The organism is Pseudomonas sp. YA1 (assembly GCF_058680555.1).
Genome location: NZ_JBZWBG010000001.1, coordinates 1 through 111,695 on the forward strand (window position 1 = coordinate 1; position 111,695 = coordinate 111,695).

The 111,695-nt window shown below is 66.8% G+C and carries 103 protein-coding genes (1 of these 103 running past the window's edge); 52 read left to right on the forward strand and 51 right to left on the reverse strand.

Annotated elements, in window-relative coordinates; translation table 11 throughout:
• Positions 1-84 precede the first annotated feature (84 nt).
• The 12 genes from vgrG2b to AC4OR5_RS00060 all read left to right on the forward strand — a co-directional run bounded on the left by vgrG2b (position 85) and on the right by AC4OR5_RS00060 (position 16,172).
• Positions 85-3,144, forward strand: a complete 3,060-nt coding sequence (vgrG2b, locus tag AC4OR5_RS00005) for a type VI secretion system spike protein VgrG2b (RefSeq protein WP_491952820.1) — start codon at positions 85-87, stop codon at positions 3,142-3,144.
• A gap of 3 nt (positions 3,145-3,147) precedes the next feature.
• Positions 3,148-3,645 (forward strand): type VI lipase immunity protein Tli3, encoded by a 498-nt coding sequence (tli3, locus tag AC4OR5_RS00010; RefSeq protein ID WP_003111943.1) that lies wholly within the window; start codon positions 3,148-3,150, stop codon positions 3,643-3,645.
• On the forward strand, positions 3,642-5,792 hold the full coding sequence (tle3, locus tag AC4OR5_RS00015) for a type VI lipase effector Tle3 (protein WP_058161014.1): 2,151 nt from the start codon (positions 3,642-3,644) through the stop codon (positions 5,790-5,792). Before tli3 ends, tle3 begins: the two co-directional genes overlap by 4 nt.
• Complete coding sequence (gene tla3, locus AC4OR5_RS00020; protein WP_277424738.1) at positions 5,792-7,384, forward strand: type VI lipase adapter protein Tla3; 1,593 nt, start codon at positions 5,792-5,794, stop codon at positions 7,382-7,384. The genes tle3 and tla3 overlap by 1 nt, the downstream gene beginning before the upstream one ends.
• 119 nt (positions 7,385-7,503) lie before the next feature.
• A protein-coding gene (locus tag AC4OR5_RS00025; RefSeq protein WP_491952821.1) for an IS3-like element ISPa32 family transposase occupies positions 7,504-8,639 on the forward strand; the annotation gives its coding sequence in 2 pieces (ribosomal slippage) (positions 7,504-7,753 and positions 7,753-8,639; 1,137 coding nt in all).
• A gap of 151 nt (positions 8,640-8,790) precedes the next feature.
• Positions 8,791-9,396: a helix-turn-helix domain-containing protein gene (locus AC4OR5_RS00030; RefSeq protein WP_058160830.1), complete on the forward strand. Its 606-nt coding sequence runs from the start codon at positions 8,791-8,793 to the stop codon at positions 9,394-9,396.
• Positions 9,397-10,210: 814 nt separating this feature from the next.
• Entirely contained in the window at positions 10,211-10,513 is a 303-nt protein-coding gene (gene mobA / locus AC4OR5_RS00035) for a plasmid mobilization protein MobA (RefSeq protein WP_031693555.1), read from the forward strand.
• A 105-nt stretch (positions 10,514-10,618) separates the two neighbouring features.
• Entirely contained in the window at positions 10,619-11,566 is a 948-nt protein-coding gene (locus AC4OR5_RS00040; RefSeq protein ID WP_023874810.1) for an HNH endonuclease, read from the forward strand.
• A 65-nt stretch (positions 11,567-11,631) separates the two neighbouring features.
• Positions 11,632-12,396, forward strand: a complete 765-nt coding sequence (locus tag AC4OR5_RS00045; RefSeq protein WP_015502179.1) for a hypothetical protein — start codon at positions 11,632-11,634, stop codon at positions 12,394-12,396.
• Positions 12,386-13,435: a hypothetical protein gene (locus tag AC4OR5_RS00050; RefSeq protein ID WP_023874809.1), complete on the forward strand. Its 1,050-nt coding sequence runs from the start codon at positions 12,386-12,388 to the stop codon at positions 13,433-13,435. Before AC4OR5_RS00045 ends, AC4OR5_RS00050 begins: the two co-directional genes overlap by 11 nt.
• The gene (locus tag AC4OR5_RS00055) at positions 13,432-14,835 is read left to right on the forward strand and encodes a hypothetical protein (protein ID WP_023874808.1); all 1,404 of its coding nucleotides are present in this window, start codon (positions 13,432-13,434) and stop codon (positions 14,833-14,835) included. Before AC4OR5_RS00050 ends, AC4OR5_RS00055 begins: the two co-directional genes overlap by 4 nt.
• Complete coding sequence (locus AC4OR5_RS00060) at positions 14,832-16,172, forward strand: AAA domain-containing protein (RefSeq protein WP_015502177.1); 1,341 nt, start codon at positions 14,832-14,834, stop codon at positions 16,170-16,172. The genes AC4OR5_RS00055 and AC4OR5_RS00060 overlap by 4 nt, the downstream gene beginning before the upstream one ends.
• Here AC4OR5_RS00060 and AC4OR5_RS00065 read toward each other — a convergent pair.
• The 3 genes from AC4OR5_RS00065 to AC4OR5_RS00075 are packed head-to-tail and all read right to left on the reverse strand — an operon-like array spanning position 16,169 to position 18,196.
• Entirely contained in the window at positions 16,169-16,609 is a 441-nt protein-coding gene (locus tag AC4OR5_RS00065; protein WP_071533833.1) for a very short patch repair endonuclease, read from the reverse strand. The two genes, AC4OR5_RS00060 and AC4OR5_RS00065, sit on opposite strands and share 4 nt — an antisense overlap.
• Entirely contained in the window at positions 16,584-17,873 is a 1,290-nt protein-coding gene (locus tag AC4OR5_RS00070) for a DNA cytosine methyltransferase (protein WP_224791571.1), read from the reverse strand. The genes AC4OR5_RS00065 and AC4OR5_RS00070 overlap by 26 nt, the downstream gene beginning before the upstream one ends.
• The gene (locus AC4OR5_RS00075; RefSeq protein ID WP_015502174.1) at positions 17,870-18,196 is read right to left on the reverse strand and encodes an ArsR/SmtB family transcription factor; all 327 of its coding nucleotides are present in this window, start codon (positions 18,194-18,196) and stop codon (positions 17,870-17,872) included. Before AC4OR5_RS00075 ends, AC4OR5_RS00070 begins: the two co-directional genes overlap by 4 nt.
• Positions 18,197-18,694: 498 nt before the next feature.
• Here AC4OR5_RS00075 and AC4OR5_RS00080 point away from each other — a divergent pair, with 498 nt between their 5' ends.
• The 8 genes from AC4OR5_RS00080 (at position 18,695) to AC4OR5_RS00115 (ending at position 25,017) form a co-directional block, all read left to right on the forward strand.
• Positions 18,695-19,627 carry a hypothetical protein gene (locus AC4OR5_RS00080; RefSeq protein WP_003084116.1) on the forward strand — a complete coding sequence of 311 codons (933 nt, stop codon included), beginning with the start codon at positions 18,695-18,697 and terminating at the stop codon, positions 19,625-19,627.
• 163 nt (positions 19,628-19,790) lie between these two features.
• Positions 19,791-20,477: a YoaK family protein gene (locus tag AC4OR5_RS00085; protein ID WP_003106170.1), complete on the forward strand. Its 687-nt coding sequence runs from the start codon at positions 19,791-19,793 to the stop codon at positions 20,475-20,477.
• A 121-nt stretch (positions 20,478-20,598) separates the two neighbouring features.
• Positions 20,599-22,089: a UbiD family decarboxylase HudA gene (gene hudA, locus AC4OR5_RS00090; protein ID WP_058160829.1), complete on the forward strand. Its 1,491-nt coding sequence runs from the start codon at positions 20,599-20,601 to the stop codon at positions 22,087-22,089.
• A gap of 40 nt (positions 22,090-22,129) precedes the next feature.
• Entirely contained in the window at positions 22,130-22,606 is a 477-nt protein-coding gene (locus AC4OR5_RS00095; protein WP_003145040.1) for a MarR family winged helix-turn-helix transcriptional regulator, read from the forward strand.
• A gap of 91 nt (positions 22,607-22,697) precedes the next feature.
• Positions 22,698-22,985, forward strand: coding sequence for a hypothetical protein (locus tag AC4OR5_RS00100; RefSeq protein ID WP_021263260.1), 288 nt, complete (start codon positions 22,698-22,700; stop codon positions 22,983-22,985).
• A 267-nt stretch (positions 22,986-23,252) separates the two neighbouring features.
• Entirely contained in the window at positions 23,253-23,894 is a 642-nt protein-coding gene (locus AC4OR5_RS00105) for a suppressor of fused domain protein (RefSeq protein ID WP_003084105.1), read from the forward strand.
• 164 nt (positions 23,895-24,058) lie between these two features.
• Positions 24,059-24,493, forward strand: coding sequence for a CBS domain-containing protein (locus AC4OR5_RS00110; protein ID WP_003112686.1), 435 nt, complete (start codon positions 24,059-24,061; stop codon positions 24,491-24,493).
• Between the two features lie 77 nt (positions 24,494-24,570).
• Entirely contained in the window at positions 24,571-25,017 is a 447-nt protein-coding gene (locus AC4OR5_RS00115; protein ID WP_058160827.1) for a GNAT family N-acetyltransferase, read from the forward strand.
• Here AC4OR5_RS00115 and AC4OR5_RS00120 read toward each other — a convergent pair.
• The gene (locus AC4OR5_RS00120; RefSeq protein WP_058160826.1) at positions 25,014-25,880 is read right to left on the reverse strand and encodes a helix-turn-helix domain-containing protein; all 867 of its coding nucleotides are present in this window, start codon (positions 25,878-25,880) and stop codon (positions 25,014-25,016) included. The genes AC4OR5_RS00115 and AC4OR5_RS00120 overlap by 4 nt on opposite strands.
• A gap of 177 nt (positions 25,881-26,057) precedes the next feature.
• Between AC4OR5_RS00120 and pobA the strand changes: the two genes are divergently transcribed.
• The 4 genes from pobA (at position 26,058) to AC4OR5_RS00140 (ending at position 30,336) form a co-directional block, all read left to right on the forward strand.
• Positions 26,058-27,242, forward strand: a complete 1,185-nt coding sequence (gene pobA, locus AC4OR5_RS00125; RefSeq protein WP_003084095.1) for a 4-hydroxybenzoate 3-monooxygenase — start codon at positions 26,058-26,060, stop codon at positions 27,240-27,242.
• Positions 27,243-27,416: 174 nt separating this feature from the next.
• Positions 27,417-28,922: an MDR family MFS transporter gene (locus tag AC4OR5_RS00130; protein ID WP_058160824.1), complete on the forward strand. Its 1,506-nt coding sequence runs from the start codon at positions 27,417-27,419 to the stop codon at positions 28,920-28,922.
• A gap of 116 nt (positions 28,923-29,038) precedes the next feature.
• Positions 29,039-29,485: a type II 3-dehydroquinate dehydratase gene (aroQ, locus tag AC4OR5_RS00135; protein WP_023107577.1), complete on the forward strand. Its 447-nt coding sequence runs from the start codon at positions 29,039-29,041 to the stop codon at positions 29,483-29,485.
• Positions 29,482-30,336: a shikimate dehydrogenase gene (locus AC4OR5_RS00140; RefSeq protein ID WP_023107576.1), complete on the forward strand. Its 855-nt coding sequence runs from the start codon at positions 29,482-29,484 to the stop codon at positions 30,334-30,336. Before aroQ ends, AC4OR5_RS00140 begins: the two co-directional genes overlap by 4 nt.
• A 39-nt stretch (positions 30,337-30,375) precedes the next feature.
• Here the strand turns inward: AC4OR5_RS00140 and AC4OR5_RS00145 are convergent, their stop codons facing one another.
• Positions 30,376-31,044, reverse strand: a complete 669-nt coding sequence (locus AC4OR5_RS00145) for a TetR/AcrR family transcriptional regulator (protein WP_003133062.1) — start codon at positions 31,042-31,044, stop codon at positions 30,376-30,378.
• 92 nt (positions 31,045-31,136) lie between these two features.
• Positions 31,137-33,041: a 3-dehydroshikimate dehydratase QuiC gene (gene quiC / locus AC4OR5_RS00150; RefSeq protein ID WP_058160823.1), complete on the reverse strand. Its 1,905-nt coding sequence runs from the start codon at positions 33,039-33,041 to the stop codon at positions 31,137-31,139.
• 546 nt (positions 33,042-33,587) lie between these two features.
• Here quiC and AC4OR5_RS00155 point away from each other — a divergent pair.
• Positions 33,588-34,913, forward strand: coding sequence for an MFS transporter (locus AC4OR5_RS00155; protein WP_003118619.1), 1,326 nt, complete (start codon positions 33,588-33,590; stop codon positions 34,911-34,913).
• Positions 34,914-34,978: 65 nt separating this feature from the next.
• A complete protein-coding gene (locus AC4OR5_RS00160) occupies positions 34,979-36,244 on the forward strand; it encodes an OprD family porin (protein ID WP_023107574.1) in 1,266 nt (421 codons plus the stop codon).
• A gap of 25 nt (positions 36,245-36,269) precedes the next feature.
• Here AC4OR5_RS00160 and AC4OR5_RS00165 read toward each other — a convergent pair whose 3' ends face one another.
• From AC4OR5_RS00165 to AC4OR5_RS00180, 4 genes are all read right to left on the reverse strand, one after another.
• Entirely contained in the window at positions 36,270-37,148 is an 879-nt protein-coding gene (locus AC4OR5_RS00165) for a DMT family transporter (protein ID WP_003121656.1), read from the reverse strand.
• 149 nt (positions 37,149-37,297) lie between these two features.
• Entirely contained in the window at positions 37,298-38,113 is an 816-nt protein-coding gene (locus tag AC4OR5_RS00170; protein ID WP_003101868.1) for a sugar phosphate isomerase/epimerase family protein, read from the reverse strand.
• 22 nt (positions 38,114-38,135) lie between these two features.
• Positions 38,136-39,179: a Gfo/Idh/MocA family protein gene (locus AC4OR5_RS00175; RefSeq protein ID WP_071536210.1), complete on the reverse strand. Its 1,044-nt coding sequence runs from the start codon at positions 39,177-39,179 to the stop codon at positions 38,136-38,138.
• Positions 39,180-39,422: 243 nt separating this feature from the next.
• Entirely contained in the window at positions 39,423-40,202 is a 780-nt protein-coding gene (locus AC4OR5_RS00180) for an IclR family transcriptional regulator (RefSeq protein ID WP_003101874.1), read from the reverse strand.
• 305 nt (positions 40,203-40,507) lie between these two features.
• On the opposite strand from AC4OR5_RS00180, the gene pcaK reads away from it, so the two are divergent.
• Positions 40,508-41,854, forward strand: coding sequence for a 4-hydroxybenzoate transporter PcaK (gene pcaK / locus AC4OR5_RS00185; protein ID WP_003101875.1), 1,347 nt, complete (start codon positions 40,508-40,510; stop codon positions 41,852-41,854).
• Positions 41,855-42,296: 442 nt separating this feature from the next.
• Here the strand turns inward: pcaK and AC4OR5_RS00190 are convergent, their stop codons facing one another.
• From AC4OR5_RS00190 to AC4OR5_RS00235, 10 genes are all read right to left on the reverse strand, one after another.
• Positions 42,297-43,130, reverse strand: a complete 834-nt coding sequence (locus AC4OR5_RS00190; protein WP_058159910.1) for a hypothetical protein — start codon at positions 43,128-43,130, stop codon at positions 42,297-42,299.
• A gap of 190 nt (positions 43,131-43,320) precedes the next feature.
• Entirely contained in the window at positions 43,321-44,262 is a 942-nt protein-coding gene (locus AC4OR5_RS00195) for a LysR family transcriptional regulator (RefSeq protein WP_003084073.1), read from the reverse strand.
• A gap of 127 nt (positions 44,263-44,389) precedes the next feature.
• Positions 44,390-44,791: a 4-carboxymuconolactone decarboxylase gene (pcaC, locus tag AC4OR5_RS00200; RefSeq protein WP_003084072.1), complete on the reverse strand. Its 402-nt coding sequence runs from the start codon at positions 44,789-44,791 to the stop codon at positions 44,390-44,392.
• A gap of 10 nt (positions 44,792-44,801) precedes the next feature.
• Positions 44,802-45,593 (reverse strand): 3-oxoadipate enol-lactonase, encoded by a 792-nt coding sequence (gene pcaD / locus AC4OR5_RS00205; RefSeq protein WP_058159909.1) that lies wholly within the window; start codon positions 45,591-45,593, stop codon positions 44,802-44,804.
• A 14-nt stretch (positions 45,594-45,607) separates the two neighbouring features.
• A complete protein-coding gene (locus AC4OR5_RS00210) occupies positions 45,608-46,987 on the reverse strand; it encodes a 3-carboxy-cis,cis-muconate cycloisomerase (RefSeq protein ID WP_058159908.1) in 1,380 nt (459 codons plus the stop codon).
• Positions 46,988-47,009: 22 nt separating this feature from the next.
• Positions 47,010-48,308 (reverse strand): MFS family transporter, encoded by a 1,299-nt coding sequence (locus AC4OR5_RS00215; RefSeq protein ID WP_034025777.1) that lies wholly within the window; start codon positions 48,306-48,308, stop codon positions 47,010-47,012.
• A 149-nt stretch (positions 48,309-48,457) separates the two neighbouring features.
• Complete coding sequence (gene pcaF / locus AC4OR5_RS00220; protein WP_003110233.1) at positions 48,458-49,663, reverse strand: 3-oxoadipyl-CoA thiolase; 1,206 nt, start codon at positions 49,661-49,663, stop codon at positions 48,458-48,460.
• Entirely contained in the window at positions 49,660-50,442 is a 783-nt protein-coding gene (locus tag AC4OR5_RS00225) for a CoA-transferase subunit beta (RefSeq protein ID WP_058159907.1), read from the reverse strand. The genes pcaF and AC4OR5_RS00225 overlap by 4 nt, the downstream gene beginning before the upstream one ends.
• Complete coding sequence (locus tag AC4OR5_RS00230) at positions 50,439-51,290, reverse strand: CoA transferase subunit A (RefSeq protein ID WP_003084060.1); 852 nt, start codon at positions 51,288-51,290, stop codon at positions 50,439-50,441. The genes AC4OR5_RS00225 and AC4OR5_RS00230 overlap by 4 nt, the downstream gene beginning before the upstream one ends.
• Positions 51,291-51,440: 150 nt before the next feature.
• On the reverse strand, positions 51,441-51,980 hold the full coding sequence (locus AC4OR5_RS00235) for a helix-turn-helix domain-containing protein (RefSeq protein WP_003084057.1): 540 nt from the start codon (positions 51,978-51,980) through the stop codon (positions 51,441-51,443).
• Positions 51,981-52,134: 154 nt separating this feature from the next.
• Between AC4OR5_RS00235 and AC4OR5_RS00240 the strand changes: the two genes are divergently transcribed.
• Entirely contained in the window at positions 52,135-52,917 is a 783-nt protein-coding gene (locus AC4OR5_RS00240) for an aldolase (protein ID WP_003084054.1), read from the forward strand.
• Between the two features lie 59 nt (positions 52,918-52,976).
• Positions 52,977-53,858, forward strand: a complete 882-nt coding sequence (locus AC4OR5_RS00245; RefSeq protein ID WP_023085728.1) for a dihydrodipicolinate synthase family protein — start codon at positions 52,977-52,979, stop codon at positions 53,856-53,858.
• A gap of 77 nt (positions 53,859-53,935) precedes the next feature.
• Here AC4OR5_RS00245 and AC4OR5_RS00250 read toward each other — a convergent pair whose 3' ends face one another.
• The 4 genes from AC4OR5_RS00250 to AC4OR5_RS00265 form a co-directional block, all read right to left on the reverse strand.
• Positions 53,936-54,994: an ABC transporter substrate-binding protein gene (locus AC4OR5_RS00250; protein ID WP_003084049.1), complete on the reverse strand. Its 1,059-nt coding sequence runs from the start codon at positions 54,992-54,994 to the stop codon at positions 53,936-53,938.
• A gap of 163 nt (positions 54,995-55,157) precedes the next feature.
• Positions 55,158-56,540 (reverse strand): aspartate aminotransferase family protein, encoded by a 1,383-nt coding sequence (locus AC4OR5_RS00255; RefSeq protein ID WP_003101901.1) that lies wholly within the window; start codon positions 56,538-56,540, stop codon positions 55,158-55,160.
• Between the two features lie 30 nt (positions 56,541-56,570).
• A complete protein-coding gene (locus AC4OR5_RS00260; protein ID WP_003084045.1) occupies positions 56,571-58,004 on the reverse strand; it encodes an APC family permease in 1,434 nt (477 codons plus the stop codon).
• A 57-nt stretch (positions 58,005-58,061) separates the two neighbouring features.
• Entirely contained in the window at positions 58,062-59,552 is a 1,491-nt protein-coding gene (locus tag AC4OR5_RS00265) for an aldehyde dehydrogenase (RefSeq protein ID WP_003101907.1), read from the reverse strand.
• Positions 59,553-59,902: 350 nt separating this feature from the next.
• Here AC4OR5_RS00265 and AC4OR5_RS00270 point away from each other — a divergent pair, with 350 nt between their 5' ends.
• Both AC4OR5_RS00270 and AC4OR5_RS00275 read left to right on the forward strand, forming a co-directional pair.
• Positions 59,903-60,823, forward strand: a complete 921-nt coding sequence (locus tag AC4OR5_RS00270; protein WP_003084035.1) for a LysR substrate-binding domain-containing protein — start codon at positions 59,903-59,905, stop codon at positions 60,821-60,823.
• 346 nt (positions 60,824-61,169) lie between these two features.
• Positions 61,170-62,099 (forward strand): LysR family transcriptional regulator, encoded by a 930-nt coding sequence (locus AC4OR5_RS00275; protein ID WP_015502158.1) that lies wholly within the window; start codon positions 61,170-61,172, stop codon positions 62,097-62,099.
• A gap of 73 nt (positions 62,100-62,172) precedes the next feature.
• Here AC4OR5_RS00275 and madM read toward each other — a convergent pair whose 3' ends face one another.
• From madM to AC4OR5_RS00325, 10 genes are all read right to left on the reverse strand, one after another.
• A complete protein-coding gene (gene madM, locus AC4OR5_RS00280) occupies positions 62,173-62,937 on the reverse strand; it encodes a malonate transporter subunit MadM (protein WP_003084016.1) in 765 nt (254 codons plus the stop codon).
• A 5-nt stretch (positions 62,938-62,942) separates the two neighbouring features.
• Positions 62,943-63,347 carry a malonate transporter subunit MadL gene (madL, locus tag AC4OR5_RS00285; RefSeq protein ID WP_003110240.1) on the reverse strand — a complete coding sequence of 135 codons (405 nt, stop codon included), beginning with the start codon at positions 63,345-63,347 and terminating at the stop codon, positions 62,943-62,945.
• Between the two features lie 56 nt (positions 63,348-63,403).
• Positions 63,404-64,336: a malonate decarboxylase subunit epsilon gene (gene mdcH / locus AC4OR5_RS00290; RefSeq protein WP_033989467.1), complete on the reverse strand. Its 933-nt coding sequence runs from the start codon at positions 64,334-64,336 to the stop codon at positions 63,404-63,406.
• Entirely contained in the window at positions 64,333-65,025 is a 693-nt protein-coding gene (locus AC4OR5_RS00295) for a malonate decarboxylase holo-ACP synthase (protein WP_073657419.1), read from the reverse strand. Before AC4OR5_RS00295 ends, mdcH begins: the two co-directional genes overlap by 4 nt.
• A gap of 15 nt (positions 65,026-65,040) precedes the next feature.
• Complete coding sequence (gene mdcE / locus AC4OR5_RS00300; protein ID WP_003133103.1) at positions 65,041-65,847, reverse strand: biotin-independent malonate decarboxylase subunit gamma; 807 nt, start codon at positions 65,845-65,847, stop codon at positions 65,041-65,043.
• Positions 65,844-66,707, reverse strand: coding sequence for a biotin-independent malonate decarboxylase subunit beta (locus AC4OR5_RS00305; protein WP_003084003.1), 864 nt, complete (start codon positions 66,705-66,707; stop codon positions 65,844-65,846). The genes mdcE and AC4OR5_RS00305 overlap by 4 nt, the downstream gene beginning before the upstream one ends.
• The gene (locus tag AC4OR5_RS00310; protein ID WP_058159906.1) at positions 66,700-66,999 is read right to left on the reverse strand and encodes a malonate decarboxylase subunit delta; all 300 of its coding nucleotides are present in this window, start codon (positions 66,997-66,999) and stop codon (positions 66,700-66,702) included. Before AC4OR5_RS00310 ends, AC4OR5_RS00305 begins: the two co-directional genes overlap by 8 nt.
• Before the next feature lies 1 nt (position 67,000).
• On the reverse strand, positions 67,001-67,882 hold the full coding sequence (locus AC4OR5_RS00315; protein WP_058159905.1) for a triphosphoribosyl-dephospho-CoA synthase: 882 nt from the start codon (positions 67,880-67,882) through the stop codon (positions 67,001-67,003).
• Positions 67,882-69,546: a malonate decarboxylase subunit alpha gene (gene mdcA / locus AC4OR5_RS00320; RefSeq protein ID WP_003111980.1), complete on the reverse strand. Its 1,665-nt coding sequence runs from the start codon at positions 69,544-69,546 to the stop codon at positions 67,882-67,884. Before mdcA ends, AC4OR5_RS00315 begins: the two co-directional genes overlap by 1 nt.
• A 110-nt stretch (positions 69,547-69,656) precedes the next feature.
• Entirely contained in the window at positions 69,657-70,238 is a 582-nt protein-coding gene (locus tag AC4OR5_RS00325) for an alpha/beta hydrolase (protein WP_016263963.1), read from the reverse strand.
• Between the two features lie 215 nt (positions 70,239-70,453).
• Between AC4OR5_RS00325 and AC4OR5_RS00330 the strand changes: the two genes are divergently transcribed.
• Positions 70,454-70,666, forward strand: coding sequence for a DUF3079 domain-containing protein (locus AC4OR5_RS00330; protein WP_003111981.1), 213 nt, complete (start codon positions 70,454-70,456; stop codon positions 70,664-70,666).
• A gap of 182 nt (positions 70,667-70,848) precedes the next feature.
• Here AC4OR5_RS00330 and AC4OR5_RS00335 read toward each other — a convergent pair whose 3' ends face one another.
• The 9 genes from AC4OR5_RS00335 to AC4OR5_RS00375 form a co-directional block, all read right to left on the reverse strand.
• Entirely contained in the window at positions 70,849-71,250 is a 402-nt protein-coding gene (locus AC4OR5_RS00335) for an ExbD/TolR family protein (protein WP_003106175.1), read from the reverse strand.
• 1 nt (position 71,251) lies between these two features.
• A complete protein-coding gene (locus AC4OR5_RS00340) occupies positions 71,252-71,971 on the reverse strand; it encodes a MotA/TolQ/ExbB proton channel family protein (RefSeq protein WP_003083979.1) in 720 nt (239 codons plus the stop codon).
• Between the two features lie 28 nt (positions 71,972-71,999).
• Positions 72,000-72,806: an energy transducer TonB gene (locus tag AC4OR5_RS00345; RefSeq protein WP_024947339.1), complete on the reverse strand. Its 807-nt coding sequence runs from the start codon at positions 72,804-72,806 to the stop codon at positions 72,000-72,002.
• Positions 72,807-73,149: 343 nt separating this feature from the next.
• The gene (locus AC4OR5_RS00350; RefSeq protein WP_003083975.1) at positions 73,150-74,586 is read right to left on the reverse strand and encodes an NAD(P)(+) transhydrogenase (Re/Si-specific) subunit beta; all 1,437 of its coding nucleotides are present in this window, start codon (positions 74,584-74,586) and stop codon (positions 73,150-73,152) included.
• Positions 74,586-74,894, reverse strand: a complete 309-nt coding sequence (locus AC4OR5_RS00355; protein WP_003083974.1) for an NAD(P) transhydrogenase subunit alpha part 2 — start codon at positions 74,892-74,894, stop codon at positions 74,586-74,588. Before AC4OR5_RS00355 ends, AC4OR5_RS00350 begins: the two co-directional genes overlap by 1 nt.
• 75 nt (positions 74,895-74,969) lie before the next feature.
• A complete protein-coding gene (locus AC4OR5_RS00360) occupies positions 74,970-76,088 on the reverse strand; it encodes a Re/Si-specific NAD(P)(+) transhydrogenase subunit alpha (protein ID WP_003083972.1) in 1,119 nt (372 codons plus the stop codon).
• A 646-nt stretch (positions 76,089-76,734) separates the two neighbouring features.
• Positions 76,735-77,634, reverse strand: a complete 900-nt coding sequence (locus AC4OR5_RS00365; protein ID WP_023100102.1) for a TauD/TfdA dioxygenase family protein — start codon at positions 77,632-77,634, stop codon at positions 76,735-76,737.
• Positions 77,635-77,701: 67 nt separating this feature from the next.
• Entirely contained in the window at positions 77,702-78,604 is a 903-nt protein-coding gene (locus tag AC4OR5_RS00370; protein WP_003110976.1) for a TauD/TfdA dioxygenase family protein, read from the reverse strand.
• Positions 78,605-78,644: 40 nt separating this feature from the next.
• Positions 78,645-81,017 carry a TonB-dependent receptor gene (locus AC4OR5_RS00375; protein ID WP_023874799.1) on the reverse strand — a complete coding sequence of 791 codons (2,373 nt, stop codon included), beginning with the start codon at positions 81,015-81,017 and terminating at the stop codon, positions 78,645-78,647.
• 349 nt (positions 81,018-81,366) lie between these two features.
• Here AC4OR5_RS00375 and AC4OR5_RS00380 point away from each other — a divergent pair, with 349 nt between their 5' ends.
• Positions 81,367-82,284: a LysR family transcriptional regulator gene (locus AC4OR5_RS00380; protein WP_003110978.1), complete on the forward strand. Its 918-nt coding sequence runs from the start codon at positions 81,367-81,369 to the stop codon at positions 82,282-82,284.
• 23 nt (positions 82,285-82,307) lie between these two features.
• Here the strand turns inward: AC4OR5_RS00380 and AC4OR5_RS00385 are convergent, their stop codons facing one another.
• Positions 82,308-83,033 carry an acid phosphatase gene (locus AC4OR5_RS00385; protein ID WP_015502149.1) on the reverse strand — a complete coding sequence of 242 codons (726 nt, stop codon included), beginning with the start codon at positions 83,031-83,033 and terminating at the stop codon, positions 82,308-82,310.
• A gap of 247 nt (positions 83,034-83,280) precedes the next feature.
• Between AC4OR5_RS00385 and AC4OR5_RS00390 the strand changes: the two genes are divergently transcribed.
• Positions 83,281-84,639 (forward strand): OprD family porin, encoded by a 1,359-nt coding sequence (locus AC4OR5_RS00390; protein WP_023107558.1) that lies wholly within the window; start codon positions 83,281-83,283, stop codon positions 84,637-84,639.
• Between the two features lie 22 nt (positions 84,640-84,661).
• Here AC4OR5_RS00390 and AC4OR5_RS00395 read toward each other — a convergent pair whose 3' ends face one another.
• Positions 84,662-85,723, reverse strand: a complete 1,062-nt coding sequence (locus tag AC4OR5_RS00395; RefSeq protein WP_003112655.1) for an ABC transporter substrate-binding protein — start codon at positions 85,721-85,723, stop codon at positions 84,662-84,664.
• A gap of 266 nt (positions 85,724-85,989) precedes the next feature.
• On the opposite strand from AC4OR5_RS00395, the gene AC4OR5_RS00400 reads away from it, so the two are divergent.
• The 3 genes from AC4OR5_RS00400 (at position 85,990) to atsA (ending at position 90,140) form a co-directional block, all read left to right on the forward strand.
• Positions 85,990-87,606 carry an ABC transporter permease gene (locus AC4OR5_RS00400; protein WP_079992386.1) on the forward strand — a complete coding sequence of 539 codons (1,617 nt, stop codon included), beginning with the start codon at positions 85,990-85,992 and terminating at the stop codon, positions 87,604-87,606.
• Positions 87,603-88,442, forward strand: a complete 840-nt coding sequence (locus tag AC4OR5_RS00405; RefSeq protein ID WP_003128394.1) for an ABC transporter ATP-binding protein — start codon at positions 87,603-87,605, stop codon at positions 88,440-88,442. The genes AC4OR5_RS00400 and AC4OR5_RS00405 overlap by 4 nt, the downstream gene beginning before the upstream one ends.
• Positions 88,443-88,529: 87 nt before the next feature.
• Positions 88,530-90,140, forward strand: coding sequence for an arylsulfatase AtsA (gene atsA / locus AC4OR5_RS00410; RefSeq protein WP_058159903.1), 1,611 nt, complete (start codon positions 88,530-88,532; stop codon positions 90,138-90,140).
• A gap of 92 nt (positions 90,141-90,232) precedes the next feature.
• Here atsA and AC4OR5_RS00415 read toward each other — a convergent pair whose 3' ends face one another.
• Complete coding sequence (locus tag AC4OR5_RS00415; protein WP_003083953.1) at positions 90,233-90,985, reverse strand: 3-oxoacyl-ACP reductase family protein; 753 nt, start codon at positions 90,983-90,985, stop codon at positions 90,233-90,235.
• Positions 90,986-91,101: 116 nt separating this feature from the next.
• Here AC4OR5_RS00415 and AC4OR5_RS00420 point away from each other — a divergent pair, with 116 nt between their 5' ends.
• The 13 genes from AC4OR5_RS00420 (at position 91,102) to siaD (ending at position 105,098) form a co-directional block, all read left to right on the forward strand.
• Positions 91,102-92,034 carry a LysR family transcriptional regulator gene (locus AC4OR5_RS00420; RefSeq protein WP_003083951.1) on the forward strand — a complete coding sequence of 311 codons (933 nt, stop codon included), beginning with the start codon at positions 91,102-91,104 and terminating at the stop codon, positions 92,032-92,034.
• A gap of 343 nt (positions 92,035-92,377) precedes the next feature.
• Entirely contained in the window at positions 92,378-93,397 is a 1,020-nt protein-coding gene (locus AC4OR5_RS00425) for a methyl-accepting chemotaxis protein (RefSeq protein ID WP_373420548.1), read from the forward strand.
• 197 nt (positions 93,398-93,594) lie between these two features.
• The gene (locus AC4OR5_RS00430; protein ID WP_003083943.1) at positions 93,595-93,960 is read left to right on the forward strand and encodes a response regulator; all 366 of its coding nucleotides are present in this window, start codon (positions 93,595-93,597) and stop codon (positions 93,958-93,960) included.
• Between the two features lie 27 nt (positions 93,961-93,987).
• Entirely contained in the window at positions 93,988-95,916 is a 1,929-nt protein-coding gene (locus tag AC4OR5_RS00435) for a chemotaxis protein CheA (RefSeq protein ID WP_014603476.1), read from the forward strand.
• Positions 95,903-96,388, forward strand: a complete 486-nt coding sequence (locus AC4OR5_RS00440) for a chemotaxis protein CheW (RefSeq protein WP_003083938.1) — start codon at positions 95,903-95,905, stop codon at positions 96,386-96,388. Before AC4OR5_RS00435 ends, AC4OR5_RS00440 begins: the two co-directional genes overlap by 14 nt.
• 35 nt (positions 96,389-96,423) lie before the next feature.
• Positions 96,424-98,463, forward strand: a complete 2,040-nt coding sequence (gene aer2 / locus AC4OR5_RS00445) for an aerotaxis transducer Aer2 (protein WP_003123817.1) — start codon at positions 96,424-96,426, stop codon at positions 98,461-98,463.
• Between the two features lie 69 nt (positions 98,464-98,532).
• The gene (locus AC4OR5_RS00450; protein WP_023091475.1) at positions 98,533-99,375 is read left to right on the forward strand and encodes a CheR family methyltransferase; all 843 of its coding nucleotides are present in this window, start codon (positions 98,533-98,535) and stop codon (positions 99,373-99,375) included.
• Between the two features lie 5 nt (positions 99,376-99,380).
• Positions 99,381-99,983 carry a chemoreceptor glutamine deamidase CheD gene (cheD, locus tag AC4OR5_RS00455; RefSeq protein WP_003137051.1) on the forward strand — a complete coding sequence of 201 codons (603 nt, stop codon included), beginning with the start codon at positions 99,381-99,383 and terminating at the stop codon, positions 99,981-99,983.
• 19 nt (positions 99,984-100,002) lie between these two features.
• The gene (locus tag AC4OR5_RS00460; protein WP_003083922.1) at positions 100,003-101,052 is read left to right on the forward strand and encodes a protein-glutamate methylesterase/protein-glutamine glutaminase; all 1,050 of its coding nucleotides are present in this window, start codon (positions 100,003-100,005) and stop codon (positions 101,050-101,052) included.
• A 262-nt stretch (positions 101,053-101,314) separates the two neighbouring features.
• On the forward strand, positions 101,315-103,306 hold the full coding sequence (gene siaA, locus AC4OR5_RS00465) for a biofilm regulation protein phosphatase SiaA (RefSeq protein WP_003083920.1): 1,992 nt from the start codon (positions 101,315-101,317) through the stop codon (positions 103,304-103,306).
• Between the two features lie 8 nt (positions 103,307-103,314).
• Positions 103,315-103,857: a biofilm formation regulator kinase SiaB gene (siaB, locus tag AC4OR5_RS00470; RefSeq protein WP_003083916.1), complete on the forward strand. Its 543-nt coding sequence runs from the start codon at positions 103,315-103,317 to the stop codon at positions 103,855-103,857.
• Positions 103,858-103,883: 26 nt separating this feature from the next.
• A complete protein-coding gene (gene siaC, locus AC4OR5_RS00475) occupies positions 103,884-104,264 on the forward strand; it encodes a biofilm formation regulator SiaD modulator protein SiaC (protein WP_023107547.1) in 381 nt (126 codons plus the stop codon).
• A gap of 6 nt (positions 104,265-104,270) precedes the next feature.
• The gene (gene siaD / locus AC4OR5_RS00480; protein ID WP_023100092.1) at positions 104,271-105,098 is read left to right on the forward strand and encodes a biofilm formation regulator diguanylate cyclase SiaD; all 828 of its coding nucleotides are present in this window, start codon (positions 104,271-104,273) and stop codon (positions 105,096-105,098) included.
• 6 nt (positions 105,099-105,104) lie between these two features.
• Here the strand turns inward: siaD and AC4OR5_RS00485 are convergent, their stop codons facing one another.
• The 4 genes from AC4OR5_RS00485 to AC4OR5_RS00500 form a co-directional block, all read right to left on the reverse strand.
• Entirely contained in the window at positions 105,105-105,695 is a 591-nt protein-coding gene (locus AC4OR5_RS00485; RefSeq protein ID WP_003083907.1) for an IMPACT family protein, read from the reverse strand.
• 5 nt (positions 105,696-105,700) lie between these two features.
• Entirely contained in the window at positions 105,701-106,366 is a 666-nt protein-coding gene (locus AC4OR5_RS00490) for a TetR/AcrR family transcriptional regulator (protein WP_003083903.1), read from the reverse strand.
• Positions 106,367-106,458: 92 nt separating this feature from the next.
• On the reverse strand, positions 106,459-107,865 hold the full coding sequence (locus AC4OR5_RS00495; protein ID WP_003102211.1) for a uracil-xanthine permease family protein: 1,407 nt from the start codon (positions 107,863-107,865) through the stop codon (positions 106,459-106,461).
• Between the two features lie 241 nt (positions 107,866-108,106).
• Positions 108,107-108,943, reverse strand: a complete 837-nt coding sequence (locus tag AC4OR5_RS00500) for an outer membrane protein OmpK (protein ID WP_003083898.1) — start codon at positions 108,941-108,943, stop codon at positions 108,107-108,109.
• 68 nt (positions 108,944-109,011) lie between these two features.
• Between AC4OR5_RS00500 and AC4OR5_RS00505 the strand changes: the two genes are divergently transcribed.
• Positions 109,012-109,269 carry a hypothetical protein gene (locus AC4OR5_RS00505; protein WP_124132084.1) on the forward strand — a complete coding sequence of 86 codons (258 nt, stop codon included), beginning with the start codon at positions 109,012-109,014 and terminating at the stop codon, positions 109,267-109,269.
• A gap of 345 nt (positions 109,270-109,614) precedes the next feature.
• Here AC4OR5_RS00505 and AC4OR5_RS00510 read toward each other — a convergent pair whose 3' ends face one another.
• The gene (locus AC4OR5_RS00510; protein ID WP_023083865.1) at positions 109,615-111,231 is read right to left on the reverse strand and encodes a gamma-glutamyltransferase family protein; all 1,617 of its coding nucleotides are present in this window, start codon (positions 111,229-111,231) and stop codon (positions 109,615-109,617) included.
• A 77-nt stretch (positions 111,232-111,308) separates the two neighbouring features.
• Here AC4OR5_RS00510 and AC4OR5_RS00515 point away from each other — a divergent pair, with 77 nt between their 5' ends.
• Positions 111,309-111,695: the beginning of an AraC family transcriptional regulator gene (locus AC4OR5_RS00515; protein ID WP_003083886.1), read on the forward strand. The gene runs 411 nt beyond the window's last position; only the first 387 of its 798 coding nucleotides appear in the window; the start codon lies at positions 111,309-111,311; its stop codon lies off the right edge, out of view.

The window sequence follows — 111,695 nt, forward strand, 5'->3', positions numbered from 1 at the left end:
TCGGCAGCGGCTGAGCAAGAGTAACGTGGCTTGCTCCTCCAATGGATTGGAAAGGAACTGCCCACCCGGAACAGGGAACGATCCATGCGTCAAAGAGACCTGAAATTCACCTTCGTCGTCGGCGAAGGGAAACTCGCGTTCGATGTCGTCGAGTTCGAACTGGAAGAAGCGCTCTGCGAGCCTTTCCGCCTGAACCTGAAGCTGGCCAGCGACAAGAACGCCATCGATTTCAAGCAGGTACTCGACCAGCCGGGCACCTTCACCCTCTGGCAGGACGGCCATCCGGCCCGCTACGTCCATGGCATCGTCAGCCACTTCACCCAGGGCAGCTCGGGTTTTCGCCGGACCCGCTACGAACTGCTGCTGGAACCGCAGTTGGCGCGCCTGGAGCTGTGCTGCAACTGGCGGATATTCCAGGAGAAGAGTGTTCCGGAGATTCTCCAGGCGCTGCTCAAGGAGCACCAGGTGCTCGACTACGAACAGCGTATCTACCACGAGCACCTGCCACGCGAATACTGCGTGCAGGCCGGCGACAGCGATCACTACCTGCACGACCGGCTGGCCTTCGAGGAAGGCCTGGTCTACTACTTCCGCTTCGACGAACACCGCCACACCCTGGTCTGCAGCGACCGGCTCTACGTCCAGGAGCGTATCGCCGGCGGCCCGGTACTGTTCAGCGCCCAGCCGGAGGGCGACAACCCGCAGCCGGTGCTTCATTCTTTCCGCTACAGCGAAAATGTTCGTACGGCTCGACAGACCCAGCGGGACTACAGCTTCAAGCGCCCGACCTACGACCAGGAGCATCATCTCGCTGGCGAGGCGCTCGAGCATCAGGACTCGTCCTACGAGCGCTACGACTACCCCGGTCGCTACAAGCGGAGCGGCGCGGGCCGGCCTTTCAGCGAAAGCCGCCTCAGAGGACATCGGCGCGATGCACGGGTGGCATCGGTCAGCGGCGACGACCCGCGGCTGATCCCGGGCCACGCCTTTGCCCTGGAAGGTCATCCGCGTGCCGACTTCAACGCCTGGTGGCGGCCGGTGCGGGTGGTCCATCGCGGCACCCAGTATGCCGGCCAGGAGGAAGAGTCCGCCGAAGCCCCTCTGGGGGTGAGCTACGACCTGCGCGCCGAACTGGTACCCGAGGACGTCGAATGGCGTCCCGCACCGCTGCCTCGGCCGCGTATCGATGGTCCGCAGATCGCGACGGTAGTCGGCCCGGCAGGGGAAGAGATCCATTGCGACGAGTGGGGACGGGTGAAGGTCCAGTTCCCCTGGGATCGCGAGGGACGTCACGATGAATTCAGTACCTGCTGGATACGGGTCGCGCAGAACTGGGCAGGTGCCGACTGGGGGCACATGGCGATCCCGCGGATTGGCCAGGAGGTGATCGTCGATTACCTGGACGGCGACTGCGACCAGCCGATCGTCACCGGGCGCACCTACCGGGCGACCAACCGACCGCCCTACGCGCTGCCCGACCACAAGATCCTCAGCACCATCAAGAGCAAGGAGTACAAGGGCAGTCGGGCCAACGAGCTGCGCATCGACGACACCACGGCGCAGATCAGTGCGGCGCTGATGAGCGACCACGGTGCCAGCGCGCTGCACCTGGGCTACCTGACCCATCCTCGGCCCGAAGGCGGCAAGCCGCGCGGCGAGGGCTTCGAACTGCGCACAGACGAACATGGCGCGGTGCGTGCGGCCAGGGGCCTGCTGCTGAGCACCGAGGAGCAGCTCAGGGCCGGCGCCGGCCATCTCGACCGAGGCGTCGTGGTGCAGGTGCTGGAGGCGGCGCTGGAGCTGGCCCGCGAGCTGGGCACCTACGCCGGGGAGCACCAGGGCGTGGGGCACGACGCGGCGCCGCAGCAAACCCTCCAGGAAGCCGTGCGCGACCTCGGCCACGGCGCCAACGACGAGTCCGGCAAGAGCAACGGAGGCAAGCCGGCGATCGCCTTGAGCGGTCCGGCAGGGATCGCCGCGGCGACGCCGGCGAGCCTGACCCTGGCCGCCGGCGAGCACGTCGACAGCGTGGCCCGGCAGAACCAGCAGGTGACCGCCGGGCAGAAGGTGGTGATCAACGCCGGCAGCGACATCGGCCTGTTCGCCCAGGGCGGCGAGCTGCGCCAGATCACCCACCAGGGGCCGATGCTGCTGCAGGCGCAGAAGAACGACATCCGCCTGGAAGCCGAGCAGAGCGTGGAGGTCAGCGCCAGCCAGCAGCACGTGCTGGTCACCGCGAAGGAGCACATCACCCTGATGTGCGGCGGCGCCTACCTGACCCTCAAGGGCGGCAACATCGAGCTGGGCATGCCCGGCAACTTCGTGGTCAAGGCGGCGAAGCACAGTCATGTCGGCGCGGCCAGCCTGGAAGCCGAGCTGCCGCAGTTCGAGGTGGGCGAGACGCAGCGGCGGTTCGTCCTCAAGCAACTGGACGGGCAGACGGCCATGCCCAACGTGCCCTATACCATCACCATGGCCAACGGCGAGGTCATCGAGGGCGTCACCGACGCCGAAGGCGCCACCCAGCTGCTGCAGAAGGATGCGATGAACATCGCCAAGGTCGATATGAAACACACGAAATCGCCCGCCTCCGCAGTTGCCGGGATAGCAGCGGCGGTTGGCGCGGCGGTTGCAGTCGGCAAGCTCCTGAGTGGCCCCGACGCCGAGGCCGGACGTGCTCTCAGCGAAGGGGAAATCAGCCTGGCGAAAGACGTATTCGGCGACTCCATCGACTATTCCACGGTCCGCCTGCGCGACGAGGACTATGTCCCCTGGCAGGGCAAGGACTACGTGATGGCGCCGAACGGCCACATCTACTTCGGCGAGGAGTTGCGCGGCGTGGCGGACTGGAGCCTGGAGAGCCTGCAGCGCCAGGGCCTGTTCATCCACGAAATGACCCATGTCTGGCAGCACCAGCATGGCGTCAACGTCCTTCTGGTGGGGGCCTACCAGCAAGCCAGGCAGTTTCTCCTAGGCGACCAGTACGCCTACCGGTTGGAGCCGGGAAAGACGTTGAAGGACTACAACATCGAACAGCAGGGAGACATCGTTCGAGATTATTTCCTCGAGAAGAACGAGTTCGGGGAAGCCTCTGCGAACAGCAGGTTCGCTGGCGTACTGAAAAACTTCCCAACGGGATACTGACCAATGAAATGCAAGACCTTGCTCATTGCCTGCCTGTTCGGCCTGGGAAGCGTCCAGGCCCTGGCCGTTTCCAAACTGCCACCGCAGATCCCGGTGCACGCCGGCTCCGGGCGCGTGACACTGGATCTACGCCCCTTGCTGGCGGAAACCAACGACGTCGAGATCACCCGTGTTTCGGTATGTCGGCGGGTCGGCAGCCATTGCCAGGAAACGCTGTGGCGGATCGAGCTCCCGCCCGGGTGGCGTGCCGGGGAGATCGAGGTCTTCGGCGACTATCCCGGCTCCAGCGTGCTCCTGCGCCGGCCGGAGCGCTTGCAGCCAGATGGGAGCTACAACGCATTCATTCATTTCAACGAGCGTAGCCGTCGGCACCGGCAAACGGTTTCCAGCATTGCCGTCGAATTCTGCCTGGCCGGCGAACCTGGCAACTGGATGCTGCTCGACGAAGCGACCTGCCTGGCACGACGCAACGCCGAGGAGCGGCAAGGAGAGAAGCCATGAACGATAGGGTTCGGTCGAGGACGATCGTCTCTGCCCAGTCCATCACCTTGCCCAAGGGCGGCGACGTGCACCTGGTGCCGCCTCCGCCCAAGCCTTGCGTGACCATCGTGGTGCATGGCGTCAACGATCTCGCGGGTTGCTACGAACGGATCGAGCGAGGGCTCTGCCAGGGGCTCAACGAACGCCTGGACATGCCGCCGACCTTGCCCGGCGGGCAGGCCAATCCCGGCTACCTGACGCCGGCGGGCTACAGCCTGCCGGCGGACGACGAAGGCAAGGCGGAGAACCCCGACGCCGTCTACTACCGGCGCAAGTTCGCCAGTGGCGCCGGCGGGGCCGCCGTACGCAGCGTAGTCGTACCTTTCTACTGGGGCTTCCGCGAGGAAGAGCAATACATCAACAAGACCGCGGCCCACGGCGAATGGCTGGACCGCAACGGCAACCGGCTGGACAAGTCCGGCACCAAGGAAGGCGGGCAGTTCGTCAATGCCACCACCAACCTGCCGGACATGTGGGGCCAGGGTTTCAACGGCAAGCTGTTCGGTTTCATCTCGCTGGACTGGTTCGGCGGCACCATGACCCATCCGCTGTTTTCGGCGGCAGGGCGCAAGTACATGGTCCTTGCGGCCATGCGCCTGGCCATGTTGATCAAGATCATCCGCAAGCGTTACCCCGACGACACCATCAATGTCGTCGGGCACAGCCAGGGCACCCTGTTGACCCTGCTGGCACATGCCTTCCTCAAGGATGACGGCGTGGAGCCGGCGGACGGGGTGATCATGCTCAACTCACCCTACGGCCTGTTCGAACCCCTCAACGAGAAGCTCCAGGGCTGGAGCAGCCAGCAGACCAGAGAGGCGCGGCTGGCCACGCTCAAAGGTATCCTCGAGTTTATCTGCGGCCGACGCCATCCGTTCCCCGCGCTGAGCAGCGTCGCGTTGCGCAACTGCCAAGGCTACGGCGCGATAGGCGGCCCCGGCTGGGTGGGTGGCCAGGGCTGCCAGACGACCATCGACGGGGAACGGCTCAGCTTCGATGAGCGCGACAATCGCGGCAGTGTCTACCTGTATTTCACGCCCCAGGACCAGACGGTGGGACTTGCCAACGTCCAGGGTATCGGCTGGCGCGGCATTGCTGAGCAGGTCAAGGGGCTCCCGGGAAGGACCGGGCTACCGCAGGGTTTTCACCAGCGCATCTTCACCGTACGCAAGCGCAATGGCGAGAAGGAAAAGATCGGCGGGCACGCCCCTCCCCATGTCTATCCTCTTCTGCTGGCCGGCGAGAAGACCTGGGAAGACACCGGGCTGGGCGGCAAGGACAGATTCGGCCGGGCGAACTTCGACCAGGGCGACAGCGTGCTGCTGACCGCGCCGCGTCTGCCGTTGCCGACGGAAGCGCGATTCGATTTCGACGGAGCCGTCACGGCGCCGGGAGAGAACTCCGCCAGCGGCGTCTATCAGGTGCGCGATACCCTCGATCCGATCGACGCCGCCATCGGCGTAAGCAACGGCGGCTGGAAGGAAAAGGACAGCGGGCACGCCGTCGCGCAACAGGTGGACACCGCGCTGGCGTACCGCTACGGGCGCGACACGCGCAGCGTGGAGAGGGCGTTGAACGAAGGCAAGGAACTGGCCCGGCAGACCCATGTGTTTTCCGCTCGTGAACTGGGCACCGGCATGGTTCTGGTCACCCGCGCGGAAACTCCCTACGAGGCCCGGCTGCGCCTGCAGACGGCGGAGGGCCATCTGGAGCCCTTGTCGTTCCACTCGGCCATACCCAACAACCCGGAGCATAACCGGCGGGTACTGGCCTATGACCTGGCCATCGGGGCCGGGGACAGCGTGGATGATGTGGTTTTCTATCAGTATCTGTGTCGGGTGGCGGATTGGCGGTTGGATTGGAAGGCTAAGGACAAGGGGCTAAATGGCCAAGCAAATGACGAAATACATATTCCGAGCGAAGAGGTGCAAGCCTTGTATCACGCGGAAGAGCCTAAAAATAGCGAGCTAATAGACGCCACTGTAGTCTACCGCAAGAGTGGCAAACTCCCTGTGACAGTAGGAGACAGCCTGCCTTCCTTGGTGGCGACACAAACCATCGAAGACCGCTATTACAGCCGGCCGGTGCGTTTTGGAGGAGCGAGCTGATGCGTTTGACGTTCTCAACACTCTCTCTCGTCGGTTTGCTTTTGAGCAGTTCTGCTGGGTATGCCGCCGAGTCACTTTTGTCTTCGATGCGTTGTTTCGTTAATCCAGCGACGTCCGTTACCGCTTACACCCCGGCCAAGGAGGCCGCCATGTCCGCTGATGCTTATCACGCTCCGAAAACTTCGCCGCGCCTGGAAACCCTGGATGTGCTCAGCATAGGCATGAGCCTGGATGTGTTTCGCCAGGGCCAGGTATGGAAGGCCTTGCAGGAGCAGAATGCGGTGCAGGCCGAGGCCTTGCATGTCGGCAGCATCCTGCCGATGGATCCGAAGAAGTATCCGACGTCTGCGGATGACAAGGATATGGCGTATGAAAAGCGCCAAGCGGACGCCCTGGAACTGGGGCTGAAAAACTTTCTGGAGAAATGGCCGATACCAACGGTGACGGTGGTGCGTAGTTGGGATCCGAGCACTCCTAACCTACGCTTCACTCCGGAGGAGACGCGGGAAAGCCTGTCAGTAAAAGTCAATGATCTCCGTGTTCCGGCTGGACTGCATTGGCATCGGATTGCCAATTTGCAGGATGGCATTATCTGTAACGATACGCCTGAAGGAGTACTGGAGGCGTTGTTCAGTTTGTTCGAACGCAACCCAGACTTGCCAGCAGTGTTGGTGTACGCCAACGAAGGCTTCAATATGGCCGGTTCCTTATCGAGTCGGGATGTACCTTTAAAATCATTAGGGGGAGGTTCTGGCCCACGTGTGCCGGGGACCTTGACAGACACCATGGTCGCCCTGATCGTCGGCCGCCCCGAGCGGGTCGACTGGCTACGCCAGTTCGCCCCCTACACCAAGGTCAACGAAAACCGGATCGACCCCGAGTTCCGTGGCTGGGGCTGGCGCAAGCCACCGGTTGAGTTCCGCCCCACGCCGTTCATTCCCCAGCCCTGGACCGAGCGGGCTCTGGAGCAGTGGGATGCGTTGCCGGTGCTGGCCAGGCTGCATCGACCGGTGAGTGTGCCGCTGACCCGCCCTGATACCGGCGAACGGCTCAAGCGCGAAGCTCTCACCGCACAACTGGCCGCTGCCTGGAAGACTGCCAGTGCCGGGCTCAGGCCGGCGCCCGCCCGGCTGTTCTACGACGGCGGGTTGAACGCCACGCCGCTGGCCGAACTCACCCCGGCTCTGGGCGCCGCGCAGAGTTCGCTGGACCTGCTGGACTCGCGGGAAAGCTACGACCTGACCCAGCGCCTGGGCGACACCGGCGCGGCCTCGCCCTTCGTTGGTATCGCCCTGGCGACCATGGCCAGCTACCTCAACGGCGACAGCAGCATGGTGATGCCGTTGCGGCGCAAGGACCAGGCGACCCTGATCGGCATCAGCTCGCCGACGCCTGGGAAGAAGCCCGCTCACGACCCGTTCGGCGTCGACCTGCTGCCGCAGACCGCCAGCGGCGACGGTCCGCCGCCATCGGCCGACCCGGTGGCGCCCGCCAGTCGGCTCACGACCCGGTTGCCGCCCGGCGAAGACTATGCCCTGGAAGAGTTCCTGAGCAGCCTCAAACCCAGCACCGACTGGCAGGACGATTTGTAGGTCGATGGTGTCCCGCGCCAGATGGAGTTTTCGTCAGATGACAAGGACAGGTGACCTGCCCCCCGATTTCAGTAACACGTCAAACTTAGTAGAGTCCGTTTTCCGAGCAGGAGACGGCAGTGAAAAAGCGTTTTACCGAAGAGCAGATTCTCGACTTCCTCAAGCAGGCGGAGGCCGGTGTGCCGGTGAAGGAACTGTGTCGCCGACACGGCTTCAGTGATGCCTCGTTCTACACCTGGCGGGCCAAGTTTGGCGGTATGACCGTGGCGGACGCCAAACGGTTGAAGGATCTTGAACTGGAAAACAGCCGATTGAAGAAGTTGCTCGCCGAGGCCCACCTCGACATCGAGTCGCTGAAAGTGGTCGCCCGGGGAAAAGGGTAAGCCCGACAGCACGGCGGGAGGCGGTGCAGGAGATGCAGGCGCGAACCGGCATCTCCGAGCGTCGTGCCTGTCAGTTGATCGGGCTGTCCCGCTCGGTGTTGCGCTACCAGCCGCGAGCCAGTGTGCAAAACGAGCTGCAAGCCCAACTGGTGGAACTGGCCCAAGAGCGCCGGCGCTTTGGCTATCGCCGCCTGCACATCCTGCTGCGGCGTGCTGGCGTGCAGGTCAACCACAAGCGGATCTATCGCCTGTACCGCGCTGCCGGCTTGATGGTGAAACGGCGGCGCCGCCGCCATGGCGTCGCGGTGGAGCGCGAACGTCTGAGTTTGCCGAGCGCACCAAACCAGGTCTGGTCGATGGACTTCGTCTTCGATGCACTGAGCACCGGGCGGCGGATCAAATGCCTGACGGTGGTCGATGACTTCACCAAGGAGTCGGTCGGCATCCTGGTGGAGCACGGTATCAGCGGCTTTCGCGTCACACGGGCGCTGGACGAGATGGCGCGGTTTCGCGGCTACCCGAAAGCGAGCCGCACCGACCAAGGGCCCGAGTTCACCGGCAAGGCACTCGATCAATGGGCCTATCAGCGCGACATCAAGCTGAAGCTGATTCAGCCTGGTAAGCCCACGCAGAATGCCTTCATCGAGTCGTTCAACGGTAAGTTCCGGGACGAATGCCTCAATGAGCACTGGTTCTGTTCGCTGGCCGAAGCGAGAATCCGCATCGCGGCCTGGCGGCGGGATTACAACGAACACCGACCGCACAGCGCGATTGGCAATCTCACCCCGGCAGAATTTGCTGCAAGTTGGCGAACTCGCCAGCAGCAGCTGAAGCAGGAAAAATTAATATCAACCCCAGGGCCTACTAACTAGGCAACGGTACTAAAACTGGGGGCAGTTCATTGCGACAGTGGATGCGCTGCGGCCCTCAAAGTAACGCTGCCGCAGATATTGCAACCAATGCGAAAGAGTCATCCCGGCCGATGGGAAGGCCGACCAAGAAATCGCAGGTGGAGGGGCGGAAATGACTAGGGATGCCGATGCTGATGAAGCGTCCGGGGCAGAGGGCATGAAGCTCGACCCCCATTGGTTTCACGTTTTCAAGTCTATGGTGGACAACGATCTGAGAACGCTTGGCCCGTACGCCTTCGCTGTGTACTGCGTGATCAAGTCGCACTGTAGGCTCGAGACTGGCTTGGCTGAGCCTGGCATCGAAACAATCGCAAAGAAGGCGGGGATAAGTGCCCGGCAGGTGATGCGTGAGCTGAAAACGCTCCAAGAGCATGGCTACGTTAGAAAGGTCCGGGTGCGGAAGCACAACGGCTATCACCTTCAAGAGCGTCTTTCTGTGTTCGACCCACTGGGCGAGAAAAGGGCGGTGGTCAAGCTGGAGTACCAGCCTGCCAAGATTCAAGAGCTGGTGAAGGGGCTCAAAGAGATGCTGCGCACCCAGCAATTTGCGGGGGCCACCATTCACATCGAGAAGGTGCAGGTTATCCAGTGCGAGAACAACATCGACATCCAAGTCGGGGGGCGGGAAGCGCTACAGCAGTTGTCCCAGAGCAGCCCGACTTTACATCGCGCACTCACGTCGCTCAGGGAAACCATAAATCGGTCTCAACGCGAGTAGCTCATGTGACGGACTGTCATCTGACAGTGAGTCATGGCAGAGAGCAACTCAGGTGACTACCTGACAGGTAACTCGCCTTTACAGGTGCCAAAGAGTCACCCAAACAAGAAGAGAAATTTAAAGATTCGTAAGGGGCCACGCAGGCTCGTCCGGAGCGCATGTCTGCCTTCTGCCGCCAATGCAAAGCCTTGCCGTCAGCAGGCAGATCTACTTACGGGGCTTGTGGAATGCGGGAGGACCTAGTCGACGCCGTTTAGGCGTGCCCTCTCGTTTCCGCATCGCCTCGCGGAGTCGCTCAGCATCCGCTTCGATGACCTCGGGCGGGGCCTCTCTGAGGATTTGGAGCAGGCGCTCACGATTCAGCCGCTTGGTTTCCAAGATCTCTTCGAAGCTGCTATCGGATCCACGGTACGGACGCATCGGAACATCCCTCGGGAGGTGCACGATTGAACACTAACATCCATCCCAAAACTACGCAGCGCAAAGTCCTCAAATCATTCCTCGGTCCATTCCTAAAAGCGTTCCGCAAAGCGCTCCAGCTGTTATGTCTGCGGCCATGCTCTCGCATAAAAGGATTGGTTCAGCTTTCCGTGCGGGCCGTGTTCGTAATTTTGGTCCGGGTAGTTCCACAGACTGTTCGCTGGGTTATGCACTCCGGCGGTAAATATCGGCAGGACAAGGTAGGGTTTGCTATACCGCCATGGATGGCCGATCACAACCGGCAAGCTCCAGTCGTTACACTTCCTTTGCTTGACCTACCACCTCTGCTCAGGGCAAGCCCCGAGACCCCGAAAGCCACAGCTGAGCTCAAAAGATGAGCAGCAGTGAGCAGCGTCGCCGCACGGGTTGGTTGTCAGCAGTTCGGTGCTTCGACGAAGAAGAGCTTTTGGTTCGAGAGAAGGCCCATGACTGCGGGATGAGCACTGACCAGTTCATGCTATCTGCCGCCTTGCAGCGGCAGACCCGAAGCCGAATTGACTCCCATATCATCAATGAGCTGCGGCGCCTTGGTGGGCTACAAAAGCACCTGTTCAGCCAAGGTGGAGGCTCTCTTTCCAGAGAGTACGCGAACGTACTGGTAGAAATAGCCGAGGCGATCAAGCGGATTGGTGCTTAAACATGTTTCAGTTGCGCACATAGAAGAGAGGCGTCTGCGAGACTCGTGTGCAAGCGCTCGAACCGCGATTGGCCGGTAGTATCAACAAGGATTGGTGGCAGAACGATGCAATATTGGTGGGTGAACCACAATAAGACTGCACGGCAGGAGCTGGATGGAGGCTATCTTTGGTCGCCACTGCGTGAGGCCAATGGCGCGCGAAGCCAGTTTTACGAAAACATGCGAGCCGCCAAGCCTGGTGACGCTGTGCTCTCCTTTTCTGGTGGATTTATTCGCCATGTTGGGTTTGCCTTAGATTTCGCAAGCCCGGCGCCGAAGCCTGACAGTTTTGGCTCTGCTGGAGAGAATTGGTCTAGCAGTGGTTGGTTGTTGCCGGTCGAGTGGAGGGCATTGGTCACGCCCGTTCGCCCCAAGGACCGAATCGCAGAACTGGGGCCGATGATGCCCCAAAAGTATTCGCCGATTCATCCTATTACGGGAAACGGTAATCAGAAGGCGTATCTCGCTGAAGTCGGGCAGGCGGTGTTCGAGCTGCTAGTTGGCCTATCCGACGCCACAGAGATACCTGCGGCGATGGAGCATCGCGCCGCCATTTCGGAGCTGAAGCGCATCGATGATGCTATAGAGACCCAGATCGCCGCAGATCCAGATTTGGACTCTACAACTAAGCAGCAGCTTATCCTCGCACGCTACGGCCAAGGCTTGTTTCGAGCTCGTGTATCGGAGCTTGAAAAGGCATGTAGATTGACAGGCGTTGAAACTCCGCGGCTACTGATCGCCAGTCACATAAAGCCGTGGCGACTATGCAGCAGCGCTGCCGAACGCTTGGATGGTGCTAACGGCCTACTTCTTGCCCCTCACGTTGACCGCCTATTTGACCGAGGCTTGATCAGTTTTAGTGATCATGGCGAAGTCATCGTCTCACCGCGCCTCGACCGTCTAGACCTCAAACGCCTGGGGCTACAGGAGGCGTGTGAGAAAGGTTGCGCCCCTTTTCACCCGTGTCAGGCCGCTTATCTAGGCTTTCATCGGGACAAGGTTCTTTTGTCCTGACGTCCACAAAAAAGCTCGATAAAACCCTATAGACATTTCCGATAAATCTCGATAGTGTTTATTTTATGAGCAAATCTACTGATGACATCGACCACTTAAAGGCCCAGGAAGCCGACCTTGAGCGCCGGCTTAACGAGGTGCGAGAGCGCCGTGCCGAACTTGAGAAGCTCATGCGGCCCCGCGGTGAGAAAAAAGCGCGGCCACTGCGCGATATCACGCTGGATATGCTTCAGGAGGCAAATTGCCCGCTCAACTCCCTACTGCTGGCGAGTGTGATTCGCCCGCTGCATGGTCGGAGTATTCCCTCAACTCGCTTCGGCACATTGTCGAACGACGAGGCCAGTTCCTTCGACTCATCTCGGGCGCGCCCGGTCTATCTCTGTCACTGCCTAACCTATGATCAAGGGCAAGCGGTAAAGCGGTTCTGGGCCCGTTCTGATTGGCCTTTAGCAGATCGCATCATGGGCCCAATGACTGGGCGCATTCTGTTTTTGAAGGGGGCGGCTTGGACGATAAATCTGGCCCGCCTGGTTAGTGAGGGGCAAATCGCCGCTGACAACCCGGATACATTGCAATATGTGGCGGCGGATCAGGCGCGTGATGCTGGCTTTCCCGTCCAGCGCACAAAATTCCTCTATGACGAGTGGCTGGCGGTGATTGCTGCAGCCCTCGACAAACATGAGGCCGAGGACCGCACCCTGCGTGAGGCCGCGGCGATGGAGCTGGAGCAGCAGCTATCAGAGCGAGATCAGTTGTTCGGCTCTCGCACCGGGTTGGTTTCCTTACCCGGCTCAAGGAGATCCTGGCGGAGCACAAACGATGACCGTTAAAGGAAGTACTGCGCTTGTCCGGCTTGCCGGCAACCCATCCTGCGAGATCCTTGGTGCCATGGTGATGCAGGAGGGATCGGAAAAGCGATTCTACGAGCGGATTGTTGGTAAGCCGTATGATCGTGAGTTTGGTGAGCGCCAATCTTCCAAACGGCGTGGTACACAGTTTGAGCGGAACGTCTTTGCAGGCGATGCTAGGCTGCTACGCGAAGCTTTTTCTCCCTTTCTCGGTATTGATGCTGACGAGATTATCGTCAGGAACTTGTTTGACGATTACCCAGGTACTAAAGACGACTCTCGAGTGGCGCGTTTACGCATTACTCGAGGAATTTTGGCCGATGCGGTTGCGGGGCGACCGGTACCGCACATTATCGTCCAGCCACAACTGCTGCTTCCAACCCGTCCAGGTCCTCGTCCGTATTTCTTCATTGCGCCCGATGTGCTGGTGCGATCGCCCGTTGATGGTGTCTATCTTCCGGGCGATTTGAAATCATTCATCGTCCGTGAAAACGAGGTCGCTAAAGGTGATCTGGCCCGGGTTCGCTTGCAGCTTGGTGCCCAAGTATTAGCACTGATGCATGAGTATCACTGCATCGATCCAAGTATCACCGTTGGATCGAACGGCATGCTTATATTTTCCAGACCCAATGGTCTAAATCCTCACACGCCGCGCGTCGAAGATCTTGGCGGTGCAATTGAAGCAATCCGTATCGGTATCACTGCATTCCTACGGCATCGCCAGCGCATTAATGAACTGCGGGCTGGGGCCGAGCCGTTCACTGTTGCAGCAGATCTCTCCCCGAACTTTCAGGATGCATGCCTAACGACGTGCGTCATGGCGCCATGGTGTCGTCAGCGAGCAGCAGGCCAGGCGTCCGACATGGGGGAGGTCGCCAGCAAAGTCCTCGACAACATGTCGATCCAACACGTCATCGGACTTATGACGGGGACCATCGAGCCTGCAAACGATCATGAGCGGATCGTCGCTATCCGGTTGCGCGAGCTGGCTGCCAAGCACAACACGGAGCAAGTGGCATGAACGCTTTCGACGACACACTTCATCGTGTTATGGCTCGTCATATGAATCGGGCGCTCCCAATACGAACCTCAAGCGGTCTATCGAGCGATCCGGATGTTTCAATAGGTATTGCAACGATCAAGATCGTCACTGAGGAGCAGATTCAGGCCATAGCCTACGGCCCACTCGATGGCGAGCCGGAAGTGATTGTGCGGTTGGATCCGATCGGCCGTGATGTAACCGATCTGGTGCCGTTTGCCAGCTTCATGGACCAAACAGCTGATCGCGCATTAGCGGCGGATGGTGCTCTCCGCGTTTGGATTCCACACTCCGTGACGTTGGAGGCGCTGGACATCCTCGGGCACCGGTACTGGCAGAATCAGGCCGCACCCGATGCGGTTGTGCGTATGGGCAAGATCTGTCGCATCATCGCGCACGAGGCCACATTCCCTGGACAGCAGGTCGTCGCTGACGCCGCTTCTCTTCTCCAAGATCATATTGTTACTGGCCTTGCGCCGATTGAGGAAGGGCACCTTGGCGCTATGCTAGCCTGGCTTGATCCGGCTGTTCGGGATCCACTCACCGAGGCTCGGGAGCGCATTCGACTTCCCGCTTCGGGCATCCTTCCTAATACGCCCGACCAACCCGCCGATGATCGCGTTGACCGTCTCCGTAAAGAGCTCAAACGGGCCGCAGGGCCTCATAAAACCGTTATAGAAAAAGAGATCCAAGATATTCTCCGTCGTTGGGTTCTCCGAGAGTGGCAGCTCCTGGTCGAGGCGCGGCGAGCCTTTCTTGCGCTAGATCTTCCTCCCGTACGCTTGGAAGAGTTACTTGAAGACTCGACCAAGCGTATGAGCTATGCGCTTCAAAACGGCCACTTCCCAGCCCGACAGCCACATAAACTGGCCGCGCTCCTGGCGCAAATGGAAGCAGGATTAGAGAAAGCCGAGTTGGCAGCCCTGGAAGGTGATCCCATCCTGCGGGACCAAGCTACGAGTGCTGGTAAAGTCGTGCTCGGCGTCGTAAGTGATGTGCGCCAGCCGCGCTCTGGCCGAGCCCCCTGCGACATAGACATCGAATCCAACCAAGGGGTTATCCGTCTTCGTCTGGACGACAAGGTCAAGGTGGTGGGCACGACTATAACCGGTGTTGTACGTGGGGTCTTTTCCACTCAGTCCGGTGGTACGCGTGTATCGATCCAAATTACCAATGGGGTTCGCCAGACGAGCAGTCTTAGTGTCGGCGCTAGGTTAGAGGTAATGCGCGCAGGCTATGGGTTCGTGAACCTTCCTGCGCTCCAGCTGGTTAAGCAACGCCAACCTTGGGTCTTCTTCGGTGATGTATCGCCTTGCGTCGCCTCTGGATTGCCTTCAGGTCGCTCTGCGTTGGAGATTGCAGCAGGAATTAGAAAGCCATGACAGCCAGCTTCCAGGCCCTCCAAGAAGACGCAGACCGCGTACTCAATACAGCTATAGAGCATGCGATCTTCGGAGCTGCACCTCTTACTATCATCAAATCCCCTCCTGGTGCAGGGAAGACTTTCCTAGTTGAATGTGCCTCGGCAGTGGCAACCGATAAGCCTGCTATGAGGGTAGTGGTGGTGACGCCTGGTGTAAGTCAGCTTTATGACGTGGTCGATCGCCTTTTGGGCTATAGCCTGCCCCGGCTTGAGCTGGCGCATGCCAAGTTTCGCAGCTTGCCCGACATACTAGCTGACCGCATCACGGCATCGAGTGGATGGGCAGCAACCTTAAATGTTGGGCCGGGAGTAGTTGTAACTAATGCACATCTTCTCGCGAGTTATCTCCACGCACTGGGGCCCGGCACATTCGATTTAATGATCGTCGATGAGGCGTATCAATTGGCTGCGTCGGATTTTATGCCGATATCGGATCTTGCGACGCGAATCATGATGGTGGGCGACCCTGGTCAGCTCAATCCTGTAATTTCCGCCGATACTAGTAACCTTGAGGTCAGCGCACATAAGATTCATTGGTCAGCACCTGCCTACGTGCTAGACCGCTTCCCCGAGACCCCGATATTTGAGCTGCCGGTGACCCGGCGCCTGTTGCCTGATACCTCAAATATGATCCAGGCGTCCTTCTATCCCGATCTGTCATTCCAGTCGATTGTTGATCCCTGCGATCGGCGGCTGCGCTTTGCCGTATCCGGTATGGAGCCGGCTATCGATCAAGCTCTAGATGCTATTGCCCGCGGAGCGAGCCTTGTTGCTATCACTGTTCCCGGAGTTGCGCCCGCTCATGAGGAAGCAGACCTTGCTGTCGCAGCAGTAATGGCAAAAGTGGCGGACCGGCTCTTGGTCAGACAGGCTGAGTGGGCTGGGCAAAGACGTCTAACCGAAGCCGATATCGGCTGCATTGATCCACACGTTATTGCGGGCGGTGCGATTAGCGACCAGCTCCGCCAATGTGGCCGCGGTAAGATTCGTGTCGAAACTGTAGAGCGGTGGCAAGGTCTCCAAACCCCAATCTCAATTGTTCGCCACCCACTTTCGCTAGCGGGTTCGCCGACTGCTTTTGATCTAGAGGCCGGGCGTTGGTGTGTATCACTGTCGCGTCATCAGCTCGGCTGCATAATTGTAGGGCGGGAATCGATTGCCAGCGTCATTCGTGATTACGTTCATAGCTGCGATACCGTGGCCGCAGGGGCGCGGGATGCAACATGGTTGGGCTATAGAGCTCACCGGACGATTTGGAATGCTCTAGCCGAGCAGGGCCGCATTTTTGCGCTCTAACTGCTTAATCTACGAACCACAGCCTCAATGCGATCGGCGGCCGTTTGGATGTCTTCGTGTTCCCACACCCTGATAACAGTCCATCCCGCCTCGATTAGTTTGCAGTCAGTGTCTCGGTCTCGAGCGATATTGGCGTTGATTTTCGCGCGCCACCATTCAGCGTTGCTCTTCGGCCAAGTTCCATGCGCTGGGCAGCCATGCCAGAAACATCCATCCATGAAAACTGCAGTCCTTGAAGTCGGGAAGGCGATGTCGACCGAGCGGCGGCTACTGACTAATACGCGACGATGCAGACGGAAACGCAATCCACGGCGGTGTAGCTCGGATCGCAGGGCACGCTCCCTCGGATTATCCCGTTGTGGCGTCCGAGACATCCGCTGGGATGTTTCTGGCGACGCTGGAGCTGGGAGATCAACCCTTTCCGATATTCTCGGCATGATGTGCGAGGTCAGTACGGAACTTTTCCTCGTAGCGCAAGTTGCTCTTGACGAGCCTAGAGAGAAAGCCTGACGTTGCTTTATTCGATAAAGGCATGACCTTGTGTTTGAGAAACGCGGATAGGTGCTCATTTGGCACCGCAACCGGCCATTCTGAAACGCGCGAACGACTGCGTACGCCCCCCACCCCCCATGCAGCGCTAGGCCAGCTCCCCTCAATAGGTAGATCTTCAGTTTCGCCGATGTCGAACCCAGTGGTGGAGAGAGTCAGTTGTTCGGCGATCCATTTGGCCATCGGCACACTTACTGCGTTGCCAACCATTTTCCATCGTTTGCGCGCCCCACACGGATCTACTTCTGAGACATCCGTCCAGCCAGATGTGAAGCCTTGGAGTCGTTCTGCATCTTCAATTGCAGGAGTGGCTATCAATCGACGTCGTGGGAACCAGATGGCTGGCGGTGAGGGTATATGCAGGCCTGAGCCCCCCTTCAGAGGCGGCACCGAGTCCACAGCCCATCCGAGCCCTGTATTACCTTCTGTCCAGTAAAAGCCGCAAGCATGTGAGCCGCGCGGCCGAGGGGCGGGAGCCTCTGCATCCGAGCCCAATAGGACAGGTCTAGGGTCATGCGTTTTCGAGGCGATAAGAATCACGCGGCGGCGGCGCTGGGGTAAACCAAATGCACGTGCATCGATGGTCCTGTATGCCCAGGAATAGCCCATCCCCTCTAGCTCGCTGGTAATAGAGCGGATTGCACGACCTCGATCCAGGCTCAGCATAAACGGTACGTTTTCAAGTATAACCCAGCGCGGCGGGGTCTTCTGTTTCCTCAACAGGTAGAAGACTGACTCAATCAGCCCAGAGTTTGGACCGGATATGCCTCTTCGACGCCCCACTTGACTTAAATCCTGGCAAGGAAAGCCCGCTGTCAGCACGTCACATTCGGGCAACCCTTTCAAATCGGTGACGTCGGTTGTGATTTCCGTGCTCGGGAAGTGCTTTTTCAGGACGTAACGAGCCAGCGGGTCAAATTCACAAAGCATCGTGCTGTCGTGCCCGGCTTGCCGAAAGCCTTCTTCTAGGCCTCCTATACCAGCGAAGAGACCCGTGACAATTAGCTTCGTTTGCATGGCGGAGCTAGTCGCAACAGCTTTCGCATGCATCGGCTTGGCCAACGCGCCGTTTGACGCCAGAGTATCGAATTGGAGGCTGCGAGCTTCACAAGCATGGGCGCTCGCCGGTGATATGTCCTCAAGCAAATTCATACCTGAACATCCTTAAGCAGCGTGAGGTTCTCGTCGGCCATATCAGCGTTGCAGCCCTTAGCTAAAAACAAGGCCAGAGCCATGAGATGTGCGCAGTCTGCGCGATAAATTATATGGCGACTGTGCCGCTCCGATCGGATGAGTCCCGCCCGAGCGAGAGTCGCCAGATGTACCGACATTGTGTTCTGCGGTACGTTGAGCTGACGAGCCACTTCGCCGGCAGGCAAACCTTGGGGCTCACGGCTAGCCAATAGCTGAAAGGCACTTAGTCTAGTGTCCTGGGCAAGCGCGCTGAGCGAGGCTACAGCTGATTCATTATCCATTTATCCACTTTAATGGATATATAGATATTAAATCAAACGACATGTGATCGTTAATCTTTCAGCACCTTCCCGCTATGCCACATTTTTGCCACACTCGACTAGCTAAAGAAGGGTAAAGCCTACTAACTCTGGCTATCCCAACCTTTTGATTTTCCGGCTATTTTGCGCTAACGTCTTGATCGTAAAGGGTGACTTTTAGGACTCCGAAGGCAGGGGTCGTGGGTTCGAATCCCGCCGGATGCGCCATCTTCCAGAAGCCCGCCTTGTGCGGGCTTTTTGCTTTCAGACCTGCCTCGCCGCCACCCGCTCCGCCGAGCGGCGCCTGTCCCTCGCCACAGAGACCAGAGCAACCGATCCTGTCCTGCCGGGAATGGCACTCAAGGCCGGGGCCAGATGGAGGGTCGATCGGCGGATAGTTCCTCGGGGCTGGCCGTTTCACGTCTATAGTTCTGCATGCTCGGATGCCGTTCCTACCAGGACTCCCACAGGAGCAACAGGATGCGCTCATGGCATGGCGTAGTCACGAAAATCGCCAAGCAAGGCAAGGGCGCCGTGGTCAAGAATCGACTCGGCCCGGAAGAGCTTCTGGTGCCCTTCACAGTGAGTACGCTCGTCGAGGTCGACCTGGACGCAAGGATCTACGGAACGGATGTGGACGACACGCCCTGGGCGGAGGGCGACGAACGAAAGGAGGTGCTGGTCGGTACCGAAGTAGAACTGCTGACCGATACGGATACCTTTCCTACCCATGCGTCCCAGGTGCTCAGCGCCAATTTCCGTTTCGCCCTCGACATCGTCAAGGGAGGGCTCAGCGGCCCGGTCAGGAAAGGGGCGGTCCTGGTCATCTACCACGACTTCCAGCAGGAGATCCGGAGAGGCGACTCCGGCAGCGCCTTCGCGGAGGCGGTCGTCGCCTATGCTCGGAACAAGCTCTACAAGCCGGCCTTCGCGATCAAGGCCGATACCAACTACGCCCAGTTGGTTCGGGATCTAGGCAAGGTTGCCGCGGAGAGCGGCGAACAGTACTTCATCGATACGATCCTCATCGCCACCCACGGCACGGCTGGCCAACTCTGGCTGGGCAACCCCCACGGCGATAGCACCGCGGACGTCATGGCCCGGCGTGTCCAGGGCAAGCAGTTCGTCGAGCCCCAGGCCTTTGGTGCGACCCTTCTCGAACTGTTCGGCAAGGAACTGGCCATCGCCCTCTACGGGTGCGACTTCGCCGGGGACGAGGACGGAGAAGCGGCGGCCCTCGAGCTGCGCATCGCCGCCAACGCGAGAGCGGTCTACGCCGGCAAGGGCACGGTGTATCTCAATGCCAGCAAAGAGGGTCGTTCCACGGTGACCTGCAGCAAGGCGATGGTGGTCTACCGGACCGACAAGATCGAGGTACTGGGTGGAAACCAGGTACCGGTATTCGATATCTGAGGCCCCGCCCCGCACTGTCATTGCCGATTGCCCAGGATCTTCGGCCCCAGACGCTCCGCCTCGCCCCTGGCCTTTTCCCTGGGGAGAGCCTTAAGATCGGGAGTCCGCACTGGGGCGGACCTTCTCTTCCTGCGGGTGGTTTCTCCGGATGCTTCCAGACAGCATGGTGGGTAGCAGCGCGCGGCGCCTTCGTTTGCGGCGGACGCGCGGGCGTGTCGGGCTCGGCCTGGTGGCCGGGCTGTCGGTACTGGCAGGCATGACCGACGCCATCGGTTTCCTCGCCACCGGCGACTTCGTTTCCTTCATGAGCGGCAACACCACGCGCCTGGCGGTATCGCTGGGCGAGGGCGACTTCGGCGGACTGGTGCGGCTGAGCGTCGCCCTGGCCAGTTTCGTCGTCGGCAACGCGCTGGGAGTGATACTGGCGCGCTTCAGCGGGCGCCGGGCGGCGCCGATCCTGGTCTGCTGCGCGATGCTGCTGGCGTTGTCGGCGGTCTGGCCATTCGACTGGAACGTGCCGGCGCTGGTCGCCGCGATCCTCGCCATGGGCATGCTCAACGCCGTGGTCGAGCAGGTCAACGGCCTGCCCATCGGCCTGACCTACGTCACGGGCGCCCTCTCCCGCTTCGGCCGCGGCCTCGGCCGCTGGCTGCTGGGCGAGCGGCGCAACGGCTGGCGGGTGCAACTGGTGCCCTGGAGCGGCATGTGCGTCGGCGCGGTGCTCGGCGCCCTGCTGGAACAGCAACTGGGCCTCGCGGCGATGGCTGCGAGCGCAGCGCTGGCGGCTCTTCTCGCGTTGCTGGCACTGGTGATTCCGCGGCCATGGCAGATGGACTATATGGTGCGTTGAGCGGCCACTGCGGGGTTTGCCGCGTGCCACGACCCCCGAAACGGAGCGCAGCACTTCTTGACCTCGCCTGGACCCCCTCAATATGATGCGTGCACACGCACTTATATGGAGTGGCGAGCCGATGTACCGCAGCGCCCTGGATTTCCGCCACTTCATCGACCACCTGCGTCGCCAGGGCGACCTGGTGGACGTGCGGGCCGAGGTCGACGCCGACCTGGAGATCGGCGCCATCACCCGCCGGGTCTACGAACGCCGCGCACCCGCCCCGCTGTTCCACAACATCCGCGACAGCCTGCCCGGCGCGCGGGTACTGGGCGCGCCGGCCGGCCTGCGCGCCGACAGGGCCCGCGCCCATTCGCGCCTGGCGCTGCATTTCGGCCTGCCGGAACACAGCGGGCCACGGGACATCGTGGCCACGCTGCGCGCCGCGATGCGCGCGGAACCGATCGCGCCGCGCCGGCTGGAGCGCGGGCCGGTGCAGGAAAACGTCTGGCTCGGCGAGCAGGTGGACCTGACCCGCTTCCCGGTCCCCTTGCTCCATGAGCAGGACGGCGGCCGCTATTTCGGCACCTACGGTTTCCACGTGGTACAGACGCCGGACGGCAGTTGGGACAGCTGGTCGGTGGGCCGGCTGATGCTGGTGGACCGCAACACCCTGGCGGGCCCGACCATTCCCACCCAGCACATCGGCATCATCCGCGAGCAATGGCGCCGCCTGGGCAAGCCGACGCCCTGGGCGATGGCCCTCGGCGCACCGCCGGCGGCACTCGCGGCGGCCGGTATGCCGTTGCCGGAGGGGGTCAGCGAAGCCGGCTACGTGGGCGCCCTGGTCGGCGAGCCGGTGGAGGTGGTGCGCACGCAGACCAACGGCCTGTGGGTTCCGGCCAATGCCGAGATCGTCCTGGAGGGCGAGATCAGCCTCGACGAAACCGCGCTGGAAGGCCCGATGGGCGAATACCACGGCTATTCCTTCCCCACCGGCAAGCCGCAGCCGCTGTTCCACGTCCATGCGCTGAGCTTCCGCGACCAGCCGATCCTGCCGATCTGCGTCGCCGGCACGCCACCGGAGGAAAACCACACCATCTGGGGCACCATGATTTCCGCGCAACTGCTGGACGTGGCGCAGAACGCCGGACTGCCGGTGGACATGGTCTGGTGCTCCTACGAGGCGGCGACCTGCTGGGCCGTGCTGTCGATCGACGTGCAACGCCTGGCGGCCCTGGGCACCGACGCCGCGGCCTTCGCCGCACGGGTCGCCGAGACCGTCTTCGGCTCGCATGCCGGACACCTGGTGCCGAAGCTGATCCTGGTCGGCAACGACATCGACGTCACCGAGATCGACCAGGTGGTATGGGCGCTGGCGACCCGCGCGCATCCGCTGCACGACCATTTCGCCTTCCCGAAGATCCGTGACTTCCCGATGGTTCCCTACCTCGATGCCGAGGACAAGGCACGAGGCAGCGGCGGTCGGCTGGTGATCAACTGCCTGTACCCGGAACAGTTCGCCGGGCAAATGCGTGCCGCTACGGCGTCGTTCCGCCACGCCTATCCGACGGCGCTGCGCAGGCGAGTCGAAGAACGCTGGAGCGACTACGGATTCGGCGACGCCTGAGCACTACAATCCCCGCCCTGGCGAAAGAGGATCGAGGAAGGTGACCGGGCCAATGACCGAGACGAACGCACTGGGGCTGCCCCAAGGCCCGCTGTACCTGATGACGGAGATCGTCCGCCAGCGCGAACGGCAACTCACCGCCCTGCTTGCCCCTCTCGAACTGGGGCTGCATGAATGGCGTGCGTTGCGGATCATCCACGCCTTCGACGGTGACGTGCCGATGAGCGTGCTCATCGAGCACTCACAGACCGACCGCACTGCGCTGGGCCGGACCATCGAACGGCTGGTGCGGCGCGGCTGGGTCAGCCGCCTGCCGGATCCGGACGACGGGCGCGCCGTGCTGGTGCGCCGCAGCCCCGCGGCACAGGCGGTGTTCGAGCAGGCCCTGGCACAGGTCGCAGGGCTCGACGAAAGGCTGCTGGCGGGTCTCGGCGCCGGCCCGGAAGAAGAGGCGCTGACCCTCGTCCTGGGCAAGTTGCTGCGGGCCTTCGACGGGCTTTCCCGCGTGACGCAATAGCCTTTCGAGGGCATCTCCGGGTTTGCGAAGCAACTCTCATCCCGGTCATGGACTGTCCATCCGGCCCCCTATTTGCTGGCCGATTGATAGCATGGGCGGCCTTCGCAAGCCCATTCGACCCGCAATGCCACGACACCCGCACACCACCCTGCTCCTCTGCCTTTGCCTGATCCTGCCCGGTTGCGAGAGCGGCCGCAGCTACAGCCTTTCCGACGGCGCGCCGGCCACGGGCATCCGCATCCAGCGCGACGACCGCTCGCCGTTGCAGCGCCTGCGGGACTGCGAACGCCAGGGTTGCAGCGAGCGGCAGAAGATCGACCCGTTCACCCCCGATCCTGACTACCTGCGCGCGGAAGGCCACTTCCCGCTGCCCTGGTAAGCTTCCCTCTTCGCCCGTTCCCGACGGGCTTTTTTCCGTTCCCGACAGATACCCTCAGCTGCCCTCAGCGCTTTCCTACGCACCAAGAAGGAAAGCCTCTCGCCTCTCTCGGAACGAGCCGATTTCTCGGCAGTCGCCGTTCGCATTCCATTGGTCACCCAACGGCAACGAGGATCGGCCATGACTGGATTGCCCTCGCATGGCAACGGACGCGCCTCCGGCGCCTGCCCATGTCCGGCCCTACCCGCCCCACTCCGAGGACTGAAGATGAACGACTACATCGCCCGGCTGCGCGAGAAATACGACGACCATTTCGGCTGTGCGCCGAGCATCGTCCTGGACTGCCGTGACTTCTGGAGGCACTGCGTGACGGCACCGGAAATGGCGGTGTTCGGCTACCGCCTGGAAAGCAGCCGGCGCCCGCACCACGTGGTGATCACCGCGGGGATGAGCCAGGCACGGATGCACTTCGCGCCCTATATGGGCAGCGCGCGCTGGTCCAGCGAGCTGATCTGCTACCTTGACGTCCTCGGCGGTGAGGACCTGCGCCACCTGCAGTGGCTCGCCGGCCTGCCGTTCCACGAACGCCTGGCCCTCGGCCACGGACACAGCGTGGCATTCGGTTTCCCGCTCTACGAGCACAGCCTGCTGCGTCACTTCCTTCTCCTGCCGACCCCGCTGGGCGAAGATGCCGCCCTGTTCGACGGTTTCGACCTGTCCGCCCATCCGGTCGACCTGCTCTGGGTCGTGCCGCTGACCGAGCAGGAATACCAGGTGAAAGTGAACAAGCACCTGGAAGGCATCGCCGAAGTGCTGAACGACGCCGGACATCCGCTCAGCCTCGACCGGCATCGCCACTGCTACGTCACCGGCCAACGTCCGGAAGGGTTCGAGCGGATACTGCATTAGGTCGCCGGGCAACCGGAGCAAGAGGCCCGTCGCCAGGCCCTACCTTCGTCGGGGAAGCCGGCGATGACGTTTTTCAATCGGTTCGATGCCGTTTTCCCCGCTTGCCGATCCGCTCGCCGTCTACGATTCTTGCTGGACGTGAGAACGGCTCCGGAGGGGCGCGCATGAAAACCGTGGCACAACTGTTGAACGCCAAGCAGAACCAGCAGGTGTACACCATCGGAGCGGACGAGATGGTGCTCGACGCCCTGCGCCTGATGGCGGAAAAGAACATCGGCGCGCTGCTGGTGGTGAACCATGGCGAGGTGGTCGGGGTGGTCAGCGAGCGCGACTACGCGCGCAAGATGGTCCTCAAGGGCCGTTCGTCCATCGGTACGCCGATCAGCGCGATCATGAGCGCGCCGGTGGTCAGCGTGGACTCGAAGCAGAGCGTCGACACCTGCATGAACCTGATGACCGATCGCCACCTGCGCCACCTGCCGGTCGTGGAAGACGGCCAGTTGCTCGGCCTGCTGTCCATCGGCGACCTGGTCAAGGCGGCGATCGCCGAGCAGGCCGAGCTGATCCAGCAACTGGAACAGTACATCCGCGGCGACTGAAGCGTACATGCCGGACCTGCCCTTTTCCCGCCGGCTCACGCGATAATCCGCGGCTGTTCCCGTTGCGAGCTGCCGCCATGCCCTCTCCGCCGAAGATCCGCCGCTACATTCCCGCCGACCGCGATGCCACCCTCGCCATCTGGCTGGAGGCCTCGCGCGTCGGCCACGGTTTCCTCGGCGAAGCCGAGTTGCAGAAGCAGAAGGCACTGGTTCGCGATCATTATCTGGATGCCTCGGAAACCTGGCTGGCGCTGGACGGCGATACGCCGCTGGGCTTCATCGGCCTGCTCGATGCCTTCATCGGCGGCCTGTTCGTCGCCCCGACGGCCCACGGGCGCGGGATCGGCCGGCAACTGGTGGAGCACGCGGCAACCCTGAAGGGCGCGCTGGAGGTCGAGGTCTACGCCGCCAACCGCGAGGCGCTGGGGTTCTACGCACGCTGCGGCTTCGTCGAGAGCGGCCGACGTCCGCGCGACGACGAGAGGCGCGCGCTGGAGATCGTCCAGTTGCGCCGCGAACACTAGTCGCCCTTGCGGAAAACGCTCGGCGAGACGCCGCTCAGGCGCTTGAAGAAACGGGTGAAGTAGGCCGGCTCGCTGAAGCCGAGGCGGTCGGCGATCTCGTTCACCGTCATCGCGGTGTAGACCAGGTCGCGCTTGGCCTCCAGCAGCAGGCGCTGGTGCACGATGCCCAGCGCGGTCTGCCCGCTGAGGCGGCGCGCCACGCTGTTCAGGTGTGCCGGGGAGATGCCCAGGCGACGCGCGTACTCGTCGATTCCCAGGTGCTCGCGGAAATGCCGCTCGACCAGTTGCGAAAAGGCCGATAGATATTCCTGACCGCGACCCGGCCGTGCCTCCGCCCGCCGGACCATCACCTGCCGCCCCAGCCACACCGCCAGCACGCCGATCAGCGACTGCAACAACAGCTCGCGCGCCGGCGCAGTGCCGGCGTACTCGCCGTCTATGGCGTCGAACAGCGTGTCGATATAGCGCCGGTCCGCGCCCACCGGGTACAGCCCCGGCGCTTCCAGCGCTTGGCGCTGCGCGCCGAGGTGCGCCTGCAAGCGGGCCAGCAACGGTGCGGCGAGCGTCAGTACGTAGCCGTCGATGCGCTCGGAGAACTGGAAGCCATGGATGCACAACGGCGGTACGAACTGGATGGAAGGCTGCTCGACGCGAGTCGGCTCGCCCTCGACCTGGAGCTGCGCCCAGCCCTTGCGCACGTAGAGCAACTGAGCGAGATCAGCGTGCCGGTGCGGCTTGATCTCCCAGTCGTGCAGGCGACTGCGGGCGGGGATCGACTCGCAGTGCAGCAGGTCCGGGGTCGGCCATTCGAGGGGCGCGCCGTAGAGCTTGAACACCGGGACGTCGCGGGTGGAATCCGTCATCGAGCCCTCCGAGCGAAATAGCCGATTGCCGAACAGAGTTTATAAAAGTCCAGAAATAGATCGGCAATTTGCCTTCTATAGCACCCCACGACAAACAAAAATACAGCCACCTCCAGACAAGATCAGCGCCGGCACATGCGCCGCCGGCCAGCCATAACAGCGAGAGGGCTATCCGCAATGAAGACTCAAGTCGCCATCATCGGCGCCGGTCCGTCCGGCCTCCTGCTCGGCCAGTTGCTGCACAAGGCCGGCATCGACAACGTGATCCTCGAACGCCAGACCCCGGACTACGTGCTCGGCCGCATCCGCGCCGGCGTGCTGGAACAGGGTATGGTCGACCTGCTGCGCGAGGCCGGCGTCGACCGGCGCATGGCGCGCGACGGGCTGGTCCACGAAGGCGTGGAGATCGCCTTCGCCGGGCAGCGCCGGCGCATCGACCTCAAGCGCCTGAGCGGCGGCAAGACGGTGACGGTCTACGGCCAGACCGAGGTCACCCGCGACCTCATGGAAGCCCGCGAAGCCTGCGGCGCCACTACCGTCTACCAGGCCGCCGAGGTGCGCCTGCACGACCTGCAAGGTGAGCGCCCCTACGTGACCTTCGAACGCGACGGCGAACGGCTGCGCCTGGATTGCGACTACATCGCCGGCTGCGATGGCTTCCACGGCATCTCGCGGCAATCGATCCCGGCGGAACGGCTGAAGGTCTTCGAGCGGGTCTATCCGTTCGGCTGGCTCGGCCTGCTCGCCGACACCCCGCCGGTCAGCCACGAACTGATCTACGCCAACCATCCGCGCGGCTTCGCCCTGTGCAGCCAGCGTTCGGCGACCCGCAGCCGCTACTACGTACAGGTGCCATTGACAGAGAAGGTCGAGGACTGGTCCGACGAGCGCTTCTGGACGGAACTGAAAGCGCGCCTCCCGGCCGAGGTGGCGGAGAAACTGGTGACCGGTCCTTCGCTGGAGAAGAGCATCGCGCCGCTGCGCAGCTTCGTGGTCGAGCCGATGCAGCATGGCCGGCTGTTCCTCGCCGGCGACGCCGCGCACATCGTGCCGCCCACCGGCGCCAAGGGACTGAACCTGGCGGCCAGCGACGTCAGCACGCTCTACCGGCTGCTGCTGAAGGCCTACCGCGAAGGGCGCGGCGAACTGCTGGAGCGCTACTCGGCGATCTGCCTGCGGCGGATCTGGAAGGCCGAACGCTTCTCCTGGTGGATGACTTCGGTGCTGCATCGCTTCCCCGACACCGACGCGTTCAGCCAGCGCATCCAGCAGACCGAACTGGAGTACTACCTGGGCTCCGAGGCGGGCCTGGCGACCATCGCCGAGAACTATGTCGGCCTGCCCTACGAGGAAATCGAGTAGGCCGCGCCACCCCGGCGCAACGCCGGGGCACCGTTCCCAAGGCGGGACGCAACGTTGGCGCAGGCGAATATCGACGAAAGACGACCCTCGGATCGATATTCCCCGGCACCTGTCCTACCCCAGGCGCAGTATGATGCCCGCTGCCTTCGCGTTCCGTCCGCCCCAGGTGCCGTCTTGTCCGATCTCGCCCAGAACCCGCCCGCCGTCCGTACCGTCCTCGCCGGCCTGATGCTGTCGATCTTCCTCAGCGCCCTCGACCAGACCATCGTCGCCGTCTCCCTGCCGGCGATCTCGGCCGACTTCGCCGACCTCGACCTGCTGGCCTGGGTGATCTCCGCCTACATGGTGGCGATGACCGTATCGATGCCGATCTACGGCAAGCTCGGCGACCTCTACGGCCGCCGCCGTCTGATGCTCTTCGCCATCGTCGTGTTCACCGCCGCCTCGCTGCTTTGCGGGCTCGCGCAGAGCATGGGCCAACTGGTGCTGGCGCGAGTGCTGCAAGGGGTCGGCGCGGGCGGGCTGATGGCGGTGAGCCAGGCGATCATCGGCGACATCGTCCCGCCGCGCGAGCGCGGCCGCTACCAGGGTTACTTCAGCAGCATGTACGCCATCGCCAGCGTCGCCGGCCCGGTGCTCGGCGGCCTGCTCACCGAGTACCTGTCGTGGCGCTGGGTGTTCTGGATCAACCTGCCGATCGGCCTTCTCGCACTGGCCATCTCGCGGCGGACCCTGGTCGGCCTGCCGGTGCCGCGCCGGCAACCGGTGATCGACTACCTGGGCATCGTGCTGATGGTGGTGGGTCTCACCGCGCTGCTCCTGGCCATCACCCAGATCGGCCAGGGCGCAGCCTGGAGCGACCCGGCGCTGGTCGGCCTGTTCGCCCTGGCGGCGCTCGCCCTGCTGCTGTTCGTCGCCCAGGAGCGGCGCTTCCGCGAACCGCTGGTGCCGATGCAACTGTTCGCCGTCCGCGCCGCCACCCTCAGTTGGCTGGTTGCGTTCTTCGCCAGCTTCCAGGCCATCTCGCTGACCGTGCTGGTGCCGCTGCGCTACCAGAGCGTTACCGGCGCCGGCGCCGACAGCGCCGCGCTGCACCTGCTGCCGCTGGTCATGGGCCTGCCGCTGGGCGCGTACTGCTGCGGGCGGCTGACCGCCAGCCTGGGACGCTACAAGCCGCTGATCCTGCTCGGCGCCGTCCTGCTGCCCTGCGGCATCGCCGGCCTGGCCCTGGTCCCGGTCGGCGACCACTGGCTGTCCGGGCTGTGCATGCTGCTCACCGGGATCGCCATCGGTACCCAGTTCCCGACCAGCCTGGTGGCCGCGCAGAACGCCGTAGAGCAACGCCACATCGGCGTCGCCACCAGCAACGCGACGCTGTTCCGCTCCCTCGGCGGGGCGGTCGGGGTGGCGCTGATGTCGGCGATCCTGCTGGCCCTGCTCAAGCACCTGCGGATCGGCGGCGGGCTCGATCAGGGCTTTTCCGAGAGCGCCCTGCTGAGCAGCCTGGACGCCGCCAGCGGGCCGGCCCGGGTGATCCTCCAGCATGTCCTCGCGGATGCCTTCAAGGTGCTCTTCCTGATCAACGCGGCGGTGGCGCTGCTCGGCCTGGCGGTGGCCTCGGCACTGCCCGACATGACCCTGCGCGGCCGCGGCGCGACGCAACCGGCGGCAGGCGAGTGAGCGGACGCCGATAATCGAACGCTTTCGTCCCGTTGGCGACGGCGTCCGGTTTACAAAAGTAACCGTTCGGTACATTTTCCCGGCATCGATGACATCATTGCTGTGGAGGCTGCGCCATGACGCGCACGGTACTGGTCCTGAACGGCCCCAACCTGAATCTGCTCGGCACCCGCGAGCCGCAGACCTACGGCCGGCGGACCCTGGGCGAAATCGCCGACGAATGCGCGGCCTTCGCCGAAACGCGCGGCTTCGCCGTGGACTTCCGCCAGACCAACCAGGAAGGCCAACTGCTCGACTGGATCCACCAGGCCCGCGGCCGAGTCGCCGGCATCGTCATCAACCCCGCCGCCTGGACCCACACCTCGGTGGCGCTGCGCGACGCCCTGGTCGCGGTGGAACTGCCGGTGGTCGAAGTGCACCTGTCCAACGTCCACCAGCGCGAAGCGTTCCGCCAGCATTCCTACGTCTCGCCGGTGGCGCTGGGGGTTATCTGCGGATTCGGCAGCCTCGGCTACCGCCTGGCCCTGGAACATTTCGCCGAGCGTTTCGAGGCTGCCGCATGAGCGCGCCGCGATCGGTTCTCGCCGGCCTGATCGGTGCCGGCATCCAGGCGTCGCGGACCCCGGCACTGCACGAGCGCGAAGGCGACGCCCAGGGCATCCGCTATCTGTACCGGCTGATCGATCTCGACCTGCTGGGCAAGTCGGCGGACGACCTGGAGTTCCTGCTCGCCGCCGCCAGCGACCTCGGCTTCACCGGGCTGAACATCACCTTCCCCTGCAAGCAGGCGATCATCCCCCTGCTCGACGAACTCTCCGCCGAGGCGCGCGGCATCGGCGCGGTGAACACCGTGGTGCTGCGCGATGGCCGGCGCATCGGCCACAACACCGACTGCCTGGGCTTCGCCGAGGGCTTTCGGCGCGGCCTGGCCGACGCGCCGCGCCAGCGCGTGGTGCAGATGGGCGCGGGCGGCGCCGGCGCGGCAGTGGCCCATGCGCTGCTCGCCGAGGGCGTCGAGCGGCTGGCCCTGTTCGACGTCGACCCGGCGCGGGCCCAGGCCCTCGCGGACAACCTCAACCAGCACTTCGGCGCGCCACGAGCGCTCGCCGGCAGCGACCTGGCCGGCGCCCTGGGCGACGCCCAGGGATTGGTCAACACCACCCCGGTGGGCATGGCCAAGCTGCCCGGCATGCCGGTGCCGGCGGAACTGTTGCGCGCCGACCTGTGGGTCGCCGAGGTGATCTACTTTCCGCTGGAAACCGAGCTGCTGCGCCAGGCCCGCGCCCTCGGCTGCCGCACACTGGACGGCGGCACCATGGCGGTGTTCCAGGCGGTGAAGGCATTCGAACTGTTCAGCGGAGTAGAGGCTGACGCCGCGCGCATGCAGGCGCACTTCGCCAGCCTGGACGACTGAATGGCACCTCTCTCCCACCAAGGGGAGAGGGGACGGCAGTCAGGCACGGATGTAGCGCAATACCGCCTCGCCGATCATCCGCCGATGCCGCTGGCGAACCTCGGCGTCGTGCAGGTCGGTGCGGAAGATCCGCGACACGGTGTAGCGATTGGACACCCGGTAGAAGCAGAACGAACTGATCAGCATGTGCACGTCGAGCGCCTCCAACCCGGCGCGGAACACCCCTTCCGCTTCGCCGCGGCGGAGAATCTCGGCGATGCTCTGGACGATCGAGCTGTTGACGCTCTGCACCAGCTCGCTGCTGGCGATGTGCTCGCCCTTGTGGATGTTCTCGATGCTGATGATGCGCACGAAATCCACGTGCCGGTCGTGGTAGTCGAAGCTGAACTCCACCAGCTTCTCCATCGCCTTGGCCGGCGGCAGCGCGCCCAGCCGCAGGGTGCCCTCGATACCGCGGATGTCGCTGTAGAGCTTCTCCAGCACGGCCTGGTAGAGCTGCTCCTTGCTGCCGAAGTAGTAATAGATCATCCGCTTCGAGGTATGCGTGCGCTCGGCGATGGCGTCGACCCGCGCACCCGAGAGGCCCTGGGCGACGAACTCGTCGATGGCGGCGCGGAGGATGTCCTGGCGGGTCTTCTCGGGATTGTTCTTGCGTCCCTTGCCGCGCGGAGCGGATTCCTCCACGAGGGCGGGATCAGGCTTGGACATCGGTGACTCACTCGTGGCCGGCGGGAATTGCGGCCGATTATGCGGGGCCCGCCCGGCTGTAGGAAGAGCACCTGCCGGAGCCCCGACGATTCTCACAGCTTGACCCGGCGCACACCCCGCCGCGCTTGCGCCATCGCCGCCAGGCGCACCGGCACGTTGGCCGCGCCGTAGCCGGCGTAGCCGTGGCGGCGCTGGAGGATCTCGAAGAAGAAGCGCTCCTCGAACGGCTCGGTGAACACATGGAACAGCTCGCCGCCCTGGGCGTCGCGGTCGTAGAGGACGTTGTAGTAGGCCAGTTCGCTGAGGAACTCGTCGTCGAAGTCGAAGCGCGCGGCGAGGTCGTCGTAATAGTTCAGCGGGATTTCCAGCAGTGCGACCCCGGCCTCCTTGGCCTGGGCCACGGCGGCGAAGATGCCGGCGCAATCGAAGGCGATGTGGTGCACGCCGGAACCGCGATAGCTGGACAGCGAACGGGCGATGGCGGTGTTGCGGTCCTCGGAAATGTTCAGCGGCAGGCGCACGCTGCCGCAGGGGCTACGCACGGCGCGACTGGTGACCAGGCCATAGGGATCGGGCAGCACCACCTCGTCATCGGCACCGAAGTCGAACAGGCTCTTGTAGAACAGCACCCAGCTGTCCAGGCCTTCGGCGGGCAGCGCCAGGGCCACGTGGTCGACGCGTCGCAGGCCGAGGCCGGAGGTGTCGGCGTCGTTCGTCACGAAGTCGCTGTCGTAGATGCTGCGGCCCTCAGTGTGCCGGTCGACCAGATACAGCAGGCTGCCGTCGAGGGCGCGCACCGCCGGGATTTCCCGCTCGTTGGGGCCGAGCAGTCCGCGGTACGGCTGGCCTCCGTACGCACGAGCGCGCTCCAGCGCCTGGTCGGCGTCACGCACGCGCAGCGCGGTGGCGCACAAGGACGGTCCGTGGGCCTCGAAGAAACCGTGGGCGAAGGAATAGGGTTCGGCGTTCAGTACCAGGTTGATGCCGCCCTGGCGCAGCAGGCTGACGTTCTTCGAACGGTGCTCGCCGGCCCTGGCGAAGCCCAGTCGCTGCAACCACTGGCCAAGGCGCGCGCCGAGCGTCTCGTCGACGGCGAACTCGAGGAACTCGATGCCGTCGCAGAGGCTCGCCGGCGGCGGCGCGAACAGCTCGTCCACCGCCACGTGCGGCGTCTGCCGTTGCAGGCGCTCGCGGGTCTTCTCCTCGAGGTAGAGCAGCGAGCGCAGGCCGTCGACGGCGTTGGCGCGGGTCGGCGCGGCGCGGAAGCCGTCGTTGAAGACCTCCAGCGACAGCGGACCGCGATAGCCGGACGCGACGACCGGCGCGAGGAAGCCTGCCAGGTCGAAGCCGCCCTGACCCGGGAAGCTGCGGAAGTGCCGGCTCCATTCCAGCACGTCCATTGCCAGCAAGGGCGCGTCGGCCACTTGCACGAAGAAGATCTTTTCCCCGGGAAGATCGGCGATGCCGCGCGGATCGCCGTCCAGCGAAAGGGTATGGAAGCTGTCGAGGATCAGCCCGAGGTTAGCCTGGTCGGCCCGCCGCACCAGGTCCCAGGCCTGCTCCCAGGTGTTCACCTGGCGCCCCCAGGCCAGCGCCTCGTAGCCGATGCGCAGGCCGCGGACGGCGGCGCGCTCGGCCAGCAGCCGGAGGTCATCGGCCAGCAGCGCCGGTTCGCCGAGGGCATCGGCAGCGACGTTGCTGCACACCAGCACCAGGTCGGTGCCGAGTTCCTGCATCAGGTCGAACTTGCGTTCGGCGCGCTCCAGGTTTCGCCCCAGGCGTTCCCGGCGGCAGCCCTCGAAGTCGCGGAACGGCTGGAACAGCAGGATCTCCAGGCCCAGGTCGGCACACAGCCGGCGTACGTCGCGCGGGCTGCCGTCGTAATGAAGCAGGTCGTTCTCGAAGATTTCCACCCCGTCGAAACCGGCGGCGGCGATGGCCTCGAGCTTTTCCGGCAGGGTGCCGCTCAGGGATACGGTGGCGATCGAACGCTGCATGCTTCGACTCCTCAATGCGCCCTACGGCGCCTGGCGCCGCGCGAGGGCCGGCGGCGGAACGGCGGAGGCGCGGATAGCCCGCGCGGGATGCGCCGGGAAGCCACTTCGGGTCGCTGAGACCGCTCGCCCGGCAAGCCGATTATTGGTTTGCGCCAACTGACGGGCAACGCAAAATGTACGAACCAGTTAGTATTCCGTTCGAATATCGAACGGAAGCACGATTATCGAATTGACGCTTTTTCGACCAATCGCGCACCATCGCAGCCACCCGTGCAGGCCGTCCCGATCTGCCGGAAGCGCTCCGCGCTTCTTCCCCGGGCACCTGCGCAACCCACGCGACATAACAATTTCAAGAATCGGGTACCCGCTCATGTCCATCGCCGACCTCTCCGTCCGCCCTCCATCCCGTCCGCTCGCCGCTCGCCCGGCCCGACCGCCCCTGGCCCGCTGACACCGGCGCGGCCCCTGGCCCGCCCGCGTGCAACCCAGAACGACAAATCCAGGCCGGGCGCCCAGGCGCCGGCCGCCGAAAGGATGGCCCCGTCAATGATCCACTCTTCCAGCTCTCGACTGCTCGCCGCCGACGCCCCGCGGGAATCCCGCGGCGGCAGGATCCGCAACGCCTTCGCCGTCGGCCGGACGCGCTGGGGCATGCTCGCCCTGGTGTTCTTCGCCACCACCCTGAACTACATCGATCGCGCCGCCCTCGGCGTGATGCAGCCGATCCTGGCCGAGAAGATGAGCTGGACGGCGATGGACTACGCCAACATCAACTTCTGGTTCCAGGTCGGCTACGCCATCGGCTTCATCCTCCAGGGCCGCTTCATCGACAAGGTCGGGGTCAAGCGCGCGTTCTTCCTCGCCGTGCTGCTCTGGAGCCTGGCCACCGGCGCCCACGGCCTGGCGACCTCGGCGGCGGGCTTCATGGTCTGTCGCTTCATCCTCGGCCTGACCGAGGCGGCCAACTACCCGGCCTGCGTGAAGACCACCCGCCTGTGGTTCCCCGCCGGGGAACGGGCGGTGGCCACCGGCATCTTCAACGCCGGCACCAATGTCGGCGCGATGGTCACCCCGGCCCTGTTGCCGCTGATCCTCAGCGTCTGGGGCTGGCAGGCGGCGTTCCTCTGCATGTCGGCGCTGGGCCTGGTCTGGCTGGTGTTCTGGTGGCGCAACTACTACAACCCCGAGGAGCATCCGCGGGTGAAGCAGAGCGAGCTGGAATACATCCAGCAGCAGGAGGAGCCGCCCGCCACCCGCGTGCCCTTCTCGCAGATTCTCCGCCGCCGCGGCACCTGGGCCTTCGCCCTGGCCTACTCGATCACCGCGCCGGTGTTCTGGTTCTACCTCTACTGGCTGCCGCCGTTCCTCAACCAGCAGTACGGCCTGGGCATCAGCGTGACGCAGATGGGTATCCCGCTGATCCTGATCTGGTTGACCGCCGACTTCGGCAGCGTCGGCGGCGGCATCCTTTCGTCCTGGCTGATCGGCCGCGGCATGCCGGCGATCCGCGCGCGCCTGCTGTCGATGCTGCTGTTCGCCTGCACCATCGTCGGCGTGGTGTTCGCCGCCAACGCCAGCGGCCTGTGGATCGCCGTGCTGGCCATCGCCCTGGCGGTCGGCGCACACCAGGCGTGGACGGCGAACATCTGGAGCCTGGTGATGGACTACACGCCCAAGCACCTGATGAGCACGGTGTTCGGCTTCGGCGGCATGTGCGCGGCGCTGGGCGGGATGTTCATGACCCAGATCGTCGGCGGCGTACTGACCGCGACGAACAACAACTACGCGGTGCTTTTCACCATGATCCCGGCGATGTACTTCATCGCCCTGACCTGGCTGTACTTCATGGCCCCGCGCCGGATCGAAGCCTGAGTCCAAGCGCCCGGCGCTCGCCGGGCGCCTCCCTGCCTAGAGAACAAGAACGAAGGGACACTCCCATGTCGCACCCGAGCCACGTCCGCGCGCTCTGCGCTTCCCTCTGCCTGGGCGCCGGCCTGCCAGTCCATGCCGGGCACGTCCATGCCGGGCAAGGTTTCCTCGAAGATGCCAAGGCCAGCCTCACCGCGCGCAATTTCCACCTGCACCGCAACTTCGTCGGCGATGCCAGCCAGGGCAAGGCCGAGGAGTGGACGCAGAGCTTCATCCTCGACGCCCGCTCCGGCTTCACCCAGGGCAGCGTCGGCTTCGGCCTCGATGTCCTCGGCCTCTACAGCCTGAAGCTGGATGGCGGCAAGGGAACGGCCGGCACCCAACTGCTGCCGATTCACGACGACGGCCGCCCGGCCGACGACTTCGGACGCCTGGCGGTGGCCGGCAAGCTGCGCGTGTCGAACAGCGAACTGAAGATCGGCGAATGGATGCCGGTGCTGCCGATCCTCCGCTCCGACGATGGCCGCTCGCTGCCGCAGACCTTCCGTGGCGGCCAGCTCAGCGCCAACGAGATCGCCGGCCTGACCCTCTACGCCGGCCAGTTCCGCGGCAACAGCCCGCGCAACGACGCAAGCATGCAGGACATGTCGCTGTTCGGCCGGCCAGCCGCCACTTCCGACCGCTTCGATTTCGCCGGCGGCGAATATCGCTTCAATGGCGAACGCACCCTGCTCGGCCTGTGGAACGCCGAGCTGAAGGACATCTACCGCCAACAGTACCTGCAACTGCAACACAGCCAGCCGCTCGGCGACTGGCTGCTGGGCGCCAACCTCGGCGGCTTCCGTGGCCGCGACGCTGGCAGCGCGCGCGCCGGCAAGCTCGATAACCGCACCGTTTCCGCGCTGTTCTCCGCGCGCTACGGGCTGCATACCCTCTATCTCGGCCTGCAGAAGGTCAGTGGCGACGACGGCTGGATGCGGGTCAACGGCACCAGCGGCGGAACCCTGGCCAACGACAGCTACAACGCCAGCTACGACAATCCCGGCGAGCGCTCCTGGCAACTGCGCTACGACTTCGACTTCGTTGGCCTCGGCCTACCCGGCCTGACCTTCATGACCCGCTACCTGCATGGCGACCATGTGCGCCTGGCCGGAGTCACCGACGACGGCAGCGAATGGGGACGCGAGAGCGAGCTGGGCTACACGCTGCAGAGCGGCGCCTTCAAGCGTCTCAACGTCCGCTGGCGCAACTCCAGCCAGCGCCGCGACTGGGGCAGCAATACCCGCTTCGACGAGAACCGGCTGATCGTCAGCTATCCGCTGAGCCTGTTGTGAAGCCTACGCGCCGACCCCGTTGCGTTCAGCGACCACGGCGCCAGGCGACCACCAGGCCGCTGGCGCAGATGACGAGGATGCCGAGCAGCGCCCAGGCGTCCGGCACGTGGCCGAACACCAGCAGGCCGAGCAGGCCGGCGAAGATGATCTGGCCATAGCTGAACGGCGCCAGGGTCGCCGGCGGCGCATGGCGGAAGGCCTGGGTCAGCAGCAGGTGGCCGCCCATGCCGCAACCGCCCAGGGCGATCATCATCAGGCCGTGGAGAAGACTTGGGGTCTGCCAGAAGAACGGCACCAGCAGGCTCATGATGAGCGTGTTGAAGATGCCGGCGAGGAAGTTGCTGGTGGTCGGGCTGTCGCTGTTGGCGAGCATCCGCGTGAGCAGCTGGTAGAGCCCGAAGCACAGCGCCGAGCCGAGCGGGAACAACGCCGCCGGGGTGAACAGCGCGCCACCGGGACGCACGATGAAGAGCACGCCGATGAAGCCGGTGAGCACCGCCAGCCATTGACCGAGGCTGACCTTCTCCTTCAGCAACGGCACGGATAACGCGGTCACCAGCAGCGGCGCCAGGAAGTTCACCGCGGTCGCCTCGGCCAAGGGCAGGTAGCGCAGGCCGGTGGTGAAGAACAGGCTGGTGCCGATCAGGCACAGCGCCCGCGCCAACTGCATGAGCGGACGGCGGGTGCGGATCACCGCGAGGCCGTTGCGCGGCACGAACACGGCGACCATCAGCAGGGTGTGCACCAGGTAGCGGGCCCAGACCACCATGACGATCGGGTAGAAACCGGAAAGGAACTTGGACAACCCGTCGTGGCTGGCGAACAGGAACACCGCGGCACAGATCAGCAGGATGCCGCGCAGGGTCTGGTCGCTGGCGGGCAGCGGGGAGGTGGATGCGTTCATCGGAGGGTCCGGGCACCAGGGCAAATCGATAGCAGGCTATTTATTCTGACGGTACCCGCCATCGAGGAAAGAAACGATCGGCTTCAACGTTTGGAAACTATAGAACCCCGTTCCATTATGCAAACGGGCAACCTGCCTGCGCGGTGGCGCTACAGGCGGGCGAGCAGCGCCCGGGTCCGCTCGATCGCCAGCCGCGCCCGTTCCGTGCCATCCACGCCGCGCGCGAGCAAATCCAGCGCGGGCACCTCCAGGCTCAGCGGCAGGTTCTCCGGCAGGGCGCGCAGCAGCGCCAGCAGATCGAGCCCGCCATCGCCAGGGAAACGCCGTTCCTCGCGGGCCTGGCGAAGGATTTCGTCCATCGACGTCGGACGCGGCCCGACGACATCGCAGAGTTGCGCGTAGCCCAGGCGCGCAGGCGGGATCGCCCGCAGGTCTTCCAGGCTGCTGGCCGAGCGGTCGAAATGGAAGGCGTCCAGCAACAGGCCGGCGTTGTCCCGCGCCGCCGCCTCGACCACCCGCGCGGCCTGCCGCAGGTCGCGGATCCCGGTCCAGGGCATGAACTCCAGGTGCGGGTCGAGGCCGAGCGGCCGCGCCAGGTCGCACAACGCGGCGAAATTGTCCGCGCTGCGCCGCTCGTCGTCATCGTTGCCGGCCACCAGCACATAGCGCGCGCCGAACTCGGCGCCGACCTCCAGCACCGCGGCGAACTCGCCGACGCGGGTGTCCGGACGCAGGCGCAGGATCTCCACGTCCAGCGTGCGCACTCCGCTGTCGCGCAGCCGCGCCAGGGTCCGCCGGCGCAGGCCGGCATCGGCCAGCAGCGGATAGTGGTGCTCTTCCACGGTGGCCGGCACCAGGCGCAGGCCGACATGACTGTAGCCGGCGCGGGCGGCAGCCTCGACCATGTCCGGGGGCGACAGCTCGAGCACGGTGAGCGCCGCCAGGGAAAGAATCCTCGATTCCATGCACTACCTCATCGTCAGCGGTTCAGAAACTGGCCGGCGCGCAGGCCCGGCCACTGCGCGCAGCCTCGCGAACCGCCTCGACCAGCGCCAGGGTGCGAGCGGCGTCGGTGGCATCCATCAATGGCGCTTCCTCGCCCCGCGCGACCCGGACGAAGTGCTCTAGCTGGCGTTGCAGGGGATCGCCTGCAGCCACGGCCTCCTCGCTGGCCGCCAGCGGGTCGTGCCAGCCCTGCCGGGCCTCGGCGTAGCGCCAGCGGCGGAGCTGGGGCAGGCTCAGGGCACCCTCGGTGCCGGCCAGCAGGTAGCAGGGTTGCTCGGCCTGGCGCGGATAGACCGGGTTCTCCCCGGCGGCCAGCTCCCAGCTCCAGGGCGCCGCCGCAGCGTCGCAACCGGTCAGGCTGCCCAGGGCGCCATTGGCGAAGCGCAGGAGCAGCGCGACGTTGTCTTCGTTGGGCAGGCCACGGATAGCGTTGCCGGCCAGCGCCTGCACCTCCCGCACTTCCCCGCACAGGTGGCGGAGCAGGTCGAGGTCATGGATCAGGTTGGTCAGCAACATTCCCGCGCCGGGCTCGCGACGCCAGGCCACCTCGAAATAACTGTCGGGCTTCTTCAACTGCCAGAGCGCGGTGACCGACAGCAACCGACCGAGCGCGCCCTCGGCGATCAATTGGCGCGCCCGCACGACCAGCGGATTGTGCCGACGATGGTGACCGACCAGCAGCGGAACGCCAGATCGCCGGACGACGGCCACCAGCTCGCTCACTTCGTCGAGCTGCACGCCGACCGGTTTTTCCAGCAGCAGCGGCACCCCGGCGGCGAGGCAGTCGAGGGCGGTGGCGACATGCAGGTTGTTCGGATTGGCGACGATCGCCGCTTGCGGCCGGGCTTCTTCCAGTAACCTCCGATGATCGCCGAACCAGGGCACGCCGGCGTCCGCGGCGAACGCCTGGCCCTGGGGATCGGCCACCGCACACAGGCGCGCGCCGGCGATTCGCTGCAAGCGATGGTAATGCTGGCGGCCCATGTTGCCGGCGCCGATGAGGGCGATGCGAAGCGGTGCGTCCAAGGCGGTCCCCAATCGTTGTTTTCTTGTTCGTCTCTGGATTCCAGAACGTCGTTCCAGATTTAACGAAGGAGATTATTTGAACGAGGAGTTGGCCCCGCGCAAGAGCGCTTCGAGACGGCAGCGCCGCCAGGACCTCCATGGAAGTGCGGAAAGGCCCGCTGCATGCGGGCTCCGTGGCAGGCAAGAAAGCGTTCGCTATTCGAACGCCGATGTCGGGAAAGGACTGGGGCCGGGCCGGATGGCTCAGCGGAACAGCTCGGACGCCTGGCTGGCGTGGGAGAGGTCCTGCGCCGCGGCCAGGAGCAGGGGCGCCAGTTCGTGCATGCGCGCCTCGCCGAAGCGTGCGCTCGGCCCGGCCACGCTGAGCACGCCGAGAGCCCGTCCGTCCTCGGGGTGGCGCACCAGTGCGGCCATTGCCGCCATGCCCGGCGCCGAGCATTCGATCTGCCAGGCATAGCCGTGCTCGCGGGCGCGCTTCAGGTAACGCAGCAGCTCGCTCCTGGAGCGCGGCGCGTTGGGACCGAAGTCCCGCGCCGCCCCTACGCCCTGGCGCTCCACCAGCGCCAGCGCCGCCTTGTCACTCAGGCTGGCCAGCCAGGCGTGCCCGGATGCGGTGTAGAACAGCGGCGCCTCGCGCCCCATGTCGGGGTCGTAGCGTAGCCCGGAGGTGGCGCCCTGGGACTTGGCGATCCAGGTCTGGCGATCGCCTTCGATCACCCCCAGGCGCACCAGTTCGCCGGTCTCCCGGGCGAGCCCGTCGAGCACCGGCTGGACCAGATCGACCACCCCGCTGGACGCGAGGAAGCGGAAGCCCAGCGCGGCCAGGCGGGTGCTGAGGCGGTAGCGGCTGGTGTCGTCGTCCTGGCGCACGTAGCCGAGCCGGATCAGCTCGGCGAGCATGCGGTGCGCGGCGCTCTTGGGGATATCCAGGCGGTCCGCCAGTTGTTGCAGGGGCAGGCCGCGGGCATCGCTGGCGAGGAGTTCGAGCAAGCCGAGGGCGCGTTCGATGAGGCTACCGGCCATGGAAGGACGTTCCTGAGTCGAGGGAAGGCAGGATTCTAGAATCTGGTTCCGGATTTTCACAGCCTGGCGAAGGTCGAGATTTCACAGGGTTCCGTTCGATCAGCGAACCGATAAACGATTATCGGATTGCCACTCCCCATGGCCCTCCGTAATGTGTCTGCACCCCGGCAGGCCGAGCGCCTCCGCTACAAAAACAACAGGGGAATCCCGACATGCCGCAGCACGCCTTGCCTTCCGCCGCCTGCACCTGAGCCACGCGTCCGACCCTCGTCCCACGCCCTCACTCTCGCCGCGGAACCCGTCCCATGAACAGCCCCAGCCTGCCCGCCGTCGAACGACTCGACGTGCAAGCCTTCATCAATGCCCAGCCGCTTTCGCCGTACCAATGGCGGATCGTCCTGCTGTGCTTCCTGATCGTCTTCCTCGATGGCCTCGACACCGCCGCGATGGGCTTCATCGCGCCGGCGCTGACCCAGGACTGGGGCATCGACCGCGCCAGCCTCGGTCCGGTAATGAGCGCCGCGCTGATCGGCATGGTCTTCGGCGCCCTCGGCTCCGGACCGCTGGCCGACCGCTACGGACGCAAGCTGGTATTGGTCGCGGCGGTCTTCCTCTTCGGCCTGTTCAGCCTGGCCTCGGCCTACAGCACCAACGTCGAGCAACTGCTGGCGCTGCGCTTCCTCACCGGCCTCGGCCTCGGCGCGGCGATGCCCAACGCCACCACCCTGCTTTCCGAATACACCCCCGAGCGCCTCAAGTCGCTGTTGGTGACCAGCATGTTCTGTGGCTTCAACCTGGGCATGGCCTGCGGCGGATTCGTCTCGGCGAAGCTGATCCCGCTGTTCGGCTGGCACAGCCTGCTGCTGCTCGGCGGCCTGCTACCGCTGGTCCTGGCGGTAGTCCTGCTGTTCCGCCTGCCGGAATCGGCGCGCTACCTGGTGGTCCGCAACCGCGGCAGCGAGCGGGTACGCCAGGTGCTGGCCCCCATCGCCCCGGCGCAGGTGGCGCTGGCACGGAGTTTCCACGTCCCCGAGCAGCAGACGGTGCAGGCTCGCAACGTGTTCGCGGTGATCTTTTCCGGTACCTACAGCGCCGGCACCCTGCTGCTCTGGCTGACCTACTTCATGGGCCTGGTGATCGTCTACCTGCTCACCAGCTGGCTGCCGACCCTGATGCGCGATAGCGGGGCGAGCCTGGAGCAGGCGGCGTTCATCGGCGCGCTGTTCCAGTTCGGCGGGGTGCTCAGCGCCGTAGCGGTGGGCTGGGCGATGGATCGCTTCAACCCGCACAAGGTGATCGGCCTGTTCTACCTGCTGGCGGGGGTGTTCGCCTGGTGCGTCGGCCAGAGCCTCGGCCAGGTCACCCTGCTGGCGACCCTGGTGCTGCTGGCCGGCATGTGCATCAACGGCGCGCAGTCGGCGATGCCGTCGCTGGCGGCGCGCTTCTATCCGACCCAGGGGCGGGCCACGGGGGTCTCCTGGATGCTCGGTATCGGCCGCTTCGGCGCCATCCTCGGCGCCTGGATCGGCGCCACCTTGCTGGGCCTGGGCTGGAACTTCGAACAGGTGCTGACCGCCCTGGTGCTGCCGGCTGCACTGGCCACCGCCGCGGTGCTGCTGAAGGGGTTGGTCAGTCACGCGGATGCGGGGTGAAACTGCCCCATCGCGTAGGACGCATAACCGCTTGCGGTTATCCGCCGCCGGGCTTCGGTGTATCGGCGGATAACGCCGGTGGCGTTATTCGCCCTACCCCAGGGGTGGGCATCGCGTAGGGCGCATAACCGCTTGCGGTTATCCGCCGTCCGGTTTCGGTGTATCGGCGGATAACGCCGGTGGCGTTATTCGCCCCACCCCAGGGCTGCGACATCGCGTAGGGCGCATAACCGCTTGCGGTTATCCGCCGCCGGGCTTCGGTGTATCGGCGGATAACGCCGGTGGCGTTATTCGCCCTACCCCAGGGGTGGGCATCGCGTAGGGCGCATAACCGCTCGCGGTTATCCGCCGCCGGGCGTCGGTGTATCGGCGGATAACGCCGGTGGCGTTATCCGCCCCACCCCAGGGTTGGCGGCATCGCGTAGGGCGGCGGCGCATCGCCTCAGAAGGTGAATTCCATGTTCAACGTCGGCGTCGAGGTTCGGCTGCCGGTGCCGCCGTCGACGCCGAACTTGTTGTGCCAATACTCGTAGCCGACGCCGAGCCACAGGTTCGGCTGGCGCTTGTCGCCTGGCAGGGCGGCGACCATCAGGGCGGTGCGGACCAGGGTTTCCGCCGCGGTGTCCTTGTCGTTGTAGTCCTCGCCCTTCTCTCCCACGTAGTTGACGAAGCCCTGGAACTTCGCCGCACGGTTGCCGACCTTGAACGGCCGCATCCAGGTCAGGTTGAGCATGTAGGTGGTGTCGAAGGTGTGGTTGGGATGGCGCGCGCCGGGCACGCCGAAGTGGTTCTTCTCGCGGTAGTAGAGCAGGCTCAGGTCGAGCACGCCGGGACCGTTGAACTTGAGGGTCGGGCCGAACACCAGGGCGCGCTTCTTGGCCGAAGCCAGGTTGTTGTTGCGGCTGGCGTCGAAGCCCAGGGTGAAGGCGTAGTCCTTGACCAGGCCGGTGCCCAGCGGCCGGTCGAACACCCGCGAGGCGTAGAGCTGGTGGCGGTAGACCGCATAGACCTCGCTGCCACCGTGGTCGGTGCCCTTGCGCGGGTCGCGGCTGTCGGAAAGGAACACATCGAGATTGAAGAAATTGCTGCCGTAGCGATAGCCGTCGGCGTGGGTGAAGCTGTAGATGCGCTTGGCGAACTTGTCCGGGTTGTTCGGGTTGGTGAATTGCTGGCCGTAGCGGAAACCGACGCTGTTGCTCATCCATTCCAGCGCCATGCTCTCCCCGGCGCCGACGAGCGCGATCAGGGCGGCGGCGCCCTGCATCATCTTCTTCATGCTGTGTGTCCTGCTGGTTGCTTGTTGTTCTTGTGGCGACTCAGCCCCCGGTTTCGCGCCGGGGTCGCGGGGCAGTATCGGCACTTCGCCGCGCTGACCAAAGAACAGAATATCGAACATACCGATGCCGAAACGGCATCAGCGAACGAGCAAGCTCGGGCAAGCCGTCTGGCATCGGCGCGAGCGCCGCTCAGGCCTCGTTCAGGCGCGCTTCCTCGCGCTCGCGCAGGCGCACTTCCTCGGCGATCTGCCGGGCCAGGGCGTCCACCGCCACCGGCAGGTAGCGGCCGGTGCGCACGTAGAGGCCGAGGTCGCTGTGGATGCCGCCATTGTCTTTCAGCGGCAGGAAGCGCAGCTCGCCCTGGGCGATGTCGGCCTCGATCCCCAGGCGGGTCTGGAAGGCGACGCCGAGCCCGCGCCGCGCCAGTTGTCGCGACAGCTCCAGGGAGCTGCTCTCCAGCACCGCCCGGCGCGGTTCGCGCAAACGGCGCTGGAGCGGCGCCAGCAGGTGATGGATGGACAGCTCGCTCTTGGCCATGATCAGGCCATGTTCGACGCAATCGGCGAAGGCGATGGCCTGGTGTCGCGCCAACGGGTGCTGCGGGGAGACGATGGCACCGAGGCGGAAATGGCCGACGCTGACCTGTTGCAGGTCGGCGCTGCGCGGCAGGGCGAAGGCCAGGCCGAGGTCGACCGCGCCGCTGCTCACCGCCTCGGGTATCGCCTGGGAACCGAGTAGGGTGACGCCGACGGTGATGTCCGGGTAGCGTTCGCGCATCGCCTTGAGCACGCAGGGCAGCAGATCGCTGGTCACCGCCTCGATGGTGGCGATCTCCACATGGCCGGTGCGCAGGCCTTGCAGCGCGTCCAGTTCGGAACGCACGCGCTCCATGTCCTGCAGGACCACGGTGACGTGGCGCGCGAAGATCTCCCCGGCTCCGGTCAGGCGCAGGCCGCCGGGCAGGCGGTCGAACAGCGGCGCGCCGATCTCGTCCTCCAGCTTGAGGATCTGCCGGTTCACCGCCGACGAGGCGACGTTCAGGCGTCGCGCGGCTTCGCGGATCGAATGGCAGCGGCGCACCATGTCGAAGTAGTGGATCGCGGGCGCGTGGATATGCAGCTTGCGGCTCATGGCGGACCGAAGGGATGACGGAGCTGTCGACCTTCCGGGAAACGCCGGCGAATGGCAAGGGGAAGCGCCGCCTCGGCGGATAACGCCTGCGACGCCATTCGCCCTACCGATAGCCCCGCCCGGCGGCCTACCGGGACGCCTGCTGCGACTCCACGCCAAGCTCGTCCCACACCGATTCGGCCAGGTGGAAGGTCGCGTTGGCCGCGGGAATGCCGCAGTAGATGGCGCTCTGCATGATCACTTCCTTGATCTCGTCGCGGCTCACCCCGTTGTTCTTCGCCGCGCGCAGATGCAGCTTGAGTTCCTCGTTGCGGTTCATGCCGATCAGCATGGCGATGGTGACCAGGCTGCGGGTGTGTCGCGGCAGCCCCGGACGGGTCCAGATGTCGCCCCAGGCGTGGCGGGTGATCATCTCCTGGAACTCTTCGTTGAACGGCGTCAGGTTGGCCAGGCTGCGCTCGACATGGGCGTCGCCGAGCACCGCGCGGCGCACTTGCATGCCGGCTTCGTAGCGTTGTTTCTCGTCCATCGGCGGCTCCTCAGGCGGACAGCAGGAAATCGACCAGGTGGCGGCTGAAGGCGTCGCCCGCTTCGACGTTGGACAGGTGCGCGGCGGCGAACTCGACCAACTGCGCGTCGGCGATGCGCGCCTGCATGAAGCGGGCGTTGTCCGGAGTGGTCACGGCATCGTGGCTGCCGGCGACGATCAGCGTCGGCGCCTGGACCAGCCCGAGCTGCTCGCGGAAGTCGGCGTCGCGTACCGCAGCGCAGTTGGCCGCGTAGCCCTGCGGCGAGGTGGCCGCGAGCATCGCGACGATGCGCTCGACCTGCGCCGGTTCGCGCTCGGCGAAGCCCGCGGTGAACCAGCGCGCCACCGAGGCGTCGCGCAGGTCGCGCATGGCCTGCTCGCCGCCTTTCAGGACGGTATCGATGCGGGTGTTCCAGACCTCGTCGCTGGCGATCTTCGCCGCAGTATTGCACAGCACCAGCCGGCCGAGCCGCTCGCCGGCGTGGATGCCCAGCCACTGACCGATCAGGCCGCCCATGGATAGCCCGCAGAAATGCACGCGCGGCAGGTCGAGGGCATCGAGCAGGGCAAGCACGTCGGCGCCGAGCTGGCCGATGGCGTACGGTCCGGGGGTGACCAGCGAGGCGCCGTGGCCGCGGGTGTCGTAGCGCAGCACGCGGAAGTGGGCGGTGAGTGCGGGGATCTGCGTGTCCCACATGCCCAGGTCGGTGCCCAGCGAGTTTGACAACAGCAGGACCGGCGCGCCGGCCGGTCCTTCCAGGGAGTAGTTCAGGTCGCCGTCGGCGAGGCGTACGGTTGGCACGAAGGGATCTCCAGTCAGGCGGGATGGGGGGCGAAGCCCAGGGCATGGTGTTCGGCGAGCGCGCGCTCGACCCAGGCGCGGGCCTGGCCGAGGTAATGGGCGGGATCGAGCAGGCGGTCCAGTTCGTCGCCGGACAACTCGGCGCTCACTCGCGCCTCTTCGCCGAGCACCGCGCGCAACTCGCGGCGCTGCTCGACGGCGCGGCGGCAGCACTGTTCCACCAGGTGATGCGCGGCTTCGCGGCCGATACGGCGGGCCAGGGCGATGCTCACCGCCTCGGCGAGCACCAGGCCGTGGGTCAGGCCAAGGTTGCGGCGCATCCGCTGGGCGTCCACCTCCAGGCCTTCGAGCAGGCCGATCGCCTGTTGCAGCGCGCCGGAAACCAGGCAACAGAGTTCCGGCAGGGTTTCCCACTCGGCGTGCCAGAGACCGAGACTGCGCTCGTGTTCCTGCGGCATCGCCGCGAACAGGGTCGAGACCAGCCCCGGCGCACGGGTGGCGGCGGCGATCAGCACCGCGCTGCTCACCGGGTTGCGCTTGTGCGGCATGGTCGAGGAACCGCCGCGCCCGGCGCCGGCCGGCTCGAAGACCTCGCCGGCCTCGGTCTGCATCAGCAGGCTGACATCGCGACCGAACTTGCCGAGGCTACCGGCCACCAGGCCGAGCACGCTGGCGAACTCCACCAGGCGGTCACGCTGGGTGTGCCAGGGTTGTTCGGGCAAAGCCAGGCCCAGCTCCTCGGCCAGCGCCGCGGCCACCGGCAGGGCCTGTTCGCCGAGCGCGGCGAGCGTCCCCGAGGCGCCGCCGAATTGCAGCACCAGCAGGCGCGGGCGCAACTCGCGCAGGCGCTGGCGGTGCCGGGTCAAGGCGCCGAGCAGGCCGGCGAGCTTCATGCCCAGGGTCACCGGGGTGGCGTGCTGCAACCAGGTGCGCCCGGCCAGCGGCGTGTCGGCATGCCGTTCGGCCTGGTCCGCCAGGACCTCGGCAAGACGTTGCAGATCCTGCTCGAGCAAGGCCAGCGCACGGCGCAGTTGCAGCACCAGGCCGCTGTCCATGGCGTCCTGGCTGGTGGCGCCGAGATGCACGTAGCGCTCGGCCTCGGCGTCGCCAGCCGCCACCTGGCGGCCCAGCGCCTTGACCAGCGGGATCGCCGAGTTGCCGGCAGTGGCGACCGCCTCGGCCAGCGCCAGCGGGTCGTACAGTTCGGCGCGGCAGGCCGACTCGATCGGCGCCACCGCCGTCGCGGGAACCACCCCGGTGCGCGCCTCGGCGCGAGCCAGGGCGGCCTCGAAGTCGAGCATGCCTTGCAGGCGGCCGCGGTCGGAGAACACCGCGCGCATCGGCGCCGCCGTGAAATAGGCATCGAACAACTGGTTGGCGGGTACGTCGCTCATCGGTTTTCCTTTTCCCGGCCCGTCAGGGCTCGTCGTTCAGGTAGCTGACCTTGCGCAGGTCCGGCAGGCTCACGCAGACCAGCAGCGCCAGCAGGCACATGGCTGAAACATACCAGTAGAAGACGTTCTCCATCCCTACCGACTTCAGCCCCAGGGCGACGTACTCGGCCGAGCCGCCGAAGATCGCGTTGCCCACCGCGTAGGAGACCCCGACGCCGAGGGCGCGCACCTCCGGCGGGAACATCTCGGCCTTGATCAGGCCGCTGATGGAGGTGTACAGGCTGACGATGGCCAGCGCCAGGATGATCAGGAAGAAGGCCATGTAGGGACTGCTCACGGTCTTCAGCGCGAGCAGGATCGGCAGGGTGCAGAGCGTGCCCAGGGTGCCGAACCAGAGCATCGAGGTCTTGCGCCCGATGCGATCGGAAAGCATGCCGAACAGCGGTTGCATCAGCATGTACGCGAGCAGGGCGAAGGTCATCACCGCGCTGGCGGTCTTGGCGCTCATCCCGGCGGTGTTGACCAGGTACTTCTGCATGTAGGTGGTGAAGGTGTAGAAGATCAGCGAGCCGCCGGCGGTGAAGCCGAGCACGGTGAAGAAGGCCCGCTTGTGCTTGAACAGCTCGGCGAAGGTGCCGGACTCCTTGCGCTCCAGGGTCGACTTCGAAGCGGTCTCGTTCAGCGAGCGCCGCAGCCAGAGGGCGACCACCGCGGTGATCGCGCCGATCACGAAGGGAATCCGCCAGCCCCAGGCACGCAGTTCGTCTTCGCTCAGCACCTGCTGCAGGATCACCACCACCAGCACCGCCAGCAGCTGTCCGCCGATCAGGGTGACGTACTGGAACGAGGCGAAGAAACCGCGCTGGCCCTTGAGCGCCACCTCGCTCATGTAGGTCGCGCTGGTGCCGTACTCGCCGCCCACCGACAGGCCCTGGAACATCCGCGCCAGCAACAGCAGCGCCGGCGCCAGGGTGCCGATGCTGGCGTAGGTGGGCATGCAGGCGATCGCCAGGGAGCCGGCGCACATCATCACCACCGAGATCAGCATGGCGGTCTTGCGCCCGTGCTTGTCGGCGATGCGGCCGAACATCCAGCCGCCGATGGGGCGCATGAGGAAGCCGGCGGCGAAGACCCCGGCGGTGTTCAGCAACTGCACCGTGGGGTTGTCGGAGGGGAAGAAGGCCGGTGCGAAGTAGATCGCGCAGAAGGCGTAGACGTAGAAGTCGAACCATTCCACGAGGTTGCCGGAGGAGGCGCCGACGATGGCGAAGATGCGCTTGCGGCGTTCTTCGTTGCTGTACTGGTGAACAGGGGCAGTCATGCTGTTGTTCTCTCGACAGGGTCCGTTTCATCCTGACCGTGCGACGGAGCGTCCTGTTCCGCTGCACACGCGCCGCGCCGCCGCCGAAACATGGGCAGCGCCGCGCGACGCGCGCTCTTGATACCGGGCGGGCGACCCGGTTGTGCCAGTCAGACCCGCTCGATGGCCAGCGCCAGGCCTTGGCCGACGCCTACGCACATGGTCGCCAGGCCGCGCCGGCCGCCGCTCTTCTCAAGTTGATGGAGCGCGGTGAGGACCAGCCGCGCACCGCTCATCCCCAGCGGGTGGCCGAGGGCGATGGCACCGCCGTTCGGGTTGACCTTCTCACTGTCGTCGGCCACGCCCAGTTCGCGCAGGCAGGCCAGGCCCTGGCTGGCGAAGGCTTCGTTGAGTTCGATCACGTCGAAGGCGTCGATCGCCAGGTCCAGGCGCCGCAGCAGCTTGCGCACCGCCGGCACCGGGCCGATGCCCATGATCCGCGGGGCGACGCCGGCGCTGGCCATGCCCAGCACCCGCGCGCGCGGAGTCAGGCCGTGCTTCTCCACTGCCTCGGCGGAGGCCAGGACCAGCGCGGCGGCGCCGTCGTTGACCCCGGACGCGTTGCCAGCGGTGACGGTCTTCTCCGGCCCGTTGACCGGCTTGAGCCGGGCCAGCGCCTCCAGGGTGGTGTCGGGACGCGGATGCTCGTCGTACTCGACCAGGGTGTCGCCCTTGCGCCCGCGAATCGTCACCGGGACGATTTCCTCGGCGAAGAAACCGGCCGCCTGCGCCCTGCCGGCGCGCTGCTGGCTGCGCAGGGCGAAGGCATCCTGGTCGGCACGCGACACGCGATAGTCGTCGGCGACGTTGTCGGCGGTCTGCGGCATCGGGTCGATGCCGTACTGCTCCTTCATCAGCGGATTGACGAAGCGCCAGCCGATGGTGGTGTCCTCGATCTTCTGGCCGCGCCCGAAGGCGCTATCGGCCTTGCCCATCACGTACGGCGCGCGCGACATCGACTCGACGCCGCCGGCGATGGCCAGCTCCATCTCGCCGCAGGCGATGGCGCGGAACGCCGTGCCGATGGCGTCCATCCCCGAGGCGCAGAGGCGGTTGAGGGTGACGCCGGGCACGCTCTCCGGCAAACCGGCGAGCAGCAGCGCCATGCGCGCCACGTTACGGTTGTCCTCGCCGGCCTGGTTGGCGCAGCCGAGGAACACCTCGTCCAGCGCCGACCAGTCGACCCCCGGGTTGCGCTCGACCAGGGCCTTCAGCGGCACCGCCGCGAGGTCGTCGGCGCGCACCGCGGAAAGACTGCCGCCGAAACGGCCGATCGGTGTGCGCACGGCATCGCAGATGAATACCTCGCGGCTCATTCGTCGCTCCCCTTCTGTCCATGGGCGGCCGCGGTGCGCGCCTCGAGGTCGCGCAGCGCGGCGAGTTCGACCTCGCTCGGCGCGGGCGTCTCGGCGACCCGCTCGGCGAAGCGGATCGCCCAGCCGGTGGCCTCGACCACCTGCTCGCGGGTCACGCCCGGATGCAGCGAAGTGACCACGAACTCGTTGCTGCCGGCTTCCGGCTCCATGATGCACAGGTCGGTGATGATCGCCACCGGCCCCTTGCCCGGCAGGCCGAGGCGCTGGCGCGAGTCGCCGCCCTCGCCATGGCCGACCGAGGTGACGAAGGCCAGCTTGTCGACGAAGGTGCGGTGCGACTGCTTGAGGATGATCAGCACTTCCTTGGCGCTGCCGGCGATTTCCGGCGCGCCGCCGGCTCCCGGCAGGCGCACCTTGGGCTCGCGGTAGTCGCCGATCACGGTGGTGTTGATGTTGCCGAAGCGGTCGACCTGGGCCGCGCCGAGGAAGCCGACGTCGATCCGTCCGCCCTGCAGCCAGTAGCGGAAGATCTCGCCGGTGGGAACCACGGTATCGGCGGTCTCGGCCAACTCGCCGTCGCCGATGGACAGTGGCAGGACGCTGGGCTTGGCGCCGATCGGGCCGGACTCGTAGATCAGCACGACGTCCGGCGAGGAAGTCAGGCGCGCCAGGTTGGCGGCCTTCGACGGCAGGCCGATGCCGACGAAGCACACCGCGCCGTTGTGCAGGCGGCGGGCGGCGGCCACGGTCATCATCTCGTTGGTGCTGTAGCTGCTCATCGCTTGCCCTCCGCGAGCTTGGCCTGGAAGGCGCCGAAATCCTCGGTCCCCCGGATGTATTCGTCGATCCACGCGGTGAAGCTTTCGCGGTCGCGGGCGATCGGGTCCCAGTCCTGGTAGAAGCGGTTGTCGCGTTCGTAGTAGCCGTGGGCATAGGACGGATGCGCGCCGCCGGGCACCAGGCACACGGCGCTGAGCGCCCAGCTCGGCAGGACGCAGGCGTTCATCGGGGCGTCCAGTTCGTCGACGATCTCCTCGACGGTGACGATGCAGCGCTTCGCCGCCAGGGCCGCTTCCTTCTGCACGCCGAGGATGCCCCAGAGCAGCACGTTGCCCTTGCGGTCGGCCTTCTGCGCGTGGATCACGCTGACGTCCGGACGCACCGAGGGCACCGCCGCCAGCACTTCGCCGGTGAACGGGCAGGTGACGCTGCGGATCAGCGGGTTGACCTTCGGCAGGTCGGAGCCGGCGTAGGCGCGCAGCACCGCGAAGGGCAGCCCGGAGGCGCCGGCGACATAGGCGTTGGCGAGGTCGGCGTGGCTGTGTTCCTCGATCTCCAGCGGTTGCGGCCAGCCCTTCTCCACCGCGTCGCGCAGGCGGTGCAGCGAACCGACACCGGGGTTGCCGCCCCAGGAGAACACCAGCTTCTTCGCGCAGCCTGCACCGATCAGCAGGTCGTAGACCAGGTCGGGAGTCATGCGGATCAGCGTCAGGTCTTTCCTGCCCTGGCGGATCAGCTCGTGGCCGGCGGCCGTCGGGATCAGGTGAGTGAAGCCTTCGAGGGCGACGCTGTCGCCATCGTGGACGAAGCGTCGCACCGCTTCGCGCAGGGAGAGGATTTCAGCCATCGGTCGGGTCTCGTCTTGTTGTGCGCTGCCTGGACGGCACGTGACGAGAACCTTACGCCGGGGTCCGAGGGCTCACAATCCGATAATCGATTAACAGTTCGATAATCGAACAGAACGTTAGCAAGCATCCGATCGACCGAAGCCGTCGCCTCATTCGTCGCTGTGGATCACCACCAGCAACTCCGCCTGGGTCTCCCCCAGGGAGCGGATGCGGTGCGGCTTCTGTGCGTTGAAATGCAGAGCGTCGCCGCGCTCGAGGATGATCCGCTGGTTCATGAAGTCGACCTCGACCTGACCCTCATGGACGAAGATGAACTCTTCACCGAGGTGCTCCTTGAACGTCGAGTGACTGAAATCGCGCGGCGGGTGGACGATGAACGGCAACAGCGCGCGGGCGCCGATCTGCTGCGCGAGGGAGGCGTAGGCCGGGCCGTCGTCGCCGCTGGACAGCGACTTGCGCTGGTCGCGACGAACGATGCTGTAGCCGTCGACACCGTCGCTTTCCTCGGAGAACAGCTCCTCCACCTGCACGTTCAACGCCTTCGCCAGCTTCAGCGCGGCGGCAATGGACGGCGTGTTCAGCCCGCGCTCGACCTTGGACAGGTAGCTCTTGGTCAGGCCGGTCTTGTCGGCCAGGGTCTCCAGCGTGACCCCGAGTTTTTTTCTCAGCAATTTCAAGCGCATGGACATTGAGGACAGCCTTCTCCCGATGGCGATGAAACTTTTCTCTTGCTAATGACACTTTGTGTCATATAACTTGATCCGTGTCATTTACAGCCGGGTCGTTGCGTGGCGCGCAACTGCCTGGCGTTTCCCCCGACTCGCTCCGTCAAAGGAACCTCGCATGGCTACGACACTGGAATTACCCAAGGATCAACTGATCCAGCACGCGCTGAAGCAGATGAAAAGCAGCCTCGGCGATAATACGTGGACTGACCGGCAAAAGCTGGCCCTGACCTGCCGGATTCTCTTCGAGGCCGGCCACGACTCCGGGCTCGCCGGGCAGATCACCTCGCGCGGCCCGGAGGCGGGGACCTACTACACCCAGCAACTGGGCCTGGGCTTCGACGAGATCAGCGCCGGCAACCTGCTGCTGGTCGACGAAGACCTCAACGTCCTCCACGGGCACGGCATGGCGAATCCGGCCAATCGCTTCCACAGCTGGGTCTACCGCGCCCGCCCGGACGTCAACTGCATCATCCACACCCACCCGCTGCACATCGCCGCGCTGTCGACCCTGGAAGTACCGCTGCAGGTCTCGCACATGGACCTTTGCCCGCTATACGACGACTGCGCCTTCCTCAAGGACTGGCCGGGCGTGCCGGTAGGCAACGAGGAAGGCGAGATCATCTCCGCCGCCCTCGGCGACAAGCGCGCCATCCTGCTTTCCCACCACGGCCTGCTGGCCACCGGTGCGAGCATCGAGGAGGCCTGCGTGATCGCGGTGCTGCTCGAGCGCGCGGCGAAGATGCAGTTGCTGGCGATGGCCGCCGGGGAGATCAAGCCGATCCCGCCGGCCCTGGCGCGCGAGGCCCACGACTGGATCTCCACCCCGAAGCGCCACGGCGCCGCATTCAACTACTACGCCCGGCGCTGCCTGCCGCGCAACAGCGACTGCCTGAGCTGAACGACCTTTCCCACCAGGTCCGTCCTGGCATTTCCCACTCAATGTCACGGGTACATCCAATGTCCGCATCCATCCACGGCATCATCGGCTACACCATCACCCCCTTCGCCGCCGGCGGCGGTCTCGACCTGCCGGCCCTCGGCCGCTCCATCGAGCGCCTGATCGACGGCGGCGTGCACGCCATCGCCCCGCTCGGCAGCACCGGCGAAGGCGCCTACCTGAGCGACCCGGAATGGGACGAGGTGGTCGACTTCACCCTGAAGACCGTCGCCCATCGGGTGCCGACCATCGTCAGCGTCTCCGACCTGACCACCGCCAAGACCGTGCGCCGCGCGCAGTTCGCCGAATCCCTCGGCGCCGAGGCGGTGATGGTCCTGCCGATCTCCTACTGGAAACTCAACGAGGCGGAAGTGTTCCAGCACTACCGCGCGGTGGGCGAAGCCATCGGCGTGCCGGTGATGCTCTACAACAACCCGGGCACCAGCGGCATCGACATGTCGGTGGAACTGATCCTGCGCATCGTCCGCGAAGTGGACAACGTGACCATGGTCAAGGAGAGCACCGGCGACATCCAGCGCATGCACAAGCTGCGCCTGCTCGGCGAAGGCCGGGTGCCCTTCTACAACGGCTGCAACCCGCTGGCGCTGGAGGCCTTCGTGGCCGGCGCGAAAGGCTGGTGCAGCGCCGCGCCGAACCTGATCCCGACGCTCAACGGCCAGCTCTACCAGGCGGTGCTCGACGGCGACCTGGAGAAGGCCCGCGCGCTGTTCTACCGGCAGTTGCCGCTGCTCGACTTCATCCTCCGCCGGGGCCTGCCGACCACCATCAAGGCCGGCCTGGGCCTCTCCGGCCTGGAGGTGGGGGCGCCGCGCCTTCCGGTGCAGGCGCTGGATACCGAGGGCTGTCGGTATCTGCAGGGGTTGTTGGAAGAGCTGCGCTGATCACCCCGTCAGCGCTTTGACCCGACGGGCCCGGACGACTTGGGGCCCGTCGTTTTTTTTGCCGACGCGCAGCGCGTTCAGCGCGCCGCCCAGGCATTGAAACGCTGTTCCAGCTCCTCGCCGTGGTCCACCCAGAACTCGGCATCCACCGCCCGCGCGCCTTCGAGGTTGGCCGGCGCGGTCGGCAGCGCCTCCTGCACCGTCTTCGGCAGCAACGCCAGGGTGCCCTTGTGTACCGGCCCGTAGGGGATCTGCTCGGAGAACACCTTCTGCGTCTGCGGCTGGCTGGCGAAGGCGATGAATTTCTCCGCCAGCGCCTTGTTCGGCGTGCCCTTCACCACCGCCCAGTACTCCGGATCGTAGAGACTGCCGGGCCAGACGATGGCCAGTTTCACCCCCTCCTTCTGCGCAGCGGCGATGCGCCCGTTGTAGGCCGCGCTCATCACCACGTCGCCGGCCGCCAGCCATTGCGGCGGCTGGGCGCCGGCCTCCCACCACTGGATGTTCGGCTTGAGCTGGTCGAGCTTGGCGAAGGCGCGGCCGACCCCCTCCGGGGTGGCGAGTACCTTGTAGAGGTCCTCCGCCTTCACCCCGTCGGCCAGCAACGCCACTTCCAGGGTGTACTTGGCGCCCTTGCGCAGGCCACGCTTGCCGGGGAACTCGCGGACGTTCCAGAAATCCGCCCAGGACTGCGGCGCCCTGGCCAGCTTCGTCGAGTCGTAGGCCATCACCATCGACCAGACGTAGGTGGCCACCCCGCACTCGCTGAAAGTGCCCGGGACGAACTGCGCGGGGTCGCCGAAGCGCGCCGGATCGAGGCGTTCGAACAGCCCCTCGTCGCAGCCGCGGAGCAGTTCGGGGCTCTCCACCTCGACCACGTCCCAGCTGACCTTGCCGACGTCGACCATGGCCTTCACCTTGGCCATTTCGCCGTTGTATTCGCCGGCGACCACCTGCCCGCCGCCGCTTCGCTCGAAGGGTTTGAAATAGGCCTGTTCCTGGGCGGCCTTGGTCGCGCCGCCGAAGGAGATCACCGTCAGGCTCTGGCTCTGCGCCTGGGCCGCCGCGGCGAACGCCAGGCCGAACAGGGACAACCGGGAAAACACGTGTGCGCACTGGTGCAAGGACTTGTACATGGAACACTCCCACAGCCGATTGGCATTGTTGTGATGTTGCTGAGGCAGTTGCCGGCCAGAGGCCGAAACGGTTCCGCGCGCGGTCGCCAGGCGCCGCGTCGTCGTTATGGGGGGACGCTCCGTGTCGCAGGCGACCCGGCCGAGGCCGGGCCACCGGGGCGCGTCAGAGCACGCCGATCTCGCGCGCGGTGCGATCCACCGCGATACGGGTCTTGTCGATCAGTTCGTCGATCTCGGCACGCCCGGCCACCAGCGCCGGGGCCATGATCATGCGGCCGAGGGTGGAGCGGATGATCACGCCCTCCTCGAAGCCGATGGTGCGGCAGCGCCAGGCCAGATCGTTCTCGTTGGCGAAGCGCTTGCGGGTCGCCTTGTCCTCGGCGAACTGCAGCGCGGCGACGAAGCCGGCGCCCTGGACCTCGCCGACCAGCGGATGGTCGCCGAAGACCTCGCGCAGGCAGCGTTGCAGGTAGGGACCGGTCTCCTCCCTGACCCGCGTGACCACGCCCTCGTCGCGCAGCGCCTTGAGGTTGGCGATGGCCACCGCCGCCGCCACCGGGTGGCCGGAATAGGTCAGGCCGTGGGCGAACACCCCGCCCTGCTCCACCAGCACCTCGGCGATGCGCTTGCCGAGTACCAGGCCGCCCATGGGGATGTAGCCGGACGTCAGGCCCTTGGCGATGGACAGGGTGTCCGGCTGGAAGCCGAAGTGTTCGTGGGCGAACCATTCGCCGGTGCGGCCGAAGCCGCCGATCACTTCGTCGGCGCACAGCAGCACGTCGTACTGCCGGCAGATGCGCTGGATCTCCGGCCAATAGCTTTGCGGCGGGAAGATCATGCCGCCGGCGCCCTGGAAGGGCTCGGCGACGAAGGCGGCGACGTTCTCCGCGCCCAGCTCGAGGATCTTCTCCTCCAGTTGCAGCGCCGCGCGGCGACCGAACTCGGCCGGGCTCAGCTCGCCGCCGTTGGCGTACCAGTAGGGTTCGTCGATGTGGGCGAAGTCCGGCAGCATGCCGCCCATCTCGTGCATGAACTTCATCCCGCCGAGCGCGGTGCTGCCCAGGGTCGAGCCGTGGTAGCCGTTCCAGCGGCCGATCATGATCTTCTTCTGCGGCTTGCCGAGGATCTGCCAGTAGCGCCGCACGGTACGGATCAGCACCTCGTTGGCCTCGGAGCCGGAGTTGGTGTAGATCGCGTGGCTGTAGTGGTCCGGCAGCAGGCTGAAGAGCATCTCGGAAAGCTCCACCACCGCCGGGTGGGTGGTGTGGAAGAACATGTTGTAGTACGGCAGTTGTTCCAGCTGGCGGCTGGCGGCGGCGGCGAGGTCCTGGCGGCCGTAGCCGAGGTTGGTGCACCAGAGGCCGGACATGCCGTCCAGGTAGCGCTTGCCGTCGTTGTCCCAGAGCTGCAGGCCATCGCCGCGGACCATCACCCGCGGGCCTTCGCGGTTCAGCGCCTTCTGGTCGAGGAAGGCGTGGATGTGGTGCGCGGCGTCCAGTTGCTGGTAGTCGCGGGTGTCGCGCTGCGGGTTGAGCTGAGCGGTCATCGTCTGTGTTCTCCTTGTTCCCTTGGCGCGTCAGGCCGAAGGGGATTGCAGGGGATCGAGGGCGACGGACTTGCCCTGGGCAGTCTCACCGGCCGTCTCGAGCGGTTCGGGTACGAAGAGGGGCTTGCGCATCACGCCCTTGATCCACACCACCGCCACCAGCGAGACCACGCCGAGCACCACGCCGGCGCTGGCGAAGATCCGTCCGGTCATTTCCGGGGTCGGCGAGACGTGGACCACCGCGTAGATCATCCCGGCGATGCCGAACAGTTGCGGCAGCGGGTAGAACGGCGTGCGGAACGGACGGGCGATGTGCGGATAGCGACGGCGCAGGGCCAGCACGTCGACGTGGGCGATGATGTAGGCCAGCAGCCAGGCCAGCGCGGCGGCGAGCAGCAGCAGGTTGATCGAGTCCGGGTCCTGACCGAGGATCAGGATCGGCAGGCCGGTGATCGCGGCGACGAACAGCACCGCCACCCAGGGCGTGCGCGCCCGCCGGCTGAGCTGCTTGAATTGCGGGAAGGCCTGGCCGTTCTGCGCCATCCCGTAGAGCATCCGCGGGATCGCCGCCAGCGACGAGTTGAGGGTGCTGCAGGTGGCGGTGATCGCGGCGATCACCAGGAACAGCTGGCCGTACTCGCCGAACACGCGGTTGGCGAAGAGGAAGTGTGGCAGCGGGTCGCCGGCCAGTTCCGCCTGCGGGATGCACAGCAGCGCACCGAAGCAGTAGAGGGCGATGGTCAGGAAGATGATGCTCAGGCCGAGGATCATCGAACGCGGGATGTTGCGCTCCGGACGCCGCGTCTCCTCCACCAGCGGGCAGACGAACTCGGCGCCGACGAAGCCCCACACGGCCATCGCGGTGAGCGCCAGGGCGCTTACCCCGAGCGGGTTCCAGCCGCTCGCCAGGGCGGTCTGCGCGGAAGCGTGGTCGCTGCTCACCGCACCCAGGCCGAGCACCAGCAGGACGATCATCATCAGCAGCGCCAGGGCGCTCTGCAGGCGCGCGAAGATGTCGATGCCGAGCAGGTTGAGCAGGGTGAACAGGCCGAGCACGCCGTAGGCCACCAGCATCGGCGGCAGCGCGCCGGGGTAGACCTTGCCGATGATCAGGTCGAGCAGCAGCAGTTCCGCCGAGAGGGCGAACATCGCCACCACCACGTAGCCGGAAAAGGTCGCCAGGATCGCCGGGAAATGCCCGATGGCCACCTCGGTGTAGCTGCTCAGGCTACCGGCGCGGGGAATCATCAGGGCCAGCTCGGAAAAGGAAAAGGCGTAGCTCAGCGCCAGCAGGTAGGCCACTCCCAGCGGCACGATGAAGCCCAGGCCGGCCGTCCCGGCGCCTTGCAGCATCAGTACCATCACGCCCTGGGAAACCACCAGGCCGATGGCCACCGCCAGCAGCGGTCCCAGCCCGAGCACGCGGCGCAGGGCCGGCTCACGCACGTTCGGCGTGTCGTTCATTCGATCGTCCTCTTGTTGTCGTTATCGGCATCGAGTCGTGTCGCGTCCGTCGCGTCTTCAGCGCAACTGGAACCAGGTCGTCTTCAACTGGGTGTACTTGTCGAAGGAATGCAGCGACAGGTCGCGACCGAAGCCGGACTGCTTGCCGCCGCCGAAAGGCACCGCGACGTCCAGCGCGTCCACGGTATTCACCGACACCGTTCCGGCATTCAAGCGCCGCGCCACCCGGTGCGCACGGTGCAGGTCGTCGCTCCACAGCGAGGCGGCGAGGCCGTAGCGGCTGTCGTTGGCCAGGCGTATGGCCTCGTCCTCGGAGTCGAAGGCGCTGATCGCCAGCACCGGACCGAAGATTTCCTCGCGGGCCAGCTGCATGTCCGGGCGTACGTCGCCGAACAGGGTCGGTTCGATGAAGTTGTCCGAACCGTTGATCGTCAACTGGCGGCCACCGCCGAGCAGGGTCGCGCCCTCGCCTTGCGCCCGCTCGATGGCGGCGAGAATCCCGGCGGTCTGCCGGCGGTCGACGATGGCGCCGGCGCGGCTGGCCGGGTCCAGCGGATCGCCCGGCTGCCAGTCGCGGGCCTTGGCCAGCAGGCGCTCGACGAACTCGTCGTGGATCGAACGCTCCACCAGCAAGCGCGAGTTCGCCGAACAGACCTCGCCCTGGTTGAAGAAAATGCCGAAGGCGGCCTTTTCCGCCGCCTGGTCAAGATCGCGGCAATCGGCGAACACCAGGTTCGGACTCTTGCCGCCGCACTCCAGCCAGACCTGCTTGAGGTTGGATTGCGCGGAATACTGCATGAAGTACTTGCCGACCTCGGTGGAGCCGGTGAACACCAGTGCGTCCACCTCCGGGTGCAAGCCGAGGGCCTTGCCGGCCTGCTCGCCGAGGCCCGGCACCACGTTCAGCACGCCTTCCGGCACCCCCGCCTCCAGGGCCAGCTCGGCCAGGCGCAGGGCGGAGAACGGCGACTGCTCGGCCGGCTTGAGCACCACCGAGTTGCCGGCGGCCAGGGCCGGGGCGAGCTTCCAGGCGGCCATGTCGAGCGGGAAGTTCCACGGCACCACCGCGCCGATCACCCCCAGCGGCACGCGGGTAATGGTGGCCAGGGTCTGCTGGGCGGTCGGCGCGACCTGGTCGTAGAGCTTGTCGAGGCTTTCCGCATACCAGGCGAAGACGTGGGCGGCGCCGGGTACATCGATGTTCCAGGCGTCCATCACCGGCTTGCCCATGTTCAGCGAGTCGAGCAGCGCCAGCTCTTCGCGATGGGCCAGCATCAGCTCGGCCAGGCGCAGCAGCACGCGCTTGCGCTCGACCGGGGCGAGACGCGCCCAGGGGCCTTCGTCGAAGGCGCGGCGGGCGGCGGCCACTGCCGCGTCGACGTCGGCCGCATCGCAGGCCGCGACCCGCGCCAGCAGGCGATTGCTCGCCGGATCGATGGCGTCGAAGGTAGCGCCGCTGGCGGCTGGACGCTGGCGGCCGCCGATCAGGGCCTGGTCGATGAAGCGCTGTGTCGCGGCGCGCCGTTGCCAATCGCTGAGTTCGAACACCCCACCTTCTCCTTGTTATCTCGCCGGTCTGCGCCGGTCGTGGTTCTGCACGCATGGCCCGGACCGCCGGGAGGCGGACCGCTGTCCATGGGGTCGATGGGGAAGGATGGTCGCGCAAGCCGCGGCGAAGGAAAATTATTAAAAATGTCCTCGGGACATAAGAAAAAGCTGGCCAGGCGTGCCCCGGCAAAGTGCGTCGTGCTGGGTTATCGTGCAGGCGGGCAATCGTCGTCGCGGCCAGCGCCGCGACGCCCGGCAGCGGCCTGCAACTTGCTTGCAGCGCGGCGGACACAACAATCGAGGCGCGCACGCCCGGCCCGGGGAGGATGATGCGCCGATGAGGTCTTGCAGTGGCGTCCTATACCTTGCGGCAACTCAAGTATTTCGTGACCACCGTGGAATGCGGCAGCGTGGCCGAGGCCTCGCGCAAGCTGTACATCGCCCAGCCGTCGATCTCCACGGCGGTGAAGGGTCTGGAGGAAAGCTTCGGCGTGCAGCTGTTCATCCGCCACCACGCCCAGGGCGTGTCGCTGACCCCCGCCGGCGCGCGCTTCTACCGCAAGGCCCAGGAACTGCTGCGGATGGCCCACGAGTTCGAGCAGAACGCCCTGGCCGACAACGACGTGATCGCCGGGCAGATCGACATCGGCTGCTTCGAGACGGTCGCCCCGCTCTACCTGCCGGGCCTGATCGCCGGCTTTCGCCAGGCCTATCCGGGGGTGGAGATCCGCATCCGCGACGGCGAGCAGCAGGAACTGGTGCAAGGCCTCACCTCCGGGCGCTTCGACCTGGCCTTCCTCTACGAGCACGACCTCGACTCGACCATCGAGACCGAGCCGCTGATGCCGCCGCAACGACCCCACGCGCTGCTCCCCGAAGGGCACCGCTTCGCCGGGCAGGCGCAGGTGTCGCTGCGCGACCTGTGCCTGGAACCGATGATCCTGCTCGACGTGCAGCCCAGCCGCACCTATTTCGTCAGCCTGTTCGAGGAACTCGGCCTGACGCCGAACATCGCCTTCAGCTCGCCGTCCATCGAGATGGTGCGCGGCATGGTCGGCCAGGGCTTCGGCTTCTCCCTGCTGGTCACCCGCCCGCATTCGGAATGCACCTACGACGGCAAGAAGGTGGTCATGGTCGACCTCGCCGAGCCGGTGTCCACCTCCGGGCTCGCCGCCGCCTGGCTGAAACGCGCGCAACTGACCAAGCCGGCACGATTGTTCGTCGACTACTGCCGGGAGCAACTGGGCAAGCTTGCCGAGCGCCGGCACTGACCCTCAGCTTTCCGACATTCCAAGAGGAACTTTCTTTCTGACAAAGACGAATCCGATGACTGTGGCAAAAAGCCTCCGTTGCTAGGGTGGCCGGCGCTCCGGACCATCCCGGTCCGGCAGGTCACCGGCAGCAAGGGCACCATCCGCTCCATCCGCTGAGTTCCGTTAGCCTATCGGCGGCTCAGGCTGCCGAACCGGGATTCCATCCGGTCAGTGCAACTCCGCCTTCCCCAAGGCGTTTCCAGGCCGTCATGCTCCGCCACGCGCTAGGACATGACGGCCCTTTTTACCCCTCCCGCGCCGCCTCAGGCACAATCCCCCGACGCCACCGGCCAGGGGAACGCGGATGCTGATCGACGAAGAAATCACCCTCAAGAAGCTGGAAACCTTCCTCGCCTTCATGCGCACCGGCAACCTGGCGCGCGCGGCGGCGGAACTGGGCACCAGCAACGTCAGCGTGCACCGCGCCATCCACTCGCTGGAAAGCGCCCTGCGCTGCCCGCTGTTCAAGCACGAGGGACGCAACCTGACCCCGCTGGAAAGCGCCTACGTGCTCGAGGAGCGCGCGCAGAAGCTGGTCCAGGAGGTACTCGACACGGTGCGCCTGACCCGCGAGGCGGCCGGCTTCTCCGCCGAGCGCTTCAAGCTCGGCGCGCTCTATTCGCTGACGGTGAAGACCGTGCCGCAACTGATCATGGGCCTCAAGCTGCGACGCAGCGCGCTGAATATCGACCTGATCCTCGGCTCCAACGTCGACCTGTTCTACCAGCTGAAGAACATGGAGCTGGACGCCATCCTGGTGTCGCTCAACGACAGCGTCAGCGATCCCGACTGCGAGCACCTGCCGCTGTTCTCCGATGACATTTTCCTCGCCGTGCCGGTGGACTCGCCCTACGCCAGGCTCGCCGAGATCGATCTCAGCACCCTGCGCGACACGCCCTTCGTCACGCTCACCCAGGGCTTCGCCACCCATCAGGACGGCACCCGGGTGTTCCAGCAGGCCGGCTTCGAACCGCAGATCGCGATGCAGGTGAACGACATCTTCACCCTCCTCAGCATGGTCAGCTCGGGGGTCGGCCATGCGCTGCTGCCCAAACGCATCGAGGCGGTCTACGAGAACCGCGTGCGGCTGATCCCGCTGCAACCGCGCTATCGCCTGCAGCAGCACATCGGCGTGGTGTTCCTCAAGGCCAAGGAGCGCGACCCGAACCTGCTGGCGTTGCTCGCGGAGTGCCGGATGTACAGCCTGCGCCTGGAGCAGGAGGCGACGGGATAGCGGATGGAAGTCCAGCCCGCTGCCCTCTCCCCAACCGTCTCCCTTCAGGGAGAGGGAGCCCGGACCAGCCCGCTCACCCAACCAGGCCGCGCACGCTGAAATACAGCAGCGACGGCCCCAGCAGGCAACCGATGGCGGTATAGAACGCCGCGGTCAGGCAACCGTAGGGCACCAGCTTCGGGTCGGTGGCGGCGAGGCCGCCGGCGACGCCGCTGGAGGTGCCCATGAGACCGCCGAAGATCACCGCCGTACGTGGATTGTTCAGGCCGATGTAGGGCGCGACGAAAGGCGTCAGGACCATCACCAGGATCGCCTTCACCAGCCCGGCGGCGATGCTCAGCGCCATCACCTCGGAGCTGGCCCCCAGGGCGGCGCCGGTCACCGGTCCGACGATGTAGGTGACCGCGCCGGCGCCGATGGTGGTCAGGCTGACCGCATCGGTGTAGCCGAATGCCATGGCCACCGCGACCCCGGCGACGAACGACGAACCGACCCCGAGGAACAGCGACACCACCCCGGAAACCCCTGCCCGACGCAGTTCCTCGACATTCACCCCGAAGGCCGTGGCGACGATGGCGAAGTCGCGCAGCATGGCGCCGCCCAGCAGGCCGATACCGGACATCAGGGGCACGTCCACCAATCCTTTCTGCCCGCCGGTGGCGACGCCGCCGACGTAGGACAGCACCAGGCCGAGGAAGATCGCGATCGCCGAGCCGTGCAGGCGCCCGCGGGTGAGGCGCGCCGACAACCAGTAGGACACCGCCATGGTCACGCCGATGATGGCGAAGCCGCTGATCAGGCCGTAGCCATTGATGACTTTGTTCAGGGACTCGAACATGGCGCTCACCCCTGCACGCTGGTGCGCGGTTTCAACGGCGGGGCGCCTTCGGCTTTCTTCCGGCCGAAGCGGTCGAGCAGCGGGACCAGGGCGAAGGCCACGGCGACCGCGGCGATGCCGGCGAGGATAGCGGCCGGCCCGCCGCTCAGCGCGCCGAGGACATTCTGCTGGGCGGCCATGGCGACCACGATGGGAATGTAGACCGCGCTCCAGAACTCCACGCCCTGCTCGGTCTTCGCCGAGAGCAGGCCACGCTTGCCCAGGTAGCCGCCGACGAAGATCAGCAGCAGCATGGCGATGCCGACGCCACCGACGTTGGCCGGCACGCCGAGCAGCACGCCAAGGATCTCGCCGATGAACAGCCCGGCGAGGGTACACAGAGACAGCAGTGCGACACCGTAGATAATCATTATTGTTGTCCTCGGTTGCGGATCGATGTTGTTGTTTTTATGCCTCGAACGAACGCTTATCGGGTTCTCTTTTCCTCCTCGCGCAACAGGGCGTCCAGGGTATCCGCCCGGGAGCCTTCGAAGGCCGGCGTGGCGCAGCCGAACAGAGGCCGCGCCAGACCGCTGAGGACCCGTCCCGGCGGCAGCTCGAGATGCAGGCGGGCACCGCGCTCGTAGGCGCTGCGCAATGTCGCCAGCCACTCGACGCGGCGCGCCATGTTGCCGGCGAGATCGTCGGCCAGCGCGGCCGGTTCGGCGACCAGGCGCGCCCGGCTGCTGCTCAGGTAGGGCACGCGCGGCCGATGCAGGTGGATGCCGGCGAAGGCTTCGGCCAGGCGCGCGGCCGGTTCGTCGAGCAGCGCACAGTGCGACGGTACGCTCACCGTCAGGCGCTTCGCCGCGCTGGCACCCGCGGCACGGGCGCGTTCGGCGAGGGCGGCCAGCGCCGCTTCGCTGCCGGCCACCACCAGTTGCCGCTCGGCGTTGACGTTGGCCAGGTAGAGCGGCGGGTGCTCGCGCCGCACCGCCAGGATCAGCGCTTCCAGTTGCGCCTGTTCGAGACCGAGGATGGCGCTCATCCCGTAGCCCTCGGGCCAGGCGGCCTGCATCAGTTCGCCGCGCAGCGCCACCAGACGCAGCGCGTCGTCGAAGTCCAGCGCACCGGCTACCACCGCCGCCGGATAGGCGCCGATGGACAGCCCGGCGACCAGCCCCGGCCGATGCCCGCGCGTCTCCAGCAGGCGGCTGGCGGCGACCCCGGCGATCAGCAGGCACAACTGCACCGCGCGGGTGCCGCGCAAGGCCTCGGCGCTCTCCAGTTCGGCCGGCGCCTGGCCGAGACAGTCCGCCGCCTGCTCCAGGCAGGCGCGCACCGGCGGTTCGTCGGGCAAGGCCGCGAGCATGCCGGGACGTTGGGCACCCTGGCCGGGATAGGCGAACAGCACGCTCATGCCTCGACCTCCGCGACCCGCCAGGGGTCTTCCAGCAACAGCGGCGCCTCGCTGCCTTTCGCCAGCACCCGGGGCCGACCCTCGGCCCATTCGCGCAGGGCCACGCCGCCCGCCGGGGTCTGCAGTTGCAGGTCGATCCGGCAGGGACACTGCTCGAAGCGTTGCAGCAGGCGTAGCGCGTCATCGCGCGGGAACGGGCGCGGGGTGCGCAGCAGCAGGTCGAGGTCACTGTCCGGATGCAGCACGGCGACCCCGCTGGCCAGCTCGAAACCGGCGCCGCCGGTCACGCCCCAGGCCAGTCCCAGCGCGTTCAGCGGCGCACGCAGGTCGCGCAAGGCACGCCAGGCCGGCAGATCGCGCAGCATCGCCGGCTCGCGCTGGCCCAGCGCTTCCGGGCGCAAGCGCCGGGTGATTGCCGCCAACGGCATCCAGCCGGCCCAGCGCTGCTCCCGCGCCAGGCCGCGCACGCCGATGGCCACCCGCGCAGGATCTGCCGGCGCACGGCGCACCACCACCGGCCAGCCGGCCTTCAGTGCCGCGCAGACCCAGGCCGGAGCATTCTCCGGCAGATGCGCCGGCGCCATGCCCAGGAGCAGGTCGTGGGGCTCCGGCGCTGCCCAGCGGCGCATCGGATCAGGAGCGAGCCGTCGCCGGCTGGAGCCCCGCTGTGAGCTGTTCGCGATGACCACGGCTCGCTCCTGAATTCACCACTGCTCGCGCAGCAGCCGGCGCACCCGCGCCGACGCCTCGCGGTTGGCCGCGCCGAGGCGGCCGCCGAGGTCGCGCGGGCCGCCGAGGATATCGGCCAGGGCCTCGCCCAGGCAGGTGCGGACCCGCACCAGGTCCGCCGTCGACGGCACCTCGACGGTCTCCACCGGAAGGGTCCTCCAGAGCAGGCCGAGCGACGCGTAGCTGTCGATGTCGTAGGCCATCGGCGGCACCTTCGCCGCCAACGCCTCCAGTTCCTCGACGCTGCGCAGGGTGATCCGCGCGGCGGCGGCCTTGCCCATGGCGTGGACCATCACCCCCGGATCGTGCAAGGCGATCAGGCGGTTGGCCTGGTAGCCGTGGGCGAGGAACGCACCGGACATCGCCTTGCCCACCAGCAGGCCGATCAGCGGATGCCCGGCGAGTCGGGCGCGGGCGTAGGCATCCACCGCCCCGGCCAGCGCCTGGTGGATACCCAGGGCCTCCTCGCGGCGGCCGTAGGCCTGGCTCGGCACGTCGACGATGGCCAGCAGCGCGCGCTTGCGCGGCGCCTCGCGGTCGGCCTCCAGCGCCTCGTCGACGGCGGCGGCCAGGCCCCAGCCCTCGAGCAGCCCGACCTCGCCCTGGCGAGCGCGCGGGAACGGATTGTCGGGATCGGGCACGACGGCCAGGAAACGCACCGGGTAGCCGTCCAGCTCGGCATCGGCGACGCGCAACGAAGCAGGATCGCCGGGACGCGGCGCGAGGCTACCGGCCAGCGCCTGGAACCAGGCCAGGCCACGGGAAGTGAACGGTTGGCTCATGTTGCATCTCCTTGGCCCAGCCCCTGGTACAGCCGGCGCACGCCGGCGGCATCCGGTTGCTCGGCGGTATCGAGGTCGCCCAGCCGCCGCAGGTAATCCTCGGCGCGGCGGCAGCGCGGCCGTGCCGGCAGGCCCTTGGCGAAATACGCGAGTACCGAGGTGCGTACCTCATCGAGGTCGTCGGCCAGGTAGGCGTCGGCGAGACCGCTGGCGAAGCGCTGCTCGCCGCCGGTGAGGCTCCAGATGAACGGCCGGTCGCGCGAGTCGTATTCAGCGATGCCGGCCTCCTGTTCGATCACCTGCGGACCGTTCAAGCCGAGGCGCGCCTCGCGGGTCACCAGCACGTAGCTGCACAGCCCGGCGGCGATGGACATGCCGCCGAAGCAGCCGACCGGCCCGGCGATCACCGCCACCACCGGCTGGTAGCGCTGCAGATCGACGATGGCCGCCTGGATCTCGGCGATCGCCGCCAGTCCGAGGTTGGCTTCCTGCAGGCGCACGCCACCGGTTTCCAGCAACAGCAGGGCCCGGGTCGGAACGCCGTTGCGGTTGTCCTCGGCGGCCAGCTCCAGCGCGCCGGCGATCTTCGCTCCGCTGACTTCGCCAAGGCTGCCGCCCTGGAAAGCACCTTCGATGGCGGCGAGCACCGCCGGCTGGCCGTCGAGGAGGCCACGGGCGACCACTACCCCATCGTCGGCCTGGGGCACGATGCCCTGTCGTTCCAGCCAGGGTGACTGCACGCCGGCGAAGGGGTCGAGCAACTCGCGGAAGCTGCCCGCGTCGAGCAGGGCACGGGCGCGTTGGCGCGCTCCCAGTTCGGTGAAGCTGCGCAGCGCCAGCAGGCGGGCGACGTCAGTCATGGCCAGCCTCCTCCAGTGCCTGCTCCAGGCGCAGGCGGACCACCCCGGGAGTGGCGCCGAAATCGTGGATGCGGATCGACGCGGCCGGCGCCGTGGACGCCGCGAAGACCCGCGCGAAGAGTTGTTGCCAGCGCGTGCCGCTGCCGTTCACCGAGGTCACCACCTGGATGCTCAGCGCGCCTCCGGCGGCCGGCTCGAGCAGCACCTCCAGGTCGCCGGAGCCGACGCAGCCGGCCAGGGCGCGACCGCGCGCCGGAGCGCCGGCGGGAAATTCGAAGGTCAGGGTTTCCATCTCAGAGACTCCCAGCCCACCCACCGGACACGGCGGGCAGGCGATCGAGGAAAAGACAGGCGGCCAGCAGGTCGGCGGCGCCGCCGGGCGAAGCGTTCAGCGCCAGCAGGCGGCGGTCCAGCTCGCACAGGCGGCGACGCCCGGCGAGACTGGCGCTGCCGCCGGCGGCGAGCACCGCGCGGGCGCCATCCTGCATCGCGGCGAGGCCGACGCGGCCGGCGCGGTGCAGCACGCAGGTATCGTCGAGGACGCTCATGATCGCCAGCAGCGCATCGAGCCTGGCGTTCTGCTCGCCAGCGCCGCCTTCGCGGCTGCGCCATAGCTGCGGCAGGCCGTGGCGCACTGCGCGGGGGAAGCCGAGACGCGCCTCCTCGCGGGCGCCGCCGACGCCGTAGCGCCGACGGACGCGCTCGCCGTGGCTGTCGCCGATGGCGGCCGCCGGATCGTCGAGCAGGGCGATGCGTCCTGCGCGCGCGGCCACTTCGCCGGCCTGCGTGCGGCGCGGTTCGAGAGCGGCGGCCGCGACCAGCAGGCCGAGCGCCCAGATCGCTCCGCGATGGGTGTTCACGCCTTCGGTGGTACGCAGCATCGCCACCTCGCCGTCGCGCCCCAGTTGGCCAAGGACGCCGCGCAGGCGCGCATCGATGCGCCCATGCCGCTGGGCGGCGTCGGCCATTTCCTTGAAACACGGCCACAGGCTCAGCGCCGAGGCCTGCATCAGGCCCAGGTGCAGGTCGGCATGCGCGCCATTGCCGCGGCGGTCCACCAGGGCCGGCTTGGGCGACAGTTCGGCTTCGTCGATGAGGGCGTCCACCGCCAGGTCGGCCAGGCATTCGCCGAGGTCGGCGCACGGCGTCGCCGCGAGGTTCGCGATGGCGTTCATCACCAGCTCCTGAAACGCGCCGGCGGCTGGTACAGCCCGCCGGACCACTCGACCAGCTCGGCGATGCTCTTCGCCGCCAGCAGCTCGCGCGAGGCGTCGGTGCGGCGGATGCCGAGGTCCTCGGGCAGCGCGATCAGCCCTTCGCGGCGCATCCGCAGGGTCTCGCGCGGATCGTGGCGCAGGCCGATCGGACTGATCCCCGCCACCGCGGCGATCATCGCCTGGCGTTCCTCCAGGGAGCGCGCCTTGTACAGGTAGGCGATGCCTTCCTCGGTGAGCACATGGGTGACGTCGTCGCCATAGATCATCACCGGCGCCAGCGGCATGCCGGTCTGGCGCGCCACCTCCAGCGCGTCGAGACGCTCGACGAAGGTCGGCTTGCCGCCGTCCTGGAAGGTCTCGACCATCTGCACCACCAGCTTCCTGCCGCGCTCCAGCAAGGCCTCGGGTTCGCCCCGCATGTCCAGCCAGGCCGGCGTCGAGTGGCGCCGGCCACGCGGGTCGTGGCCCATGTTCGGGGCGCCGCCGAAACCGGCCAGGCGTCCGCGGGTGACGGTGGAGGAATGGCCGTCGCCGTCGACCTGGAGGGTAGCGCCGATGAACAGGTCGACGGCGTATTGTCCTGCCAGTTGGCAGAACATCCGATTGGAACGCAGCGAGCCGTCGCGACCGGTGAAGAACACGTCGGGACGCTGGGCGATGTAGCCCTCCATGCCCAGCTCGGTGCCGAAGCAGTGCACGCTCTCGACCCAGCCGCTCTCGATGGCGGGGATAAGGGTCGGGTGCGGGTTGAGGGTCCAGTGCCGGCAGATCTTGCCCTTCAGGCCGAGGGACTCGCCGTAGGTCGGCAGGATCAGCTCGATGGCCGCGGTGTTGAAGCCGATGCCGTGGTTCAGCGACTGCACGTTGTGCCGTTGGTAGATGCCGCGGATCGCCATCATCGCCATCAGCACGTGGACCGGCTTGATGTGGCGCGGGTCGCGGGTGAACAGCGGCTCGATGTAGAACGGCTGGTCGGCCTCGACCACGAAGTCCACCCAGGACGCCGGGATGTCCACTCGCGGCAGGTCGCGCGGGTCGTCGACGATACGGTTGACCTGGACGATGACGATGCCGTCGCTGAACGCGGTGGGCTCCACCAGCGCCGGGGTGTCTTCGGTGCTCGGCCCGGTGTACACGTTGCCTTCGCGGTCGGCGACGAAACCAGCGACCAGTGCGACGTTGGGGATCAGGTCGACCACCAGCCGCGCGTACAGCTCGATGTAGGTGTGGATCGCGCCGATCTCCAGCAGGCCGTCTTCGAGCAACTGGCCGATGCGCAGGCTCTGCGGGCCGGAGAAGGAGAAGTCGAGCTTGCGCGCGATGCCCAGTTCGAACAGGTCGAGATGCTCCGGACGACCGACGCTGGGCATGATCATGTGCAGGTCGTGCAGCTTGCCGGGATCGACCCGCGCCAGCGAACGGGAGAGGAAGTCCGCCTGCTTCTGGTTGTTGCCTTCCAGCACCACCCGATCGCCCGGCGCGATCAGCGCCTCCAGCGCGGCGACCAGACGTTCGCGCGGCAGCACCGCGCCGTCAGCCAGGCCGCGCACGCGCTCGAGGCGCCGCTGCTTTTCCTGGCGGCGCCGCGACCACTGCGGCGGGGGAGAGATCGGTGTCGTCATGTCGGCTCCAGGTTTCACGCTGTCGTGAGGAGCCACGTTAGGCAGGCCGCCAGGCCTGTTCAATCAAGCCGGGCGACGAACCGTTACGCCAAGGTTAACGATCTGAAGGATCAGGCGCGGCGACGGGCCTGGCTGTCGATCAGGTACTGCAAGCGGAACAGGTGACGGTAGCCGGCCTCCCAGGCGCCGTGGCCGGACTTCACGTTGATGTGCCCGGCCTCGGGCAGGATCACCGTCTCCGCGCCCCAGGCGCGGGCCAGGTGCATGGCGCGCTGCGGGCTGCAGGCCTGGTCGTTGTCGGAACCCACCAGCACGCTGGGGAACGGCAACGGCTCGCGGCTGATCGGCGCGAAGTTGCGCAGCGCCTCGGCGCAGCTCTCGCGCTCGACGTCGGCCGGCGCCACCAGCAGGGCGCCGCGCACCTGCTCGCGCACCCGGCGCTCGGCCTGGGCCGCCCACAGCGCCACTGTCACACAACCCAGGCTGTGCGCGATCAGCACCACCGGCCCGGGCTGGCGGCGGATCTCGGCGTCCAGCTCGGCGATCCAGTCGGCGCGCAGCGGGGTGATCCAGTCCTGTTGCTCGACCCGTGAGGCATTGGGCAGCGCGCGCTGCCAGTGACTTTGCCAATGGGCGTCTTCCGAGCCGTACCAACCGGGCACCAACACATAACGGACGCGTTCGCTGTGCATGGAGATCCCTCCAGAAAAATTCATCACCAGGGAAGTGTAAGGGCGCAGTCTTTTTTCTCTAAGGAATAAAAAGCAATTTTAATATTCTATTAATACATATATGCCAATCGAGTTGATCCAGCGCAAGCCGAAGCCACTTTTCCGCGGCAACGCCTGGGCGGCGCAAGCCATCGGCGGTATACCTGAGCGCAGGCATCAGGTATCGGGACAGGATCATGGCCAAGAAATTTCCTCTCCATCCCAGCCACCCGGAGCGCATCTGCTGGGGTTGCGACCGCTATTGCTCGGCGGAATCGATGGGCTGCGGCAACGGCGCCAGCCGCACCCAGCATCCCAGCGAACTGTTCGGCGAGGACTGGGCCGGTGAATGGGAAGTCGAAGGAACGGAGGACGCCAAGGAGCAGGAGGCGCCGGCACGCCAGGCCTGAGCCTTGCCCAGGCGGGGGCGTGCAAGCGACGGGCACGATGCGCGATGCATTCGGAAGCCCGGCCTCGGCGGACACGCCCGAGGAGCGTCCATCCGGAATAAAAAAGACCGCTCTCCCCTGCCCGGATCGGAGCGGTCGAAACCGTTGCCCGCCCGGCCTGCGCCGGACGGCGTGGATTCGCTTCAGCGTGCGGTGATCACCGCCAGCCTGGTGATCCCGGCGCGCTCGATGGAAGCCATGGCCTTCGCCACCTGGCCGTAGTTCACCCCTTCGTCGGCCTGCAACTGCACGCGGACCTCGGCGTCCTTCGCCTTGGCCGCGGCCAGGTTGCTCTCCAGCAGCTCCGGCTGGATCTCGTCCTTGTTGACGAACAGCTTGCCGGCGCCATCGATGCTCACCACCAGGGGATCCTTCTGCTCCGGCGGGGCCACCGATTCGGTCTTCGGCAGGTTGATCGGGATCGAGTTGGTCAGCAGCGGCGCGGTGACGATGAACACCACCAGTAGCACCAGCATCACGTCGACCAGCGGGGTGACGTTGATTTCGGAAAGGACTTCGTCGCTGTCCTGGGTCGAGAAGGCCATGTCAGGACGCCTCCTTCACGTTGCGCGAGGGGTTGCCGGCCTGGCGCGCGGCGGAGGGATGGACGATGACGCGGAACGCGCTCTTCTGCGCCAGGCTGTAGAAGTCGTGGGCGAAGTCGTCGAGGTCGGCGGCGGTCAGCTTCAGGCGCCGCAGGAAGTAGTTGTAGACCAGCACCGCCGGCACCGCGACGGCGATTCCCACGCCGGTGGCGATCAGCGCGCTGCCGATCGGCCCGGCCACGGTCTCCAGGCTCGCCGAGCCGGCCGCGCTGATCCCCTTGAGCGCCTCCATGATGCCCCAGACAGTGCCGAACAGACCGATGAAGGGCGAGGTCGAGCCGATCGAGGCGAGCACCGCCAGGCCCGACTCCAGGGAACGCCGCTCGCGCTGGATCTGCTGGCGCAGGGCGCGTTCGAGACGGTCCTGGTGGTTGATCGACTGGGCCAGGTCGGGCTGGCCGTTGTCCTGCACCTGGATCGCGGCGAAGCCGGCCTGGGCCACGCGGGCGCCGGCGCCCTGCTTGTCCTGCGCCTGCTCGCCGGCGGAGTCGAGGCTGGTGGCGCTCCAGAACTGCTTCTGGAACTGGCGGTCCTGGCGCTTCTGCCGGGCGAACTGCACGCCCTTGACCAGGGCCAGGCCCCAGGTGACCACGGAAAAGCCGACCAGCAGCCAGATGACGGCGCCTTCGACGGATTCGAGCGGGGTGGTTAACAGACTCATGACGGATGCTCCTCGTGACGCTGCAGATTCAGTTCAACTTGAAATCGATCGGTACGCTGACCCAGCCGTCCTCGGCCTTGTCGCCGCGCTTGGCGGGAACGAAGGACCAGCGCTTGACCGCTTTCACCGCGGCCTGGTCGAGGGCTTCGCGACCGCTCGACTTCTGCACCTGGATCTCGCTCGGACTGCCGCTGGCGAGGACATGCACCCGCAACAGCACGGTGCCCTCCCAGCCGCGGCGCATGGCCAGGGCGGGGTATTCCGGCGCCGGGTTGTGCAGGTAGCCGGCGTTCGCCGACGGCGGCGTCAGCGGCGCCGGGGCGGCGGCCGGCGGGGCGGGTGGCGCGGCGGGTTGCGGCGGCGCGGGCGGAGCCGGCTCGACGGCCTTCGGCGCCGGCTTCGGCCGGGGTTGCGGCTTGGGCTTGGGTTTCGGCTTGGGCACCGGCTTCGGCGGCGGCGGCTTCACCGCGTTCTCGTCGACCACCGGCGGTGGCGGTTCCTCGACCACCGGCGGCAACGGCTCGGGCGGCGGCGGTTCCACCACCGGCGGCGCCGGGGCGGTGAACTCGATGGTCATCGGCGGCACCTGTGGCGGCACCTCGGGCAGCGCCGGGGTTCTCTGCTGGCTCAGCCAATGGATCACCGCTCCGTGCAGGGTCAGGGCGAACAGGACCAGCAGGATCGTCTCGCGCCGGCTGAGCACCCGACCCTGTGCCGGGCTGTGGCGAACCAGGTGCAACGCCTGGCGAACCGGCCGACCGAGCGCCACCAGGTCGCCGCCGGGCGTCTCGCGCCAGGGCTGCGTGCGGGCATCGACGGGCTGGGGGGTTGCCATGGAAAAGCTCCTTGCACTGACGAACTCGATGGCCGCTCAGGTCCGTGCTGGAGTCCTAGCGGCGCAGGGAGTTGCATGATTGGCAAGGAGGCTTAGCTCCTGAAGTAATTATTTTTGTTATGGAAATAACTTCTGGAGCTATGGGTTTCGCCCCTGTCGCCACAGGCCGCGTGGTTGGCGGGCTACAGCGATCCGACGAAAAACCCATGCCTTGCGGGCATGAAAAATATTCCTGAAAGGCTGGTGTTTTCGCCGTTGGAAGCGGCGGAGAACGCTGCGCGGGCAACCCGCGAAAACGAAAAACCCCGGCCTGGGCCGGGGTTCTGGTGGACTCAGCGGGGAATCACTCCACCGCCTTGACCATGTCTTCGATGACCTTCTTGGCGTCGCCGAACACCATCATGGTCTTGTCCAGGTAGAACAGCTCGTTGTCCAGGCCGGCGTAGCCGCTGGCCATGGAGCGCTTGTTGACGATCACGGTCTTGGCCTTGTAGGCCTCAAGGATCGGCATGCCGGCGATGGGCGACTTCGGATCGTTCTTCGCCGCCGGGTTGACCACGTCGTTGGCGCCGAGCACCAGGACCACGTCGGTCTGGCCGAACTCGGAGTTGATGTCCTCCATCTCGAACACCTGCTCGTAGGGCACCTCGGCCTCGGCCAGCAGCACGTTCATGTGCCCCGGCATGCGCCCGGCGACCGGGTGGATGGCGAACTTCACGGTGACCCCGCGATGGGTCAGCTTCTCCGCCAGTTCCATCAGCGCGTGCTGGGCGCGGGCCACCGCCAGGCCGTAGCCGGGGACGATGATCACGCTGTCGGCGTTGGTCAGCAGGAACGAGGCATCGTCGGCCGAACCGGACTTCACCGGACGCTGCTCCTTAGAGCCCGCCGGGCCGCCGGCGTCGGCTTCGGCGCCGAAGCCGCCGAGGATGACGTTGAAGAACGAGCGGTTCATCGCCTTGCACATGATGTAGGAGAGGATCGCGCCCGAGGAGCCGACCAGCGAGCCGGCGATGATCAGCATCGAGTTGTTCAGCGAGAAGCCGATCCCCGCCGCGGCCCAGCCGGAATAGGAGTTGAGCATCGACACCACCACCGGCATGTCGGCGCCGCCGATGGGGATGATGATCAGCACGCCGAGGACGAAGGCCAGCGCCAGCATCACGGCGAAGGCGGTGAGGTTGCCGGTGAACATGAACACCAGGCCCAGGCCGAGGGTCGCCAGGCCGAGCACCAGGTTCAGCAGGTGCTGCCCGGAGAACTGCACCGGGGTGCCCTGGAACAGGCGGAACTTGTACTTGCCGGAGAGCTTGCCGAAGGCGATCACCGAACCGGAGAAGGTGATGGCGCCGATGGCCGCGCCGAGGAACAGCTCCAGGCGGTTGCCGGTGGGAATGGTGTCGCCCAGGTGCGCGACGATCCCCAGCGACTGCGGCTCGACCACCGCGGCGATGGCGATGAACACCGCGGCCAGGCCGATCATGCTGTGCATGAAGGCGACCAGCTCGGGCATCTTGGTCATCTCGACGCGCTTGGCCATGATCGAGCCGGCGGTGCCGCCGACCAGCAGGCCGACGACGATGTAGCCGACGCCGGTGGTGGCGATCTCCGCGCCCAGCTTGAACACCAGGCCGACGGTGGTGGCCACGGCGATGGCCATGCCGACCATGCCGAAGAGGTTGCCGCGGCGCGAGGTGGTCGGGTGCGACAGGCCTTTCAGGGCCTGGATGAAGCAGACCGAGGCGATGAGGTACAGGAGGGTGACCAGGTTCATGCTCATCAGTGGCCCCCCGCCTTCGGCGCTTTCTTCTTGAACATTTCCAGCATGCGCCGGGTGACCAGGAAGCCACCGAACACATTGACCGCGGCCAAGGCCACGGCGAGGGTGCCCATGGCCTTGCCCAGCGGGGTCACGGTCAGGGCGGCGGCGAGCATGGCGCCGACGATGACGATCGCGGAAATCGCGTTGGTCACCGCCATCAGCGGGGTGTGCAAGGCAGGGGTGACGTTCCATACCACGTGGTAGCCGACGTACACGGCCAGCACGAAGATGATCAGGTTGTAGATCCCGTCAGAAATGATATCCATCGTTTTCACCGGTCTTCAGGGCGCAGGCGCGAGGCGTGCGCATTTATCGTTATCGAAGCTTCCCGACGCAGCGGCTCAGCCGTTCTTGCGCACCGCCTGGCCGTCGCGGCACATCAGGCAGGCGGCGACGATGTCGTCCTCGAGGTTCACGCTGAAGCCTTCGGCGTTCAGGGTGAGCTTGAGGAAGTCGAGGATGTTGCGCGCGTACAGCGCCGAGGCGTCCGCCGGTACCAGCGCGGCCAGGTTGCTGTGGCCGACGATGGTCACGCCGTGCCGGACCACGACCTGGTCGGCCTCGGTCAGCGGGCAGTTGCCGCCCTGGGCGGCGGCCAGGTCGATGACCACCGAGCCCGGCTTCATCTCCGCCACGGTCGCCTCGTGCAGCAGCGTCGGCGCCTTGCGGCCGGGGATCAGCGCGGTAGTGATGACGATGTCCGACTGCTTGGCGCGCTCGTGCACGGCCTTGGCCTGGCGCTCCATCCACGAGGCCGGCATCGGCCGCGCATAGCCGCCGACGCCTTCGGCGCACTCGCGCTCTTCGTCGGTCTCGTAGGGCACGTCGACGAACTTGGCGCCGAGCGACTCGATCTGCTCCTTCACCGCCGGACGCACGTCGGAAGCTTCGATCACCGCGCCCAGGCGCTTGGCCGTGGCGATCGCCTGCAGGCCGGCGACGCCGGCGCCGAGGATCAGCACGCGGGCGGCCTTCACGGTGCCGGCGGCGGTCATCAGCATCGGCATGAAGCGCGGGTAGTGGTTGGCGGCGAGCATCACCGCCTTGTAGCCGGCAATGTTGGCCTGCGAGGAGAGCACGTCCAGGCTCTGCGCCCGCGAGGTACGCGGCGCGGCCTCGAGGGCGAAGGCGGTGATGCCGCGCTCGGCCATGCGGGCGATGTTCTCGTTGTCGAAGGGGTTGAGCATGCCGACCAGCACGGCACCGCTTTTCATCTGGGCCAGCTCGGCGGCGCTGGGCGCGACCACCTTCAGCACCAGGTCGGCGCCGAAGGCCTCGGCGGCGCTGCCGATCGTCGCGCCGGCGGCTTCATAGGCACTGTCCGGCTGGCTGGCGTTGACGCCGGCGCCGCTCTGGACGATCACCTGGTGGCCTTGGCCGATCAGCTTCTTGACGGTTTCCGGGGTGGCGGAAACCCGCGTCTCACCGGCATGGGTCTCGAGGGGGACACCGATCTGCACTCACGAATCTCCTGCGTGATTGTCGAGTAGTCCGGGGCACTGCGGATGGCGCACCGGCTGCGGAGGTCTAGCTCACATACCGCGATTCGCGAACGAACCTTGGCGCGGCATTGTGCAATCGAGCCGAAAAGCCTTCAACAAGTTCTGAAGGCATACGACATAGAAACTACAAGTCATAAACCGACCAACAATTCCCACCCATCGCCGCCGGGCGCGTCCTGACTGGCGTGCAGCCTATCCGGGGAAGCCCGCGCGAGAATATGACATCCCTGCCGTGAATGACCGGCTATCAGGTCAAGCCGCTACGGCTTCGACGGGAAAATATCCTGCCAGCGCCGCGGAATGCCGGGGTAATTAATGTTTTTAATACGCTGTATCAGCAATCCCTGATGCCTGGCCAAAGTAGCAAAGCAAAACTTTGACTACAAAGTCAGGATCGCCTTTCCATGGGCGCTGCAGGCCAGCTCGTTAGACCAAAGGCGAATTGCCCTATGGGCAGGATAGACGCGGAGAAATGGCAGAACTGCGACAGCATGTCGCAGTTCTGCTAGCTATTCGCCGGAACGGAAGGGGCTCGCCAGAGCGGTGCGCAGCGACCGGCGTCGGTCGGCAACGGAGGAGCCGGCGCACGCTGGGGGATGCCGGTTCAGAACGGACGGCTGCCCGCCAGGCTGATGCGCTTCAGGCGCCGCCGCTCGCTGGCCGGGAAGGCGTTGCGCGCATGCAGCACGGCCTGGTTGTCCCACCAGACGATGTCGCCCACCGACCAGGCGTGGCTGTAGCTCAGTTCCGGGCGCGCCAGATGTTCGCGCAGGCGACCGATCAGCACCTGGCCCCGCGCGGGGTCGTAGCCGGGAATCTCCACCTCGGTGTGGGCGCTGAGGAACAGTACGCGCCGGCCGCTTTCCGGGTGGGTGCGTACCAGCGGGTGCTCGCTGCCCTGGATCGGTTCGATGTCCGGCGTGCGGTAGGTGGCGAAACCGCCGCCGTAGCCGCCCTCGCGCAGGCGGATGAAGGGGTTGTAGTTGATCAGGCGCAGGCCATCGATCTCGCGCCGGGTCGCCTCGTCGAGGCTCTCGTAGGCGCGCGCCAGGTTGGTGAAGCGCGTCTCGCCGCCACTGGACGGCACCTCCAGTGCGTAGAGGAACGAGCCGGAGGACGGCACCGGCGTCCATTGGTGGTCGATGTGTGCCGGCAGGGCGAAGTTGCCCAGTTCGCCGTCGCCGGTGTTGGCCACCTTGACGATGTCCGGCACCTTGCCGTCGCCACCCGAGGACAGCACCGGGATGTCCGCCGGCGGCTGGAACACCGAGCCGAACAGGGTGGCGAAGCGCAAGTACTGCTCATCGTCGAGGTGCTGCTGGCGGAACACCAGGATGTGGTGCTCGCGCAGCGCCTGCTTGAGCGCCAGGACCTGCTCCGGCGCCAGCGGCCGGCGCGCGTCAAGGCCACTGACTTCGGCGCCCAGCGGCGCCTCCAGGGGGGTGATGCGGAATGCCTCGGCGACCTCGGGTTCGGGTTGCCGGGCGGTGGCAGATTGGCTCATGTAAGGGGTCCTCGCGGGTTCGTTCTGCCTGTGGTCGCCCTCCCCGGCGAGGAGAGGGCCGGGTCCGTCATGCCTTCCGGATCGTCCGGCTGCGTTGCCCGTCGATGCCTACCGGCACGTCGCCGCCAAGGGTCACCCGGCGCACCACGCGCGGCTGGTCGCCGTAGTCGTCGATCGCGTAGTGCTGGGTCGCGCGGTTGTCCCAGATCGCCACATCGCCGGCCTGCCAGCGCCAGCGCACGGTGTTCTCCAGGCGCGTGACGTGCCCCTGCAGCACCGCGAAGAGGTGCGCCGAGTCATGCTGCGAAAGACCCTTCAGGCGTTTCACGAAGTGGCCGAGGAGCAGCGTCCGCTCGCCGCTTTGCGGATGCACGCGGACCACCGGGTGCTCGGTCTCGTAGACGGTCGAGGTGAACACCTTGCGGTAGTTCTCCAACTGCTCCAGCGAGGCGCTGGGCTTGACCCCGGCGTAGTCGTACTCGTTGCTGTGCACCGCCCAGAGCCGGTCGGCCAGCTCGCGCAGCTCCGCCGGCAGGTCGGCGTAGGCGCTCGCCGTGTTGGCCCAGACGGTGTCGCCGCCGGACTCCGGGGCCACCACGCTGCGCAGGATCGAGGCCTTCGGGTAGGCCTCGACGAAGGTCACGTCGGTATGCCAGGAATTGGCCCGGCGGCCTTCGGCGCCATCCAGCTCGAGGAGGAAGCGGGTGCCTTCGCGGGACGGCACGGTGGGGTGGGCGACCGGTTCGCCGAGCAAGTGGGCGAAGGCCTCCTGGGTCTGGTCGTCGAGATGGCTCTGGTCCCGGAAGAAGATCACCTTGTGGCGTACCAGGGCGGCCTGGATCGCCTCGACGGTGGCGGCGTCCAGTTCGCCGGACAGGGTCACGCCGCGAATCTCCGCGCCGATCCGTCCGGCGACCGGCCGGACGTCGAGCCGTACCGGCGTGGCGAGGGCTTGTGCTGCATTGCTCATGTCATGTTCCTCATGCGTGGGGTACTGCGTGGGTGAAGGCTCAGAAGTCGTAGCGCAGCGATACGCCGAGCGTGCGCGGCTGCCCCACCGATGCGGTGTAGGAGCCGTTGATGCTGGCGAAGGCGCTCAGGTAGTAGTCCTTGTCGAAGGCGTTCTTCAGCCATACCGAGGTGTCCAGTTGGCCGTCGCCGAGATCGCTGCGCAGACCGGCGGCGAGGTTCACCAGGGCGTAGCCGTCGATCTTCGAAAGGTCGGAGTTGTCCAGCGTGCCCTCGGCGGCGGAGCGGTAGGCGTAGCTGGCGCTGACGTAGGGTTGGAAGCGGTCGTCGAGGCGCCACTGGTATTCGCCATTGAGATTGGCGATCCATTTCGAGGCGCCGACCACGCGCTGCCCGCTGAGGTCGCAACTGCTCGGCGCGCCGGGCCGGGTGCTGACTTCCGCAGGGCACGGGGCATCCTTGAACGACAGGTAGGTGACGTCGTTATAGGAGCCGTTGAAGTTCAGGGTCAGGCCGCGCAACGGCAGCGCGGTGGCCTCGAACTCCAGACCACGCGAGCGCACGCTGCCGGCGTTGGCCAGCACCTGCACCAACTGGGTCGAGCCCGGCGCCTGGTACAGGGTGGTGGCCTGGTAGCCGTGGATGCCGGTCCAGAACAGGTTGGCGTTGAGCAGCAGGCGCCGGTCGAAGAGCGTGCTCTTCAGGCCCAGCTCGGCGTCGTTGGCGCGTTCCGGTCCGACCAGCAGCGAATCGGCGCCGGCGCTCGGTGCGCTGCCCACCGCCAGGTTGACCCCGCCGGACTTCTCGCCGTGGGACAGGCTGGCGTAGCCGAGCAGGTCGTCGCTGAACTGGTAGCTGAGGCTGAGCAACGCCGAAGGGGCGAAGTTGTACTGGCTGAGATCGCCGGAATCGTAGGCGCCGAGCTGGCCGTTGCGCACCGCCGCGCCGACCCCGCCGACCGCCGCGCCGCCCAGCGGAGCGAAGCGCTCGACCTTGGCGTTCTTCTCCTCGTAGGTACCGCGCAGGCCGGCGGTGAAGTCCAGGCGTTCGCTGAGGTGCCAGGTGCCCTGGGCGAACAGCGCGAAGCTGTCGGTCTCGATCTTGCCGTTGGCCTTCGAGTAGGTATCGTTCAGCGCGCCGAGATTGGCGCCGAGCAGGTACAGGTCGGCCAACGGTCCGTAGGAGGTGAAGGTCTTGTTGCCGAGGTTCTGCCTGAACGCGTAGGCGCCCACCACGTAGTCGAAGGCACCGCCGGTGGGCGAGGCCAGGCGGATCTCCTGGGAGAACTGCCGGTCGTGCACCTCCACCCCGGTGTCGTTGATCGCCGAGACGTTCAGTTGCTCGTCGTTGGCCGGGGTGAAGTGCCAGTAGCGGTAGGCGCTGATGGAGGTCAGGCGGTAGCCGCCGGCGAGGTTCCAGTTGGCCTCCAGAGAGCTGCCGCCCTGGTGCACGCTGACGTGCTGGCGGCCGTTGATGTTGACCTTCTTGCGCTGCGGATCGCGCAACGGCGAAGCGCCGACCAGCGCGGCGCGCTGCCAGAAACGCTCGGCGGCGCCGTAGACCACCATGCTGCCGTTGCTCGAATCCTCCTCGTTGTAGTCGGCGATCCAGCGCAGGCTGAAGTCCTCGTTCGGCTCGAACAGCAATTGCCCGCGCGCGCCCTGGCGCTCGCCGCCGTTGAGATAGTTGTCGTCGTGGATGTTCTTGATGTAGCCGTCGTCGCGGGTGCGATAGGCCGAGAGGCGTCCGGCGAGGGTTTCGCCGAGCGGCCCGGAAACCGTGCCGCGGCCCTGGAAGTAGCCGTCCTGCCCGCCGGAGACCTCGACGGTGCGCTCGGCGGTGAAGGTCGGCGCGCGGGTGCTGATGTTCAGCACCCCGGCGGTGGTGTTCTTGCCGAACAGGGTGCCCTGCGGACCGCGCAGCAGCTCCAGTTGCTCGATGTCCAGCAGGTCGAACACGGCCATTCCCGGACGTCCCAGGTAGACGTTGTCGAGGTAGATCCCGGCGCTGCCTTCCAGGCCGTCGCTGGCGGGGTTGTTGCCGATGCCGCGCACGGCGACGCTCGACTGCCGCGCATGGATGTAGGCGACATTGACGCTGGGCAGCACCTGCTGCAGGTCCTGCACCCGGGAGATGCGCTGGGCCTCGAGAGTCTCGCCGCCGAGCACGGTGATCGGCGTCGGTACCTTCTGCGAATCCTCCTCGCGGCGACGCGCGGTGACGGTAACCTTGCCCAGGGCCGTATCGGCCTTGGCCGGTGCGCTGCCGGCCAGCGGCGGCGCCTCCTCGGCGGGCGCGGGAGCATCGGCGGCACTGGCCGGCAACGCACCGCCGAGGGCGAGCAGCAGGGCCAGGGCGTAGTCGGAGCCGCCGGGCGGCGTTCGGCGGAGCGGCAAGCGGTAGTGATACTTCATCGTGAATGTCCTCGGTTCCGGCACAGCCGGACGCAGGCAGCAGGCGGCCATGCCGCGCAAGGCAGCGATCTGGCGAAAGGTTCGAAGGGGGCCGGCGGACGGCTCAGCCCCGGGCGACTGTCAGGGACGACAGCCGCCGGCGACGCGGAAGGGCATTCGGAACGGCGGAGGTGGCGCGGCAAAGGCACGGTGGACCATGTTCAGCTCCTGGGGTCTATCTATGCTTATTACTAAATCGCATATTTTTCTAATTTGTTCTTTGTTGACGGAATAAGAGCTTGCATTTAAAACCAGCACATCCCGAACGGCAAATGCCTTTGTCCAATATTTCCAATGCCGGTAAAGCATCATGGATCTGCGCCAACTGCGTTACTTCATCGCCCTCGCCGAACACCGCAGTTTCGTTCGCGCGGCGGACGCCATGGGCATCACCCAGCCGGCCTTCAGCCGCAGCATCCAGGGCCTGGAGCAGGAGCTTGGCTGCCAGTTGGTGGACCGTGGCAGCAAGGACCTGCGCCCGACGCCGGAAGGCCAGGTGGTGCTGCAACACGCGCTGAGCCTGGTGCAGGGGTCGGCCAACCTGATCCACGAGATCGCCCAGTTGAACAAGCTGGATGCCGGCGAGCTGCGCTTCGGCAGCGGGCCGGCGCCGGCCCAGCAACTGGTGCCGGACGCGGTGGCCGACTTCATCAACCGCCACCCGCGGGTGCAGATCAGCCTGGACGTGGACAACTGGGAAAAGCTCAGCCGCGCCCTGCTCCGCGAAGAGATCGAATTCTTCGTCGCCGACATCCGCGACTTCGAGGCCGACCCGAACTTCCAGACGCGCCCGCTGACCCCGCGCCGCGGCCAGTTCTTCTGCCGTCCGCAACATCCGCTGCTGGGCAAGGACAGCCTGTCCACCAACGACCTGTTCAACTACCCGCTGGCCTCGACCCTGATTCCCCCGGGCATCCGCAAGCTGCTGGCGAACCTCAGCGGCAAGATCGACTTCGCCGCCAACATCCGCTGCGAGAACATGCACGCGCTGATCCGCATCGTCCGCCAGACCGACGCCATCGGCATCGCCAGCGACGAGACCCTGCGCCCCTACCTGCAGCGCGGCGAACTGCAACCGCTACAGTGGCGCAACCTGCCGCAGAACCTGGATAGCCTCAGCGCCCGCTGCGGCATCATCAGCCGCAGCGGCTACCGGCTTTCGGCGGCGGCCAAGGCGATGATCGAGACGCTGGTGGAACTGGACCAGGCACGCCACGCGGCGGCCTGAGCCGCCGCGCGGTTTCCCTTCTTCTACTGGAGTTTCGGCAACCCCAGCGCGCCGCGCAGTTCCTCGCGCACCGCGGCGAAGTCGGCGGCCACCGTCGGATCGGCCAGCAGGCTCGCCACCAGCGCCGCGGCGGCGGTCTGCCCGCCTTCCAGGTCGCTGGGGAAGTGCACGCCGGCCAGCACCCGGCTCTGCGCATGCTCCTCGGCGCGGGCGAAGAACGCATCGTGATGCTCCGGCACCAGCATGCTCAGCAGCGAGGCCTTGAAGTAGCTGTCCATGGTGTGGCCGCTGGGATAGGACTCCCCCTCCGGCGGCGGCAGCACTGGCTTCACCTTCGATGTCACTTCGTAGGGACGCGGGCGGGCGAAGTGCTTCTTCGCCGGCATCAGCACCTCGACCAGGTTTTCCTGGGCGCGGTTGAAGAAGCTCCGGGTCAGCGGCAGGCGTTCCTTGTCGAACGACGCGCCCAGCAGGTCGCCGGCGAAGGGGAAGACGTTGTCCTCCCACTGGTCGTGGGCGCGTACCCGGCGTACCTGTTCGGGCGTGCGCAGGCGTTGCGCCTCCAGCACCGCGCCGAGATCGGCGACGGCCGCAGCCGAGTCCGCCGCCGGCGGCGGCGGGAGGTAATCGGCCAGGCGCGGTGGGTGGGCCAGCGGATAGGGCGCGGCGGCGGTCTCCCCGAGACAAGACAGCGGTGCGAGCAGCGAAAGGCAGAGCAAGAGCGAAGGGCATAGGGTCTTGTTGTTCATGAAGCGTATTCCCTGAGGCGAGGTTGCATCGGGAGCCTAGGCTCCCACCCACGGCCGTTGCGGATGACGACCGACGCCACACTCTCCGTCGGTGACTTCCGAAATGCTTGACCCGGCCTGCCGTTGCACATGCCTGCCCCTGCCAATGGCAGGCCCCGGCAAAAGCCGAGGCAGGGAAACACAAGCGGCCTGCGGAGCGACTTCCGAGACTGCGCCCACCTGGCACTCAGGTGGGAGAAAACAATAAATGCAAAATCTCAAACGCGCTGTATTCGCCGGCCTGGTCGCCGGCACGCTTTCCGAAGGGGCGGCCGCGACGGCCGGGGATGGGGGCTTCGTCGAGGACAGCGAACTGCAGTTCCTCGCCCGCACCTACTACTTCAACCGCGACTACCGCGACAGCCCGAACAACGCCGGGCGCAACCGCTTCAAGCCCAGGAGCGAGCGCAACGGCTACCGCGAGGAAACCACCCAGGGCCTGCGCCTCCAGTTCGCCTCCGGCTACACGCCGGGCAGCCTCGGCTTCGGCCTCGACGCCCATGCCATGCTCGGCCTGCAACTGGACAGCGGCGGCGGCCGCACCGGCACCGGCAACCTGCCGGTCGGCGCCGACGGCCATCCCGACCATCGCTACGGCAAGGTCGGCGGCGCCCTCAGGCTACGCCACGGCGAAACCCGCCTGAAGTACGGCCAGACCACCACCAGCGCGCCGGTGTTCGCCGCCAGCAGCAACCGCACGCTGGCCGGCATGGCCTACGGCCTGCTGCTGGAGGACCGCTCGTTCGACGGGCTGCTGCTCGAGGGCGGGCGCTTCACCGCCGCCTCCGGCCCCGGCGAATCCAAGGTCCGCGGCGACATCAGCACCGTCTACGGACGCCTCGGCGCCTATCCGGTGCGCCTCGACGCGGTCGGCTTCCTCGGCGGTCAATGGCAGGCCACGGAGCGGCTGCAACTGTCGCTCTACGCCTCGCGCTTCGACGACATCTGGCAGCAGGCCTATTTCGGCGCCAGCCATCGCCAGCCGCTGGGCGGGGAGCGCGCACTGCGGGTCGACCTCGACGCCTACCGCACCCGCGACAGCGGCCAGAGCCGCTTCGGCCGCATCGACACCCTGGCCAGCTCCCTGGCCCTGGGCTACGAACAGGGACCGCAGCGCATCACCCTGGCCTACCAGCGTGTCCATGGCGAGCAGCCGTTCGACTACATGGCCTTCGGCGACGGGCGCTCCAGCGCGTCCATGGTACTGGCCAACTCGGTGGGCTACTCCGACTTCAACGGACCGGGCGAGCGTTCCTGGCAATTACGCTATGACCTGGACCTCGGCGCGCTCGGCCTGCCTGGGCTCAGCCTGCATGCGTTGCATGCCCGCGGCCGTGCCGGGGCCAGCGCCAGCAGTGCCGCCGAGAGCATCTACGCCGGACTCTACGGGCGTGACGGGCGGCACCGGGAAAGCGACCTCGGCTTCGCCTATCGGGTCAAGGCGGGCCCCCTCGCCGGCCTCGCGCTGCGCGCCTCGCAGGCCTGGCACCGGGGCAACGCGAGCTATCTCGACGGCGACATCGACGAAACCCGGCTGGTCGTCGATTACTCCCGCTCGATCTGGTGACGCCCCGGGCCGCGGCGCGGCGTCACTCCGCCGCTTGCGCCACGGCCTTGGCCTTCGCCAGCTTGCCGGCCGCCTCCAGCAGTTCCGGCGCGGCCCACTGCTCGGCGCTGAATTCGCGACGGATCAGGCCGAAACGCTTGGCCGCCTGGATCGAAGCATCCAGCCGGCCAAGGAAATCGGCGTCCAGGCGCGGCGACAGGGCGTCGCCCAGCTTGCGGCCACGGTACTCGCTCTGCAGGATCACCACCGGGTAGCTGGCCTGCTTCGACACCAGTTCGATGTAGGCGTCGCGGTTCTCCTCGCGGGCCAGCCAGTCCTGGGCCTGCAACTGCACCTTGAGCAGCCGCTCGGTGATGTCCGGATGGGCATCGACGAAAGCCCCGGAGCCGACCAGCAGCGCCTGCAGGGTCCCGGCGCCGTTCAGGTCGCGGGTGCTCAGCGGAATTTCCGCGAGCCCGCGGTCGCGCAGGGCGAACAGCCCGGCCAGGCCCCAGGTGGCATCGATCTGCCTGGCTGCGAGGGCGGACAGGGCGGCGCTGAAGTCGAGGTTGATCACCTTCAGGTCCTTCTCGCTGAGACCGACGCTGGCCAGGGCATTGTCGAACGACAGCTGGCTGGCGGTGCCACGGAAGATGCCTACGCGCTTGCCCTTGAGATCCTCCAGGGTCTTGATCCCGGAGCCCGGCTGCACGCCGAGATAGTGGTTGACCCCTCGCGCGGTAGCGGCCAGCAGGCGGCTGTCCAGGCCTCCGGACTTGCCGATGATCGCCGCCAGGTCGCCGAGGTAGGCGAAGTCCACCTGGCCGTTGGCGAACGCTTCGTTGACCACCGGACCGGCGCCCTTGAAGAAGCTCCATTTCACCGCGATGCCGTCGTTGGCGAACTCCTTCTCCAGCAACTGGCGGGTGTAGAGCACGTCGACCACGCCGCCACCCGAGTGCGAGCTGCCGGCGCTGACGTCCGGCACCGCGATGCGGATTTCCTTCGGCGGAGCGGCGCTCGCCAGCGGCACGTAGGCACCGAGCAGGCCGGCGAGGACAGGCGCGGCGAACAGACCGAGCAGGGAAGACGTAAGCGCTTTCATGGGGCGGCTCCTTGGAACGGGAAGAGAGGGATTCCCGCCGGGAGCGGGTGAGCGGCTAGCTATGCACAGCGGCGCCTCGAAAATAAATAATAAAAATTCATTTTTTTATAACCATAAGCAGCATGACAGGCCGCACGGGCCTCTCCGCGTCATATGCAGCCAGAGCATGGAAAATATTCTCCAAATGCATTTGCCGCTGCCTGGCGCCTTTCTTTAAATGACCCTTCTTAGCGAAAAAATGCATTGATGCGGCGATTTATATTCCCATGAAGAATATCGATAAAACCCTTTCGCCCGCCTGGAGCCGGCCCCTGCCGCGCCTGGCGCCGCCGACCTCCGCGGCTTTCGCCCGGCGCCTGGGGGACGGCCTGCTGCCCTGGTTGCTGCCGCTCGGGCTGGCGCTGCTGTGGTGGGTCGCCAGCCATCGCCACTGGATGTCGGCCCAGGTGCTGCCAACTCCCGAGCTGGTCTGGCAGAGCGCCCGCGAGTTGCTCGCCGGCGAACTCTGGAGCGAATTGGCGATCAGCCTGCGGCGCCTGGCCTGGGGCCTGCTCGCCGGGGTCGCCAGCGGCGCCGCGCTAGGCGCCTGGCTGGGCTTCAGTCCGCGTGCCGAGCGCCTGGTCTTCCCCACCTTCAGCGCCCTCGCGCAGATCCCCACGCTGGCCTGGATCCCGCTGTTCATGCTGTTCTTCGGCATCGGCGAACTGCTCAAGCTGGTGGTGCTGGTGAAAGCGGTCGTGGTGCCGGTGACCATCCATACCCTGGTCGGCGTGCGCGACGCCCAGCCCAAGCTGCGCGAAGCCGCCGCGGTGCTGCGCCTGCCGCCACGCCTGCTGGTCTGGCGGCTGATCCTGCCGGCGGCGCTGCCGGCCTTCCTCACCGGGCTGCGCCTGGCCCTGGCGCAGGGTTGGACCTCGCTGCTGGCGGTCGAGCTGCTGGCTTCCAGCGAGGGCATCGGCTACCTGATGGTGCAGGGCCGGCAACTGTTCATGCTCGACATCGTGTTCGTCTGCATCCTCGTCATCGGCCTGGTCGGGGTGGGCATGGACCGCGCCATCCAGTGGCTCGACCGCCGCCTGCTGCACTGGCCGCAAGCCGCCACCGGCGAATTCCGCCGGCGCCCGCCGGGACGCGGCTGGCAGCGCCTGCAGGTCTGGCTGCCGCCGCTGGCGCTGCTGCTCCTGTGGCAGTCGGCGAGCAGCGCCGAATGGGTCGATCCGGCGATCCTCGCCAGCCCTCTGGAAGTGGCGCGGGCGACCTGGAGCGGAGCGCTCGACGGCAGCCTCCCGGGCGCCCTGTTCGACAGCCTGAAGCGCACGCTCGGCGGCCTCCTGCTGGGCGGCGGCCTGGGTTTCCTCGGCGGCCTGCTGCTCGGCCTGTGGCGCCCGGCGGAACGCTTCTTCGGCCCCACTTTCGCGGCACTGCGGCAGGTGGCGATCTTCGCCTGGGTACCGCTGCTCACCGCCTGGTTCGGCCTGGGCGAACCGGCCAAGCTGACGTTCGTCGCAATCGCCGCCTTCTTCCCGCTGCTGCTGGCCACCCAGCGCGGCATCGCCAGCCTGCCGCCGAGCCTCGGCGAGGCGGCCCGGGTGCTGCGCCTGGGTCCCTGGCGACGGCTGCTCCGGCTGGTCCTGCCGGGTGCCGCCCCGTCGGTGTTCGCCGGCCTGCGCCTGGCGCTGATCTACGCCTGGCTGGGAACCATCGGCGCCGAGTACTTCATGCCCTCCGACGGCGGCATCGGCAGCCTGATGATCGGCGCCCAGCAACTGTTCCGCATGGACCTGATCGGTGCCGGCATGCTCCTGGTCGGCCTCACCGGCGCCCTGCTCAATGCTCTCGGCCAACGCATCGAAGCGCGCGCCACGCGCTGGAGACACGCATGAACGCACTCACCGCGCCCGCCACGGGCACCCCGCTGGTCAGCTTCCGCCAGGTGCGCAAGCACTTCGCCGTGGACGGCCGGCGACTGGAAGCGATCCAGCAGTTCGACCTGGAGATCGGCGAGGGCGAGTTCATTGCCATCGTCGGCGCCAGTGGCTGCGGCAAGTCGACCCTGCTGCGCCTGCTGATCGGCCTGGACCGCGACTACGACGGCGAGATCCGCGTCGACGGCCGGCCAATCGCCGGCATCGGCGGCGAACGCGGCATCGTGTTCCAGGAGCACCGCCTGTTCCCCTGGCTGACGGTGCAGCAGAACGTCGCCCTCGGCCTGGTCAACGAAGCCCTTGGCGAAACCGACAAGGCGGCGCGGATCGACGAATACATCCGCCTGGTCGGCCTGCACGGCTTCGAGCGTGCCTACCCGCACCAGTTGTCCGGCGGCATGGCCCAGCGCGTGGCGATCGCCCGCGGCCTGGTGGCCAGCCCGCGCCTGCTGCTGCTCGACGAGCCGTTCAGCGCCCTCGACGCACTGACCCGCCAGCAGTTGCAGGAAGAGTTGCTGGCGATCCGTCGGCGCACCCGCATCACCACCCTGCTGGTCACCCACGACGTCGAGGAGGCGCTCTACCTGGCCGACCGGGTGGTGGTGATGGAGCCGCGCCCGGGGCGGATCAGGCGGGTGGTCGAGGTGGACCTGGCGCACCCGCGCGAGCGCGGTGGCTTCGACTTCCTGCGCCAGCGCGAAGCGCTGCTGCACGAACTGACCGCCGACGGCGAGTACGTCGCGCCGCCGCCGCGACGGGTGGAAAACCTGCCCTTCGAATTCCTCGCTTGCTGAAAAGCCCCTTGCCCTGGCCCTTTCCCCCTGCGGGAAGGGCGGGGGCGAGGGCCCCACCCTCTCCTCCCATCCAGACGAGACCCGCGCATGAGCAAACGCCCCAACTTCCTGGTGATCGTCGCCGACGACCTGGGCTTCTCCGATATCGGCGCCTTCGGCGGCGAGATCGCCACGCCGAACCTCGACGCCCTGGCCATCGCCGGCCTGCGCCTGACCGACTTCCACACCGCCTCGACCTGCTCGCCGACCCGCTCGATGCTGCTCACCGGCACCGACCACCACATCGCCGGGATCGGCACCATGGCCGAGGCGCTGACCCCGGAACTGGCAGGCAAGCCGGGTTACGAAGGGCATCTCAACGAGCGCGTGGTGGCGCTGCCGGAGCTGCTCCGCGAGGCCGGCTACCAGACCCTCATGGCCGGCAAGTGGCACCTCGGTCTGAAGCCGGAACAGACGCCCCATGCACGCGGTTTCGAGCGTTCCTTCTCGCTGCTGCCGGGCGCCGCCAACCACTACGGCTTCGAGCCTCCCTACGACGAAAGCACTCCGCGCATCCTCAAGGGCACGCCGGCGCTCTACGTGGAAGACGAGCGCTACCTCGACACGCTGCCGGAGGGTTTCTATTCCTCCGATGCCTTCGGCGACAAGCTGCTGCACTACCTCAAGGAGCGCGACCAGAGCCGGCCGTTCTTCGCCTACCTGCCGTTCTCCGCGCCGCACTGGCCGCTACAGGCGCCGCGGGAGATCGTCGAGAAGTACCGCGGTCGCTACGACGCCGGTCCAGAAGCGCTGCGCCAGGAACGCCTGGCCCGGCTCAAGGAGCTGGGCCTGGTGGAAGCGGACGTCGAAGCCCATCCGGTGCTCGCCCTGAGCCGCGAGTGGGAGGCCCTGGAGGATGAGGAACGGGCGAAGTCGGCGCGGGCGATGGAGGTCTACGCGGCGATGGTCGAGCGCATGGACTGGAACATCGGCAGGGTCGTGGACTACCTGCGTCGGCAGGGCGAGCTGGACAACACCTTCGTCCTGTTCATGTCCGACAACGGCGCCGAAGGCGCCCTGCTGGAGGCCTTTCCGAAATTCGGCCCGGATTTGCTGGGCTTTCTCGACCGGCACTACGACAACAGCCTGGAGAACATCGGCCGCGCCAATTCCTACGTCTGGTATGGCCCGCGCTGGGCCCAGGCGGCCACCGCACCATCGCGCCTGTACAAGGCGTTCACCACCCAGGGCGGCATTCGCGTGCCGGCGCTGGTGCGCTACCCGCGGCTAAGCCGGCAGGGCGCGATCAGCCATGCCTTCGCCACGGTGATGGACGTCACCCCGACCCTCCTCGACCTCGCCGGTGTCCGCCACCCAGGCAAGCGCTGGCGCGGCCGCGAGATCGCCGAACCGCGCGGCAGGTCGTGGCTGGGCTGGCTTTCCGGCGAGACCGAGGCGGCCCACGACGAGAACACCGTGACCGGCTGGGAGCTGTTCGGCATGCGTGCGATCCGCCAGGGCGACTGGAAGGCGGTGTACCTGCCGGCCCCGGTGGGTCCGGCCACCTGGCAGCTCTACGACCTGGCCCGCGACCCGGGCGAGATCCACGACCTCGCTGACAGCCAGCCGGGCAAGCTGGCGGAGCTGATCGAGCATTGGAAGCGCTACGTCAGCGAAACCGGAGTGGTAGAAGGGGCTTCGCCGTTCCTGGTGCGGTGAACGCACCTCTCCCCGCCCTCTCCCTCCAGGGGGGCCTGGCCAGAAGGTCGGCGAGAGGGGCTACTTCGCCGGGCGGAACGAGGCGCCCCGGGTCAGGCCGAGAAACCGCCATCGATGGTCAGGCTGGCCCCGGTGATGTAGGCCGCTTCCGGCCCGGCCAGGTAGGCGACGAAGCTGGCGATTTCCTCGCTGCGGGCGTAGCGCGGCAGCGCCATCAGGCCCTTGAGGGTCTCGGCGAAGTCGCCGTCGTCCGGGTTCATGTCGGTATCCACCGGACCCGGCTGCACGTTGTTCACCGTGATCCCGCGCGGGCCGAGGTCGCGGGCCAGGCCCTTGGTCAGGCCGACCAGCGCCGACTTGCTCATCGCGTAGGTGGCACCGCCGGCGAACGGCATGCGTTCGGCATTGGTGCTGCCGATGCTGATCACCCGCCCGCCGTCGCCCATGTGCTTGACCGCCGCCTGGGTGGCGACGAAGACGCTGCGCACGTTGATCGCCAGGGTCCGCTCGAAGTCGGCCAGCGGCAGCTCTTCCACCGAACCGAGGGCGAGGACGGCGGCGTTGTTGACCAGGATGTCGATGCGTCCGAAGCGAGCCGCCGCTTCATCGACGGCGGCGACGAGCGCGGCCGCGTCGGCGCTATCGGCATGCAGGGCCAGGATGCTGGCTCCGGCGCCTTCGAGTTCGGCAGCCAGGGCCCGGGACTTGTCCGCCGAGCTGACGTAGGTGAAGGCGACGCTGGCGCCTTCGGCGGCCAGCCGGCGAACGATGGCGGCGCCGATGCCGCGGGAACCGCCCTGGACGAAGGCGACTTTGCCGGCGAGGGATGCAGAGGATACGGACATGGAAATCTCCATCGGAGTGGATAGACAGGCCCCGAGTTTCCGCCGTCCATTGCAGACCTGGTAGCGGGTAATCGCTATATTCAGCCGATACCAATGGTTTATGCGGGCCCTTTCCCATGGAAACCCTCAGCAACATCCAGTGCTTCGTCCGCAGCGCCGAGGCCGGCAGCTTCGCCGAGGCCGCCAGGCGCCTGGGCCTGACGCCGGCCGGGGTGGGCAAGAACGTCGCCCGCCTGGAAAGCAACCTCGGCGTGCGCCTGTTCCAGCGCAGCACCCGGCGCCTGACCCTGACCGAAGCCGGGGAGCGTTTCCTGCAAGAGGTCGGCGGCAGCCTGGAGGGCATCCAGACCGCTCTCGCCAACGTCTCCAGCGTCGGCAACCAACCCAGCGGCACGTTGAAGGTCAGCATGGGGCTGGCCTTCGGCCGCGACTACATCCTGCCGCTGCTCGGCGAGTTCCTCGAACGCTATCCCGACATCGTGCCCGACTGGCATTTCGACAATCGCCAGGTCGACCTCATCGGCGAAGGCTTCGACGCCGCCATCGGCGGCGGTTTCGAACTGCCTCCCGGGGTGGTGGCGCGCAACCTGACGCCGGGCCACCTGATCCTCCTCGCCTCGCCCGCCTACCTCCGCGACAAGCCGCCGATCCGCCATCCAGGCGACCTGGGCGGCTTCGACGGGATCCGCATCCGCTCGCCGCAGACCGGCCGCGTGCGCTCCTGGCCGCTGCGCCGGCGCAACGGCGAGGAGGCGCCGATCGAGCTGCGCGAACGCATGACCATGAGCGACCCGGAAGCCACCTGCGAGGTCGCCGCCATGGGCCTGGGCATCACCCTGGTATGCATGCAGCACGCCTATGCCTACCTGGAGTCCGGCGCCCTGGTGCGGGTCCTGCCGGACTGGTACGTCGACGCCGGCAACACCAGCCTCTACTACGCGGCGAACAAGCTGCTACCGGCCAAGACCCGGGTCTTCGTCGACTTCGTCGTCGACTACTTCCGCCGCCAGGACCTGGCCCGGCGCTTCTCCGCCTTCCCAACCGGCTAGCGCCAGCCATCCGTCGCTTCGGCAACCGGGAAAAGGCCCTGGCACCGGCCTCGCCGGAAAAACGGCAGTTTGACATTACCGATTGGGACTCTAGTTTTAGAAAACGCCGCCGACGAGCTTGGAAGGTGTCTTCCGCACGGTCCCGGGACCACCTGGAAGCCCTGCTCCGATCCGGCACATGGAGTGCAGCATGCGCGAGTCCCTCGGTGTTTCGTTACCATCCCGGCCCCTGCTGCTGAAGCTGGGCCTGCTTTCCCTACCCTGGGCGTTGTGCGCCGGGCTGCATACCGTCGGCCTCGGCGTCTGGCTGGCCCTGGCGCTCGGTTGGTTCGCCAGCCTGGCCATGCTCTTCCTCCTCCTGCGCGACCCTCGGCAAGCGGTAGCGAATGCCAGCCCGCAGGCGGATGCCGCTTCGCCGGCCTGGAGCGCGGCGCAACGGGCGCTCGCCGACGAAACCGCGCAACTGGACGGCCACGCCCGGCAGATCGATGAACTGCTGCATTCGGCGATCCGCCAGCTCAGCGACAGCTTCCACGGCCTCGCCGAACGCATCGATACCCAGCGCGGCCTGTCCCATTCGCTGATCGAGCGCTACGACGGGCGCGGCCAGGTCGACGAAGGCATCAACTTCCAGGACTTCGTCAGGACCACCCAGCAGACCCTCAGCCTGTTCGTCGAGGCTACCCTGGAAACCAGCCGGACCTCGCAGCAACTGGTGGAACGCATGGACCAGGTGCGCCTGAAGATCACCGAGATCCTGCAGTCGACCCAGGACATGGACGCCATCGCCAAGCAGACCAACCTGCTCGCCCTCAACGCCGCCATCGAGGCCGCCCGAGCCGGCGAGAGCGGCCGCGGCTTCGCCGTGGTCGCCGATGAAGTGCGCGCGCTGTCGACCCGCTCCACGGAGTTTTCCGCCGCCATCCGCAAGCACGTCGACGTGGTCCACCACGAGATCCAGGACGCCGAGAGCGCGATCTCGCAACTGGCCGACAAGGACATGTCCTTCGCCCTCGATTCCAAGCAGAAGATCCAGGGCATGCTCGATGACCTGGAGGCGATGAACCGGCACACCCTGAAGGTCATCCACGAACTGGACCGGCTCTCGCTGGAAGTCGGCCAGGGCGTCGATGCGGCGGTCACCGCCCTGCAATTCCAGGACATGGGCAGCCAGTTGCTCGGCCAGATGCGCAAGCACCATGCGCGTCTTGGCGCCTTCGCCCTCGGCCTCGGCGCGCTGGAGGCGCGGCCGCGCCAGGAATGGCCCGAACGGGTCGCGCGGGAGGTCGAGGAACTGCGCCGGCCCTTGCCCAGCCCGGTGAGCCAGAACAGCGTCAACGTGGGCGAAGTGGAATTGTTCTGAGGGGTATCGATAGCCAATCCGTCTAACCGGATAACTATCCGACGAGAAACCGGCGCCAATAATTGAAATCCACCGGACATTGTCTTTACTGGAACTAGCAAAGGGCCATCAGAGCCCTCCGTCACAGCCACCTGGCACACACCACCTTCGCCGCCGAACTTGGCGCTGCGGTAGGGACACCGTGAGGACGCAAGACCATGGGCAAACCGATTCTGATCGTCGACGACTCGGCGTCTATCCGCCAGATGCTGAGCTTCACCCTGAAGTCCGCCGGCTACGAGGTAGACGAGGCCGCGGACGGCAAGGAAGGCCTCGGCAAGGCCCAGAGCAAGAGCTACAGCCTGGTGTTCACCGACCAGAACATGCCGAACATGGACGGCCTATCGCTGATCCGCAGCCTGCGTAACCTGGCCGGCTACCGCAGCGTGCCGATCCTCATGCTGACCACCGAATCGAGCGACGCGATGAAGCAGCAGGGACGCAGCGCCGGCGCCACCGGCTGGCTGGTGAAGCCGTTCGACCCGCCGAAACTGCTCGAAGTGACGCGCAAGGTCCTGCCCTGATTCCCGTTCCCCCGCGGGGGAGGTCCCATGCCCCAGGATATGAGCCAGTTTCTCCAGGTGTTCTTCGAGGAAACCGAGGAACACCTGGCCACCCTCGAACTCCTCCTGATCGGTCTCGACCTGGACCGGCCGGACAGCGAGACGCTGCACGGCATCTTCCGCGCCGCGCATTCGATCAAGGGTTCCAGCGGAATGTTCGGTTTCGACGACATCACCGCCGTCACCCACGAACTGGAGACCCTGCTCGACCGCATCCGCTGCGGCCAGATGGGCCTGCGGCCGGACATGATCAGCTCCTTCCTCGAAGCCCGCGACGTACTGCAGCGCCTGCTCGACGCCCATCGCAGCGGTCGTCCCGACCCCGGGGTGCCGTTGCTGGAGACGGTCGAGCGGCTGCGCGGCTGGCTGCGGGCGCCGGAGCAGGAAGCGGCGGAGGAAGGCTTCGGCCTGTTCGACGACGCGCCCACCAGTCCCGCCAGGGAAACCGCGGACGACGATGCCTTCGGCTTCTTCGACGAAGGCCCGGGCGCTCCGGAACGAGCGGCCGCGCCGGAAGCGTTCGGGCTCTTCGACGAGGCGCCCGGCGCACCGGCCGCGAGCGAAGCGTTCGGCCTCTTCGATGACGCGCCGGGCTCCCCGCCTACGGAGGAACGCGCCTTCGGCCTGTTCGACGGCGCCCCCGGCAGCCCCGCCGCGCCCAGCGCGCCCGCGCAAGCCGTCGCCGCGCCGGCCAGGGGCGCAGTCGCGCCGGTGCGTGGCGACGGCGAGTCCGGCTCGATCCGGGTCAGCGTGGAAAAGATCGACAGCCTGATCAACCTGGTCGGCGAACTGGTGATCACCCAGGCCATGCTCGGCCAGCTCGGCGAGCAGCTCGATCCGAGCCACCACGAGCGCTTGCAGCACGCCCTGGCCCAGCTCGAACACAACACCCGCGACCTGCAGGAATCGGTGATGTCGATCCGCATGCTGCCGATCAACTTCATCTTCAGCCGCTTCCCCAGGCTGGTGCGCGACACCGCCACGCGCCTGGGCAAGCAGGTCGAGCTGCACCTGCACGGCGAGCACACCGAACTGGACAAGAGCGTGATCGAGAAACTCAGCGATCCGCTCACCCACATCGTCCGCAACAGCATCGACCACGGCATCGAAACACCCGCCGAACGCCTCGCCGCCGGCAAGCCGGCGAGCGGCACGGTGAAGCTCGCCGCCAGCCACCAGGGCGGCAGCGTGGTGGTGGAGGTTTCCGACGACGGTCGCGGCCTGTCGCGTCCGCGCATCCTCGCCAAGGCCCGCGAGCGCAACCTGCCGGTGCATGACGGGATGAGCGACGCCGAGGTCTGGCAACTGGTGTTCATGCCCGGCTTCTCCACCGCCGAGACGGTTACCGAGCTGTCCGGACGCGGCGTCGGCATGGACGTGGTGAAGCGCAACATCGGGGCCATGGGCGGGCGCATCGACATCGACTCGGCGCCCGGCATGGGCACTCGCATCGGCATCCGCCTGCCGCTGACCCTGGCGATCCTCGACGGCCTGATCGTCGCCGTCGAAGCGGTCAACTACGTGATTCCGCTGACCTACATCGTCGAGTCGTTGCAGGCGCGCAGCGACGACGTGCGGGGCCTCGGCGGCGAAGACAACGCGATGATCCGCGTGCGCGGCGAGTACCTGCCGCTGTTCAGCCTGCACGAGCTGTTGCGCATCGGCGGCGAAGCGCCGGCGCCGGAGCAGGGCATCGTGGTGATCCTCGAGTCCGAGGGGCGCAGCTTCGCCCTGCAGGTGGACGAACTGGTCGGCCAGCAGCAGGTGGTGATCAAGAGCCTGGAACAGAATTTCCGCCGCGTGGAGGGTATCGCCGGCGCCACCATCATGGGCGACGGCAGCGTCGCCCTGATTCTCGACGTCGATGCGCTGCCACGCCTGGCGGCGCGGGAGGACACCGCCGATGAACGGCACTGAGGCAAGCCAGGCGAACGGCCCGGCGCAGGAATACCTGACCTTCACCCTGGGCCGCGAGGAGTACGCCATCGACATCCTCCGCGTGCAGGAGATCCGCGGCTACGACCAGGTCACCGCGATCGCCAACGCGCCGCCCTTCATCAAGGGCGTGATCAACCTGCGCGGGGCGATCGTGCCGATCGTCGACCTGCGCATCAAGTTCCACCTCGCCGAGGTCACCTACGACCCGTTCACCGTGGTGATCATCCTCAACATCGGCCGGCGCATCGTCGGCGTGGTGGTGGACTCGGTATCCGACGTGATCGCCCTGGGCGGCGACGCGATCAGGCCGCCGCCGGAGTTCGGCGCCAGCTTCGACACCGAATACCTGCTCGGCCTGGCCACCGCGGGCGAGCGCATGTTGATCCTGGTGGACATCGAAAGACTGATGACCAGCCGCGAAATGGCGCTGGTCGACGAAGCCGCGGCCTGAGCGGCGCCAACGAGGGATAGGCAGGGGATATCGAAATGGGTCTGTTCAATGCACATGCGGTGGCGCAGCAACGCGCCGACCGGATCGCCACGCTCCTCCAGTCGTTCGCCGACGGCCAGCTCGACACCGCCGTCGGCGAGGCCCCGGCGCCCGGCTACGAGCGTCTCTACGACAGCCTGCGGGCGCTGCAGCGGCAACTGCGCGAACAACGCGCCGAACTCCAGCAGGTGGAAAGCCTGGAGGCGGGGCTGGCGGAGATGAGCCGCCAGCACGAAGCCGGCTGGATCGACCAGACGATTCCCGCCGAACGCCTGGAAGGTCGCGCGGCGCGCATCGCCAAGGGCGTCAACGAACTGGTGGCCGCGCACATCGCGGTGAAGATGAAGGTGGTCAGCGTGGTCACCGCCTACGGCCAGGGCAACTTCGAGCCGCTGATGGACCGCCTGCCGGGCAAGAAGGCGCAGATCACCGAAGCCATCGACGGCGTTCGCGAGCGCCTGCGCGGGGCCGCCGAGGCGACCTCGGCGCAACTGGCCACGGCGGCCTACAACGCGCGGATCAAGAGCGCGCTGGACAACGTCTCGGCCAACGTGATGATCGCCGACAACGACCTCAACATCATCTACATGAACCGCACCGTCAGCGAGATGCTCGGCCGCGCCGAAGCGGATATCCGCAAGCAACTGCCGAACTTCGACGCCGGCCGCCTGATGGGCGCCAACATCGACGTGTTCCACAAGAACCCGGCGCACCAGCGGCACCTGCTGGCCAACCTCACCGGCGTGCACAAGGCCGAGCTCAACCTCGGCGGCCGGCGCTTCTCCCTCGACGTGGTGCCAGTGTTCAACGACGCCAACGAACGCCTCGGCTCCGCCGTGCAATGGACCGACCGCACCGAGGAACACCGCGCCGAGCAGGAAGTCTCGCAACTGGTGCAGGCGGCGGCCGCCGGCGACTTCAGCAAGCGCGTCGAGGAGGCCGGCAAGGAAGGCTTCTTCCTCAGGCTGGCGAAGGACCTGAACAGCCTGGTGGATACCGCCGACCGCGGCTTGCGCGACGTCTCGCGGATGCTCGGGGCGCTGGCCCAGGGCGACCTCACCCAGCGCATCGAGGCCGACTACCAGGGCACCTTCGGCCAGCTCAAGGACTTCTCCAACGAGACCGCGCTGAGCCTGTCGCGGATGCTCGGACAGATTCGCGAGGCCGCCGATACCATCAACACCGCCGCCAGCGAGATCGCCAGCGGCAACGCCGAACTGTCGGCGCGCACCGAGCAGCAGGCGTCGAGCCTGGAGGAAACCGCCTCGAGCATGGAAGAACTGACCAGCACGGTGAAGCTCAACGCCGAGAATGCCCGCCAGGCCAACTCGCTGGCGGCCAATGCCTCGGAAGTGGCGACCCAGGGCGGCACCGTGGTGCAGAAGGTGGTCAGCACCATGTCCTCGATCAACGAGTCGGCGCGCAAGATCGCCGACATCATCGGGGTGATCGACGGCATCGCCTTCCAGACCAACATCCTCGCCCTCAACGCCGCGGTCGAGGCAGCCCGCGCCGGCGAGCAGGGCCGCGGCTTCGCGGTGGTCGCCGGGGAAGTGCGCACCCTCGCCCAGCGTTCCGCCGCCGCGGCCAAGGAGATCAAGACGCTGATCTCCGACTCGGTGGACAAGGTGGAGAACGGCAACACCCTGGTGGCCCAGGCCGGACAGACCATGAGCGACATCGTGGTAGCGATCCGCCGGGTCACCGACATCATGTCGGAGATCGCCGCCGCCTCCGCCGAGCAGAGCACCGGCATCGAAGAGGTGAACAGCGCGGTCTCGCAGATGGACGACATGACCCAGCAGAACGCCGCGCTGGTGGAGGAAGCCGCGGCCGCCGCCGAGGCCATGCAGGAGCAGGCGGGCCTGCTCAACCAGTCGGTGGCGGTGTTCAGGCTGGACACTCCGCCGAGCGTGGTCCAGCTCGCCAGCGCGCGGCCGTCTGCGCCACGCCCCAGCGCGCCGGCGCCGCTGGCCCGCAGCGGCATGGCGCGGGCCAGCAAGGCGCGCAAGGAAGACGGCTGGGAAGAGTTCTGAGACCACGCCGCGCCTCCGCCAGGCGGAGGGCGGCAAGCCCTTAGGGTCGACCAGGGAAACCCGACGCCAATGCCCACCTCCACGCCTTCGCCGGTGTTCGGCAACCAGGAGTTCCACTACACCCGCGAGGACTTCCAGCAAGTACGCGAGCGGCTCTACCGGCTGACCGGCATCAGCCTGGCCGAGAGCAAGGCGCAACTGGTCTATAGCCGCCTCTCGCGGCGCCTGCGCCTGCTGCGGCTCGGCAGCTTCGCCGAATATTTCACCCACCTCGACCGCGAGCCGGGCGAGCAGCAGTTGTTCGTCAACGCGCTGACCACCAACCTCACCGCATTCTTCCGCGAACGCCACCACTTCCCCCTGCTCGCCGACCTCGCCCGCCGCCAGTTGCAGCGGCATCGCCCGCTGCGCATCTGGTCGGCGGCGGCGAGCACCGGCGAGGAACCCTATTCGATCGCCATCACCCTGGTGGAGGCGCTGGGCAGCTTCGATCCGCCGGTGAAGATCGTCGCCTCGGACATCGACACCGGGGTGCTCGACTGCGCCCGCCTGGGCGTCTATCCGCTGGAACGCCTGGAGCAGATGCCGGCGCCGCTGAAGAAACGCTTCTTCCTCCGTGGCACCGGGCCCAACGCCGGCAAGGCGCGGGTGGTGGAGGAACTGCGGCAACTGGTGGAGTTCCGCCAGATCAACCTGCTGGAGGCAGACTGGTCGATCGCCGGGGAACTCGACGCGATCTTCTGCCGCAACGTGATGATCTACTTCGACAAGCCGACCCAGACCCGCCTGCTGGAACGCATGGTGGCCCTGCTGCGGCCGGAGGGCCTGTTCTTCGCCGGGCATTCGGAGAACTTCGTCCACGCCAGCCACCTGGTGCGCTCCGTCGGCCAGACCGTCTACAGCCCGGCCTGATCGCGATGAATCTCCAGGCCCGGGAAGGCGCGCCGCTGAACCGCTACTACGATCCGTACTTCGCCTGCGATGCGGTGAAGCTGTTGCCCGGCGAGTACTTCGCCAGCGGCGAAGACCTGGTGATCGTCACCGTGCTCGGCTCCTGCGTCTCGGTGTGCCTGCGCGACCCGCTCAACGGCATCGCCGGGATGAACCACTTCATGCTCCCCGAGCGCGGCCTCGGCGGCGACCCGGCCTCGCCGTCGGCGCGCTACGGCAGCCACGCCATGGAACTGCTGATCAACCGCATGCTGGCCCTCGGCGCCAACCGCGAGCGCCTGCAGGCCAAGGTCTTCGGCGGCGGCTCGGTACTGCGCCAGATCAGCGCCGCCATCGGCCAGCGCAACGTCGAGTTCACCCTCGACTACCTGGCCACCGAGCGTATCCCGCTGCTCGCCAGCGACGTGCTGGAGGCCTTCCCGCGCAAGATCTACTTCTTCCCGCGCAATGGCCGGGTCCTGGTGAAGTCCCTGGTGGAGCTGAAGAACGACACCGTGCTGCAGCGTGAACGCGACTACCGCCGCCGTATCGATCGCAACGCGGACGGCGGCCCCATCGACCTGTTCTGACTCTCCGGGAGAGCCCGCCATGCCCATCAGTGTCCTGGTCGTCGACGATTCCGCCCTGATCCGCAGCCTGCTCAAGGAGATCATCCAGGCCGACCCGGAGCTACGCCTGGTCGGCTGTGCGCCGGACGCCTTCGTCGCCCGCGACCTGATCAAGCAGCACGCGCCGGACGTGATCAGCCTCGACGTGGAAATGCCGCGGATGGACGGCCTGACCTTCCTCGACAAGCTGATGAAGGCGCGGCCGACCCCGGTGCTGATGATCTCCTCGCTCACCGAGCGCGGTTCCGAAGCCACCCTGCGCGCGCTGGAACTGGGCGCGGTGGACTTCATCGCCAAGCCCCGGCTGGGCATCGCCGAAGGCATGCAGGCCTATGCCGAGGAAATCCGCGCCAAGCTCAAGACCGTCGCCCGCGCCCGCCTGCGCCGCCGTGCGGCGGACGCGCCGGCGCCGCCGGAAAGCGCAGCGCCGCTGCTCAGCACCGAGAAGATCATCGCCCTCGGCGCCTCCACCGGCGGCACCGAGGCGCTCAAGGAAGTGCTGCTCGGCCTGCCGGCGCACAGTCCCGGGGTGGTCATCACCCAGCACATGCCTCCCGGCTTCACCCGCAGCTTCGCCGAGCGCCTGGATCGCCTGACCCGGCTCAGCGTCAGCGAAGCGCGCGACGGCGACCGCATACTGCCCGGCCACGCCCTGGTCGCGCCGGGCGACCACCACATGGAGGTGCAGCGCTCCGGCGCCAACTACGTGGTGCGTTTGAACCGCCAGGCGCAGGTCAACGGCCACCGCCCGGCAGTGGACGTGATGTTCGAGTCGCTGGCTCGCTGCGCCGGGCGCAACCTGCTCGCCGGCCTGCTCACCGGCATGGGCAAGGACGGCGCGCGCGGGCTCCTGGCGATCCGCCAGGCCGGCGGCTACACCCTGGCCCAGGACGAGGCTACCTGCGTGGTCTACGGCATGCCCCGCGAAGCGGTGGAACTGGGCGCCGCGGAAGACGTGCTGCCGCTCGAACGGATCGCCGCCGCGCTGCTCCAGCAAGCCGCCCGGCGCGGCAGCGGCAACCGCCTCTGAGCGGGATCCTGGCCGGCCCGCTGCGCTTTTTCGCCGCCCCCCGCAACCTCCCCCGCCGAGACCCCGCCGACGACAGGCCCGAACCACGGGCCTTTGCCTGCTCGCCATCATTGTGACGTCAAATTAATGGCGAAATAAAACCAAATTACGTTGCCTGAAATAATGCACATCTGCACAATTGGCCCTTTCGCCAAAAGTTCGACACACGCTTTCGATCCATGATTTCGGCCGCGGGCCGGGCGAGAAACTGATAGGGATAGCCATGGCGGCGAACTGGGGGTTGCGCGGCAAATCGGTGGTGGCGCTGTTGCTGGCCTGTGCCCTGGCACTGGTCCCGGCGGTGCTGCTGGGCTGGCGCGCGATGGACGACATCCGTACGCACTTCGGCCTGGCCTACGCGAAGAACTTCACCCTGCTGCACCGGCAGAAGATCCTCGCCCCGGTCTCCCGCGAACTGGCGTTGTCGCGCCGTTTCGCCGAATCGGTGGTGACCCGCGACTGGCTGCTGAAGGAAGACGACCCGGCGCGCCGCGCGCTGTTCTTCCGCGAGGCCGAGGGCTACCGCGGCGACTTCCGCGACCACGCCTACTTCATCATCGCCAGCGGCTCCCAGCACTACTACTTCAACGACGGCAGCCAACCCTACAGCGAACGGCCGCGCTACACCCTGGAGGCCGGCGACCCGGAAGACGCCTGGTACTTCAATACCCTGCGCAACAGCGCCGCCTACAACATCAACGTCAATGTCGACAGCAAGTTGAACCTGACCAAGGTCTGGTTCAACCTGGTGATCCGCGACCAGGGCCGGCCCATCGGCCTGGCCGGCAGCGGCCTGGACCTGAGCGGCTTCCTCGACGACTTCATCATCGCCCGCGAGCCGGGCGTGACGCCGATGATCGTCGGCGACGACGGCGCCATCCAGGCCCACCCGGACCGCCGCCTGATCGCCTACAGCTCCGCCGCCGGCGGCGCCAGCGAACGCCACCGGGTGTTCGACCTACTCGACCAGCCGGAACAGCGCGACGCCCTGCGCGAGGCCATGCGCCTGGCCCGCGCCAAGGCCGGCTCGGTGCACTGCCTGTGGGCCGGCCTCGACGGCCGCCAGCAACTCTTCGCCGTGGCCTACATTCCCCAACTGCGCTGGTACGTGCTCACCGCCGTCGACCTGCACGCCGCCCAGGTCCTCGACAACCGCTGGCTTTGGCCGCTGGCGGGCACGTTCCTGCTGTTGCTGGTGGCCCTGCTGCTGGGCTTCGCCTATGCCGTCGAGCGCCTGCTGTTGCGCCCCCTGCGCAGCCTCAAGCGCTCGGCCAAGGCGATCGCCGCCGGGCGCTACGACACGCCGCTGCCGCTGGCGCGCCAGGACGAGATCGGCTCGCTGTCGAAGGCCTTCGCCAGCATGGCCGACCAGGTCCGCCGGCACACCGCCGAGCTGGAAGACAAGGTCCAGGAGCGCACCCAGGCGCTGGAGGAAGCCAACCGCGAGATGGCCGCCGCGCAGAAGAAGATCGGCGACAGCCTCGACTACGCCAGCCTGATCCAACGCGCGATCCTCCCCGACCGCCAGCTCAGCGCCACCCTCGGCGAGCATCACTTCATCCTGTGGAAACCGCGCGACGTGGTCGGCGGCGACTTCTACGTGTACCGCGAGCAGGCCGACGGCTACCTGATCGGCGTGGTCGACTGCGCCGGTCACGGCGTGCCCGGCGCGCTGATGACCATGCTCGCCCGCGCCGCCATCGACCACGCCATCGAGGCGGTGGGCAGCCGCGACCCGGCGGCGATCCTCGGCGAGACCGACCAGGCGATGCGCAGCATGCTCAGCCAGGAGCAGATCCCCCAGGCGCTGGCCACCAACATGGATGCCGGGCTGGTCTGGGTCGACCGCCGGCGCCGCCAGCTGGCCTTCGCCGGGGCGAAGATCTCGCTGTACGCCAGCGACGGCGAGGAGGTCCAGGAACTCAAGGGCGCGCGCCGGGCGATCGGCGACAAGCGCCGTGGCGACTACCGCAACATCGAGGTACCGCTGGCGCCGGGCTGGACCTTCTACCTGAGCACCGACGGTTTCCTCGACCAGGCCGGCGGCGAACACGGCTTCGGCTTCGGCAGCCGGCGCTTCGCCGACATGCTCCGCGACCACGCGCGGCAGCCGCTCCCCGAGCAGGCCGAGGCCTTCGTGGCGACGCTCGCCGAGTACCAGGGCGAGCACCCGCAACGCGACGACATCACCATCCTGTCCTTCCGATTCGACTAGGGGCACCCATGGAAACGCTAGACCTGCTGGCCATGCGTGAAAGCTACACCCGCCAACGCATCCTGCTCTGCTTCAACGGACCGATCTCGCGCAGCCTGATCGAGGAGATAGGCCACGCGCTGCGCAACTACCTGCACGCCGAACAGGCCAAGCCGAGCGAAGCGATGGACGTCTTCGCGGTGTACATCGAGATGACCCAGAACATCCGCCACTACGCCAATCTCAAGGGCTACGGCGAACACGAGGCGGCGGCCACGGTAGCCATCGCCCGCAACGAGGACGGCCACTACGTGGTGTCCGCCGGCAACCTGGTGGAACGCGACGACGGCCAGAGCCTGGTGCGCAGCATCCAGGCCATCGCCAACCTCGACAAGGCCGCCCTCAAGGCCGCCTACAAGGAGCAGCTACGCCGCCCGCGCGACAGCGGCTGCGCCAGCGGAGCCGGTCTCGGCCTGCTGGACATCGCCCGCAAGTCCAGCGAACCACTGGCCGCATCGCTGAAGGAACAGCCCGACGGGCGCGCCTTCTTCAGCCTGCGCGCCGTGATCTGACCCCGTGTTTTAGGAAGAACACCATCATGAGTGACCTGCACATACCCGGCACCCAGTCCACGCCCGCCATCCAGGGCGACTGGCAGGCCGGACGCCTGTCCATGCAAGGCGATTCCTACCCGGAAAACTCCTATGAACTGTTCGGCCAGGTGATCGACTGGGTCGAGCGCTTCCTCGCCGACGGGCAGCGAGCGCTGGAGCTGGACCTGCGCCTGCTGTACCTGAACACCAGTTCGATCAAGGCCATGATGGACATCCTCGACCTGCTCGAAGAGGCCCACCAGGGCGGTCGCCCGGTCAGCCTGCGCTGGCACTACGACCGGCGCAACGAACGGGTCGCCGAGCTGGCCGAGGAGTTCCGCGAGGATTGCAGCTTCCCCTTCGCCATCCAGGCCCACGACGAGTAGCCGACGATGAGCCGCGAACGCGAACTGGACGCCTGGATCGACGGCCTGCTGGCCGATCCGCAGTTCCACGGGCATCCGCTGCACCAGGCGCTGGCCCGCCTGCGCCAGCAATCGCTGGAGCAACTGGTGCGGCTGGAGCGCATCGCCCGGATCTCCGACGGTTTCCAGTCGATGGCGCGGGAGCAGAACCTGTCGCTGTCCGAGCGCTACCACAAGCAACTGCGGCGCCTGGAAAAGGTGGCGCGGATCTCCGACCGCTACCAGCAGATGATGCGCGACCTCAACCTGGCGCTGAAGGAAGCCTCGATCCGCGACCCGCTGACCGGCCTGCCCAACCGACGCATGCTGCTGGAGCGCCTCAGGGAGGAGAACGAACGCTCCCAGCGCCACGGCCAGAGCTACGTGCTGGCAATGCTCGATGTGGACTTCTTCAAGCAGGTCAACGATACCTGGGGCCACGACAGCGGCGACCGGGTGCTGGTGGAAATCGCCCGGGCCATGGAGTCCGAGCTGCGCGAATACGACCTCTGCGGCCGCTGGGGCGGCGAGGAATTCCTCCTGCTGCTGCCGCAGACCCGCCTGCAGGACGCCGGCCCGGTACTCGAGCGGGTGCGCGACAGCGTACGGACCCTGGCGGTACGCGTCGGCACCGAGGCGCTGAGCGTCACCGCCAGCGTCGGCGTCACCGAACACCGCATCGGCGAAACCTATTCGCAGACCGTCAATCGCGCCGACGCCGCACTGCTCGACGCCAAGCGCAGCGGCCGCGACAAATGCGTGTTCGCCGCGCTCCCGCCGCTCCCTACCCCCTCCCGCCCGGCTCCAGCGCGCTGAGCCTCCTCAGGCGTCCAGCCGCTGCGGCCGCACCTGGCCTCGGCTGAGGTCCACCAGCAGCGCCTGTAGCGCCTCGAAGCGCGCCACCGGTAACTCCAGGGTCAGGACGACGCCGTCGGCGCCGTAGTCTTCCGCCGCCACGCTGGCGCCCAGCGCCAGGCTGCGCGCCTTGAGCAGCGCGTGGTCGGCGAAGGCACAGGCGAAGCGCACCCGGCAGCGCTCGACCAGCTCGCTGCGCGGCGCCTGTTGCAGGCACTTGGCCGCGCCGCCGCCATAGGCGCGGGCGAGGCCGCCGGTGCCGAGCTTGATGCCACCGAACCAGCGGCTGACCAGCACCGCCACGCAGTCCATGTCCTGTCCCTCGATGGCCGCCAGGATCGGCCGCCCGGCGCTACCGCCGGGTTCGCCGTCGTCGCTGAAGCGGTACTGCGCGCCGCACTTCCAGGCCCAGCAGTTGTGGCCGGCGGAAGCGTCGCGGTGGGCGGCGATGAACGCCTGCGCCTCGTCCTCGTCGGCCACCGGTGCGGCGACGGTGTGGAAACGGCTCTTGCGGATTTCCTCGCGGTATTCGGCGAGGCCTTGCAGGGTGCTCGGCATCGCGTTCAGGCCGCCGGCGGGGTCAGTCCGCAGCCCTTGAGGATGATCCGCACCAGGTTGTCGGCGGCGGCGGCGAAGTCCTGCCTGGACATGCGCTTGCGGCCGGTGACCAGGCCGATCTGGCTGGCGAAGTCGGCGTAGTGCTGGGTGCTGCCCCAGAGCAGGAAGATCAGGTGCACGGGATCCACCGGGTCCATCCGGCCGGCGGCGATCCAGGCCTCGAATACCGCGGCGCGGCCGCGGAACCAGCTGCGGTAGTCCTGGTTGAAGTGCGCGGTGAGGCACTCGCCGCCGCTGATGATCTCCATGGCGAAGATCCGCGAGGCCAGCGGGTAGCGGCGGGAGAACTCCATCTTGGCGCGGATGTAGCGGGCCAGCGCCTCGGCCGGATCGTCGTCGACGCCGAGGGTGTTGAAGGTACTGTCCCAGAGTTCGAGGATGTTGCTCAGCACCGCCGTGTAGAGGCCCAGCTTGTTGCCGAAGTAGTAGTGCAGGTTGGCCTTGGGCAGGCCGACGTTCTGCGCGATGGTGTTCATGCTGGTGCCCTTGAAGCCGTGGCGGGCGAACTCCTCCTCGGCCGCGGCGAGGATCGCCTCCTCGTTCTTCTGGCGGATGCGCCCGGCCGGCTTGTCGCGGGCGGCCGGGTCGTGGGCGGGCACTGTCAGGGTCATGCGCAGGTTTCCATCGGCGTGATCCCCGCGTTGATACCCCAGCCCGGCCGCGGGGCACAAGCCAGGCGCGGAAAAATTTGCAAACGCCCGTATCAACCCAGCGGCTTGCGCCAGCGCGCCAGGGCGCCGCCCTTCGCGCTGGCCTGCGCCGCTTCGGCAACGCGCTCCTCGGGCAGCAGCAGGTTGAGCAGGATGGCGGTGATGCCGCCGCTGGTGATCGCCGAGTCGAACAGGGTCTTCACCACCGCCGGCATCTGGTCGAGCAGGGTCGGCTGCGCGGCCACACCGAGGCCGACGCCGAACGAGGCGGCGATGATCAGCACGCTGCGGCGGTCCATCGCGGTCTGGCCGAGAATGCGGATGCCGGCGGCGGCGACGCTGCCGAACATCACCAGGGTGGCGCCGCCGAGCACCGGCTTGGGGATCTGCTGGAGGATCGCGCCGACCCAGGGGAACAGGCCGAGCGCCAGCAACACGCCGCCGATATAGATCCCGACGTGCCGGCTGGCCACCCCGGTGAGCTGGATCACCCCGTTGTTCTGCGCGAAGGTGGTGTTCGGGAAGGCGCTGAAGGTGGCTGCCAGCAGGCAACTGACGCCGTCGCCGAGCACCCCGCCGCGCAACCGCTGCAGGTACGCCGGCCCCTCCAGGGGTTGCCGCGAGAGCATGCAGTTGGCGGTCAGGTCGCCGACCGTCTCGATGCTGCTGATCAGGTAGATCAGCGCCACCGGCAGGAAGGCCATCCAGTCGAAGGCGAAGCCGAAGCGGAACGGCTGCGGCAGGCTGACCAGCGGCAGCTCGGGCAGCGCCCGCGGAACGAACAGGCCGGTCGCCCAGGCCGCCAGGGTACCCAGCGCCAGGCCGATGACGATGGCGGCCAGGCGCAGCCAGGGCAGGCGCGAGCGGTTCAGCAGGACGATGCTCAGCAGCACCAGCGCGCCCAGCGCGAGATTGGCCGGTGCGCCGAAGTCCGTGGCCCCGGCTCCGCCGCCGAGGTCGGTGATGCCGACCTTGATCAGGCTGACGCCGATCAGGGTGATGACGATGCCGGTGACCAGCGGCGTGATCACCCGGCGAAGATGGCCGAGGAAACGACTGAGGACGATCTGCACGAAGGCGCCGAAGAAGCACACGCCGAAGATCATCGCGAGGATCTCCTCGGGACCGCCGCCGCGCTGCTTCACCAGCATCCCGGCGGCCAGCACGGCGCCCAGGAAGGCGAAGCTGGTGCCTTGCAGGCAGATCATTCCGGCGCCGATGCCGAACGGCCGGCGCGCCTGGATCAGGGTGCCGGCGCCGGAAACCATCAGCGCCATGCTGATCAGGTACGGCAGGTGCTCGCCGAGGCCGAGCAGCGAGCCGATCACCAGCGGCGGAGTGACGATACCGACGAAGCTGGCCAGCACGTGCTGTAGCGCGGCAAGGAAGGCGGGAAGCGGGCGCGGCCGGTCGTCGAGGCCGTAGATGAGGTCGTTGGGGCGTTGGTCTTCGCTATGCATCGGGCCGTCTCAAGTGGCGCTCCTCGGACAGGAGGAGGATGCACGGCTTCTGCAAAAAGCTGTCCAGGTGATCAGCTTATTCCTGCCGCTCAGGCTGCAGGGCGCGCCCGGCGTGGGTCGAGCGGACAACGGGAGGCAAACGCAAGGACCACGGAGGCGACCGTCGCGCACCGTGCCGATGCACGGCGCGCAATGACGGGGCGCGCTGGCGGGGCCCGGCCGGCAGCCCCGCGCGACGGACTCAGAAGTGGTATTTGACCAGGAAGCTGGCGGTGTTCTGGTCGGTGGTGAAGTACTGCGAGTCCTTCACGCCGTACTTGTCGGACCAGTAGTCGTACTCCAGGCCCACGTACAGGTGCTTCGCCTCGTAGCCGAGGGCCTTGCCCAGGTCGTACTTGACCTGTGGGTTGAAGTGCAGGTTGGCGTGGTAGTCGCTCTGGTTGCGGCGGCTGGTGCTGGCGCTCTTGTTGTTGATCACCCAGTCCATGTAGCCGTCGATGAGGATGTCGGAGTTGCCCACCGGAATGGTGTAGGACCACACCGGGGTGATCTGCCAGGCGCCGGCGCGCACGCGGTTGCCGTCGGGCTTGCGGTAGTAGAAGTTGAGCTGGAAGTAGTCGAAGCCGGGGATCGCCAGGTCGAAGCCCGGGCCGAGCAGGTAGGCCTCGGTGTCGCCTTCGCCGAACTCGTAAGTGCCGGCCAGCAGCACGTCCTTCACCGGGCCGAAGGAGAGGTCCGCTCCGGTGAGCTTGCCGAAGCTCAGGCGCGGAGTGATCTCGCCGTAGTAGGTGTTCTTGCCGTTGCTGGCGTCTTCCTTGCCGTTGTAGTTGATCTGGTCGAAGAAGATGAACAGGTCGCCCCAGGTCCAGCCGCTGGCATGTTCCAGGGTGAAGGTCTGCTGGATCGGCGGGTTGATCTTGAAGTTCTTGCCGTAGAGGTAGGTCAGGCTCTCGTTGTGCCAGAGCAGCGGCCCCGAGTCGGTCTCGTGGGTCGGCGTCATGTCATGGTCTTCGGCGACAGCCTGGCCTGCGGCCAGCAGCCCCCCGGCTAGCATCACGGTGGCGAGTGTGCGGCTCATTGAAACGCTCCTGGAGTGAATAGCTTTTTTTCTAGTGGGCGAACCTGTCCGAGCGGTCAGGCCTCGCCATGGATAGCAAGAACGAAGCCAAGACGGCGCGGGCGCTTCGCCGGGTTTCCAACGGCAAAGGGAACGCCTGTTTTTTCAGTGTTCTGGACAAAGGCGGCGAAATGCCTCCAACCTCTCTACGACGGCAAAAACCTGACCCCAAGGACAGTTTCTGCCTTGCGCTGGTGCGTGGTCGGGAGGGGCGTGCTCGACTTTGGGATGGCAGCGCGAAGAAAACTGGATACACAAAAGCGTTTTGTGACAAAAAGAATCAGTAGGATTTTGTACACAAAACACTGCGTGGTATTTCTACACATCACCGCCCCGGCGTTCGGGCGAGAAGCGGCGCGGATGATGCCAGAGACGGCGGGCGGAATTCATCCCCGAATGGGGTTTTTCGTCGGGTTTCAGGACGCCCGGACGTAAATTCGCCAGGGCCTGGGAGACTCCGGTGGCATGACATCCAGAAAGCGCTCTCGATGTCGCGTAGCGGAGCGCGCTCGAGCACGGGTCGCCTGGCAGCCTATGCCTGCCGGGACTTCTTGCTTCGCCATCCGCAGGGCGGATACGCCTTGGGCATTATCCGCCGGACAGGTCTCCCCGCCTCACCCACATGGGTCCCCTCACCACACCGCGATCTGCGAATCGGTGCGCGGCTCGGTGCCGCCACAAAGCACGCCGCTGGCCGGGTCGCGCAGGACGATCTGGCCGCGCCCGTAGCTGGTCGAGTCGTAGGCGATCTCCACCTGGTGCCCACGCTGCGCCAGCTCCGCCGCCAGCGCGCGCGGCGCGGCATGTTCGATGCCGACGCGCAGCCCGCCCAGCCACTGCCAGCGCGGCGCGTCGAGGGCGGCCTGGGGGTTGAGGCCGAAGTCCACCAGGTTCATCACCATCTGCACGTGGCCCTGCGGCTGCATATAGGCGCCCATCACGCCGAACGGGCCGAGCGGCACGCCGTCCTTGCTGAGGAAACCGGGAATGATGGTGTGGAAGGTCTGCTTGCCCGGCTCCAGGCAATTCACGTGGTCCGGATCGAGGCTGAACTCGGCGCCGCGGTTCTGCAAGGCGATGCCGGTGCCGGGCACCACCACGCCGGAGCCGAAGCCGTGGTAGTTGCTCTGGATGAACGAGACCAGGTTGCCCTCCTCGTCGCCACAGGCCAGGTACACCGTGCCGCCCGGCCTCGGCTGGCCGGGGCTGGGATCGAGCGCGCGCTCGCCGATCAGCGCACGGCGGCTGGCGGCGTAGTCCTCGTGCAGCAGTTCCTCGACCGAGACCCGCATCGACTGCGGCTGGCTGATGTAGTGCAGCCCGTCGACGTACGCCAGCTTCATCGCCTCCAGTTGGCGATGCCAGGTCCGCGCGCAGTCGCGCTCGCCGAATTCGAAGCCCTTGAGGATGTTCAGGGTCATCAGGGCGATCAGGCCCTGGCCGCTCGGCGGAATCTCCCAGACGTCATAGCCACGGTAGTTCAGCGAGATCGGTTCGACCCACTTCGCCTGGTAGCCGGCCAGGTCCTCCGCGCGCAGGTAGCCGCCGCTGCGCTCGGCGTGGCCGACGATGGCCCTGGCCAGCTCGCCGCGATAGAAGCTTTCGCACTGGCTGCGCGCCAGCTCGTCCAGGGTGTCGGCCTGGCCCGGCTGGCGGAACACCTCGCCGGCGCACGGCGCCCGGCCGTCGATGAGGAACTCGTCGAACCAGGCCCGCAGCTCGGGCCGCTGCGGCAACGCCGCGCGGAACTTGTCCAGGCCGCTCTGCCACAGGCGGGCGATCACCGGCGAGACCGGAAAGCCATCGCGAGCCAGCTCGATCGCCGGCCGCAGCAGTTGTTCGAACGGCAATTTGCCGAAGCGCCGCGACAGTTCGGCCCAGGCCGCCGGACAGCCCGGCACGGTGACCGGCGTCCAGCCGTACAGCGGCATCCGCTCGTGGCCGGCGGCGCGCACCCGCTCGCGATCGAGCAGGCCCGGCGCGCGCCCGCTGGCGTCCAGGCCGTGCAGGCGGCCGCGGGTCCAGACCAGGGCGAAGGCGTCGCCGCCGATCCCGCAGCCGGTCGGCTCGACCACCGTCAGCGCGGCGGCGGTGGCGATCGCCGCGTCGATGGCGTTGCCGCCACGGCGCAATATCTCCAGCCCGACCTGCGCCGCCTGCGGCTGCGAGGTGGCGACCATGCCGCGGCGGGCATGGACCGGCGAACGTTGCGAGGCGTAGGGAAGCGCGTGGGCGGAGAAGTCGAGCATCGGCGTGGGCTCCGGGAAACTTGAGGCGGCAGGTTAGCCCTGCCAGACTCTGCCGACTAGCGACACGACGCCAAGTCATGACGATGAACGGACAGCCTGCGGAACTGCACCGCCCGATTCCCACCCTCGCCCGCCTGCCACGGCCGGTCTACGCGCGCGCCGAAAGCCTGCGCGCCGGCTCCTGGACCTCGCGCCACCGGCACGCCTGGGTGCAGCTTTCCTACGCCATCAGCGGCGTGCTCGGCGTGCATACCGCCGAGGGCAGCTTCTTCGCCCCGCCGCAGCGGGCGATCTGGATTCCGGCGCAACTGGAACACGAGGTGGTCACCTCCACCCGCGCCGAGATGCGCAGCCTGTACATCCGTGGCGACGCCTGCGCCTGGGCGCCGACGCGTTGCCGGGTGCTGGAGGTGACGCCGCTGGCGCGCGAGCTGATCAAGAGTTTCTGCGAGTTGCCGGTGGAC

What these genes read in the sequence shown, in the direction of transcription:
- vgrG2b (WP_491952820.1), top strand. Translation starts at nt 85, where the DNA reads ATGCGTCAAAGAGACCTGAAATTCACCTTCGTCGTCGGCGAAGGGAAA.
- tli3 (WP_003111943.1), top strand. Translation starts at nt 3,148, where the DNA reads ATGAAATGCAAGACCTTGCTCATTGCCTGCCTGTTCGGCCTGGGAAGC.
- tle3 (WP_058161014.1), top strand. Translation starts at nt 3,642, where the DNA reads ATGAACGATAGGGTTCGGTCGAGGACGATCGTCTCTGCCCAGTCCATC.
- tla3 (WP_277424738.1), top strand. Translation starts at nt 5,792, where the DNA reads ATGCGTTTGACGTTCTCAACACTCTCTCTCGTCGGTTTGCTTTTGAGC.
- AC4OR5_RS00030 (WP_058160830.1), top strand. Translation starts at nt 8,791, where the DNA reads ATGACTAGGGATGCCGATGCTGATGAAGCGTCCGGGGCAGAGGGCATG.
- mobA (WP_031693555.1), top strand. Translation starts at nt 10,211, where the DNA reads ATGAGCAGCAGTGAGCAGCGTCGCCGCACGGGTTGGTTGTCAGCAGTT.
- AC4OR5_RS00040 (WP_023874810.1), top strand. Translation starts at nt 10,619, where the DNA reads ATGCAATATTGGTGGGTGAACCACAATAAGACTGCACGGCAGGAGCTG.
- AC4OR5_RS00045 (WP_015502179.1), top strand. Translation starts at nt 11,632, where the DNA reads ATGAGCAAATCTACTGATGACATCGACCACTTAAAGGCCCAGGAAGCC.
- AC4OR5_RS00050 (WP_023874809.1), top strand. Translation starts at nt 12,386, where the DNA reads ATGACCGTTAAAGGAAGTACTGCGCTTGTCCGGCTTGCCGGCAACCCA.
- AC4OR5_RS00055 (WP_023874808.1), top strand. Translation starts at nt 13,432, where the DNA reads ATGAACGCTTTCGACGACACACTTCATCGTGTTATGGCTCGTCATATG.
- AC4OR5_RS00060 (WP_015502177.1), top strand. Translation starts at nt 14,832, where the DNA reads ATGACAGCCAGCTTCCAGGCCCTCCAAGAAGACGCAGACCGCGTACTC.
- AC4OR5_RS00065 (WP_071533833.1), bottom strand. Translation starts at nt 16,609, where the DNA reads ATGCCGAGAATATCGGAAAGGGTTGATCTCCCAGCTCCAGCGTCGCCA.
- AC4OR5_RS00070 (WP_224791571.1), bottom strand. Translation starts at nt 17,873, where the DNA reads ATGAATTTGCTTGAGGACATATCACCGGCGAGCGCCCATGCTTGTGAA.
- AC4OR5_RS00075 (WP_015502174.1), bottom strand. Translation starts at nt 18,196, where the DNA reads ATGGATAATGAATCAGCTGTAGCCTCGCTCAGCGCGCTTGCCCAGGAC.
- AC4OR5_RS00080 (WP_003084116.1), top strand. Translation starts at nt 18,695, where the DNA reads ATGCGCTCATGGCATGGCGTAGTCACGAAAATCGCCAAGCAAGGCAAG.
- AC4OR5_RS00085 (WP_003106170.1), top strand. Translation starts at nt 19,791, where the DNA reads ATGGTGGGTAGCAGCGCGCGGCGCCTTCGTTTGCGGCGGACGCGCGGG.
- hudA (WP_058160829.1), top strand. Translation starts at nt 20,599, where the DNA reads ATGTACCGCAGCGCCCTGGATTTCCGCCACTTCATCGACCACCTGCGT.
- AC4OR5_RS00100 (WP_021263260.1), top strand. Translation starts at nt 22,698, where the DNA reads ATGGGCGGCCTTCGCAAGCCCATTCGACCCGCAATGCCACGACACCCG.
- AC4OR5_RS00105 (WP_003084105.1), top strand. Translation starts at nt 23,253, where the DNA reads ATGAACGACTACATCGCCCGGCTGCGCGAGAAATACGACGACCATTTC.
- AC4OR5_RS00110 (WP_003112686.1), top strand. Translation starts at nt 24,059, where the DNA reads ATGAAAACCGTGGCACAACTGTTGAACGCCAAGCAGAACCAGCAGGTG.
- AC4OR5_RS00115 (WP_058160827.1), top strand. Translation starts at nt 24,571, where the DNA reads ATGCCCTCTCCGCCGAAGATCCGCCGCTACATTCCCGCCGACCGCGAT.
- AC4OR5_RS00120 (WP_058160826.1), bottom strand. Translation starts at nt 25,880, where the DNA reads ATGACGGATTCCACCCGCGACGTCCCGGTGTTCAAGCTCTACGGCGCG.
- pobA (WP_003084095.1), top strand. Translation starts at nt 26,058, where the DNA reads ATGAAGACTCAAGTCGCCATCATCGGCGCCGGTCCGTCCGGCCTCCTG.
- aroQ (WP_023107577.1), top strand. Translation starts at nt 29,039, where the DNA reads ATGACGCGCACGGTACTGGTCCTGAACGGCCCCAACCTGAATCTGCTC.
- AC4OR5_RS00140 (WP_023107576.1), top strand. Translation starts at nt 29,482, where the DNA reads ATGAGCGCGCCGCGATCGGTTCTCGCCGGCCTGATCGGTGCCGGCATC.
- AC4OR5_RS00145 (WP_003133062.1), bottom strand. Translation starts at nt 31,044, where the DNA reads ATGTCCAAGCCTGATCCCGCCCTCGTGGAGGAATCCGCTCCGCGCGGC.
- quiC (WP_058160823.1), bottom strand. Translation starts at nt 33,041, where the DNA reads ATGCAGCGTTCGATCGCCACCGTATCCCTGAGCGGCACCCTGCCGGAA.
- AC4OR5_RS00155 (WP_003118619.1), top strand. Translation starts at nt 33,588, where the DNA reads ATGATCCACTCTTCCAGCTCTCGACTGCTCGCCGCCGACGCCCCGCGG.
- AC4OR5_RS00160 (WP_023107574.1), top strand. Translation starts at nt 34,979, where the DNA reads ATGTCGCACCCGAGCCACGTCCGCGCGCTCTGCGCTTCCCTCTGCCTG.
- AC4OR5_RS00165 (WP_003121656.1), bottom strand. Translation starts at nt 37,148, where the DNA reads ATGAACGCATCCACCTCCCCGCTGCCCGCCAGCGACCAGACCCTGCGC.
- AC4OR5_RS00170 (WP_003101868.1), bottom strand. Translation starts at nt 38,113, where the DNA reads ATGGAATCGAGGATTCTTTCCCTGGCGGCGCTCACCGTGCTCGAGCTG.
- AC4OR5_RS00180 (WP_003101874.1), bottom strand. Translation starts at nt 40,202, where the DNA reads ATGGCCGGTAGCCTCATCGAACGCGCCCTCGGCTTGCTCGAACTCCTC.
- pcaK (WP_003101875.1), top strand. Translation starts at nt 40,508, where the DNA reads ATGAACAGCCCCAGCCTGCCCGCCGTCGAACGACTCGACGTGCAAGCC.
- AC4OR5_RS00190 (WP_058159910.1), bottom strand. Translation starts at nt 43,130, where the DNA reads ATGAAGAAGATGATGCAGGGCGCCGCCGCCCTGATCGCGCTCGTCGGC.
- AC4OR5_RS00195 (WP_003084073.1), bottom strand. Translation starts at nt 44,262, where the DNA reads ATGAGCCGCAAGCTGCATATCCACGCGCCCGCGATCCACTACTTCGAC.
- pcaC (WP_003084072.1), bottom strand. Translation starts at nt 44,791, where the DNA reads ATGGACGAGAAACAACGCTACGAAGCCGGCATGCAAGTGCGCCGCGCG.
- AC4OR5_RS00210 (WP_058159908.1), bottom strand. Translation starts at nt 46,987, where the DNA reads ATGAGCGACGTACCCGCCAACCAGTTGTTCGATGCCTATTTCACGGCG.
- AC4OR5_RS00215 (WP_034025777.1), bottom strand. Translation starts at nt 48,308, where the DNA reads ATGACTGCCCCTGTTCACCAGTACAGCAACGAAGAACGCCGCAAGCGC.
- pcaF (WP_003110233.1), bottom strand. Translation starts at nt 49,663, where the DNA reads ATGAGCCGCGAGGTATTCATCTGCGATGCCGTGCGCACACCGATCGGC.
- AC4OR5_RS00225 (WP_058159907.1), bottom strand. Translation starts at nt 50,442, where the DNA reads ATGAGCAGCTACAGCACCAACGAGATGATGACCGTGGCCGCCGCCCGC.
- AC4OR5_RS00230 (WP_003084060.1), bottom strand. Translation starts at nt 51,290, where the DNA reads ATGGCTGAAATCCTCTCCCTGCGCGAAGCGGTGCGACGCTTCGTCCAC.
- AC4OR5_RS00235 (WP_003084057.1), bottom strand. Translation starts at nt 51,980, where the DNA reads ATGTCCATGCGCTTGAAATTGCTGAGAAAAAAACTCGGGGTCACGCTG.
- AC4OR5_RS00240 (WP_003084054.1), top strand. Translation starts at nt 52,135, where the DNA reads ATGGCTACGACACTGGAATTACCCAAGGATCAACTGATCCAGCACGCG.
- AC4OR5_RS00245 (WP_023085728.1), top strand. Translation starts at nt 52,977, where the DNA reads ATGTCCGCATCCATCCACGGCATCATCGGCTACACCATCACCCCCTTC.
- AC4OR5_RS00250 (WP_003084049.1), bottom strand. Translation starts at nt 54,994, where the DNA reads ATGTACAAGTCCTTGCACCAGTGCGCACACGTGTTTTCCCGGTTGTCC.
- AC4OR5_RS00255 (WP_003101901.1), bottom strand. Translation starts at nt 56,540, where the DNA reads ATGACCGCTCAGCTCAACCCGCAGCGCGACACCCGCGACTACCAGCAA.
- AC4OR5_RS00260 (WP_003084045.1), bottom strand. Translation starts at nt 58,004, where the DNA reads ATGAACGACACGCCGAACGTGCGTGAGCCGGCCCTGCGCCGCGTGCTC.
- AC4OR5_RS00275 (WP_015502158.1), top strand. Translation starts at nt 61,170, where the DNA reads ATGCTGATCGACGAAGAAATCACCCTCAAGAAGCTGGAAACCTTCCTC.
- madM (WP_003084016.1), bottom strand. Translation starts at nt 62,937, where the DNA reads ATGTTCGAGTCCCTGAACAAAGTCATCAATGGCTACGGCCTGATCAGC.
- madL (WP_003110240.1), bottom strand. Translation starts at nt 63,347, where the DNA reads ATGATTATCTACGGTGTCGCACTGCTGTCTCTGTGTACCCTCGCCGGG.
- mdcH (WP_033989467.1), bottom strand. Translation starts at nt 64,336, where the DNA reads ATGAGCGTGCTGTTCGCCTATCCCGGCCAGGGTGCCCAACGTCCCGGC.
- mdcE (WP_003133103.1), bottom strand. Translation starts at nt 65,847, where the DNA reads ATGAGCCAACCGTTCACTTCCCGTGGCCTGGCCTGGTTCCAGGCGCTG.
- AC4OR5_RS00305 (WP_003084003.1), bottom strand. Translation starts at nt 66,707, where the DNA reads ATGACTGACGTCGCCCGCCTGCTGGCGCTGCGCAGCTTCACCGAACTG.
- AC4OR5_RS00310 (WP_058159906.1), bottom strand. Translation starts at nt 66,999, where the DNA reads ATGGAAACCCTGACCTTCGAATTTCCCGCCGGCGCTCCGGCGCGCGGT.
- AC4OR5_RS00315 (WP_058159905.1), bottom strand. Translation starts at nt 67,882, where the DNA reads ATGAACGCCATCGCGAACCTCGCGGCGACGCCGTGCGCCGACCTCGGC.
- mdcA (WP_003111980.1), bottom strand. Translation starts at nt 69,546, where the DNA reads ATGACGACACCGATCTCTCCCCCGCCGCAGTGGTCGCGGCGCCGCCAG.
- AC4OR5_RS00325 (WP_016263963.1), bottom strand. Translation starts at nt 70,238, where the DNA reads ATGCACAGCGAACGCGTCCGTTATGTGTTGGTGCCCGGTTGGTACGGC.
- AC4OR5_RS00330 (WP_003111981.1), top strand. Translation starts at nt 70,454, where the DNA reads ATGGCCAAGAAATTTCCTCTCCATCCCAGCCACCCGGAGCGCATCTGC.
- AC4OR5_RS00335 (WP_003106175.1), bottom strand. Translation starts at nt 71,250, where the DNA reads ATGGCCTTCTCGACCCAGGACAGCGACGAAGTCCTTTCCGAAATCAAC.
- AC4OR5_RS00340 (WP_003083979.1), bottom strand. Translation starts at nt 71,971, where the DNA reads ATGAGTCTGTTAACCACCCCGCTCGAATCCGTCGAAGGCGCCGTCATC.
- AC4OR5_RS00345 (WP_024947339.1), bottom strand. Translation starts at nt 72,806, where the DNA reads ATGGCAACCCCCCAGCCCGTCGATGCCCGCACGCAGCCCTGGCGCGAG.
- AC4OR5_RS00350 (WP_003083975.1), bottom strand. Translation starts at nt 74,586, where the DNA reads ATGAGCATGAACCTGGTCACCCTCCTGTACCTCATCGCCTCGGTCTGC.
- AC4OR5_RS00355 (WP_003083974.1), bottom strand. Translation starts at nt 74,894, where the DNA reads ATGGATATCATTTCTGACGGGATCTACAACCTGATCATCTTCGTGCTG.
- AC4OR5_RS00365 (WP_023100102.1), bottom strand. Translation starts at nt 77,634, where the DNA reads ATGAGCCAATCTGCCACCGCCCGGCAACCCGAACCCGAGGTCGCCGAG.
- AC4OR5_RS00370 (WP_003110976.1), bottom strand. Translation starts at nt 78,604, where the DNA reads ATGAGCAATGCAGCACAAGCCCTCGCCACGCCGGTACGGCTCGACGTC.
- AC4OR5_RS00375 (WP_023874799.1), bottom strand. Translation starts at nt 81,017, where the DNA reads ATGAAGTATCACTACCGCTTGCCGCTCCGCCGAACGCCGCCCGGCGGC.
- AC4OR5_RS00380 (WP_003110978.1), top strand. Translation starts at nt 81,367, where the DNA reads ATGGATCTGCGCCAACTGCGTTACTTCATCGCCCTCGCCGAACACCGC.
- AC4OR5_RS00385 (WP_015502149.1), bottom strand. Translation starts at nt 83,033, where the DNA reads ATGAACAACAAGACCCTATGCCCTTCGCTCTTGCTCTGCCTTTCGCTG.
- AC4OR5_RS00390 (WP_023107558.1), top strand. Translation starts at nt 83,281, where the DNA reads ATGCAAAATCTCAAACGCGCTGTATTCGCCGGCCTGGTCGCCGGCACG.
- AC4OR5_RS00395 (WP_003112655.1), bottom strand. Translation starts at nt 85,723, where the DNA reads ATGAAAGCGCTTACGTCTTCCCTGCTCGGTCTGTTCGCCGCGCCTGTC.
- AC4OR5_RS00400 (WP_079992386.1), top strand. Translation starts at nt 85,990, where the DNA reads ATGAAGAATATCGATAAAACCCTTTCGCCCGCCTGGAGCCGGCCCCTG.
- AC4OR5_RS00405 (WP_003128394.1), top strand. Translation starts at nt 87,603, where the DNA reads ATGAACGCACTCACCGCGCCCGCCACGGGCACCCCGCTGGTCAGCTTC.
- atsA (WP_058159903.1), top strand. Translation starts at nt 88,530, where the DNA reads ATGAGCAAACGCCCCAACTTCCTGGTGATCGTCGCCGACGACCTGGGC.
- AC4OR5_RS00415 (WP_003083953.1), bottom strand. Translation starts at nt 90,985, where the DNA reads ATGTCCGTATCCTCTGCATCCCTCGCCGGCAAAGTCGCCTTCGTCCAG.
- AC4OR5_RS00420 (WP_003083951.1), top strand. Translation starts at nt 91,102, where the DNA reads ATGGAAACCCTCAGCAACATCCAGTGCTTCGTCCGCAGCGCCGAGGCC.
- AC4OR5_RS00425 (WP_373420548.1), top strand. Translation starts at nt 92,378, where the DNA reads ATGCTCTTCCTCCTCCTGCGCGACCCTCGGCAAGCGGTAGCGAATGCC.
- AC4OR5_RS00430 (WP_003083943.1), top strand. Translation starts at nt 93,595, where the DNA reads ATGGGCAAACCGATTCTGATCGTCGACGACTCGGCGTCTATCCGCCAG.
- AC4OR5_RS00435 (WP_014603476.1), top strand. Translation starts at nt 93,988, where the DNA reads ATGCCCCAGGATATGAGCCAGTTTCTCCAGGTGTTCTTCGAGGAAACC.
- AC4OR5_RS00440 (WP_003083938.1), top strand. Translation starts at nt 95,903, where the DNA reads ATGAACGGCACTGAGGCAAGCCAGGCGAACGGCCCGGCGCAGGAATAC.
- aer2 (WP_003123817.1), top strand. Translation starts at nt 96,424, where the DNA reads ATGGGTCTGTTCAATGCACATGCGGTGGCGCAGCAACGCGCCGACCGG.
- AC4OR5_RS00450 (WP_023091475.1), top strand. Translation starts at nt 98,533, where the DNA reads ATGCCCACCTCCACGCCTTCGCCGGTGTTCGGCAACCAGGAGTTCCAC.
- cheD (WP_003137051.1), top strand. Translation starts at nt 99,381, where the DNA reads ATGAATCTCCAGGCCCGGGAAGGCGCGCCGCTGAACCGCTACTACGAT.
- AC4OR5_RS00460 (WP_003083922.1), top strand. Translation starts at nt 100,003, where the DNA reads ATGCCCATCAGTGTCCTGGTCGTCGACGATTCCGCCCTGATCCGCAGC.
- siaA (WP_003083920.1), top strand. Translation starts at nt 101,315, where the DNA reads ATGGCGGCGAACTGGGGGTTGCGCGGCAAATCGGTGGTGGCGCTGTTG.
- siaB (WP_003083916.1), top strand. Translation starts at nt 103,315, where the DNA reads ATGGAAACGCTAGACCTGCTGGCCATGCGTGAAAGCTACACCCGCCAA.
- siaC (WP_023107547.1), top strand. Translation starts at nt 103,884, where the DNA reads ATGAGTGACCTGCACATACCCGGCACCCAGTCCACGCCCGCCATCCAG.
- siaD (WP_023100092.1), top strand. Translation starts at nt 104,271, where the DNA reads ATGAGCCGCGAACGCGAACTGGACGCCTGGATCGACGGCCTGCTGGCC.
- AC4OR5_RS00485 (WP_003083907.1), bottom strand. Translation starts at nt 105,695, where the DNA reads ATGCCGAGCACCCTGCAAGGCCTCGCCGAATACCGCGAGGAAATCCGC.
- AC4OR5_RS00490 (WP_003083903.1), bottom strand. Translation starts at nt 106,366, where the DNA reads ATGACCCTGACAGTGCCCGCCCACGACCCGGCCGCCCGCGACAAGCCG.
- AC4OR5_RS00495 (WP_003102211.1), bottom strand. Translation starts at nt 107,865, where the DNA reads ATGCATAGCGAAGACCAACGCCCCAACGACCTCATCTACGGCCTCGAC.
- AC4OR5_RS00500 (WP_003083898.1), bottom strand. Translation starts at nt 108,943, where the DNA reads ATGAGCCGCACACTCGCCACCGTGATGCTAGCCGGGGGGCTGCTGGCC.
- AC4OR5_RS00505 (WP_124132084.1), top strand. Translation starts at nt 109,012, where the DNA reads ATGGATAGCAAGAACGAAGCCAAGACGGCGCGGGCGCTTCGCCGGGTT.
- AC4OR5_RS00510 (WP_023083865.1), bottom strand. Translation starts at nt 111,231, where the DNA reads ATGCTCGACTTCTCCGCCCACGCGCTTCCCTACGCCTCGCAACGTTCG.